A 115343-nucleotide genomic window follows, 5' to 3' on the forward strand; every position below is an offset into this window, starting at 1 on the left:
GCAAACTGAGTAAACTTATGTAGAGCATCAGAATGTAATGGATTATTAAATAATACCTCATCCTCAAATACAACATACTGTCCGTTAAAACTAACATAATTATGTATATTGAGTTCCTCACGAATATCTTCAAACATAAATGGCGCACGCCCTGTCGCAATCGCTACATGCACACCTTTTTCTTGTAAATCTCTTACTGCATCTCTTGTAGATTGCGGAATTTTTTTATCATGATCTAATAATGTTCCATCAATATCAAAAAAGACAATTTTATCATTCATTTGTCAAAACCCTTTCTGGCACTCTATATTCCTATTTTGATTATCACTTTTCAAATTTCAAAAAAAAGTATAACATATTAAACATCTGTGAAGAAAGCGTTCACTTTCTGACCTTATTTATGAAATGTGCATATACTATTAGTAAAAAAATGTGGATACTTGTTCGGATGAATTTTCTTTTCTATTCTTCCTCATACTATATCTATAACTAACGGCTACTAATCGTTACTACAGGATAACTTACACTATACTAAAAAGAACAAGATTCACTATTCACTTCTAATCTTCTTTCTTGTATAGGAGACGGAGTTATCATTAGTAATATGCATGTTTAAAATAAGGAAAGGAAGGAGTAATCATGCTGAAGAAAAAGCTCAAGCGTTATTTAAACGATTTAGTCCGTAAGAAGACAATCGCTTAAATTGTGCCCATTTCGGGCTTTTTCTTCATTCTCATTCGAAAAAACATGAAAATCGTGACTGTTTGCTTTATAATAAGTAACAGATAATGCAAAACATAGACAAGGAGAGGTTTTCCCAATGATTTTTAAAGTATTTTATCAAGAAAAATTAACTGAGGTCCCAGTACGTGAAAATACAAAAGTTTTATATTTAGAGGCTACGTCTCAAAAGGATGTTCGTAAAAAATTACAAAAGTTCGCATATAATATCGAGTTCGTTCAGTCTGTTACTGGTGCTCATCTTGAATATGAAAAACAAAACGCTGATTTAATATTAGCGGAGATCGTATAGTCATATGAAATTCCTAAAAAATGATCAAGCTGCCGTTTTTGCCCTCGGTGGTCTTGGTGAAATCGGTAAAAATACATATGCTGTTCAATTTCAAGATGAAATTATTATAATTGACGCTGGAATTAAATTTCCAGAAGACGAACTCCTCGGGATCGATTATGTAATACCAGATTACACTTATTTTGTGCGAAACGAAGATAAAATTAAAGGATTATTCATTACACATGGTCACGAAGATCATATCGGTGGAATTCCTTATCTATTACGTCAAGTAAACATTCCAATTTACGGTGGAAAATTAGCACTTGCCCTAATAAAAAACAAATTAGAAGAGCACGGATTACTTCGTAAAGCAAAACTTTATGAAATTCAAGAAGATGATGTTATTAAATTTAAAAAGACATCTGTTTCCTTCTTCCGTACAACTCACAGTATTCCGGATTCATACGGAGTTGTTGTGAAAACACCTCAAGGACAAGTCGTTCATACAGGTGATTTTAAATTTGATTTCACACCAGTAGGCGAGCCAGCAGATTTAACAAAAATGGCCGAAATCGGAAAAGACGGTGTACTTTGTCTCTTATCTGATAGTACAAACAGTGAAGTGCCAAACTTTACGATGTCTGAGCGCCGCGTTGGTGATAGTATTCAAGATATATTCCGCAAAGTAGACGGTCGTATTATATTCGCAACCTTTGCATCGAATATCCATCGCTTACAACAAGTTGTTGAGGCTGCTGTTGAAAACAATCGTAAAGTAGCTGTATTCGGTCGAAGTATGGAAGCAGCTATTGAAATCGGACAAAACCTTGGTTATATCCGGTGTCCAAAGGATACATTCATAGACACATCTCAGCTAAACCGCCTACCAGCTAATAAAGTTGTTATGTTATGTACAGGTAGTCAAGGGGAGCCGATGGCAGCACTTTCACGTATTGCCAATGGTACACATCGTCAAATTCAAATTATCCCTGGCGATACAGTTGTTTTCTCTTCTTCACCAATCCCAGGCAATACAATTAGTGTAAGTCGTACAATTAACATGTTGTACCGCGCTGGCGCTGATGTAATCCATGGTAAACTCTCAAATATTCATACGAGTGGACACGGTGGACAAGAAGAACAAAAGTTAATGCTACGTCTTATTAAGCCGAAATATTTCATGCCAATTCATGGTGAATATCGTATGCAACGTATGCATATGAAATTAGCGAATGATTGTGGTATTCCAGAAGAAAATTGTTTCATTATGGATAACGGGGATGTTCTCGCTTTACGTTCTGATGAAGCAAGCGTAGCTGGGAAAATCCCATCTGGCTCTGTCTATATCGATGGAAATGGTATTGGAGATATCGGTAATATCGTATTACGTGATCGTCGCATTCTTTCTGAAGAAGGACTCGTTATTGTAGTTGTAAGCATTGATATGAAAGAATTTAAAGTTGCAGCAGGACCTGATATCATCTCGCGTGGTTTCGTTTATATGCGTGAAAGCAGCGATTTAATCAACGATGCTCAAACATTAATTACAACACATTTAGAAAAAGTAATGGAGCGAAAAACAACACAATGGTCTGAAATTAAAAATGAGATTACAGACACATTAGCACCATTCCTATACGAAAAAACGAAACGTCGTCCGATGATTTTACCAATCATTATGGAAATATAAGAAAAAGGACAATGCCTCCTCGGCATTGTCCTTTTCTCTTATCTTAAAAAATGCTTAAAACGATCTACTTCATCGTCATGACCAATTACAATTAATATATCTCCCGCCTGAATGTTTTCTGTAGCTCGAGGAGATACGATAACTTCTTTCCCACGTTTAATTGCTACAATGTTCAAACCAAACTTCGCACGAATATCTAATTCAATTAAAGAGTGCCCATCAATTTTTTTATTTGCGATAATCTCTACAATACTATGCTCATCTGAAAGCTCTAGGTAATCTAACACATTACTTGATGCGATATTATTAGCAATCCTTTTTCCCATATCTCGTTCTGGATGCACAATATGATCTGCCCCTATTTTACTTAACACTTTTTCATGATAGTCATTTTGAGCTTTTACAGTAATATTTTTCACACCTAATTCTTTCAAAATTAACGTTGTTAAAATACTTGAATTCAAATTATCTCCAATAGCAACGACTACATGATCAAAATTACGAATACCAAGACTTTTTAATACCATCTCATCTGTTGAATCTGCAATTACAGCATGCGAAGCTATATTTGCAAACTCATTAATTTTATCCTCATCTGAGTCAATTGCCATTACTTCCATACCTAATTGAGCTAATTCACGGCAAATACTTCCACCAAAACGGCCAAGCCCAATAACAGCAAATTCTTTCTCTTTTTCGCCCACAGGAATTCCTCCAATAACATCAAGTACTATGTACTTTTATTGTAACATACTTTAAATTCGCTACAAAAACCTGTATATACTTCTTATTTTTGTTTTTGCATATAAAAATACTGTTGTAAATAAAACGCGATACCGAAAATTAACATACCAAATACAAATATATTTCCAAATGAACTAAATGTTTCAAAAACGAACAATAGCGTTTCTTGTCCGAAAAAAGCAAATAAAAGTTGTGTAAATGCGAATAACAGTGCCCATATGTAATGATGTTGATGGAATAAATAATGTGTTGCGCCTAAAAAAGCTACAAGCGAAACAATGAAGATCCACCAAGTTTCTAAAAACAATTGCCAATTAGTAAATTGATATCCATTTACTAATATCGCAATAATTCCTATAACTGCCATCGTCGGCACACTCCATAATAATGCACGCCCTCTAAAGAAGCGCGCACCTTTTGCATCTCCTTTTTCATTTGCGATGTATGTTAGCACGACAGTACTTATATACAAAACAGAGAGGATTGTTAAAACAATGATAAGCCAAAAATGTAATTGATAATATTCATGCTCTATATTCGTCACAATTGCAGCTAACATACATGGAATAAACATCCCTGTCCAACCATCTATTTTTCTTTCGTTCCAAAACACCGTATTACCAATCCGAATTCCTAATAACATAAAAATAATGATACCTAGTACAAATAACGTAGTCTTATTCCCCACTAAACTCGTTGAGAAAGCAATTAATCCAATAAATAAAAAAAGAACAAATCCATTCATAATTTCTAGTACAGGTGACAAATATCTTTTCACCCATTTGTATGTTTCTTCATATTCACTATTATTTGCTAAACGATAGGCGTAAAAACTTATCCCAAAATAAACCGCCGCAATAATAACATATGCATATAAGACGAAACATAAAATCGCACTGCTAATTTGCACGTAATTCCCCACCCTTTTTTCTATGTATCACATTGATTTTACACACTTTTCATACTAAAAGTAAACCTGTATAAGGTAGTTAAATAATTATCTTACCTATTAGTACTAATTAATAATGAGCAGTGGCTAAAAACCCCTGCTCATTATTAAGACGTCAAATTTAACTCTACTCATTTGTATGAAGATGTCTAACACTAACAAATACAAAAGATGTTTTCGTCTCGGAACTAAAAAATCCCCACTCTAAACTGTTGCACAATTAGCGAGTAAGTTCACTTTCTATTTCCCTTCCACTTCACATATTGATTTAAAAATACAATCGCTTTCTCAATAACCTCTTCGTCTGGTTTTAATTTCGCATGATGTAAACCATATTCTGAATTTACTCCAAGCCAAAACATAAATCCAGGTATCTCTCGAAGCATATAACCGAAGTCTTCACCTGTCATTGCCTCCGTACATGTAATTACGTCCATATTCGTTTGTTCACGTGTAAATTGCATAAACTCTCTCGTTAACTCTTCATGGTTATACACTTGATGATACATCGCTCCGTAGTCAATAACAGCTTCACATTGAAAGGAAGCTTCTATTCCCGCAACAATTGCCTCAATTCGGCTTTTAACACGTTTCATTGATTCCACTGATAGCGTTCGGATTGTTCCTTCTAAACGAGACTTTTCTGCGATAATGTTTTGAACTGTACCACCTGTAATTTTCCCAATTGTAATTACCGCACTGTCAAGAGGATTCACATTACGACTAATAACTGATTGAAGTTGTGTAACGAGATGACTCGCTGCAACAATCATATCATTTGCTGTATGCGGATATGCAGCATGTCCACCTTTTCCTTTTAAATCAACGTATAACTCTGATGTATTCGCAAATAATAAACCTTCTTTTGTCGCAATTGTTCCCACAGAGTATTCAGGCGCAATATGAAGTCCAAGAATCATATTAGGCTTCCATTCTTTTAACTCATCACTTTCTAACATAGGAAGTGCACCACCTGGACCTTCTTCAGCTGGTTGGAATATAAATACAATATCATCATCTATTCTTTCGCTTACAGCCGCTGTTAGAAGGCCTAAACCGATTGTTGCATGCAAATCATGTCCACATGCATGCATCATTCCTTCATGGACAGAAGAGAATTCATATCCAGTTTCCTCTGTAATAGGTAGACCGTCTATATCTGCACGATAACCTATTATTTTTTCAGGATTTTTCCCATTTACTTTAACAACTACACCTGTTTTCCATGTTCTCACTTCCAAATATTCGTTAGGAAGCGTTCCTATATAATCTAAAATATACTGTTGTGTTTTCCACTCTTTAAATCCGATTTCCGGAATTTTATGTAAATCTCTACGAACTTGGACAAATTTGCTTACTGTCATTTTTGCACCTCTATCTATAAAAAGCGCAAGAGCACATTCATGCTCTTACGCTTTTTGTTTTTTATTTCTCTGGGTTTAATTGACGAAGCTCTTGTTTGATTTCAGTTTTTGCTTTTGTCTTCTCATCAATTTCTTTAATTACACGTGCCGGAGTTCCCGCAACAACTGTATATGGAGGCACATCTTCTGTTACAACAGCTCCTGCTGCTACAACTGCACCTTTACCTACTGTAACGCCTTCTAGAACAACTACATTTGCACCAATTACAACATCATCTTCAACGATAACTGGTTTTGCAGAAGGTGGCTCAATAACACCGGCAAGTACAGCACCTGCACCTACGTGACAGTTTTTGCCAACTGTTGCACGTCCACCAAGCACTGCGTTCATGTCGATCATAGTACCTTCACCAATTACAGCACCGATGTTAATTGTTGCATTCATCATGATAACAGCGTTGTCACCAATTTCTACATGGTCACGAATAATCGCGCCTGGCTCAATACGAGCTTTAATACCTTTTAAATCAAGCATTGGAATTGCAGAATTACGACGGTCGTTCTCAACTACATAGTCAACAATGTGCTTGTTATTTTCATCAAGAATTGTCTTAATTTCAGACCATTCTCCGAATAATACACCAGATTTTTTATTTACAAATGCTTGTACCGTTTCAGGGAATGTTACTTCTTTTAAATCCCCTTTTATGTATACCTTTACAGGAGTTTTCTTTTCACTGTTTTGAATAAACGAAATAATTTCGTTAGCGTCCATCATTTTCATTCTTGTTGCCTCCTAAATCCATTTATAATGTTACTCTACCAAACGATAGAGCGAGTAGCAAGACAATAATCTTATTTTTCCATTTGAATTTCTTCTATAATTTCTAAAAATGCTTGTACTTGCTTCAACTGCCTTGCCGAGTCACTCGTCAATAACCATGTTTCTCTCGTTAATTGAACAGGTGTTTTATACATATTTTCCTGCACTTCTTTTAAAACAGTCGAAGGTAAAAGAGCGTAACCTATTCCATTTAAAACAAGCTGTTTGCACGTTTCAATTTGGTCAACTACAATCGTTCGCTTAGGTGGATTTGAAAATAATCCATACCACCAATTTTGTATTTGTCCATAGTAGGTCGAATCACTTTTAAATTGAATAAATGGTCTATTTGTCTCTTTTAACATCGAAATATCTTTTATTTCTTTATCAACTAAATATAATTCATCTTCAAATAATTGTTGTTTCTGCCCTTTGTATTCTTGTGATCCTCTCAGTATAGCAACATGAACGTCTCCTTCATAAAATTGCTTTTGCACTTCACTACTCCAGCCAGTAAACAGAGCTATCTTCACAGAAGGATACTTATGCACAAATTTTTTCAAAACAGGTGGAAGCCAATATTGCCCAATGACTGATGCAACAGCTATTTTTAACGTACCGTATGTTTCCGTTCTAAAAAGAGCCAGTTCACTTTTAATATCCTCTTCCCGTTGTAACATTTCTTTTGCATAATTTGCAACTTTTTCCCCTTCGGGTGTAATTGTTAATCCTTTTTGTGAACGAATAAAAAATTTCATTCCCCATTGTTTCTCCATAGATTGTAATCGTTGACTAAGCGCAGGTTGGGAAACAAATAAACGTTCCGCCGCTTTTCTCATATTTGATTCCTGAGCTAACACAACCATCATTTGAAAATCATCAATTTGCAACTTTCTCCCTCTTTCCTTAGCTTCCATACACCTAATTTTAATAAGCATTTCATCCTTAATTTAATTGCATACTTTTATACATTAGAACGGTTTGTTAGTTCAAACTTTTCTTATGCTTTATGTCTTTTTAAATATAATACATACACAACTGATATGCACGAAAAAAAGTGACTTCGCCTTTTCAGTGAAGTCACTTTCCCTACGTTATCGATTATGCTGTCTCACTTTTTTATTCAATAATTTTAAAATAGCCCGACGTGTTAAAATACCCTCGAAGTAACCTTCTTCATTGACAGCGCAAATAAAAGGATGATCAATTGTCATTTCTAAAGCTTTTGCAAAAGAATCTTCTAACATAAGAACTGGAATCTCTTCCTTCATCACTTGTTCCACTTTCATATTCTCAAGTCTTTCAAACTCAATGTGATCTAATCCTAAAATACCATCTAAAATCATAGCAGTACTAATTAACCCATGTAATTTATACATAGGGTCTAAAACAGGAATCGCCGAATATCCAGATTTCACAAGAACGAGTAAAGCATGTTCTAAACCATTCCCTATTTGGACATGTGCTACTTTTTCTGATGAAATCATTAAATCCTTCACAAGAATTTGTTGAAACTCATCTTTCGGAATACTAATCATGTTACATCCCCCATTTCCCTTGCTTATATTCTCCAATCCTACTCACATTTTATGATAGCGTTTTCATATTATTATTTTGTCCTAACATTCTTCTAATAAAAATAAAGATACACAGCTATTTTAGCATACAACATAAAAAAAAGACTACCATTCCGGTAGCGCTTAATACCCTTTATTTTTTAATCGGTAAAACAATCTTGTAATTTTTTTATATTGCGTCACATCTGTCTGTTTTAAACCATTCTCAATGTCTGTAAGCTCTACCGCTAAAATTTCGCTTGCGTAATTTTGCTGAAACAGAATATCCAACAATAAATTTTCTTCTTCTCTTGTTAAAACAAATTCCTTTTCCATATGCTCCTCTCCTTGCACTCACATCATCACTCTCATTATATAAGATTTTCAACTTATTCAATAGATGTAATATTCGGTTTTTTTTGAAAACACTTAACGACTGCGAATATATAGACATCATTTCACATTATTTCGTATATCTGTTCGCATAACTAAATGCCGCATAAGCATCTGGTTTAATTTTTGCTGTTAATCCCATTGCTTGAATTTTCATCGTCATATCTAAAATAAATTCTTTTGTTAAACCATCATTCCCGATATCTAAATGAATTTCCATTATGAATCCTGCTCCATCTTGAGCGTATGGGTGCAATAAATCCCATATTGTTTGTATATGATTGGGAGTAAATAAATAGGCGATTTCTTGACTAAACTGTGTTTCTAAATATATTTTCTCTCGCAACGTTGCTGGCTTATTTTTCACTGATTTATGATGCAAACATCCCCATGCTCCTTTTCCAACCCGATGAATATGTATCGCTGTAATAAACCTCGTATCCTTTTGATGCGCTTGTGAGTCTGTCCCAATAGATAATCGATATAAATTTCGTGGATCCTTTTCAATGAAACTACAAATACGGTTAAATACCATATCAAAATTCAAATGTCTCTCTGAAACATTATAAAATGTATGCTCACCGTCCACATAGTCACGTCCTTTCAATTAGACAGACTTTTCGTATTCTCATTGTATGGGACAAAAACAAAAATTATAACTTACTACCCTTTATTCGTTTCAATATTTCGAATTACATAATTACAAAACTTACATGTATATATTACATTTTGATTAGACTGGGCGGTTAATACATGATTAATTTCAGCATGACTGTGACAATTAGGACAAATAACAATCGGTAAGCGTTCCATCCTTTGCACCTCCTATTACTATTTACTATCATTGTAGGAAAAATAAAAAATTCCTATACATATACATATACATTTGTAAAAAACCTTTTATTTAATCGCGCCTTAAATTGCAACTTCTACTACCTGTATAGCCCATTAATTAATATAACTAAAAAAGGTACCGCCATTTGGCAGTACCTTTTTTATATGTATCAATTAATGATATCATAAATCTCAATTGCAACCATATCGATGTTATCGAATTGATACACTTGAGGTTTTTCACCTTGTTGATACACTTCTAATTCATACATTTCACTTTTATCGAAAAATTTCACGCTACATTTGCGCTCACCGTTCACTTCAAAATAGCGTTGTGCTACTTCACCGCTTTCAGCTTGTTCTTGTAGACTAACAAGTCGAGTTAAAATTCCTTGGAGTAGAGACATGAAATCTCTCCTTTCTCTGATCTTCCTACCAATAGGTTTTACAGCTATACTCATTCTATCCGTCATAACAGAAAAAACGTTCCACAATCTAGGATAAAGGTTCTTGGCCAGAAACTCAACTAAAATTTGTCGAAATACGAAGTAAAAAGATGAAAGAGCATCTTTTTACTTCTTTATTGCGCTTTTTATACTGGCAGAATATAATAAAAAACAGAAAAAGGGAGGAATTACAATGAAAAAAATTGAGGTTTATACACAACCTGATTGTCCGCCTTGTACCATTGTGAAAGAATTTTTAAAACATAATAACGTTGTATATGAAGAATTTGACGTAAAAAAAGACGCTGCTGCACGCAATCGTCTTTTATATGACTATGAGTCCTATTCAACTCCAACAGTTGTAATTGACGGAGAAGTTGTCGCAGGTTTTCAAATTGAAAAATTACAACAGCTACTCGGTATAGAATAGGAATAGGGGACACCTATCCCTATTCTCATAATTGTTGTAACCTTTTTATTTCAGTCAACAGTTCCTGACTTTCATGATACCCTGCTAGTTTCCATTTTCCATTATCCTTTTGCAATGTCACAATTTGATATTGTCCACTCTTTGCCCGCTCGTAGACATATAAATTTTTATGTTCCTCATCATAAGACATTTTTGTTTCTGAATTAAAGGAAAACGGAGCTTCTTTTGCTGGAAGTAAATATTCACCACTTTGTTTTTCATTTCTACTGTTTTCATCTGTAAAAACTTGAAGGAAATTATTTGTAAAATATGGTGATAACGTCTCTATCATCTTATTCATAGATATTTGCTTCCCGCGAATTGAAAATTGCGTCTCATAACCTTTTTGTATCGTTGTAAACACTTCTTTCCGATCCACTTTCACTTCTTCTTTTCCTAAAACAGTTGTGACACTATAGCCAACTAGAAAGGCAACACATATAAATAGAACAAACCATATTCCATATTTCTTCATTTTTTCACCTTCCTTTTAAAAGAGCTTGTCTTTGTAGTATTCATTGTAACAATGATTATGCAAAGAAAGGGATGATTTCGTTCGTAAAATCTTTACAACGATAGACAGCATTTTCATCATCATTTTCACTATTACCAATTTATGATAAAAACAAACAAAAAAATGCACGAATCTCTTCGCGCATTAAAATAAAACATCTTCCTCATATAAATATTCATACGATAAATCTATAAATAAAAAGTTTTCATCATCAATTGGGAATGAAAATGTTCGTACCATTTCACCAGTTTCGATATCAGCATATAAATCTGAAAGTCTTGCCTTATTCTCAAAACGCATTTTCATTATATTTTCTAGAAAATACGGGCGCCAACTCCAGTTCTTCATATAATACTCTGGCATAATGATCCATTCACCATCTTTTTTCATAATATTACCAGATTGTTGGAAACCATCTTCATTACAAATAAATATCCGAAAACTATATTGTGATATGCTTTGGCTAAATTGTAATAACCAATCATTTATATCTTCATTCTTTTTTTGTTTTGACAGAACATCACCAATTCGATCACGTAACATCTCTGTTAAATTATAAATTTTTTGCAACTTCTTCTTCTCATGCAGAATAAATTGATGACATTCATTACCAAGTCGCTCTTTTAAAACATTCGTTTCAATAAAATCAGGTAAACATTCTTTCAAATAATTACCTTGATAATATCTACCACCGTTTTTCCAAGCATATTGTAGTTGATAAAAAGCATCAATTTCTTCATATAACAATGTCGCACCAATTCTTCTAGCAAGTAAAGATAAGGAATATAAAATATCTTGATAAGATTGTAAAAGTGCAGTTTGCCTTAAATTTGTTAAATCGACTTTTAAAATATCTGGTGCTAACACGCTAATACGCTCTAAATTACTTGTACCCGTTCCGACTTTATTAATCGAAATTTGAATACCATATGTACGATAATACATCAGTAAATGATTAAATTGTTCTATATCTTCTTTACATTCATGTTCTGTTATTTCTAGAACAATGCGTTGTAAGTTCAAACCTTGTTCTTCATACATCAGCAAAAGTTGAAGTAAACTTTCATCTTCATCATTCATTAATACATTAGCATTCCGATGTATAAATAATAATAATTTTTGATCCGTTTCTAAATACCTATTTAACGCTTTTTCTACAATGATGTTATCCGCTTCAAGTTGGAACTCACTCGGAATAGAATCATCATGGAAGAAAGATGCTAAACTTTGCATGCCCTCTTCTGTTTGAATACGTCCTACAACTTCATATCCAATTACTGTATGCTCATCAGCACTAAAAATAGCTTGATAATAAGGAAGGACTTTATCCAAGTTACTCATTACATCTAATGCATCTATCAACGTACTTCCCTCCCTTTACTTTTCAAAAATTATAACACGATATTTACGGAAAAATAATAAAAAATCCCTTCAGTTTTCCTGAAGGGATTAGAGGGGTAAAATGCTAAGGGGAATTAGCAATTCTACTATGAAGAAAAAAGAGGTCTTAAATATAACGTATATATTCCCCTTTGTAAACACATTTCTCTCACATGTCACAACTTCGTCACATTTCACCAAAGAAAAAATAATAAATCATTCATTTTCCATCCCTTTTAAAATGGATATTGGTGCAAATGCTGGCCACCATCCATTGTCATACAAGTTCCATTTATGTATGCAGCTTCATCTGAACATAAATAATAAGCTAGACCCGCAATTTCTTCTGGTGTCCCCAGCCTACCAAGTGGGACACTTTGTATTGTACGCTTAGCCATTTCTTCTGAAATCCATAATTTATCGGCACCACCTGTACGTTCAATTGGTCCTGGTGCGATAGCGTTAACTCGTATCCCATATTTACGTCCCCACTCAACAGCAAGAGTTTTTGTCATTGCTAATACACCAGCTTTAGCTGCTGCCGAATGGATAACCCCTGGGCCTGCATCCCATGCATATGTTGCCACCATGTTAATAATATTTCCTTTTATACCTTTTTCAATCCAATATTTACCAACAGCCTGGCTGCAATAAAATGTACCATTTAATACAATATTAATTACCGAATTCCAGCCATTCACAGATAAGTCCTCTGCTGGACAAATAAAGTTTCCGGCTGCATTATTTATTAAAATATCAATTCGTCCAAACTTCTCATCAATATGTTCAATCATTTTTTGAATATCATCAGTATTTCGTACATCCATTTGTACAGATAATACTTGCCCTGGAAACTGTTCAATTTCTAACTTTGCTTCTTCTAGCTTTTCTTTTGTACGCCCTGTAATAACAACTCGTGCCCCTTCTTTCGCAAAACGAGTCGCCATCCCTTTTCCCATTCCACTTGATCCACCTGTTATAATAACTACCTTCTCTTTCACATACATCCCCTCCAAAAAATGAATACACATTCATTTTATCACTTTATTTGATAGAAATCTTTATATTTTTCAATTTTTCTGATATTTTAACGTAAAGGGGTTTCTTTTCGTTCATTTTTTCGTAATCTATACTACTTTTTTAATGTTTAAAATATATTTCCAAAAAACTGAAGGGAGATTCGAGTAACCTGTATATGAAGAAAATTACAAGAAGAAATTTTTTAAAATCTGGAATACGCACTTGTCTATATTCATTTATAACCGCTAGCATCGGCTATTATTATGCTAAATATATAGAGCCCTATTTGCTTTCTTTTACGCAACACACACTTAAATCACAGCTCATACCAAAAGGTTTTCATGGTATGAAAATCCTTCAATTTAGCGATTTACATCTAGGATACTATTTCTCTCTCCAACATTTATCTCAAATCGTTTCCAAGATTAATGCTGAAAAGCCAGATATTGTCCTTTTTACTGGTGATCTCATTGATAATTACCAAACATATACCGAGGCTCCTTTTGTTGCATCCATTTTAAAGAATATACAGGCACCCTTCGGTAAATTTTCTATTTATGGTAACCACGACCATGGTGGATATGGAACTGAATACTATGATCACATCATGCGCGAATCTGGATTTGAACTTTTGCAAAATAGCGAAAAACGAATTCGTTTACTGGATAATAGTGAAATTTCTATTTTCGGGCTCGATGATATGCTACTAGGTAAACCAAAAATAGCGGAAACTTTACAACATGCAAAACAAAACATTTATACAATTGTTCTCGTTCACGAACCAGATATCGCGCCACAAATCGCTACCTATCCAATCAATCTTCAACTTTCTGGTCATAGCCATGGCGGACAAGTACAAATTCCTTTTTTAGGTGCTATTATTACCCCATCGCTTGCAAAAGAATATATTGAAGGTTTCTATAACATTCAAGGTTTGACTCTCTATGTCAATCGAGGTATTGGAAGAACACGTGTCCCATTCCGCTTTATGTCAAAACCTGAAATTACACTCTTCATCCTACAACATCCGTAACAATTCGCCTATTTTCTTACATATCCTTTCTTGTACGCGCTCATCCACACTTGTTCCACCATATGATAAAAATGAGTCCAGTAAAGGAGGTTTGTTCATGTATCCATATTATCAACCGATCCCAGTTCGTTCAGCACCTATTGGCCCAGCAGGCGACTCACGCTTCCTTCCATTTTTCGGTGTTCCATTTCTAGCTGGAATTGCTGGAGGGTTACTCGGTGGAGCATTAGCTTTCGGCCCTAGACCGTTTTACCCGCCTTATCCACCGCCTTTCCCACCACCAGCACCCTTTCCTTGTTACGGAGGGCCTTGTCAACAACCATACTATTATTAATTTAAAACAACGATTCTTCTAATGTTTTTCTATCAACGAACCGATTTATCACACGCCTATAATAAAAAACTATTCTCTCTACTCATTCTTCCATAAATGGAAGAATGAGTAGAGAAAAAAATAAAAACCTCTTAATTTCGATTAAGAGGTTTTTACTTTTTCTCTATTATTCAGCATCTGTATTTTGGTACGCCATCTTAAATAAATTCACTTGGCTATCAATTTCTTCTATACTACTATTAATTATATAATAATAGTCACCATCTTTATTTTGTTCACGTGTTTTCACATTATCGGCTAAAATTAGCTGTAAAATTGCCTTTATTCTCGCTTTCATTTCAATATCTAAAATCGGGAAGGATATTTCTACTCGTTTTTCCATATTTCGCGTCATCAAATCAGCTGAAGATAAATATATTTTTTCATCTCCATTATGATGGAAATAATAAATACGGCTATGTTCTAAATATCTTCCCACAACACTAACTACACGAATATTTTCACTTACATTTGGAATACCAGGTCTTAAACAACATGTCCCTCTAACGATGAGCTCTATCCTTACCCCAGCTTGCGATGCTTCATACATTTTTTTTATTAACGGTTTATCTGTTAACGAATTCATCTTAGCGATAATATATCCATTTCCATATTGTCTATGGTAACGAATTTCCTCATCTATTAACTCCATAAACTGCTCTCTTATATCAAACGGGGCAACAGATAAATGATGAAAATGCGGTTTTTTTGTATAACCACTCAAATAATTAAAGAAATTTGTTGCATCTACACCAAAGTCTTTTCGCGATGTAATATATCCAAAATCGGTATACAACTTCGCTGTTGCATCATTATAATTTCCGGTTCCAAGATGTACAAACCTTTCAATTTTTCCGTTTCTTCTTCTTACAACTAACGTAATTTTACTATGCGTTTTCAAGTGACTTACTCCGTAAATAACGTGACATCCGGCCTGTTCCAATTCTTTAGCCCAATTAACATTATTCTCTTCATCAAACCTCGCCTTTAACTCAACCAATACCGTCACTTGTTTTCCTTTTTCAGCTGCTACCTTCAACGCCTGAATTATTGGAGAATCTCCACTTACACGATATAATGTTTGTTTGATTGCAAGTACATTCGAGTCATCTGCCGCATCACGGACAAAATCAACGACTGGCTGAAACGACTCAAAGGGATGGTGTAATAAAATATCATGTTCTATCGCTTTTTCAAATACATCTTCCTCATCACCTAAATCTTGAGGAGGTTGAGGAATAAGAGCCGGATATACTAGATGTTCATATAAAGGCGCTAATTTTTTATATAAGGAGAATAAACATGTTAAATCTAACGGTCCATCCATCATGTACACATCTTCATCTTTTACTTCCAACACCTCATACAATAACGCTAACACTCTTTCATCAATGTGTTCTTTACCAACTTCTAAACGAACGGCAGCTCCCCACTTACGCTTTTTCAATTCTTTTTCAATTACTTTTAATAAATCGCGTGCACCTTCTTCATGGATTGTTAAATCCGCATTACGTGTAATACGGAAACGAGTAACAGGTGATACGTTATATCCTGTGAATAATTTATGAGTAAAACCACTAATTACATCTTCTAATAAAATAAATTTATGTTTTTGCCCTTCACTCGGTAAAAATATGAAACGCTCCAGTAAAGAAGGCACTTGGACAATTCCTAACTTCGTGCGATTTTCTTCCTCTGCCTGCTTCTCATCGTATAAAATAGTAGCTAAATTCAAGCTTTTATTTAATAACATAGGAAATGGACGATACGCATCAATAGCTACAGGAGTTAACACTGGAAAGATTTGTTCATCAAAATACTCTTCGATAAATTCCCTCTGCTCTTTCGTCAAATCATGGAATGTTAGACGCTCAATCCCCTCTAGTTCAAGCGCTGGCAATACGTAACCTTTAAACGTATCATACTGTACAGTCATTAAGTCATGAGCTTTTATCGCAATCTTATTTAATTGTTTCTTCGGTGTTAAACCTGCTTTATTTTCTGGCTGATTAAATCCAGCACTTACTTGATCTTTCAAACCTGCTACGCGCACCATAAAAAATTCATCTAAATTTGAACTGAAAATACTAATAAACTTTAATCTTTCTAAAAGTGGATTATTTTCATCTTGCGCTTCTTGTAGTACACGTTCATTAAAAGCTAACCAGCTCAACTCGCGGTTATTATAATACGCTGTATCATTTAAATTTACTAAATTCCCCTTTAGCAATTCCATTCTCTTCACACTTCCCTTTGAAACTTTTTCACTATAATTTAGTTACTTTTATTTTATCAAATTATAATATTCCAAAGTGTTAATTTTTCGTAAAGACATCCGTACAACTTAACATTCTGATTCGAATAATAAGTTAATATTCGTTTTCAATACTCTTTCTAGCTGCTTTTTTTGTTTTTCAGCTTGCACTTTTTCCGCTAATGCCGATTGCTCACATACAATTCTAAATGTTAATCCTTCTTTACTTTCTGTTATAGATATCGTTTCAACAAGCGCTCTTTGTCTCACATTTAAAGCGGCTGAAAATTGCAAAACAGCTCCTAATAACCGGATTTTTTTTTGTTCACTTTTATCAAACCATCCTTCAAATGGGGCTAAATGTTGTTTAAATAACATTTTTGATTTGTATGAAGCAATAAGTGCTAATCTAACTCGATCTTTATGCATCATGCCATCAATTGTTTTATTCGCTAGTAAATAAAACGTATGTAGGCGGCTCGCTTCTTCATCAATGTACTTCCCTATATTAAATACTTTCGCCGCTTGATGGAATATTTCCCAGTCTTTTTCCGACATAGAAATAAGTCCTACTCCTTCAAGTTGTTTACAAATCAATGTTCCTTGTTTAATAAGTTGAATTACAAATTCCATATCCATTTCGTATTCATATGATAATAAATATAAACTTTCTTCTACTACGTTCGGATAGTACGAAATCCCCAAATCTTTCGTTAATTCTTCATAAAAAACACCTTCTCTTAATCCTTTTTTACTCAATATAAATGCCGGTGCCTCTATAACGTTAACAAGCATATGAAAGACTTCAACTGCTGAAATAATTGTATCTGCTCGATCTTTTGCTAACCCCTCCATCTTTTGAAGCTCTATGAACGACAATTCTTTTAATTCCTCTTTTACATGTTTAATATCTTCTTCTTTCATTTTGTATAAATGTAATCCAGCTATAGGATAACAAATTAAATTTTGATGGATTTTCACCATATTCCTCGCACTCCCCCCAATTGCGATAAGGGGTAATTCTTTATCGATTAACCATGGTAGCGTTCGAAATTGATACCATAAATAGTTTTTTATTTCCTCTAACTCTTCTGTAGTAGGAATATCACCTTGAATAAATTGTTGCTTTAAAGAAAGTGCTCCAAAAGGAAAGCTATGATATTCTAAAATTTCTCTATTTCGAAAGTATGTAACTTCTGTACTCCCCCCACCAATATCAACTGTAATTCCTTCTGAAAATGAAGTGGAATTCATAACTGCTAAGTAACCGTAACGTGCTTCTTCATATTCTGATAAAACTCTAAGAGTAAAATCTGTTTGCCCTTCAACAAGTTTTTTAATTTCATCTTGATTCTCAGCCTGTCTAATTGTTGCCGTTGCAACGCAAAGTACATGATGTAACTTATGGAATCGTGTACTTTCTTGAAATTGAAATAATGTTTGTAATAATACTTCTATTCCTTCTTCACTTAATACACCATTTACTAAATAATTTCTTAACCTAGCGACCACTTTCGTATTTTCAATCTCTTTATAAAAACCCCCGCTTTGTTTTTCATAAATAACTAAACGCATTGTATTAGAACCAATGTCTATAATGGCATATTGTAGTTTTAGTATTTCTTTCAAACTTCTCACTCTTTCATTATCAAATTTCTGAAACATATTCTATCACTATTATACAAAATAGTTGTTTTTTATAACAATATTGCTTTAATATTGAAAATATATACAATTACTTTTTGCATATAATAAAAACCCATTTTATTATGCTATAATAAGGAAAACTTGAAAGGAGATTCAATATGAAACCTTCACAACCCCAATCTCAATTACATAATCAACATTCTATTAATAGACTAGCTCAATCTATTTTCGTTGTGAATCGTCATGCTAAAGCTGCAACTAACCCTAAGTACTTATATTGGTTAAAAAAGACTGCTTTAGAACGCTTAATTACTGAAAAAAAGGCTATCAAAGAAGGATTACATTTTTCTAGAAATCCACGTTTTAGTCAGCAACAATCCGATGTTCTTATACGTTTAGGTGATTATTTTTTCCATATCCCTCCTACGAAAGATGATTTTCGCACCCTACCGCATCTTGGTCACCTTGAATCCTCCTATCGAAATCCGAAAACAACCTTATCTTTAACAATAGCAAAAAAAACACTTCAAGATTATATTGGTCCTGAAGCATTAAAACAAGAAAAAAAATTAAGCGAAGCAGTTCCATGGTATAGCCGTACCTATACAAAAAAATAAAACAGTTTGGCCCATATTAGGCCAAACTGTTTTATTTTTTATCTTCCTTAATTTTAATATTCGCTTGTTTATAGAATGCAACTTTTTCTGTATTATATGATTTCGTATATTCATTAAACTTATCTTTTTCTGTCTCAATATCTTTATATGCTTGGTTTACTAACTTTACTTTCTCGCTAATATCTTTTAATTTTGTACCTTTATCTTGTAGCATTGTATATAATTCTTTTTCTTGCTTTAAAGATTTATTATAGCTATCGTACATCTTTTGGAATGAATCATGTCGTTTCTCATAAGTACTCTTTACTTTATCCGCCTGGTCTTTTAATTTATTATCTTCAATTTTCTTCACATGCTTATCAGCTGACTTCACTTCTTCTTGCGCTTTATTTAACGCCTCTTTTTCTTTAATAAGAACCTTTTCTCGTTCAGCTGTATTTTTCACCGCTTGATCAAGCTTATCCTTAACAGCCTGATTATTATCTTTTCCTTCTTGGACAATTTGATTATATAATACTTGCCCCTCTTTCTCTAATGACTCTAATTTTTTCGCATCTTCAAACATTGTTTTTTCTTGCTTGGCAGCATTTTCAAATGCAACATATAGCTCCTCTTCTGGTTTTGGGCCGAAACAACCAGCTAGTAAAGTCATTGATAATGCAGTTACAATTGCTAATTTATTATATTTCAACATCTTTTCCTCCTATTAATAAACGATCATCGTGCCAAAAATTCCATGAAAAACATGTAACTTCTTTATCTATTTCACGCTCGCATCTTTTTTACGAAGATCATCAATAATTATTTATACTGCTTGTACAATTTTCGCACTTGAAATTATGTAATATCTTAAAACATAAAGGTATTTACCTTAATCTTACCTACTGCAAGAAACACTATAATGTTTCACCTGATAAAAGATGATCGTTGACCTCTCACGTCTATCATTCCCTTTCTCACTTTCTATCAAATAACCTCTTTGTCCATTTTACATAGTGCAAAGGTGACCTCGCAACTCTTACAAAGATTCTTTTAATTTCTTAAAAAGGAAAAGTGTAGAGCATGCTTTCCTCTACACTTTTAAAATGAAACGCATTGTGCAAAATGCATTGACACATCCACAGACAATTATATGCTGATTTCATATATTTTTAAAGACTTTTGTTACAAAAAAAAGTTTTCTTGTAACAAAAGACAAAAAAATGTTACAAAAAATTCTTTATATCATACTTCTTCAAATCAAAGTTTCATTCATGACTTTGCAAGTTTCTATAATTATACAATTGATTTTGTGCCTTTCTAAACAAATCTTCAAAAGTTTTCCCTTCTATCGGATAACTTGCAGCCCCAAATAATAGTGTGACACTTAATAAATCATTCGCTATTTCATTTTGAATATTTTTGATTAATCGATTTGTTATTGTTGACTTTTCATAGCCATTATCAACAGCTACGATAACATATTTATTTTCATCCCACCTCGTAACTACATCGCCTTTTCGAACTGTCTTTACAATTGTACGTTCTACTCTTTGGACTAGCTCATCTAACTTTTTTTCTTGCACTGTGTCTTTTAATACATCCCATTCTTTTACGGAAAGAATATACACTGTAATATTACGAGAATCTCTTTCTGATAAAGCAGCTACTTTCCCAAAAAAATCAACGACAAAATCGTTATTTGTCATTCCTCCTACTTCAATATTTACACGCGCATTCGCTCTTTTATCGTACCAATGTCCAAAATAATAGCTTAGTATCATTTGCAATATATAAATAATAAAGACGGTATAAAATGATCGCGAATCCAGTTTTGTAATTACGTCCTGCAGCGCAATCCATTCTGTAACTGCCACTGTATTCCCAAGTAGTAATCCACTTATTTTCCCTTTATATTTCATACTTTCCCTCCCTTCTATACTAATATATGCTTCTATAACAATAATGTTTTTCTACAAAATAAAAAATGTACATATTCCATGTACATTTCTACTTAAGCTCGTATACCTTTTCTATTTTATTTCATATATATACTATATATCGTTTTTAGAAAGGAGTGACCTATATGCCTCAAAAAGAAAATCTATCAGATATTATGCGCTTACTAGCTGGCTTTTTATTATCATTAAACTTACTATTTAACTCTTTCGGAATAAACTTCATTACAAACGATCAAATTGACGCTCTAGTAAATGTTATTTCATTTCTATTCATTCTATATTTTGGATACAAAAATAACTATGTTGGAAAAAAAGGAGTGGAACAAAAGAAATTACTCAAGAAGCACAATCTTCATTAAAGAAGGAACCTTTCGCACAGGTTCTTTCTTATCATTTTCTGACAACCACTTCATTTGTTTGTAGCGGTCCATATGATACTCCTTTATATTGAAATGTATATGTAGCCTGAAATAATGAATTGGGAGGAGCTTTATCTTTATTTGCTTTTATTTGACAAATTAATTCTACCCTTTCACTCGGCGATAGATTATCGATTCGCCACCTTACAAGCTGAAATAAAAACTCACTTATTCCCTTATCTGCTTTTAAAGAGTTTGGGATATACGCGAAATAATCACGAATCATATGACTTACAACTACTCGCGAAATCATTTCAACACCTTTGTTTTCAACTTCAAGTCGAATAATTAGTATGTCATTAACATCATAGATTATCTCATATGAAAATTTTTCTTTATACATACTACGGATTTGCAATGTGACTGCTACATTAGATGCTTCCGTATCCTTTTTAGAACCATCAATCCACAAAACCGGCTGTAACGGTATAGAATACCTTCCTTGATCCGAAATTCGTTTCCATATTTTCATAATATATTCACCTCATTCCAGATGTATCATCTATACAACTTTATTCTGCCTCTCGATGCAATAAACTACACTAAGAAAAAATATTGAGCTTGTTACAAACCATTTTAAATTTTTCTTTTCCTTTTATCCTATTCGACAATATAAAGAAAAAACCATTTTTAATAGGTTGACACAGGTTATTCTTTAATTAAATATTTTTTTACAATTTCCTTCCGTAACTACATAAAAAAATAAATTCTTACTCTCTCTTTTCGTCAATATAATAAAATACTTTGGCTTAAGAAAACATTTACCTTTTAGTCAAATTTGACTATAATATAATTTATGATTTCCATCCTTTATATCATGTCAATGCAATTTTTTATAAATGAAGAGGGAACGATACAAACTGTACATAAAGTTTGTACGCATTGCACTAAAAAACTTAAGTTAGTTTAATTTTCATTAAAGGAGGGCTATATTTGGAAGCACAACTTTCAAAAAAAGATTCAAGTAAAACAAAATTTGTTGTTGCTGGTTTACTACTTGGTATTCTAATGGCAGCAATGGATAACACAATCGTCGCAACTGCGATGGCAACGATTGTCGGAGACTTAGGAGGGTTCGACAAATTCGTTTGGGTCACATCTGCCTACATGGTAGCAACAATGGCCGGAATGCCTATATTCGGTAAGCTTTCTGATATGTACGGGCGGAAACGTTTTTATATTGGCGGGCTAATTCTTTTCTTATTCGGTTCTGCACTTTGCGGGACAGCATCAAGTATTGAACAACTAAGTATTTATAGAGCCATTCAAGGAATTGGTGGCGGAGCTCTTATGCCTATCGCATTTACAATTATGTATGATATATTCCCGCCTGAAAAACGCGGAAAAATGACCGGACTATTTGGTGCTGTTTTCGGAACATCTAGTGTTTTCGGACCTTTATTAGGTGCTTACATTACAGATTATATAAGTTGGCACTGGGTCTTCTATATTAATATTCCATTAGGACTTATTTCCTTCTTCTTCATTACTAAATACTATAACGAGTCTCTAGAATATAGAAAACAAAAAATTGACTGGGCTGGTGCCATTACACTTGTCATTAGTATCATTTGCTTAATGTTTGCCCTAGAACTTGGTGGTAAGGAATATGCATGGAACTCTAATGTGATTATTGGTTTATTTTCAACTGTTATTATTATGCTTATTATTTTCTTCTTCGTAGAAAAAAACGCAACCGAGCCTATTATTTCTTTCCATTTATTTAAAAAACCTTTATTTGCAGCTAGCCAAGGTGTTGCCTTTTTCTATGGCGCAGCTTTTATCATCTGTACAGTTTATATTCCAATCTTCGTTCAAGGTGTTCTCGGTGGTTCAGCCTCAAATGCTGGATTAATTTTGACACCTATGATGGTAGGATCTGTAATTGGAAGTCAAACTGGTGGACAGTTAGCTTCACGAACAAGTTATCGTAACATCATGATAGTATCTGGAGTTTTCTTCGTTCTTGGTATTTATTTACTAAGTACTTTAACAATGGAAACACCTCGTACACTCGTAACAATGTTTATGGTACTTGCTGGACTTGGAGTTGGATTCTCCTTCTCAGTTTTAAGTATGGCATCTATTCACAAACTAGAAATGAGAGATCGCGGTTCTGCTACATCAACAAATTCATTCTTCCGTTCACTCGGTATGACTCTTGGTGTAACGATTTTCGGTACAATTCAAAATCATGTTTTCAATGATAAATTAAAAGCAGTCTTCCCTCCTGAACTAGCAAAAATGGCTCCTAAAGGTGGAGACACAAGCTTTTTATTATCACCAAATGCTACTGAAAAGCTACCTCCTGAAGTACTGAGCGGAATTAAGGAGGCTCTTGCAACATCTATTGCTAATACGTTCTTCTGGGCACTTATTCCAGCCGTACTAAGTATTATTTGTATTTTACTTATGGGAAATGAGCGCCTCTTCACAGGACCAAAAACGAAACAAAAACAAAAGAAAGTAAGTTAGTATAGAAAAAGAAACGGCATATCCCTTTATGAAAAAGGATATGCCGTTTATAATATGAATAAAGTTTCTATATACAGGAGTTGAGACAGCATGAGTATGAAATTAGTCATTCTCGGCTTGCTACTCGAAGGAGATAAACATCCATATGAAGTGCAGCACATTATGAAAGAACGACACATGGATTATTATATTAAATATGCAAAAGGATCACTGTACTACGCCTTCGAGCAATTAGAAAAGCAAGGCGCAATTCGCATTACAACTATTGTTCGAGATACGAATAGACCAGATAAAACAATCTTTCATATAACAGAAGAAGGTAAACGGCTATTTCACACGTTACTATTAAAACAGTTCGAAGCAAAAAACCAAATATATAAACCGATCTATTCCGCACTCTCTTTTGCTCATTTTGGTGATGATCGAGAGTTAGTTCCTATTTTAGAAAAAAAGAAAAATGATACCGTTCAATATTTACATAAAATGCAAACTATATACGATTGTAGCAAAGGGAACATTCCACGTGCACAACTATACATTTTACAAAGCGTTATTGAGCATATTACCGTTGAATTACAATGGTTAAACACCCTCCTTACAGATGCAGTGGCAGGACGGCTTTCAGAAATTGATATTGATGAAGGTTAAGTTTCCGAAGAAGATAGCCCTCTTCTTCGGAAACTTAACCACAATTTATTTCAATTCTCATACCTTTTCTCCACTTATAAAAATCAGAATATTTAAAATAATAATTAATAAAAAACTTTAGAATTTTCTCTTTTTAAAACAGTGGACAAAATTCAAAAAATTGTGTTAGAATTTGTTTCAATATCATATCGCTTGTTAAATTCCTTTCAAAAGGAAAATAGGTACACGGAAATTTCGTTTCGTGTTTAAAAGGGAAGCTTGGTGAAACTCCAACACGGTCCCGCCACTGTAAATGCTGAGATTTCTTTTCTATGCCACTGTGAAAACGGGAAGGTGAAAGAAATTATATAAAGCATAAGTCAGGAGACCTGCCTGTTTTAACAACACTGATAGACTCACGGATGATGATGAGGTGTTAAAAACAAAAAGGAAGGCTTATTTTTCTATGCCTTTATGCTTTTTGTTATAGGTATTTCCGAGTAAACGGAAATGCTTACTTTCAATTAGGGAGGAATTTAAAATGGCAATTCAAACAAGTAACTTAGGTTATCCACGTATCGGACTACAACGAGAGTGGAAAAAAACATTGGAAGCTTTTTGGTCCAATAAAATTGATGAAGAACAATTTTTAACGACAATGAAAGAAATTCGCCTTCAACACGTCAAAGTACAGCAAGAAAAAGGAATTGAATTAATTCCAGTTGGCGATTTTACATATTATGACCACGTTCTGGATACGGCCTACATGTTAGGATTCATCCCGTCACGTTTTTCAGAGTTTACCTCTTACCTTGATGTATATTTTGCAATGGCACGCGGCTCTAAAGATCATGTTGCTTCTGAAATGACAAAATGGTTTAACACAAACTATCATTACATTGTTCCTGAATATGAAGAAGGATTACAAATCTCTTTAAAAGACAATCGTCCTCTTCGTTTATATGAAGAAGCGAAAAAAGAGTTAGGTGTTGATGGAAAACCAGTTATTTTAGGACCTTATACATTCCTAAAACTAGCAAAAGGTTATAACGAAGAGCAATTTGCCACTATTTTAAAAGAGCTAGTTGCACCTTATGTACAATTATTCTCTGAATTACACGCAGCTGGAGCACAAATTATTCAAGTTGACGAACCAATCTTCGCATCTTTAACAAAAGATGAAATTAATCAAGCGAAAGAACTTTACGAAGCTATTCATAAAGAAGTTCCGAATGCTAATCTTCTTCTACAAACATATTTTGATAGTGTAGAAGAGAACTATGAAGAAATCATTACATTCCCTGTTTCTGGTATTGGATTAGACTTTGTTCATGGCAAAGAAGGTAATGTAAATGCTATTTCAAAATATGGATTCCCAGCTGATAAAATTTTAGCTATCGGTTGTATAGATGGCCGTAACATTTGGAGAGCTGATCTTGATGATGTACTTTCTTTATTTACAACATTACAAAATCAAATCACAGCAAAAGGTTTCATTGTTCAACCTTCTTGTAGCTTATTGCATACTCCAATTGATAAAACGGGAGAAACGCACTTAGCAACTGAATTATTTGATGCACTTGCATTTGCTAATCAAAAATTAGAAGAACTAGTCCTTATCCATTCTGCTCTTACTAAAGGTGTAGAAAGCATAAGTAGCGATTTGACAACATATCGTAATGCACATCATGCAATCCGCTCATCAGCTGCACGTAATCGTGAAGATGTAAAAGTGGCACGTACATCACTTAAAGAAGATGATTTCTCACGTCCTCTTCCATTTGAAAAACGATATGAACTACAGCAAGTAGCTTTACAATTACCGTTGTTACCAACAACAACTATCGGTAGCTTCCCGCAAACATCTGAAGTTCGTCAAACACGTAAACAGTGGCGTAACGGCGATATTACAAATGAACAATATAATCAATTCATTGAACAAGAAACTGCAAAGTGGATTCGTTACCAAGAAGATATTGGTCTTGATGTACTAGTACATGGTGAATTCGAAAGAACTGACATGGTTGAATATTTTGGCGAAAGACTTGCTGGTTTCTCCTTTACTAAAAACGGATGGGTACAATCATACGGTTCCCGCTGCGTAAAACCACCTGTTATTTATGGTGATGTTGCCTTTATAAGTGGAATGACTATTAAAGAAACTGTATATGCACAAAGCTTAACAGAGAAAGTAGTAAAAGGTATGCTCACTGGACCTGTCACTATTTTAAATTGGTCATTCGTTCGAAATGATATTTCAAGAAAAGAAGTTTCATATCAAATTGCATTAGCACTTCGTCATGAAATTGAATTACTTGAATCTTCCGGAATTAGAGTAATCCAAGTCGATGAGCCTGCACTTCGTGAAGGTATGCCGTTAAAAGAAAAAGATTGGGATGCATACATTACATGGGCAGTTCAATCCTTCCTTTTAGCAACATCTTCTGTAGAAAATGAAACACAAATTCATACTCATATGTGTTACAGTAACTTCGAAGATATTGTAGATGCAATTCGTGCATTAGATGCAGATGTTATTTCTATCGAAACATCAAGAAGTCATGGAGAATTTATTAATACATTAAAACATACAACATATGAAAAAGGAATTGGTCTAGGTGTATATGATATTCATAGCCCACGTGTCCCAAGTAAAGATGAAATGTTCGCAATCTTAGAACAATCTTTACAAGTATGTGATCCTAAATATTTCTGGATTAATCCAGACTGTGGTTTAAAAACACGAAGAACTGAGGAAGTTATACCTGCTTTAGAGCACATGGTTCAGGCAGCAAAAGACGCTCGTTCTCTCCTAAAAACAAACGCATAATAAAAAACGTGTTATCCTTCAAAAAGGATAACACGTTTTTTTATTCTACACTCTCAAAATAGAAGTCGTATTGTACTTTATACAATTCATCGTCTGTTGGCTCTTCAAGAGGAGTTGCCTGCAAGACTATCATATATTCCCCGTTAGGAATAGGAATATGCAATTTATTAGAAAGAATACTTGTTATATATACTTCTTCATTCTTCACTGTGAAAGGAACTGATATCGTTCTAACCACTTCTTCTTTCTCAATATGATTTCCGCAAGTAACTTCTACTTCACAAGTATAGTCAGAGATTGCTTCAAAAATAATAGCTCCATCCACCTCAGCATAGCCTCTTTCAAAATCTTCAGGAGTCCAATCTACATAAGGCTGCTGACCATCATAATTCATTATCATTAATTGCGAATATGAAATTGTTAATTCCATAACTACCCCTCTCCTCCACTATGAAATGTACGCCAATTACTATTTCACTTCAAATTTCACACGCGTACCATCTGGATATTTGTCTAGCTTATTCCCTACCCAAGAACCTGCACCGCGGTTATCTGCTGGACTTATATATTCAATATGGGCTCCTTTTCCACCCTCCTTACACATCGCCATCGGCCATTCATCACGATCATAACCTTTCTTCGTCGGATATGGCGCTAACGATAATTTCCTTCTATCCGCTGCACCATTACGATCAATTGTGCACATTTCTGAATGCCCCTCTTTTATAGCATCCGTTATATGTTTCCCGGTCTCTGGATATCGTTCTTTCGGGAACTCTAGAATTTGATCATACGTAGTTGTTTTTTTAGTACTTGTCTCCTCTGGCACAAGTACTTCATATACCGCTACCAAAAGAGAAAGAATTGCAATAATTGAAATGATAATACCTTTAAATTGCTTCATGTGTACCTCCGTGTTCCTACCAATTTCTTTTCCTCAGTTATTATAACAAACTTCTTCTATGTATGTTTTCAGACATTATTTTAGCTCTTCCTCTCCATTTCGCCAAAAACATTCATTTTTCCTCATCTTTTCACTAATGCTGTAGAAAACTAATAACCTTCCGACATTCTTTTTCAAAGGAAGTCCTCATAAAAGATTGAAATGATATATACGATACTTTTTGGGGAGGAACTATCATGGAAGCTATTTATAAAACGAAAGATGTTACAAATAAAACAGGTATCCCAAAACATATAGTCCGAAAATATAGCCAACTCTTAGAGGAACACGGTTATATTATTTCCAAAACAGCTGATGCTCGTATTTATAAATTGGATGATTTAAAACTATTGAAATCTATACATGAAAGAGCTGCTACATTACAAGAAGACATTTCAGAAACAATACCTATTATTTTAAAAGAAAAAGAGGCCCCACCTGTCCCTGTTATTCAAGATAAACAAGAGATACAACCGAAAGAAGATGGACGTAACTTTGAGGAGTTCATGTTAAAACTTGAAATGCTTGCTCAATTAAATGAAGCAATTATTCATCAAAACTCTACTCTCATTACACAAAATCGTTTAAAAGACGAGAAATTAGATGAACTAATGCAACAAGTTTATGTAAAAGAAGGCTCTCAAGAAAAAATGTTACAAGAGCTAGTTGTTCACGCCGCTCAAACAGATGCACTCCAAAAAGAAAAGATGGACTTATTAATGAATCATATGTATAAGCGAGAATCCAAACAAGAAGAAAAAATGAATAAACTTGTCAATCAAATTTACAATAAAGATAGCAACCGCGATGCACAACTTATGCAAGTTATTCGCGAAATTCAAGAAACAAAAAAATTAGTCGCCGCCTCAAAAGAGCAAAGCTTCTTTCAATCATTTAAAAGTTTATTCGTTCGAACAAAACAAGATAAAATAAATGAATGAAATTTCGTATATTTTTCTAATGCAAGATAAAATAAAAAGTTACCTTCTACCGGTAACTTTTATTCCTTATATCGTACAGCTGGCAATATAATAATAGCTTCAGTTCCTTTTCCGCTTTCACTTTTATATTCCAATGTACCATTATGCGCTTGTAAAATACTAAATGTTACCATAAGACCTAATCCTGTTCCTTTTTCTTTTAAAGAATAATACGGTTGTCCAAGCCTTGCTAACTGTTCTTTTGTCATTCCAACACCACTATCTTTAACTCTTATTATTATCATTTCATCTTTTTGAATAGCCGTTACTTTTAAATACCCTTTGTTTCCTTGAATTGCTTCAATACCGTTTTTAACAACATTCATAATAGCTTGCTTCAATTTCGCCTTATCGCCGATAGTATAAAGGCTCTCAGAAATCTCAACTTGCAAATAAACGCCCTGCATCGCTGCAAATGATGACATAAGAGTTGTCATTTCAATTAATTGTGCTGATAAACAAATATGTTCTTTTTTTTCAATTTGAGGCCTTGCTAAATTTAAATAATCTGAAATAATCTGTTCAGCACGATCCAGTTCAGCTAATACGAGACGCATATAATCTTTGTTTTTTACGTCTTCCGTACTCTCTAGCAATTGAATAAACCCTCGTACAACAGTGAGAGGGTTTCGAACTTCATGTGCAACACTTGCAGCTAACTCACTTATAATATTAAGTTTTTCTGATTTTTGCATTTCTGTACGCAATAATGCATTTTCGTTTAAATACTCAGTCAAATACACTTGAAATACCATTGTCATAACCATAATAAGTGATGCAAATATATACCCACTATATAGATTAGATATGTACGGTGTAAAACCTGTTTCTAAAAGGACATTCAACATCCCGACTACTAATGAAACAAGAACATAAAATGATGCAATCATAAAAGCTAATATTAGCTTCTTATCTCTTGAAAACAGAGACCATTTCTTTGACAAAAACAATGGAATTATCGAAAGAAATATAACTTCTACGATAGGCAACCAACTGAGCCCCTTAGAAATCCATTCATATGCAACAAAAATAATGGCAGGGATGAGCCCAACAATCCCACCATATAAAAAACCACTAACAATTGGGATTGGATGGAAATTGTATCCGCAAACGGTACCAAAACAAATAGAGTATGTCATGGAGAGAACGAGTGTAACGCTAGATAAAAACATAATAAAGTAGCGATTAGGCTTCGGAAGCATTTCTTGATAACGATTTAAACGAATCGCTTCATATAAAAATAGTGGTAAAATAATGATGGCAATTTGGATCATTAAATCACGAATCAGCTCCATAGCCTGTCATCCCCTATATGTATTTTGATATGATTATATCATTTTATAAGTCTATTTGTTTTAAAATTTTGATTTTTCTTAACATTTTTGTTAATTATTTGTTAACAACTAATAATAAATGTTACAAATTTCCGAAATGATTGTAAACCCTGTACCAAATTTCCTTCGTGCAGTATACAATGAATACGGATTACAAAGAAAATAAAAAACACTTCACTAGACGGACAACTATTGCAAAATACAGCATATAATCCATACTATCTATGTTTACAAATAAGTGATCATTACTTTAGTAGGAGGAAGATAAATATGGCGGGTACTACGCTTGTTTTAAAAGAAGAAAATTTGGTTGTGCTAGAAAACGTTGAAAAATCAGTATACGAAGAATTGCAACATAAAGCAGGGGAAGAAGATTGTACATGTGCTGTAAATGAATCCGTTGTCCATCTTGGCAGAGTATCTTCCGTACTTTGGAACGAAGATGAAATAGATTGGGAATACGGTTATTAAAAGTCGCTTGCAGCGGCTTTTTTTTTGTTTATGCTTAAACACATGGAGTGAAACTTTAATTAACTCACACAACTTATACTCTTATGGACATTTGGATCCTCACATAATTTCTTACTTCCACTGAATTTTAAAAATAGCGGGGGAATTTTATAAACAAAGCGTAATAGTTAAAAATATGATAAAATGAACTTAATTTTCAAACGGAAGAAAGGGAGATACAATGGAACAATTCATTAATCCTAGAGTGAAGGACATCCAAATTTCTGGAATCCGTCAGTTCTCTAACATGATTCAAAACTATGATAATCTCATCTCTTTAACAATTGGGCAACCCGACTTCCCTACACCTTCTTTAGTAAAAGAAGCTGCTAAACGGGCCATTACAGAAAATTATACAAGCTATACACATAACGCTGGTTTACTAGAATTACGCGAGGCGGCTTGTAACTTTGTAAAAGATAATTACGATTTACATTATTCACCTGAAAACGAAACCATCGTTACAATCGGTGCTAGTGAAGCGATTGATGTTGCATTTCGAACAATTTTAGAGCCAGGAACGGAAGTGATTTTACCTGCTCCTATTTATCCTGGTTACGAGCCGATTATTCGACTATGCGGTGCAACTCCCATTTTTATAGATGTTCGTGAAACTGGATTTCGTTTAACAGCTGAAGCTCTGCAAAATGCAATTACAGAACGAACAAGATGCGTCGTTTTACCGTATCCTTCTAATCCAACTGGTGTTACCTTATCAAAAGAAGAATTAGAAGATATTGTATCTATCTTAAAAGATAAGAATATTTTCGTTCTTTCCGATGAAATTTATAGCGAACTTGTATATGAAGGGCAACACACATCTATTGCTCAATTCCCAGAAATGCGTGAGAAGACTATTGTCATTAATGGCTTAGCCAAATCACATTCTATGACAGGATGGCGTATTGGATTTTTATTTGCTCCTAATTATTTAGCAAAGCATATTTTAAAAGTTCATCAATACAATGTGACATGCGCTAATTCAATCGCCCAACATGCTGCAATTGAAGCGTTAACAGCTGCTAAAGATGCACCTAAGATGATGCGTCATCAATATAAAAAGCGCCGTGATTACGTATATAATAGACTCATTCAAATGGACTTAACAGTCGAGAAGCCAACGGGTGCATTTTATTTATTCCCATATGTCGGAAACTTAACATCTTCATCATTTGATTTTGCACTTGATCTTGTAAAAGAAGCTGGGCTGGCCGTCGTTCCTGGAACGGCATTTTCTGAATATGGTGAAGGCTACCTTCGCCTTTCCTATGCTTATAGTATGGAAACTTTAAAAGAAGGCTGCGACCGTTTAGAAGCCTTTCTAAAGCAAAAAGCTAAGAGTTAAACTCTTAGCTTTTTTTACGCATAATGATCACAAGTTTGGCGCTTCAATAATTTATGCGGAATAATAATGCATTTTGAAGTAGACTCAGAATGCTCTACCTTATCAACTAAAGCTTTTGCCGCTTCATACCCTAATTGATAAATATTCACATCAACTGTTGAAAGCGGTGGACTAGCAATTTCTGATAATAAAGCATTATTAAAACTTACAATAGAAACATCTTTCGGTACAACAAACCCTTTTTTAGAAAGTGCGCTTAGTACGCCAAGTCCAATTAAATCATCAGTTGCGATAATTGCTGTTGGTGGTTGCTTTAGTCCCATTAATTCCTCAACAGCCTGTTGACCACTCTCTCTTGAAAAATCAAAATGTAAAATGTACTCTTTCGGTAGTAGAATATCTCCTAATTTCAAAGCATCACTCATACCTGCCAAACGATCTCTCGTTACAAGTAAATCTGATCCCCCACCAATGAATGCGATTTGTTTATGCCCTAATGAAATTAAATACTCGGCTACTTCTCTTGCGGCTGTATAATTATCATTATCTACATATGTAATTTCATCTTTTCGATCATATGGTTTTCCGATTAAGACAAACGGGAAATTTTGATTATGCAGATATTGAATGATCCGATCGTTTTCTCTTGAATACAAAAGAATAATTCCACCAATTTGGCGCCCTTGTACCATCTTTACAACACCATTAAAAATTTCGTCCTCCGTTTCACCTGTCGACATATAGAGCGCATACCCTTCCATATGTGCAAATGAACTAATTCCTCTTATAACTTCTGGAAAGAATGGGTTTTGGAAAGCTTTACTTGCTGAGCTCGGCATAACGAGCCCAAGTGTTTTCGTTGTTTGATTTGCAAGGTTTCTTGCATTTAAATTTGGGTGATAGCCTAGTTCACTCATCACTTTTCGAACACGGCGCTTTGTCTTTTCACTTATACTTGGATTATCAGCAATTACACGGGAAACTGTCGATGGTGCAACATTTGCCTTCTTCGCCACATCTTTAATTGTAACTGTCATAAAAATCCCCCCTCTCACTTCTCTGCCATATTTCATATATTGTTATCTTGCAATCGGTGCAAGTAATAGGAGAAGTCGTAAACTTTCATCAATTTGTTTTATCTTGCAAAAATCATCTTATTCTCCCTCTCCATGTATTGTAAGGGATATAGCTCTTTTTTCCTATACTATAATATACTATTTATTTCACATTTAATGTCAAATCTCTTTTCATCTCCCTACAAATCCTTTTATAGAGAGATGAAAAGAGAAATGGGACGTAATGTCCCATTTTCATCCTTTCGTACCACCAGCTGTTAAACCAGAAATGAAGTATTTTTGTAATGATAGGAATAAAATCGAAATTGGTATTGCAATTAATACTGAACCCGCTGCAAACGTCGTAAATTCATTACCAAATTTTTTCGCTACCATTTCATATAATCCAACTGCTAAAGTGTAATTTTCCGGCGTGCGTAAAATAATACTTGCTAAAATGAAATCTGTAAATGGACCGATGAAAGTGAATAATGCTACAACCGCTACGATTGGCTTTGCAAGCGGCATAATGATTTGCCAAAAAATACGGAAGTGCCCTGCTCCATCCATGCGGGCTGACTCATCCAACTCTTTCGGAATCGTATCAAAATACCCTTTCATAAGCCAAGTATTCATTGGAATTGCTCCACCTACATAAATTAAAATTAATGCAAGATGTGTATCAATTAATCCTGTTAACTGCGCTAATACGTATAGTGCGATTAACGCTGCAAAGTTCGGAATCATTTGTAGAATTAAAAATGTTAATAAACCATTTTTTCTTCCGACAAAACGATATCTCGAAAATGCATAAGCAGTAAAGCTAATTGCTAACACAGAAAAAATCATCGTCATAACACTAACTTTTAACGTATTTTTATACCAAAGTAAGTACTTACTTGAATCAAGATCAAGTAGCTTACGATAATGATCTAACGTAGCATTTTTCGGAATAATGCTAGAACCAGACAAACTATCTCCTGGATTAAACGATGAACCAATAATCCATAGTAATGGATAGAAAATAATCGCACACATTATGAAGATAACCAAATAACTTAATGAAAGACGTAACATCTTTTGTCGTTTAATATTCATTTACATCATATCCTCTTCTTGGAATGATTTTGTTCTCTTAAATTGCCATAACGCAACTGTAATAACGATTAACGATAAAATCATTGTAAGAGCTGCTGCTTTTCCGTACTGCGCTGAAGTCATCGTTAACTTATAAATCCATGAAATTAAAATATCCGTTCCACCTGCATCTTGCCCCGCTACAGCAGGACCTCCGCCGTTAAATAGATAAATGATACTAAAGTTATTAAAGTTAAACGTATATTGTGTAATTAAAATTGGTGCTGTTGCGTATAAAACAAGTGGCAATGTAATTTTGCGGAACTGTTGCCAAGCAGTTGCTCCATCTACTGTAGCAGCTTCATATAATTCTCCTGGAATCGATTGCAATATACCTGTTGTCATTGCAAAAACGAATGGGAAACCGAGCCACGTTTGGATCATAATTAAAGCAATCTTCGCCCAAAACGGATCTGTCATCCAAGCAATCTTTTCAATCCCGAATAAAGCTAATACTTGATTATTAATTGCTCCAAATGTTTCATTAAACATACCCGAAAAGACAAGAATAGATACGAATGCTGGAACAGCCCACGGTAAAATGAAGATTGTTCGAATAATTGCCTTACCTTTAATACCAGGCTGATTTACGATAATCGCTAAGAAAATACCAAGTGCAACTTGTAATGTTGTTGCAACAAATGTCCAAATGACAGTCCAAGAAAATACACTTAAAAATGTCTCTCTCCACATTGGTAATGTGAAAATATCAATAAAGTTTTTAAAGCCCACCCAATCTACTAATTTAGCTGGAGGAGAGTGATATAAGTCATAGTTCGTAAATCCAATTAAGATTACAAAAATGATTGGAAATACAACTACAAAGATAAGTAATAGAAATCCTGGTGAAACCATTAAATATGGAAAACCTTGATCTAATAAGTTACGGTATTGCTCTTTTACTGAGTTTAATGGTGTTCCTATATCACGTTTCTTCCCATTTTGGTATGCATCATATAAGTTAAATCCATATATTCCAAGTCCGAACACTATGACGATAAGTGCCAAAATCCCTTCTACTAATAGAAAGACAGAATGGTCACGTGGAACTTCTGTACCGAGCGTTACAATTCCCCATAATCCAATATTTAACAAATCAGCAAATGCTACAATAAATGAACCTGTTAATACTAGAAGAATAAGACCTTTTACATATTGTTTATTATATATTTGGCCCATGCCTGGAATAATAGATAACATGGTCGCCATTTTCCTATGTTTCGAACCGTTCATATCTTTCATTGGTTCCATAGATGTTTGCATGTTCCTTCCCCCTTTTTTCTTCCTACTTGGAAGGGAGAGAATTCGTGCCTCTCATATTAGAGGCACGAATTTCACCTTATTTTTGCTTACTATGATTTGCCTCAATATTTCCTTTAATTTGTTTCACTGCACTATCAAGCGCGGCTTTTGGTGCCTCTTTATCTGTAACAACTAACTGAAGAGCGTCTCCAGCTGGTTTCCATACTTCTTGCATTTCTGGAATATTCGGCATTGGAATTCCATTTTCTGATTGAGTTGCAACTGCTTTTGCAGCTTCATTATCTTTAATAATTGGATCTTCCATTACTGATTTTACTGGAGGAATTTCTTTTGTCTTCTCAAATCTAATTTTTGCGTTTTCTTCGTTCGTTACCCACTCAGTGAATTTTGTAGCTAAATCATTTTGTTTAGAGAAGCTTGTTACATGCCATCCTTTTACCCCAACAAATGTTTTCATCGGTTGACCATTTGGTAATTTCGGCATTGGAGCAACACCATAATCAATTCCGTTCTTTTCCATTGCTTGGAACGCCCACGGTCCGTTCATAATAGATGCTGCTTTTCCTTCATTGAATAATCCATCAGCAGCCGGGCCACCAGATTCACCGATAATACCTTTCGGGAATAACTTTTCTTTGTACCATTTTTGAAGATATTCAGCACCCTGTACTGCTCCGCTATTATTTAATCCAACATCACTTGCATTTGGCTTTCCATCTTTCTCACCAAATACATATCCGCCCATACCTGCCATAAACGCGTTAGCAAAGTAGAAGTTATCTCCTAATGTTAAAAATCCGTACTTGCCATCCTTCGTAAAGTCTTTTGAGAAGTTAAACAGCTCGTCCATCGTTTCTGGTGCTTTTTGCATTAATTTTTTATTGTAAATAAAAATTGGTGTTTCAATTGCTTTTGGTAAACCATATAATTTCCCGTTGTATGTCTGTGCCTTTATTGATAAGTCAGTAAATTTACTCTTCACTGTGTCATCTGCTTTTACTTCAGAAAGTAAGCCTTCTGTTACTGCATTCCCAATTTGATCGTGTGGCAATGTTACAACATCTGGTCCAGTCCCCGCTGGTCCATCAAGACGTAACTTCTTCACTTGATCTGTCATTTGCATTTCAACAACTTTAACTTTCACGTTATATTTTTTCTCAAAGCTTTTCACAGCTGGTTCTAAACCAACACCTTTTTTATCATCTTCCCAAACGAGAAGATCATAGTCTTTCTTCGCTTTACTTTCCTCTTTTTCCCCTGAATCTTTCGGTCCACATGCAGATAACATGCCGATTGACAATGCTGAAATCGTTAATAGTGATAATACTTTCTTCATCCCAAAAACCTCCCTAAATTGTCTATGTACCTCTTTAATTGAAAACGTTTGCATTTAATAGTTTAATAGAAGCGCAAACAATATCTAAATCTATGAAAACGTTTGCGCTATTTGTCTATCATTATACATCCTTTTATTCATTTTGCAAATATTAATTTTCAAAATAATCTTATCATACTCTTTATTCATTGACTTTACATAAAATGAATACTACTCTTATAAGCAATATTAAAGTTATGTGGAAGGCAATCGTTTGCAACATAATCTTTATTATTTCGTTTACGGGAACTATATGTATAGAGATATTAAAGGGGGATTTTCTATATGCTTAAAGAAGCGATCTATCATAGGCCAAAAGATAATTATGCATACGCTTACGATGAAAAAACAATTCACATCCGAATACACACAAAAAGAGATGATGTTCACAGCGCCGCTCTCATCTACGGTGATCCGTACGAATGGCAAGATGGGAAATGGATTACAGCGAGTACACCGATGAAAAAAACCGGATCTACTGAGTTATTTGATTATTGGTCGGTTTCAATCAAACCAAAATTTAAACGCTTACGTTATGGATTCGAATTAAAAAACGACGTAGAAACTCTTATTTATACAGAACGAGGATTTTTTTCTAATATTCCAAATGACGATGTCGGTAACTTTTTCTGCTTTCCATTCATTCATGCAAAAGACGTTTTCAGGGCACCATCCTGGATTAAAGACACAGTTTGGTATCAAATTTTCCCAGAACGATTCGCTAATGGGGATCGCACACTGAATCCAGAAAACACCCTTCCTTGGGGAAGTACTGAACCAACTCCAACTAATTTTTTCGGCGGAGATTTTGCTGGTATTATTCAAAACCTTGATTACCTTGTTAAACTTGGAATTTCCGGAATATATTTCACTCCTATTTTCAAAGCTCATTCGAATCATAAATATGACACAATTGATTACATGGAAATCGACCCACAATTCGGGACGAAAGAAACTTTCAAAAAACTCGTTCAGGCGTGTCATAAACATGGTATAAAAGTAATGCTCGACGCTGTTTTTAATCATAGCGGATACTTCTTTGATAAATTTCAAGATGTGCTAGACCATGGTGAGAATTCCGCCTATAAAGATTGGTTCCATATTCATGAATTTCCAATTATAACCGAGCCACTTCCTAACTATGATACTTTCGCATTTACACCATATATGCCTAAATTAAATACGGCACATCCAGATGTAAAAGAATATTTACTTGAAGTAGGTCGTTATTGGGTAAGGGAATTCCATATAGATGGTTGGCGCCTTGATGTGGCAAATGAAGTCGATCACAGTTTTTGGAGAGAATTCCGAAGTGAAATAAAAGCATTAAATCCTGAAGTATATATTTTAGGAGAAATTTGGCACGATGCACTCCCCTGGCTACAAGGTGACCAATTTGATGCTGTAATGAGCTATCCGGTTACAAACGCTCTACTTTCTTACTTTGCTAACGAGTCCATTAATTCAAGTGAATTTATGAAACAAATTACAGATTCTCTACATTCCTACTCTATGAATGTAAATGAATCGGCATTTCATTTATTAGACAGCCATGACACACCTAGAATTTTAGCAACATGTAACGGGGATAAAAATAAGTTAAAGTTACTCTATGTATTTCACCTTTCTTTCATCGGTTCTCCTTGTATTTATTACGGCGATGAAATCGGTATGGATGGTGGAATGGACCCTGGCTGTCGCAAATGCATGATATGGGATAAAAAAGAACAAGACACTCTTTTATTTACACATATACAAACATTAATTTCATTACGGAAACAATATAAATCATTTGGAGGACACGGTACTTTTCAATTCATTGAGGCAAATGATGAACATAATTATATTTCTTATACAAAAACATATGAAGATGAAACTATCTTTTTCGTTTTAAATCCTACTAACAGTGAAGTTACAACTTCACTCCCTCTTCGTATTACTGGGAAGAAAATAATTAACATTTATACAAATGAAGAATTTTCAGCGGAAGCAAGTGTATTACAAGTTACACTTCCACCGTACGGATTCTCTATTTTAAAATGGTAATAGAAAAAGCCTTATGCCAGGGTGGCATAAGGCTTTTTCTTATTTCAATTTAAATACCATTGCTTCATATGGTCGTAACGTAATGTTTTCTATCGATACATTTTCTACGTCATAATTGTATATTAATAACTCTGATTCACTATAAATAATATCCTCAGGCAATTCAAATACACATTCATCTGCAGTGAAGTTTGCAATCACCAGAAGCTTTTCTTCTTCATATGTTCTTACATAAGCAAAAATAGAAGGGTTATTTTCTAGTATTAAATCATATGTTCCATACACAACTATTTCATTGTTTTTGCGTAACTCAATCAATTTTTTATAGTAATAAAAAATCGATTCTTCGTCTTGGATTGCATGTTTCACATTAATCTCTTTGTAGTTAGGGTTTACCGCAATCCAGGGCTCACCCGTTGTGAATCCAGCATGTTCTCTATCATCCCACTGCATCGGGGTTCTAGCATTATCTCGGCCCTTTATATATATAGACTGCATCACTTTATCTATATCTTCGCCGCGCTCTATAACTTTTTCTTTATACATATTTAATGTTTCAATATCTCGATATTCATCAATCGATTCAAATCGAACATTGGTCATTCCGATTTCTTCTCCTTGATAAATATATGGTGTCCCTTTCATCATATGAAGCACTGTCGCTAACATTTTTGCTGATTCAGTATGATAAGCTCCATCATTACCAAAACGAGATACAACGCGAGGCTGGTCATGGTTATTCCAATAAAGGCTATTCCAGCCTGTTTGTTCTAATGCTTTTTGCCACTTTGTTAAATTTTGTTTCAAAGTAATAAGTGAGCATGGTTTTACATCCCATTTCCCACCTTCTCCAGAATCTAAATCCATATGTTCAAATTGGAATACCATTTGCAGTTCTTTTCTAGCTTCTCCTGTATACAATTTAGCTTCTTCTGTCGTTACACCAGGCATTTCCCCAACCGTCATAATGTCATACTGAGACAATACGTCTTCATTCATTTCATGCAAATACTTATGAATGTTCGGACCGTTCATAAAATGTTTATGCCCTGAAACATATCCTTCTTCATCCGTTTCAACAGCTGGTAAGCCATCTTCTTTAGAAATAAAATTAATAACATCCATACGGAACCCATCAATTCCTTTTTCTAACCAAAACTTCATCATGTCATAAACATCTTGTCTTACCTTTTCATTATCCCAGTTTAAATCTGGCTGTTTTTTAGAAAACAGATGCAAATAATATTCATCTGTCATTTCATCATATTGCCATGCAGAGCCACTAAATGCTGCTCCCCAGTTATTCGGCTCGTTCCCTTCATTTCCAGGACGCCATATATAATAGTCTCTATATTTATTTTCTTTTGATTTACGTGATTCAATAAACCAATTATGTTCATCTGAAGTATGATTAACAACTAAGTCCATCATAAGTCTCATATTACGTTTATGCATTTCATGTAATAGTTCATCCCAGTCTTCCATTGTTCCGAACTCATTCATAATTTTACAATAATCACTTATATCGTAACCATTATCATCGTTTGGAGATTCATAGACTGGTGATAACCAAATTACATCAATACCTAGTTCTTTTAAGTAATCTAGCTTTGAAAGAATACCACGAAGATCCCCTATGCCATCACCGTTACTATCCATAAAACTACGAGGATAAATTTGATATACTACACTTTCTTTCCACCATTGTTTTTCCATTATGCTACCCCATTTCATCTATACTATTGATTCTTTTTTCTTTTTTTAAGGCGCAAACGTTTTCATTACTGAATGATAACAGATTCTATCCAAATTTAAAATAGCGCTTACAATATTTATTTTCTTTTTCTGATAAAACATGTGGAACTTATTATATATTCATAGGAATAATGAAAACGTTTTATTTTTTTATAGTGTTTTTATTTCTTTTTTGAATCTATTCGTTTATAATAAATTCAAAGAAAACGTTTGCATAAACTTTCTAGGGGGAAATATCATGGCAGAACTTAAATTAGAAAATATTTATAAAATATATGATAATAACGTAACAGCCGTAACAGATTTTAATTTACACATTCAAGATAAAGAATTTATCGTATTCGTTGGTCCTTCTGGCTGTGGAAAATCTACAACACTACGAATGGTAGCTGGACTTGAAGATATTTCAAAAGGAGAATTTTCAATTGATGGTAAGCTAATGAACGATGTTCCTCCAAAAGATCGAGATATCGCAATGGTCTTCCAAAACTACGCTCTTTATCCACATATGAGTGTGTATGATAATATGGCATTTGGATTAAAACTTCGAAAAATACCGAAAGATGAAATCGACCGTCGAGTGAAACATGCAGCTCAAATTTTAGGGCTTGAACAATATTTAGATAGAAAACCGAAAGCTTTATCAGGTGGACAACGCCAACGTGTCGCATTAGGTAGAGCGATTGTTCGAGACGCAAAAGTCTTCTTAATGGATGAACCATTATCAAACTTAGACGCTAAACTACGTGTTGCAATGCGATCAGAAATTTCTAAATTACACCACCGCCTTGGTACAACGACAATTTATGTAACACATGATCAAACTGAGGCAATGACAATGGCTTCCCGTCTTGTTGTTATGAAAGACGGAAAAATCCAACAAATTGGAACTCCAAAAGAAGTATATGAAACACCTGAAAATATTTTCGTTGGTGGTTTTATCGGTTCACCCGCAATGAATTTCTTCCGTGGAAAATTAACTGAAACCGATTTCGTTATAGACAGTTCACTAAAGATTAAAGTATCTGAAGGAAAAATGAAGTTATTACGCGAACAAGGCTATGTAAATAAAGAAATTGTTTTAGGTATTCGTCCAGAAGATATTCATGATGAACTATTATTTTTAGAAGCTTCACAATCTACTACTTTCACAACAAAAATTGAAGTTGCAGAGTTGTTAGGGGCTGAATCCATTTTATATATGAAACTTGGAAATCAAGATTTTGCAGCACGTGTTGATGCAAGACATATCTTTTCACCTGGTGACCAAATTAACCTTGCTTTTGATATGAATAAAGCACATTTCTTTGATAGTCAAACCGAACAACGTATTCGCTAAGTATACATGCAAATACAACACCTTCTTTTTTAGGTAGAAAAGAGAACCTAGCCATGCATAGAAACGGTCAAATTCTCTTCCTACCCCGTGCCAAATTAAAACAAAGAAAATAGTGGGTACGAAATCACTTGTATTCTGTATAGTTTCTACTTATACGATAAGAAATTAGAATGGCTGAAAATACACACAAAAAAACCGTCCACATATATACTGAGGGCGGTTTTCCATTATTATACTAGGGCTTCTATTGTATGAAATGATTGTCCTCTCGTGCTAATAATACCGAAAACTGGTAAATCACTGAGCACCACTTCTTCTTGCTGTTTCATAAAAGATGACGTTAATTGTTTTATCTCTATCCAAACGTCATTAATACAAAGTACATTGGAATCGTTCTCTTGTTGGCGAGAAAAAATAGAATCTATTTTATACAGACCAGCATTTTGAAAAAGCATATCAACACGACTATATGCCTCCATAGCAAAACTGATAACACGTTGCCAATCTCCTTGTTTTCCCATATCGTAGGATACAAAAAGTGCCTCTCCGCCTAGATTCGTAATTTCCTCAGCTGTTGCTTGTCCACTTTCTTGATCAATGTCCGTCACAATTACTTTTGCGCCTTGCTTAGCCAACAAAAGAGCTGTACTACGTCCAATACCGATGCCACCACCAGTTACAATGGCAACCTTTCCTGCAAGCTTCATTTTCATTACCCCTTCTATAAGTCTTACCGTCATTCAGTATACTCTTTTATTAGATTAATCCGCAAGCAGGAAAAGTTAACTCGAAAACTTGTAAGCGATTACTTGTTTGTTTCTTTTTTTTTCTTACTATTATACTGATCGAAGGTTAAACCAATAAAAATAAGAATTCCCCAAAATATTAAGCTACCTCCAGTCATTGCAAATCCCCCTTTGTTATATAACGATATTATTTATATCCATTATACCATTCTCTTAATTTTCAATCTATTCAAAACAGAAATAGGGTGTTTGAATTAGCTACCGCTTCTTTAAACATCCTTCAGTAATATGGAAGGTACTATATAGGAGATATCCTCCCTATATAATCAAATTTTTTACGAAATTAAAAATAAGACTTTTTATATACAAACAATAAAAAGTCTTATTTCATTAGTAGCACCTATAATTTAAATATTAATTATACAAGACTCATCACTTTCGTCTTTGCAATTAAATCATGGAAGCCACAATTATCTTTGCGGAATAACATCATATATACATTGCATATTAATGGAACTCCAAGTAATAATATGCTTGGTAATAATAATACCAAAAATCGTATTATTAATGTTTGTAACATTAGTTTTTCACTTGTTAACGAGATTATTTTTGTTCTTGTTACCTTTTTACCAAGTGTAGAACCGTTCCAAAGAAAAGGTAACACAATAAAATTTATAGCCATTAATACGAAAACAAGTGTAAGGTCATATCTATAGTCACCTAAACTTATATTAAAACGATTGAAAATAGCACTATAGTTCCCGGTAATAATAGCTACTACTGCACCGTACGTAACTGAGATTAAAAACATGTCAATAAGGGAAGCACCTATGCGATTCATTACAAGCGCTGGACGATGCATCTTTAACTTCATTTTGTGTCGACTCCTTCATATCCTTCTTTACCCGTTTCATCGTACCACTTCTAAAAAACATTGTAAACTGGCGTTTCGCTTACTTTTCTTGTACAATGTGTTACAACAGCATTATAAAGGAGGTTCCCATATTGAAAAGATGGATAATCCTATTTGCCGCACTCTTATTAACAGGTTGTACAGGCAATACAAACCATTTAACTTATACAATTAACGATGAATATGAACTCATACATACTTCTGGAGATGCATTTGAACTTTTCCCCTCTCAGGATGCTGTATATGCTACACAATACATCCCTGCAAAAATTACAGAAATTGCTTGGGACGATAAATACATTATCACAAAACAAATTGAGGAAAAATCAGATCCAAATAATCCTGACGCAGCAATTACAAATAAAAAAAGTGAACATTATTGGATTATCGATGTAAAGCATAATAAACGATTCGGTCCTTATAATGAAAAACAATTTAACGAGCAAAAAGATGCTTTTAAAATTACAGTACCTTTTCAAAGTGTAGATTCATATGTGAAAGAGCTAAAAAAACAGTCAGCATAACAAGTTATGCTGACTGTTTTCGTTTAAGTACACACCTTACTTAGAAAATGAGATATTGAAAGTTTGTGGCTCTTTAACAGCTTCATGAGTATCTCCCACTGCTAAATCATCTGTTGTAAACTTAATATCCTTTACCTTCTCTTTTCCATCATCGAGTATTAAACCGATAATTCCTTCTCGTGTCTCACCAGGCTTATAATCTTCCCTTGATACACTCTTTGTGCCTACAAGTGTGTCTTCTTCATATAAAAAGTTTTGAGTCGCTACCTTAAAATGCTGTTTGTCATTAATAATAACATCATTCATAGAGAAGAATTGCATGTTCTTATTTCCACTATTCTCTACCTTATATGTAATTTCAACATACCGAATCGTATCGCTAATCTCTGTTCCACTTAACGATGCATATAATTCAGCGTCTTCTTGACTCACTTTATCTCCTAATCTACGCTTTACTTCTTCAGGAGTTAATGCAGTATACACTTTCAATGTATTTTTTGCATCTTTGCTCATTTGTGATAATGAGATAACTTTAACGTCTTGTACGTGAATTTTCATTGGGGCTACTTCAAATGTCTGATTCACAGAATGAATCTGTTCTAATTCAAATGTCCCCCACCCTTTTTCTTTCACTTTTTGTCCTACTTTTTTAAGCTCACGCCCACCATACTCTTTTGTTTCTGGAATAGATTCTTTCTTCTTAGGTTCTGCCTTCTTTTCTTCTTGATGGAAGCAACCACTTAACATAAGAAGAAAACTACATAAAACAAAAATACTTTTCCATGCTTTCATCATTTAATTTCTCCTAACACTATCATTCATTAAAATATATTAGTCCCTTGATTTGTAAACTATAGAAACAATAAGAAGTCCACAAAACGAACTTGTCAGTCCAGATACTATTATACCTCCTATTTGGAAAATATGAAAATAGGGGTCTAATAACGCGTGCACGATAAATATAATGGCCGCCACAACGATAGATGAAGCCCAATATTTCTTTATTTCCGAAGTTAAACTAGTATCTTGATCAGTTTCCCTCCTATATTTCCATAGTACATATATTAGTAATAGTAGACCAAAACATGTACTCCCATGCTGTAAAAATTTATACATCGGAATACTATATACTTCTTGCTGTAACAGCGGCATTTTCATAACAAAATAGCCTGTCTTATGGGTAAAAGCATCCCAAACGACATGCGTCACCATACCGAATAAAGCAGCATAGCAAAATACAAAAAAATCTTTCCAAGTATAAAGCCCCCACTTCTCATCTACTACATATTTATAGTAACTAGCAAAAGGCTTAGGTAAATGGGTTATAAATGGTCCTTTTAAAATACGATGATATGCATATGCTAATAAAAAAACGAGTGGTAAATTCAAATATAAGAAACCAGCCCATGTATGGCCAATAATACCGTATGGCCTAAAATGTAAAAAATATTCAAAATCAGGTGCCATACTACCTAATATAAGAGCCGTCACTGAAATATAACTAGAATGTTTCTTAGCAAAAGGGAGAACAGCTGCTGGATGCGCGAATGTAAATGGCATATTTTAACTCCTTTTCATATTTCCAATAGAATACATATTATCATAACGATATGAACAATCTCTATGCAATATTTATTTTCACATTGGAATATGATAGTTTAAATGTTATAATCCACATGAAATATTCAGAAAACAAGGGAGAATCACGTGTCGTTAACACTTGTCTTTTTTCTTGTTCTTTCTATTCTTTTACTAAGTACGTACAATAGGATTTTTTCGCGGGCTAATAATCAGTGGGGGATGAACAAAACCCCCACTGATTATAGTTTCACTTTATTAGCAAGCTTTCTTACACTTGTATTCGCTGCTTTTTTAGAAACAAAATCCCTTATGAATTGAGGTTTATATATTGATTGACGTACCCTTTTTAAAAAGTGTCACATTAAACAAAGAACATATCCCTAGCTTTTCCGCATATCCTTACTGCTTACCGGCTATACGAACATTACAATCACTCCTTTTCCATCCGAATGTAACATTCATTATTGGAGAAAACGGAACGGGTAAATCAACATTACTCGAAGCGATTGCAGTTGCTTTAGGTTTTAATGCAGAAGGTGGAACGAAGAACTTCCATTTTAACACGTACGATTCACACTCATCTTTACATAAATACATTCGAATTTCAAAAAGTTTTAATACCCCAAAAGACGGCTTTTTTCTACGTGCTGAATCATTTTATAACGTTGCTTCTTACATTGATGAAATAGATGCTATAAAATCTTATGGTGGTATCTCACTACACAAACAATCACACGGCGAATCATTCTTCTCATTATTTATGAACCGCTTTTCAGGACAAGGTTTATACATTTTAGATGAGCCTGAGGCAGCTTTATCACCGATGAGGCAACTTTCAATGCTCATTCGCATGCACGAGCTAGCTGAACAAGGTTCACAATTTGTTATCGCAACGCATTCTCCCATTTTAATGGCTTATCCTGAATCTACTATATACTCTTTAACCCAAGAAGGGATTCACGAATCGACATTAGAAGAAACAGAGCATTATCAAACGACGAAACTTTTCTTTGAAAATCGCGATCGATTATTTCATCACTTATTTGAGTCATAAAAAAGAGGCAGCAATCGCTGCCTCTTTTTTATAATGCTTCTATAAATAAAGCTACTCCAATACCGCCTCCAACGCATAGAGAGGCAATACCTTTCTCTAATCCACGTCTTTTTAATTCGTGAATTAAACTCACCGTAATACGAGCTCCTGTACAACCGATTGGATGTCCAAGTCCTACACCACTACCGTTTACATTCACTTTCTCACGGTCTAACCCTAACTCTTTCTCTACAGCTAGGTATTGTGCAGCGAAAGCTTCATTGATTTCAAGTAAATCTGCATCTTCTAATGACCAATCTACTTTTTCTAACCCTTTGCGAATTGCTGGTGCTGGTCCAATACCCATAATTTTCGGATCTACACCTGCTACTGAATATCCAACAATTCGAGCTAACGGTTGTAAACCTTTTTCTTTCGCCTTTTCTTCACTCATTAATACTAAAACGGCACTTCCGTCATTAAGACCAGATGAATTCCCTGCAGTTACTGATCCATCTTTACGGAAAGCTGGTTTTAATCCCGCTAACTTTTCAGCTGTAATATCTGCACGTGGATGTTCATCCTTCGAAAATATAACTTCTTTTCTACGTTCTTTTATCGAAATAGGAACAATTTGATCGTCAAAGTATCCAGACTCAATCGCTTGCAACGCTAATGCATGGCTACGAAGCGCAACTTCATCTTGTTCCTCTCTTGTAATTTCATATTGTTCAACTAAATTTTCCGCTGTTTCACCCATCATAATATGGTGAATCGGATCTTCTAAAACTTCCCACACCGTATCACGAATTTCTCCGTGCTGTAGACGTTGTCCCCAGCGGTGTTGTTTTAATGCATAAGGGCTCGAGCTCATTGCCTCTACTCCACCTGCAACAACAATATCACTTACACCTAATTGAATTTGCATTGCAGCAGACATAATTGCTTGCATACCTGAAGAACATTGACGTTGAATTGTATAACCAGTAACTGTGTCAGGAAATCCTGCCGCTAATGCAGCTGTTCTTGCCGTATTTGCTTCATCAGTTCTTTGAATACAATGACCTAAAATTACTTCATCAACTTCATGTGGCTCTACTCCGCCTCTTTTTACAGCTTCCTGAAGTACAGGAACAGCTAATTCTACTGGTGTTATATTTTTTAGTGCTCCTCCGAAAGTTCCAATTGGTGAACGAACTGCAGCTGTAATGACAACATTATGCATTTTGTACTTGCCCCTCTCTTATGTACCCTAGTAAGTTTTCAGGTGAAATTCCATAAGTTGTATGTCTAAAATTATCATACTATAAACATACCAAAAAATCAAAATATTTAATATAATAAAAATAGAAGGAATTAACCTTCTATTCTGTCAATGCGTATAAGAATTTTTGTAATATCTTCTCTGTCGTTTCATTCAATTTCGGTAACTTATCTACTGGAAAATATTGAAGTTGTAACCCTTCATGATCGAGCTTTAATTCTCCGCTTACATGATGTGCCTGATACAGATGAATCACATTAAAAATTTCATCTCCATTTGGATAACGGAAATAAACTTCCTTTCCTGAAAGAACACCAAGAAATTGCATTATTTTTGCACTTAGCCCCGTCTCCTCGAATAATTCTCTACGAGCAGTTTCTTCTGTCGTTTCTCCCAGTTCCATTGCCCCGCCAGGCACACCCCAATCATATGTATCTGAACGATATTGAAGCAATACTTCTTGATTATCATTTAATATAATAATTGCTGATCCTACTAAAATAAGTGGTCTCGTACCAACTACTTTGCGTAACTCTTCAATATACCCCAATATGTAAACTCCCCTTTCCTCACCCTTCCTTATCATAACAAAATTCTCTTCCTTTTGTTGCTGTAATTTTCAATAAAAAAAGGAAGCTTCCGCTTCCTTTTTTTACCGTTATCCCGCTATTTGCGGGCAGTAAGACCCCTACCTCAAAATTCAGCGAAAGTAAAGAAGTTAGGTGGGGGTCGGGCTGCCCGTAAAAGCCCGATTGGTGAGGGCTAATAATCAGCGGGGGATGAAAAACCACCCCACTGATTAAAGTTTCACTTTATTTCTTAAAGCTTTCGTATTTTACAGCTTCAAAAGCTTCTTCAATTTCCTCATTGCTATAATGGACATATGTAAAACGCCCTAATTCTACTAATCTAGCTATTTCTTGTAACGCTTTATGCTGATCATATGTTTCTTCAATTGTAATATGTACATAAAACTTCATTAATGGATGTTCATATAAAGGTTCTCCCACCTCTACATATACACCTTCAACCCCTTGCACAACTCTTACATAGCTCGCAAATTGATACAGAGCTTCTCTGTCTGAAACGATTTTTAATGTATACATATATTCTCCCCCTTTTCTTTACTATATCAAAAAGATGACCATACTACGTTATAGAACTATGAAATTTTTTCGACTTGTAGTCTATATATTCGTGTAATAAACAAGGCGTTTATCCATACATAGGACCTTTTCCCCACATATATTATAGAAAGAATTTTTTCCTTTGAGGTGTTCCTTATGGATTCATACATTAATATATGTGTTTGCATTACTCCAGGCGCCGATATTTCTGACGACCGTATTGCAAAAGATTTAGCAGTTGCAGAATCAATTTGGCATCCCATTACATTTCAAATTAAAGAAGTAATTGTACTAAACGAGCTTTTCCGTTTTTCTAATCGGGAAATTAGTTATAAAAACTCCATTCAAAGTCAGGAAAAATTATCATCCTTTTTTCAAACTTGTGTTAACGAAGCTCCTGAATGTGACCTTTATATTTGTTATATTGGCAGTGATTATTTCAAAGAAACCGCAGTAATCGCTTGCGCTTACTCTCTAGCGAAACAACAACAACTTACTGGTTACATCGTTCTAACAAACTCAGCTGCTCCAATGAAAAATATATACACCCTCGCTCACGAAATTGGTCATATTTTATTCACAAGACGAATTCATGGAAAACTTACGCACGCAGATCCCCACTCTCCAACCGGTTCTGAACATCACCATTCACCATCGAACCTTATGTACCCTATAGTCCCTAGCCCTAATAAAGTTCACATCAATTCATTATTAACAAATGAACAAAAAGCGCTCTCTTTACAAAGTCCCTTATTACAAAGAAAAAAACAGTAACGATATTGTTACTGTTTAAAACAACATATTCCAATCACCAAACCAAATACCGGCTGCGAGAAATAAAAACATACAACTAAAAGTAAATGTAATTCCTCTAAAAATCCCAATATAATATTTCTTTGGAAATACTTTTTTGCATATCCAGAGCAGCCCTTTTCCTATTAAACCGAAAAACAAAATATATCCTGATGTGTCATCTAATAAAGTATCAAAATAATCATTATGTATCCTTTTTGCGAAAGCGGTATAGATCCCTAAAATTGCTAATCCTAGAAACATAATAGTTAATATACATATAATCATTATTTGCATATGAATGCCCTTTTTTCTAATTTTGCGTGAATTTTTAAAAGTATATAAATAACGACTAAAAAAACTATTTGGTGTATATACATTCCTATAATACCTGATAAATCTAACATTACAAATATATATTCTAATGCAATTGGAACAAGCAAATAGAACAAAGTAAACCAACCACCAAATTTAATATTTATAACGGCTGCGCTCAGAAATACAATACCTACAAGACCAAAGCTTTCTATAGCAGTAAATTGAATAAACGTTGTGCCATAAAAGCTATTTAGTAATGCAATACTGAAAATTGATAAAAACCATAGCACACTAGTTATATACATAATAATAAGTTCAGTTCTTTTCCGCTTAAACGCCGCTGTTCTCATGCCCACTATTAATATGCCAATCCCTACAAAAGTCATAATTGGATATCCGATTAATTCAATTAGAGAATAAGATAAACGATGATCTAATTCGCTAAAAAATACGCTTTTCATCATCGTAAACGCTAATACATTTATAATAAAATAAATCAATAATTTATAATTCCCTTTCTTATCTACATCCATCTCTTTTGCAAGCTGATCTGCATATGTCTTTGGAGAATTACCAAATATGCCATCTACTGTTTTCCCTTTCTTTTCTCCTTCTATTAAATGAAGCTCTGCATCTTCTAAAAAGGCAATAATATCAGATTCGCTAATTCCCTTTACTCGTAAATACGCTCGTGTTTCTTCTATAAATCTTTGAGATTCCTTTGTGAGCATTTTTATCCCTCCCTTATTTAACCGTTTCTCTTCTATTCGCCTTCATCATAATTTCAAGGAAAATTAAAATAAATAAACTTCCATACAAGCATACAATTTGAAATAACATTGGCATAAGATCTTCCGATGTAAATGTTTTAAACACTAACATAATCGAAAGTGGAATAATTAAATATAAGTTTTTAAACCATCCTTCAAAATATATATTTATAGCTACCGTGAGGATAAAGATCCCTCCAGCTAATATATAACTTTGGACTAGAGTCAACGTAAACATCGTTGTAGGATATATCACATCTAAAATCGTAACAACTCCTAATAAAAACATTGGCGCAATCATGACTAAAAACCACATGGAAAACCACGTTTTTGTAAAACTTGTTACAAATGTCATTTTACGAAGCAAAAAATTAGGACCCATAACAGCTAAAATCAATGTAAAACTATAGCCAATACACTGAATAAGCGAAATCTGTAAAATCCCATTATTAACTATTAAAATAGAAGCAATAATCCAAAACGAAACGATATTCATTACCGTAAACCCAATTTGCTTCCACGTTTCCTTTCTATCCCTTTCCATCACTTTTACAAGTTCATTCGCGTATTCTTTCGGTGAACTTCCGAAAATATCTTCTACACTTTTCCCTTCACTCTCACCTTCTATTAAATGCAACTCTGCATCTTCTAAAAAGCTTTCAATATCGCTTTCTTTCACACTCTTTGCAGTTAAAAATAATCTCATATCCAATAAAAAATTGCGTGCTTCATTTGATAGCATTATTTTTTTCTTCCCTTCAAGTAGACGCTCTACACTACTTTGCATCGCTTCCCAGCGATCCATAAATTCATCCAGTGCTTCCTCGCCTTTTTCTGTTAATGTATAATATTTTCGCTTTGGACCAGATGGAGATTCCTTCATTACACTTGTTATTAATCCTTCCTTTTGCATTCGTATTAATAACGGATAAATACTTCCCTCACTCGCCATTGTGAAACCATATTTCGCTAATTTTTCACTCATTTCATAACCATATATTTCACCTTCAGAAATAATAGCAAGTAAGCAACCTTCTAAAATCCCTTTTAGCATTTGACTTGTCGACATATTTCAAATCCTCCCACTATCTTGTTTTACAAGATAGTTAAATATATTTTTCCAAATGTTTGCAGGAATTTCATTATCACCTCTCTAAATAGAGCAATAAGAGAACTTTTATTATGAAGGAGTGTTTTTCATCATGGTTACAAATCGAGTTGTCTTTTTAACAGGTGCTGCGAGCGGTATTGGTTATGAAATGGGAAGTGCTTTCGCAAAAGAAGGTGCTAAAGTTGTCATTAGTGATCGTCTTGAAGATCGTGCAAAAGAAGCTGCTGAACAATTGCAAAAAGAAGGCTATCAAGCTATCGGTTTAAAATGTGACGTTACAGCTGAAGAAGAAATTGCAGCAGCAATTTCTCAAACAGTTACTCACTTCGGTTCATTAGACGTATTAATTAACAACGCAGGAATGCAACACGTCTCACCAATTGAAGATTTTCCAACGGATAAGTTCGAACTTCTTATTAAAATTATGCAAATTGCTCCATTTATTGCAACCAAGCTTGCCTTTCCTATTATGAAGAAACAACAGTATGGACGAATTATTAATATCGCTTCTATTAACGGCCTTGTCGGATTTGCTGGAAAAGCTGCTTATAATAGTGCGAAACATGGTGTAATCGGATTAACAAAAGTGGCTGCTTTAGAGGGAGCAACTCATGGAATTACTGTAAACGCTCTTTGTCCCGGATATGTTGATACTCCCCTTGTACGAAATCAACTACAAGATTTAGCAACTACACGAAATGTACCACTTGAAAATGTTTTAGAAGATATTATTTATCCTCTTGTACCGCAGAAGCGCTTGTTGCAAGTACAAGAAATTGCAGATTATGCTATGTTTTTAGCAAGTGAAAAGGCAAAAGGCATAACTGGTCAAGCTGTTGTTATCGATGGTGGATATACTGCTCAATAAAGTGAAACTTTAATCAGTGGGGGTTTTGTTCATCCCCCACTGATTATTAGCCTTCACCAATCGGGCTTTTACGGGCAGTTAATCTCCGACCTAACTTCTTTGCTCCAACCAAATTTTGAGGTGGGAGTTTTACTGCCCGTTAATGCGGGCTAAAAAATAAAGTTTGCTCACGAAGAGCAAACTTTATTTTACTTTCTATCGCGAGGATCTTCCTACTTTAGTAATTGTTTAGGGAGTTTCTCAATTGCAACAATCACTCCGTCTAATTTACTTTCAATGCGATGTAGTAAATATAGCGTTACAACAATCGGAAACCCCACATTACCTATCATCCTGATCCACTCTTCCATCTTTCTCTCCTCCCTTCATTACATAAATAAGAGGAAAAGAGAATCTTAGGCATAAAAAAACAAGCTATTTGTGATTAGCTTGTTTTTTCAAATAATGACGTAATTTCTTGCTTATAATCTCCACGTAAAATACCTTTCTCAGTTATAATTCCTGTAATTAATCCATGCGGTGTTACGTCAAATGCAGGGTTAAATACAGGCGTTCCAAGTGGCGCCACTTGTTTCCCAAAAATTTTCGTAACTTCTGTTTCATCTCTTTCTTCAATGACAATTTCAGCACCTGTTTGTTTCGTAGTATCAAATGTAGATAACGGTGCTGCAACGTAAAATGGGATACCGAAATACTTTGCTAATATAGCTAAATTTAATGTTCCTATTTTATTAGCAGTATCACCGTTTTCAACGATTCGATCTGCTCCTACAATAATTGCATTAATTTCTTTCGTTCGAATTGCATGTGCTGCAGTATTATCCGTAATAAGCGTTACATCAATGTCTGCTTGCTTCAATTCCCATGTCGTTAAGCGACCACCTTGTAAAACCGGTCTCGTTTCACACGCATACGCATGTAAACGTACACCCTTCTCTTTCCCAATATAAAATGGGGCTAATGCTGTTCCATATCTAGCAGTTGCAATACTTCCAGCGTTACAAATTGTTAAAATTTTATCACCGTCTTTAAAACATGTTAAAGCATGTTCTCCAATACTTCGGCACACCACTTCATCCTCTTGCTGAATACGAAGTGCTTCCTCTTCTAATATTTTTTGTGCTTCTTTTATTGTAGAAATCCCTCGTATAGCTTCTCTCATACGATCAATTGCCCAAAATAAATTGACTGCCGTCGGACGTGATGTCCCTAAATAGTTACAATCTCTATTAAACTTCTTTTGAAATTCATCGATATTTGTAGCATCGTATTTCTTTGCCGCAAGCGCCAAACCAAACGCAGCTACAATTCCAATTGCAGGAGCTCCGCGTACTTCTAACATAATGATACTTTTCCATACATCTTCAACATTCGTTAATGTTTTGTATTCAGTGACATGCGGCAACTTTGTTTGGTTTAATACCGCAATGGCATCCCCTTTCCAACTTACAGATCTCGGAATAGTAATGATTGTACTCATGCCTTTACACCTCCTGAAACTGTATGTTGAAATAATGTTCGGAACAGTTGTATATCTGCGCTCTTTGATTCATATTTTAATAGTTCTTTTCCTAAATAAAGTGCTTGTTTTTTAGCTTGAATTCTTCTTTCTTTATCTGCTATTTCATCTAAATCTGCTACGTGTGCTAGACCAATTGTTCTACGAATAAGTTCACATCCAGCAAATCCAACAACATCACTAAAAATATTTTGCAAAATAATTGGTAACCATTGTTTTTCTTTCGTATATACTTCTACACCTTCTCCAATCCATAGCTTTGTAAAAGCTTCTACAAAATAACTCCATGTTTTCTCGATATGGAAAAATAGCACACTTCTTTTTTCCTCTTCACGCGATAACGCATTTAATAATAAATTTGCAATAAATTGACCAAGATCAAATCCAAATGGACCGTACGTTGCAAATTCTGGATCAATTACTTTTGTTTCAGAAGGCGATGAAAATATACTACCAGTATGTAAATCCCCATGAATGAGCGCTTCTTTTCTCGTTAAAAACTTATACTTATACTGAGCTACTTTTAATTTTAAATTTTTGTCACTCCACAGTTCATCAACCGCTAGTTGTAACTCTGGCTCATAATCATTCGTATCATAATGACTAAACGGATCTGTAAACACTAAATCTTCTGTAATTTTACTAAGATCTGGATTAACAAATTCACTATCTAACACTCTTTTCTCTTCTGAACGTACGCCGAAATCTGAAGTATAAAATAAAACATGTGCTAAAAAGCGACCAATATGCTGGGATAAAAGAGGATATTCTTCTCCTTCTATTAATCCTTTTCTTGTAATCGTTAGTCTTGATAAATCTTCCATTACTGTCACTGCTAACTCCTCATTATGACTGTATACTTTTGGAACGTATTCCGGTACATACTTCGCGAAAATTTGCAGTGCTTTACTTTCAATCGTTGCTCTTTTTATTGACAATGGCCAGCTCTCACCAACTACTTTCGCATATGGAAGTGCTTGTTTAATTATAATTGTCTTCTCTCCATCATCTAATTTGAATACGTAATTTAAATTGCCATCTCCAATTTCATGGCAAACTACATTTGCTTTCTTTTCAAAGTATCCATGTTCTTTTGCATAGTGTACAGCTGTTACTTCTGTTAATGAATAATATCCCATCTTCTTCTCCCCCTTTTAATTCAGAGGTTTTTCTAGCACAGAAAAACCTCTTCCCACAAAGAAAGAGGTTTGAAGTTTATCTTCTCCCCTCTTATCTGCCAGAAAGTTTACTTTCTGCTGGAATTAGCACCGTGCCTTTTGACGTCATAAACGCCCCATTTCACAATGGTATTGCGGTCGGTTGCTGGGCTTCATCGGGCCAAATCCCTCCACCTGCTCTTGATAAGAGTTTTATAATTTTTTGAATTTTTAACTTTATGATGAAGACTATACCAAGAATAAAAATCACTTGTCAACATTTTATTTGTATAATTCTGGACGACGATCTGCAAAAACTGGGATTCCTTTGCGAACCTCTTTAATTTTCTCGAATTTCAGCTCTCCAAATAAAATAAATTCCTCTTCATTTGCCTCTACTACAACTTCACCCCAAGGATCGACAATTAAAGAATGACCTGCAAACTCATTGTTCGGATCCTTTCCTGCTCTATTACATGCTACAACATAACACTGGTTTTCAACTGCTCTCGCCTGTAAAAGCAAACGCCAATGCGCTAAACGTACTAATGGCCATTCTGCTACAACAAATAAAACTTTTGCACCTTTAGCAGTATGAACACGCATCCACTCCGGAAAACGAATATCATAGCAAATTGTGCCAGCGCACTCTACATCATCTAGCTTAAATTCACCTGTCTCATTACCAGCTACTAAATATTTATGTTCATCCATAAGCTGAAATAAATGTACTTTACTATATTCATTGACTAGATTCCCTTCATTGTTTACAACATACATTGTATTTGTAACACCTTTCTCTGTTTGCTTCGCTATGGAACCACCAACAATATGTACACCATATTGTTTCGACCACTCTTTCAACTTTTCTTTCGTTTCCAATCCATCCCTATCTGCAATTTCAGAAAGTCTTGTTAAATCATATCCTGTTGTCCATAATTCTGGTAAGACGATAACATCTGGTCTTTCCTTCATCGCTTCGCTTATTTTATTTTTAGCGTTCTCAATATTTTTTTCTACATCACCAAAGACAATATCCATTTGAATACATGCGACTTTCATTTTGTCCGCCCCATTCCTAATTTTTTCTTTACAAAATACTGGAAAGATTATATCATTTGTCACTAGAATTGTAACAACTTTCAAAAGAGGTGAAAAGTATGAAAAATTTTCAACCTTCCGAAGTAGTAACATCATTGCCGACACAATTTTTCGCTTCACTTGTTGCAAAAGTTAACAAAGTCGTTGCAGCTGGTCACGATGTTATTAATCTAGGTCAAGGTAATCCAGATCAACCAACACCACAGCATATCGTAAAAGCTTTACAAGATGCTGCTGAAAAGGCCATTCATCATAAATATCCGCCATTTCGCGGACATGAAAGCTTAAAAGAAGCCGTGGCAACATTCTATCAACGTGAATATGATGTAGTAGTAAATCCAAAAACTGAAGTTGCTATTTTGTTTGGTGGAAAGGCTGGATTAGTAGAATTACCAATTTGTTTTACAAACCCTGGTGATACCATTCTCGTTCCAGATCCAGGCTATCCAGATTATTTATCCGGAGTTGCTTTAGCAAAAGCGCACTTTGAAACAATGCCGCTTATTGCAGAAAATAATTTTTTACCAGATTATACAAAAATTGATGACTCTGTTACGGAGCAAGCAAAGTTAATGTTTTTAAACTATCCTAATAATCCTACCGGTGCTACTGCATCAAAAGAATTCTTTGATGAAACCATTCATTTTGCTAGTAAACATAATATATTAGTTGTTCATGATTTTGCTTACGGTGCTATCGGCTTTGATGGCCAAAAGCCTGTTAGTTTCTTGCAAGCAGACGGCGCCAAAGATACAGGAATTGAAATTTACACTTTATCAAAAACTTTCAATATGGCTGGCTGGCGTATTGCTTTTGCAGTGGGGAATGAAAGTGTTATCGAAACAATTAACCTATTGCAAGATCATATGTATGTTAGTATTTTTGGTGCAGTTCAAGATGCTGCCCGCGAAGCACTATTAGGCTCGCAGTCTTGTGTGGTAGAACTTGTTAATAGTTATGAATCTCGGAGAAACGCTCTTATTTCAGCTTGTCACTCAATTGGTTGGAATGTAGATATTCCAACAGGATCATTCTTTGCATGGCTTCCTGTACCAGAAGGATATACATCTGAGCAATTTTCTGATATTTTGCTAGAAAAAGCACACGTTGCAGTTGCTCCTGGTGTTGGATTTGGTGAGCACGGCGAAGGGTATGTCCGTGTTGGTCTCTTGCATACAGAAGATAGATTACGAGAAGCTATTAATCGAATTGATAAATTAAATTTTTTCAAAAAGTAATTGACAACATGAAAAATATCTGACAAAATTCAGTTATCTTAAAAATTTAAACATTTCTAAATACTTCTTATCAAGAGCAGGTGGAGGGACGAGCCCGACGAAACCCGGCAACCGATCTACAATTGTAGACACGGTGCTAATTCTCGCAGCGTTACGCTGACAGATAAGGAGCTGGTTGTAAAAAAACCTCTCCTTAGCTGAGAGGTTTTTTTATTTAACTAGGAGGTTTTAACAATGAGCGGAATTATAGCGACATATTTAATCCACGATGATTCTCACAACTTAGAAAAGAAAGCGGAACAAATTGCAATTGGTTTAACAATTGGCTCTTGGACTCATTTGCCACACTTATTACAAGAACAATTAAAACAACATAAAGGCAATGTCATTCATATTGAAGCGTTAGACGAACAAGAACATATTAACTCTTACCTTGGCAAAAAAGTATCACGTGGACTCATTAAAATTCATTATCCATCGCTGAACTTTAGCCCCGACTTACCAGCCATTTTGACAACAACATTTGGAAAACTTTCGTTAGATGGAGAAATTAAACTAATTGATTTAACATTCTCAGACGAATTAAAGAAACATTTTCCTGGACCAAAATTTGGAATCGAAGGCATTCGAAACCTGTTACAAGTTCAAGATCGCCCTCTTCTAATGAGTATTTTCAAAGGGATGATAGGACGGAATATTGGATATTTAAAAACTCAACTACGCGATCAGGCAATTGGAGGCGTAGATATTGTAAAAGATGATGAAATTTTATTCGAAAACTCATTAACACCACTTACAAAAAGAATTGAATCTGGGAAAGAAGTTTTACAATCTGTATACGAAACTTACGGACATAAAACTTTATACGCAGTAAATTTAACAGGGCGAACTTATGATTTAAAAGAGAACGCGAAACGTGCGGTGGTAGCTGGAGCAGACATTCTTTTATTTAATGTATTTTCTTATGGATTAGATGTACTGCAATCACTTGTAGAAGACGATGAAATTCCAATTCCTATTATGGCACACCCTGCTGTAAGTGGCGCATATTCGTCATCGAAACTATACGGGTTCTCTTCTCCATTACTACTTGGAAAATTACTACGTTACGCTGGTGCTGATTTCTCTTTATTCCCATCACCATACGGCAACGTTGCATTAGAAAAAGAGGAAGCTCTTCTCATTACAGAAGCATTAACTGAGGAAGACCACTATTTCAAGAAAAGTTTTTCTGTTCCATCTGCTGGAATTCATCCTGGTTTCGTTCCCTTTATTCTACGAGATTTTGGTAAGGATGTTGTTATTAATGCCGGCGGCGGGATTCATGGGCATCCAAATGGAGCTCAAGGTGGTGGCAAAGCTTTCCGTGCTGCAATTGAAGCTACTTTACAAGGTAAACCACTCCATGAAGTGGATGAAATAAATTTGCATAGCGCACTACAAATATGGGGAAATCCTTCTCATGAGGTGAAATTATGAGTATTCAAGTATTTTGTGATTTCGATGGTACGATTACAAATAACGATAATATCATGTCCATTATGGAAAAATTCGCACCACCAGAAGCAGAGGAAATAAAGCAAAAAATTTTATCGCAAGAACTTTCTATTCAAGAAGGTGTTTCTCAATTATTTCGATTAATACCTATTAATCTACACGATGATATTATTCAGTTTTTACAAGAAACTGCTGAAATCCGTACAGGTTTTCATGAATTCATACAATTTATTAATGAAAATAATATTTCCTTTTACGTTATATCAGGTGGAATGGATTTCTTCGTCTATCCACTCTTACAAGAAATAATCCCTAAAGAACAAATTTATTGTAATGCAACTGACTTTTCAGGAGAATTTGTTGAAGTTAAATGGCCGCACCCTTGTGACGAGCAATGTCAGCATAGTTGTGGTCTCTGTAAATCATCATTAATTCGGAAACTAAGCTCTAAAGATGATTTTCATATTGTAATAGGAGATTCCATTACTGATTTACAAGCAGCAAAACAAGCAGATAAAGTATTCGCCCGTGACTTCCTTATTACAAAATGTGAAGAAAATCATATTGCTTATACATCCTTTAACACATTTCACGATATTCAAGTCGAATTACAACATTTGTTGGAGGTGAAATCATGAAACAACTTTTTCGTCAATGGTATGACTTAAGTGAAATAAAAAAAGAATTAACCACTCGGAATTGGTTTCCAGCAACAAGTGGAAATATTTCTATAAAAGTCAGTCATGATCCCCTTACTTTTCTTATTACAGCAAGTGGCAAAGATAAAACAAAAACCACTCCAGATGATTTTCTATTAGTAAATCATCAAGGAGTTCCCGTTTTAGAAACTGAGTTACGCCCTTCAGCAGAAACAATATTGCATACACATATTTATAACAGTACGAATGCTGGGTGCGTACTTCATGTTCATACAACTGATAATAATGTCATCACAAATTTGTATAGCGATAAAGTCACCCTTCAAAATCAAGAGATTATTAAAGCTCTTGATATTTGGGAAGAAGGTGCAACGATTAACATTCCTATTATCGAAAATGATGCTCATATCCCAACGCTTGGAGAGAAATTTCGAAAGCATATACAAGGAGATTCAGGAGCAGTATTAATTCGAAACCATGGCATTACCGTATGGGGCCGTGATAGCTTTGATGCAAAAAAAAGATTAGAAGCTTATGAGTTTTTATTCCAATTTCATATAAAATTATTATCAATTCAAGGAGGCGTTTCTAATGGCGCAAATTCGTATTCATGAGGAAAATACTCGTATTGAAAATGAAGTAGAAGTATCAAACTTTCTACAAGGAGAAGATGTTTTATATGAGAAATGGAATATTTCTAAACTCCCTACTCATTTAAAAGAAAATTACTCCTTAACAGATGAAAACAAAGCTGAAATATTAACGGTGTTTTCCAAAGAAATTGCTGATGTTTCAGAGCGTAGAGGTTATAAAGCATATGATGTGATTTCACTTTCAAATAGCACACCTAGCCTTGACGAGTTATTAATTAATTTCCAAAAAGAACACCATCATACTGATGATGAAGTTCGCTTTATTGTCAGCGGTCATGGCATCTTCGCTATTGAAGGAAAAGATGGTCGATTCTTTGACGTTGAACTTGAGCCTGGTGATCTTATATCTGTACCTGAAAATGCAAGACACTATTTTACCTTACAAGATGATCGCCAAGTTGTAGCTATTCGTATTTTTGTTACAACAGAAGGTTGGGTTCCAATTTATTAAGGTAGCTAGTTGAATAAAAGGTTGGAACCCCTTTTCCAACCTTTTATTCACTCTACATATATACATCCTCCTATGGAACAGGCTTATTTCATAACATTGAAGTAAGCCTGATTTTTTATTTACTAAAATGATTTGTCCCTTTCGTTTGTTTAAATCAAATATCTCGAATCATAATTCCACTTTATCAAGTACATTTCGGAATACTTTTTGAACATTTATTGAACTTTTTTTGAATTTTTTCTGAAAATTCTGTTTTACGTATGATATACTACAACTAATAAGAAGGAAAAGAATATTGCAAACAGAGGGGGATAATCATGAGTTTACTTATCGCACTTATACTAGGAGTTATATGCGGAGCTATTCCTGTCATTTTAGGAGCTATTATGGAAGAATTAGAAGTTGGTGTTTTAGGTTTTGCTGCATCGTGTGTAAGCGCTTTATTTTTTGGTTTATATGGTGCTATTCCTGTTTCTATTCTGTGCGCATTTTATATACTACGCCATGCTCGCGCGAAACAGTTGGGGCCTAATCACATTGCACAAGTTATTCCATTCCCAATTGAAAGATGCCGTCGCGCTTCCAGCCTATAAATTATCCAACTTAAATATTATGCCTGCCTAAATAAATAAAAAGTCCTCAAATGAGGACTTTTTATTTATTTTCTTCTAGAAATTGAAACAATTCTTGCAAATGAAGTGCATCTTCGCTATAGCTAACGGATACATGACATGTCCCTTCAATCTCAGCATGCATATAAAGGGCAATTCCATCCCGATCATATTTCAATGCCAAATAAAACTCCATTTCCTCTAACATCTTTTTCGAAGTTCGGATAACATAATGCCCTTTCTCATCTCTTCCATATTCAAAATCTGGTTCAAAATCGTATTTTTGTTTAAAAGCTTCTTTTTGCTTATCATTAATCTGTACACAAGTTGCTCGTTGCACAGCATCAATCATTTCGTCAAACTTTTGGAGATCCATTTCATTTACCCCCTTATATACTTTTTGTATAATACTTGTGTTCCACTATTCTCTTTTCCATCTGCGATTAGCTCTTCATACAATTCCTTCGCTAGGGTTAGACCCGGTACTGGTAATTGTAATTTTTCAGCTTCATCTAAAGCAATCTTCATATCTTTCATAAAATGCTTCACATAAAAGCCAGGTTCAAAATCTCCTTTTAACATTCGAGGAGCTAAATTACTTAATGACCAGCTACCTGCTGCTCCTGTCGAAATACTCTCTAATACTTTATCTGCATTAAGTCCAGCCTTTTTCGCATACGCTACCGCTTCACATACTCCTATCATGTTAGAAGCAATTGCAATTTGATTGCACATTTTTGTATGTTGCCCACTCCCAGCAGGGCCTTGCAACTGAATATTTGTTCCTAGTTTTTCAAATAGAGGTAAGCAAATATCATATATTCTGTTCTCTCCACCGACCATAATTGCTAGTCTAGCTTCTTTAGCTCCAACATCCCCTCCAGATACTGGTGCATCTAATGTATATATATTCTTGCTTTTCGCAACTTCATTAATACGTTTTGCCAATGTTGGTGTCGATGTTGTAAAGTCAATTGCTATCGTACCTTCATTTGCATGTTCTAAAATTCCATCTATCCCAAAGTACACTTCTTCTACATCATGAGGATAACCAACCATCGTCATAACAACATCAATTTGCTTTACTAACGCTTTCGGTGTATCACACCAAGTCGCACCCTCTTGCACTAAAGAATCCGCTTTTTCCTTCGTTCTATTATATACATATACTTTATAACCACTTTGCATTAAATGGTTAACCATACTTTTTCCCATCACACCAATACCAATAAAACCTATTGATAAATTTTTATTTTCCATCTTCTCATCCCCTTTGTTCTAATAAATCATTTACCATCTTCCGAAATTCCTTATTAAAATCATCATCCAAACCATTCTTCACATTTGAAAATAAAATAACAAACGTTCCTTTTTCTTTATTGAAATTATTAAACGTATTCCAACCAGATAGTACACCATGGTTATGGAAAAAATCAGGATATATGTAAAAGCTAAATGCATATTTTCTTTCTTGTGAAGGTGTAAACATCGCTTGTATACTTTGTTCAGAAAGAAGCTTGCCATTTATAATCGCTTCATCTAATTTCTTCATATCTCCTACTGTCGTATACATCTCACCAGAGCCATATAACCAGTCCATCCCTAATTTTTGCGCTGGTACAAGTTCTTGATCTTTCTTCACATAACCCTTCGTGAAGTTTTTATCTCCAGGCACCATATTTCCCATACCTGATTCATGCATCTCTGCCTTTGTAAATATATTTTCTTTTATATAATCTCCTAAAGGCTTTTTCGTTATATTTTCTATAATATAAGCGAGCACCATATAATTATAATCCGTATACTTCCAACCTGTTCCTGGTGGAAAATCTAACTTTTGACTTCCAATCCAATTTATTAAATTTATACGTGAAGCTACATTAACCTTTCCTTTCCCATTTTCCGGTAAACCAGATGTATGCGTTAATAAGTGATATAACGTGATGTTTTTATCTGCTGGAAATGAAGGAATGTATTTATTTACATTATCTTGGATATTTAACTTCCCTTGTTCTTGTAACTGTAGAATGGATGTAGCAACAACTGTTTTCGTAATAGAACCGATACGATATTTTGTTTGAGGTGTATTTTCTATTTTATTTTGAACATCAGCATATCCATATCCTTTATTCAATATAACATGCTCTTTATCTGTCACCAAAACTGTCCCATTAAATTGCTTTCCTACTAAATACTGATCTAACTTTTGAGATATACTAGCATAATCAATTTTTTGTACTTCTTCTATATTATCTTGTACCTCTGACTCAATAGCAGGCGTTACCTTTGTTGTTAATACTGCTTGTTCCTTTGGATCTGGACTATAGAGAAAATAGTATACTCCGCCGCAAACTACAGCAGACAGTGAAACCATAGCCATTATTTTTTTTATCATATTGTTCCTCCGTCGTTACTTCATTTAAAATGGTCCCCCATATTCTATTATCAGGTAATAAAAAAAAATCGCAACAATTTGTTGCGAAAAATCACATTTTTTCTTTCCTATATATACATACTTGATTTTTCCCATTTTTTTTTGCTTCATATAATGCAATATCCGCTCTTTGCATTAATTCTTCTTTAGTAATCCCATTCTCATGTAACGCAACTCCAAAACTCGCTGTTAACTTTGAAATTCCAGAGAATTGCTTTGTTTCAATAAAAAATCGTAATGACTCCGCAACTTGAAACGCTTCTTTTTCTACCGTATTTGTCACTAATATTATAAATTCCTCTCCTCCCCACCTTGCAAATATATGTTGATTTTCAACTTTAGATTTCATAAGATCTGCAAGCTGTACTAATGCTAAATCGCCAAAATCATGACCATATGTGTCATTTACTGATTTAAAATTATCTATATCAAACAAAATAAGTGCTATTTTTTCATCGTTACGTATTACATTCTCCCACTCTTTCTCCAATATTTGTTGGAATTTCAAACGATTATATATTTCTGTCAATGAATCTATCATTGCAAGTCTTTCTTGCTCTTGATAGATTTCATCTAATTCTGTAATCTCTGTGCATTTTACTATAAATCGCGATAAGTCTTCTGGTAATGGTATCGCACGTAATAGAAAAGTCAATGCTTCTCCTTCATGATTGTACATTTTAATTCTTCTTCCATTTGATAAAGTATCATCCAACCATGTTATATCGTGAGTCGTCGAATAATATCCGTTCTCTCTAATAAGATGTTCTGCAAACACTAAATGTTGTTCGCGATACGTAAATAAATTATCATATCCGAAGAATTGTAAAAAATTCGTATTACAATCAACAATCTCATCATCTTCTACTACAAATAATAAATCATTTTGAAAATCAAACATCGTTTGAAGCAATTCTTGTTGTAAACCTACTTGCCGCACTAAAGAAAGTTGATATAAACTCTTATTCACTTCCTCTAGTACCACTTGTGGGGTTACTGGTGCTATAACAATATTACGTATTCCTAACATTAGTAAATCTGCAAACTCATTGTTTATCTGTTGATCCCAAATGATAATGAATGTACTCCGTGAATCATATATATTCTTTATATATTTTATTTGATCAACATCTGTTACATACATAATTACAATATGCGGTCTAGTTCTATGAAACAATATTTCTCCTTCTTCAAAACTATTTGCTATAAACATACACTTTGGATGGACATTTTCTATCGTTTGTTGATGTGTACATCCATCTTCTATATAAAGGACATTCAACTGAAGATCTTGTAATACATTTTGGAAAACAGTATTCTCTAATAAAAAATGTAGTATGTTCATCACTAGTCTTCACTCACTTCATATATCTTGTTTTACTGAATTCCTCACAATCATTTTATAAAAGATTGTTCTCAAAAAAATTCGATTAGTGAGGGATACATATTAACAAGCTAATTGAGAATGTTATCTTCGCCTTTTTACTCAATAAATTCCTTTTTTAGTGTATGATTGTAGGAATTGTATCGTTTGTATGAATGCCCTCCTTAGCACTTAAAACTTGACAATTAAAATAAAGTTATTATATTCTTAAATTCAATAACTTACAAAATGTAAGTAGAATATATTACATGTATTTTAAATTAAGCTGCTATGTAATTTGGAGGATATATAATGACAAACAGTGACTTTTTTAACGTTTTATATGAACGCACATCTACACGTGCATTCAACCCCGAAAAAGAAATTTCATCTACAGAATTACACGAAATTTTAAAAGCAGCTGCTCAAGCACCTTCTGCTTGGAACCTGCAACACTGGAAATTCCTTGTTTTCCAAGGCGAAGATGTACAAAAACGATTACATCCAATTGCTTATAACCAACAACAAATTCTCGATGCTTCTGCCGTAGTCGCTATTTTAGGTGATTTAGAAGCATATAAAAATGTTGAACCTGTTTACGGTCCAATTGTAGAACAAGGATTTATGAAAGAAGAAGCTAAAGAACGCTTAGCTAAAAACATTGAATCTGCATATACTCGTGAGCAATACCCACGAGATGCTGCCTTTTCAAATGCTGCTTTAGCAGCAATGCAACTTATGCTTGCTGCTAAAGCAACTGGTTGGGATACTTGCGCAATTGGTGGTTTCAACCCACAAGCACTAATGGAAGAATTTAATGTTTCATCGCGTTACGTACCAATTATGCTTATTACAATTGGTGAATCAACTTTAAAAGGTCACCCTGCACCACGCATGAGCGTAGAACAAGTAAGTGAATGGGCGAAATAATAAAAACGAAGGTAATTTCATTACCTTCGTTTTTTTATATTCTGTCACACATCCGTAATATTACAATGTATTATTCGACATCTATACATAGAGAAATCGTAATTTTCATGCTATCCCCATAAACAAATATGGCGTTTTGTGTCGAAATTTGTTAAAGTATCGAAATATAACCGTGTATTTTTGTTACAATTGTGATACAATGATAACAAATAGATAACAAGAGAGGGATTTTCATTGAGTTCATACGGAAGCTTTATCGCACTTTTAAGTTACATAGTAACTGTACTGCTGCTATATTTTATTGGCGATGCTGCAAACATATCAGTGTTACAATTCCCTAAAGAAGAAGCGTTACAATTAGAAGCAGAAAAACATACTGCACGATCCATTGCACCACTACTCTTAGCTCTTCCTGTATATATCATCGTTTTATATAAAAGCAAAAAAGTGTAAAGGCTACCTATTTCATTCATTTCGGTGGTCTTTACATTTTTTTGTGATATTTCCCCTATTTTAAACATCATTCCATACTAAACACCCATCTAGTCATTTAAAATGAGAAAATCCCCTAGAAAAATTTCCATTATCTGTCCAGTCACCGACTGCCAAACTTACATAGATTATAAGTGTGAAGGGGGTGATGAGGATTATGTTTGGATCATTTGGATGCTGTGATAACTTTAGAGAATGTCATCATCATGAAAGAGAGCGCAACCACAACCATCGTGAGAAAGAGAAAGAAGAAATTAGACCACAACGACATGCTGTATGTAACGTGCTTGCACATCTTTCTATAGGAACTGAGGTTTCGCTTCTTAAACTAAAAGGAAATGCAACATTCCGCAATTTAGTTTTTGAGGGGTTCTGTAACGGTGTTGCTCTATTCTCTCAATTAAGAAAAGATGACGACAAAGACAACAACAAAGATGATAAGAATGGAAACAATCGTAATGACGATAGATTTGAAGGGATTTTACGTGTTTGCCCAGAGGATGTTATCGCAATTGCTCTTTAAGATAAGTTTAATCAATAAAATCACCTAAGGTATATGTAGCAAAAAAACCTGAGACCGATTTCAAATCGACTCAGGTTTTTTTATACTTATATGCTTTTAACTAATTCAACAACTTCTTCAGCAGTTGACATCATTAATGCCTTTTCTGCTAAAGTTTCCATTTCTGCTTTTGACAACTTGCTTAGTTGTGTTCTTGCAGGAAGAATAGATGTTGCACTCATACTGAACTCATCTAAACCTAAGCCTAATAATAATGGGATAGCAAGTGAATCTCCCGCCATCTCACCACACATACCAGCCCATTTGCCCTCTTTATGAGCAGCATCGATAACCATTTTTACAAGACGTAAAATAGATGGATTATATGGTTGGTATAAGTAAGCTACTTGTTCGTTCATACGATCTGCAGCCATTGTGTATTGGATTAAGTCATTTGTTCCGATAGAGAAGAAATCAACTTCTTTTGCGAACTGATCTGCTAATACTGCTGAAGCTGGAATTTCAACCATCATACCAACTTCAATAGAATCAGAAATAGTTGTACCCGCTTGAACAAGTCTTTCTTTCTCTTCTAATAAGATTGCTTTCGCTTGACGGAACTCATCAAGAGTTGCAATCATTGGGAACATAATTTTTAAGTTACCGTATACGCTAGCACGAAGTAATGCACGAAGTTGTGTACGGAACACATCTTGCTCATCAAGACATAAGCGAATTGCACGGTATCCTAAGAATGGGTTCATTTCTTTTGGTAAATGTAAGTATGGAAGCTCTTTATCTCCACCGATGTCAAGTGTACGAACAACGACTGGTTGATCTTCTTTTACACCTTCAAGAACTGCTTTATACGCTTCGAACTGCTCTTCTTCTGTTGGAAGATTGTCACGGCCCATGTATAAGAATTCTGTACGGTATAAACCAACACCTTCTCCGCCATTATCGATAATACCTTGTACATCATTTGGTGTTCCGATATTAGCAACAAGCTCAACGTGATGTCCATCACTTGTTACAGTTGCTTGGTCTTTTAATTTTGCCCATACAGCTTTTTGCTCTTCAAATTTCGCTTTCTTTTCTTCAAAAGAACGAAGAGTTTCTTCAGATGGGTTTACAATTACTTCTCCATCTAAACCGTCAATGATTACGATATCGCCGTTTTGGATTTTCTCCATAACAACTTTCGTACCAACAACAGCTGGAATTTCCATAGAACGAGCCATAATTGCAGAGTGAGATGTACGTCCACCGATATCAGTTGTGAAACCTTTTGCATACTCACGGTTTAACTGAGCTGTATCAGATGGTGTTAAATCTTCAGCAATGATGATTACTTCTTCAGAAATTGTACCAGGATTTGAGAAGTTAATTCCTAGTAAATGTGCAAGAACACGTTTTGTTACGTCGCGAATATCCGCAGCACGTTCTTTCATGTATTCGTTATCCATGTTTTCAAACATAGAAATAAACATTGATGCAACTTCATCCATTGCAAATTCAGCATTTACTTTTTCGCCATTTACTTTATCTTTTACTGGATTTACTAATTCTGGATCATTTAATACTAATAAATGCGCTTCAAAGATAGCAGCTTTATCAGCACCTAGCTCAGCAAAAGCATGGTCCTTAATAGCTTCTAGTTCAGATTTTGCTTTCTCAAGCGCAGCGTCTAAGCGTGCAATTTCAGCAGCTTCGTCTGTAATTGATTTCTTTTCAATGTTAAATTCAGGATTCTCAAGTCTGAAAGCCTTTGCAATAGCAATCCCACTTGATGCAGCGATCCCTTGGATATTAAGAGTCATTATTCTCCTAATCCTTCGTTTTTCATAGTTTCTTCGATAGCTGCTAGTGCTTGAGCTGCATCATCACCATTTGCAGTGACCTTAATTTCCGCGCCTTGTTGAATTCCTAAAGACATAACACCCATGATTGATTTTAAGTTAACGTTTTTTCCGTTATACTCTAAGTTAATGTCAGAACCAAATTTGCTTGCAGTGTTTACAAGTAGAGTTGCTGGACGAGCATGAATTCCTGAGTCGCTAGTTACTTTAAAGATTTTTTCCATGATAATTTATCTCCTTTAAATACAGTATTTTTTTAGTTGTATAGACGTGAGTACTACATCATCTATTGTATATAATAGGCGATGTTCGGTCAACCACATCGCCTATTATAATTATAAACATTTTGCGTCAAATTCCTACTGAATGTCAATAATAGCGTTTTCGCCCTTCTTAACATTTCCATCTTTTTTCAATTCGACTTGTTGCCCTTGTTGTAAATTCGTAAAGACGATTGGTGTAATAATAGATGGTGCATTTTCTTTTACAAATGCAAGATCTACTTTTAATAATGGTTGTCCTTGCTTCACTTTATCACCTTGTGCTACAAGCGCTTCAAAGCCTTCACCATTTAATTTTACAGTATCAATACCGAAGTGGATTAAAATTTCTTTTCCGCCTTCAGACTGAATACCAATCGCATGTTTTGTAGGGAATACATTTACAATCTCACCATTAACCGGAGAAACTACTGTTCCTTCTGTTGGCTCAATCGCAAATCCATCTCCCATCATTTTTCCTGAGAATACTTGGTCAGGTACTTCTGTAATCGGTAAGATTTTTCCTTCAATTGGTGAAACGATTGTTTCATTTTCATCAACCTGTTGAGGAGCTTCTTCCGCTTTTACAGGCGCTTCTTTTTCAACATGAGGTGTACGACCTGACATAATATCATGAATTTGTGATTTTAATGTGTCAGATTTCGGTCCGAAAATAGCTTGAATGTTATTTCCAACTTCAAGTACACCGGCTGCTCCAAGCTCTTTTAAGCGGTCTTTATTTACATTTTTTTGTTCGTTAACTTGAACGCGTAAACGAGTAATACAAGCATCTAACGAAGCAATGTTTTCTTTACCACCAAGTGCTACTAATACTTCACGTGGAAGTTCTCCTGCTTCTGTTTTCCCTGCACCTTCATTAGCATTCGCTACTTCACGACCAGGTGTTTTTAAGTTCCATTTACGGATTGCGAAACGGAATCCGAAGTAGTAAATAACTGCTAGTACAAGACCAACAATAATTACCCACCACCATGCCGTACGACCTGGTAGTACACCGAATAATATGAAGTCAATTAAACCACCAGAGAATGTCATACCAATTTTAACACCTAAAATTTGCATTGTCATAAATGATAGACCAGCGAATACTGCATGAATTCCGAATAATACTGGTGCTACGAATAAGAATGAAAATTCAAGCGGTTCTGTAATACCTGTTAAGAAAGATGTTAATGCAGCAGATCCTAAAATACCAGCTGCTAATTTTTTATTTTCTGGACGTGCTTCATGGTACATTGCTAAAGCTGCTGCTGGAAGACCGAACATCATGAACGGATACTTACCAGTTGTAAATGTACCAGCTGTTAATTCTACGCCGTCTTTTAACTGTGCCATAAAGATTTTTTGGTCACCACGGATTAATTCGCCAGCTGCATTTGTATACTGACCGAATTCGAACCAGAACGGTGAATAGAAAATATGATGTAATCCAAATGGAATTAATGAACGTTCGATTAAACCGAATATAAATGCTGCTATCGTTCTATTTGCATCAATCATTTGATGTGAGAACGTATTTAAGCCACCCTGAATGTATGGCCAAATGAAGCACATGATAATACCTACTACTAAAGAGAATGTTGCAGTTGCAATCGGTACGAAACGCTTACCTGCAAAGAAACCTAAGTATGATGGTAATTCAATGTTGAAGTATTTATTATAACAATATGCCGCTACTATCCCGACGATAATACCACCAAACACTCCTGTTTGCAGCGTTGGAATTCCTAATACGTTTGCATATGCTGGATCTGAAAATCCAATTTTCACTGGATCTGTTCCAGTGCTTGTTACTTTCACTAGTTTATCTACTTCTAAGAACACACTCATCGTTTTGTTCATAATTAGGTAGCCGACGAACGCTGCTAAACCAGCTACTCCGTCTCCACCAGCTAAACCGATTGCTACCCCAACTGCGAATAATAGTGCAAGGTTAGCGAAAATAATATCACCAGATTGTTCCATAATTTTTGCAACCATTACGAACCAATCTGCTTTTAAAGCAGGAATAACATTTGTTAGTTGTGGATTTTGAAATGCATTACCAAATCCAAGTAAAATACCTGCTGCCGGTAAAATCGCTACTGGAAGCATAAGCGCTTTTCCGACTTTTTGAAGAACACCAAAGATCTTCTTAAACATGGAAACCCTTCCTCTCTTATCTATATTGATACTTTTCGACAAACGCCAAAAAGGCATGAGGAAAAAAAAGATAGAACGATAGCTATACAAAGGGTAGTATGTCCCTTTCTTTAGCTTACATTCCCAGCTTTTCTCCACTCATGCCTGATCGAATCAGTAACACGTGTCAAAAATAGGATTACGTATAAGTTCACTATAATTAAAGCAAACGTTTTCGTTATTTACCTTAATTTGTTTGTCGAATTTTGTATAACTTTGCAATAGTTATTATACATAACTATTGTAAGCGATTCAATCATTTTTTTTAACGTTTTCATTTTAGACAAAAATATATGTCTTTTTACACATGTTCTGCTTTCACTAATCGTTGTAAATGCATCGTTAAATAAATACTCTCTGCTTCATAAACAGGAAGTTGTAATTCTTTTTGCATTACCTTAACTAGCTTCCAAGCTAAGTTATAACAGACTGGATATTCTGCCTTTAATAAATCAGCAAAACTTTGTGCTTCTTCTACTTTTTCTCCTTTTTTCACCCGTTCAATAGCATATTGCAAATGACGAATAAGGCGTAAATAATGAATGCTTTCTTGGTCTAATGTAATTTGTAGGCTTATCTCAATTAAAGAAACAAGTTGTGCAATAAGACGGGAATTTTGATTAACAGAAGATAAATCAGAGTTTGTAAGCGAGCTGTAAATATGGAGTGCGATAAAGCCAACTTCTCCTTCTGGCAATGTAATTTGCAAACGAGAATTTAAAAGTTGCACAACTCCTTCAGCAATTTCATATTCCTCTGGATATAGCATTTTCGTTTCAACTAAAAAAGGATTATCTATTGTAAGTCCTTGTTTTAGCCTTTTAATTGCAAAAGAAATATGATCTGTTAAAGCGATATGAATATGTTCATTTAATGGAGACTCCGCTTTTTCTTGAATGTATAACATAATATCATTCATCAGTTCAATTAGCTTTTCACTCACATGTGGCACTAAAAGTTTGTATTGTTCTCGATCACGTTCATTTTTTAAAACAAACATTTTCTCAATTTGTTCTTGCTCCAACACATCTTCAGCCTTTTTTCCAAATCCAATTCCTTTACCGATCACTACTACTTCCTCGTGTTCAGGATGGCTAGCAATGATGACATTATTATTTAAAACTTTTTTAATTTCTAGATAATTACTCATATAACACCACCCTCGTACTTAAATAGCCTACTTTTATGTTACAGAATATTCTTCTTTGTCGTCAATGTAAAACATCTACCATTTGATAAAAATTCATTTTTTAGACATGTTTGTATATGATGCGTATAATGTAAGAGCAACTGTACATAGAAAGGAGATAGCAACATGATTAAAATGTTTGTAAGTGATATCGACGGTACAATGATGCAACATGGAGGTCTAATTGATGAACAAGATATTGTAGCACTTCGCAGTCTTGCTGAGCAAAATGTTATTCTTTGTTTCGCTTCCGGGCGACTTGATAATGAAATCGCAGACTTAATGAAGGCTGTAAATACAAATTTCCATCGCATTAGTGTGAACGGTGTTTTCGTATATACACCAGAAAATAAACAACTATTATCTGCAACATTCGATTCCAGTATTCTACCTGATTTGTTATCAATGACAAATCAAGACCCTTATTTCCGTTATGTAAGTGATGAGCATAATTACTATATTGAAGAAAAGACACCTTTTATTCATGAACTCGAAAAACAAATAACAATGACTTCTGTTGAAGAACCAAATTTATTACAGAAAATCGATGATACAATTTTTCCAAATAAAATTTCTATCGGTGGAACAAAGGAAAACTTACAACTCCTTCAAAAAAAGATTGATGAAAAATTCCATGGAAAAGTTAGTACTTTCATTTCAGCTGAACAATGTTTAGATGTAATGCCACCAAATATTAGTAAAGGTTCTGCTATTTCTGTTTTATTACAAGAGTTTCAAATACAACCAGAGGAGGTTGCGTGCATAGGGGATTCTTACAATGATATTCCAATGTTTTCTTTAACTCCTCATAGTTTTGCTATGTCTCAAGCTGATGACGCGGTAAAAGAGCACGCTCACTATGTAGTAGATGCTGTCAAAGATGCCGTTAACCAAGTACTTGTTTATAATGAAGAAGCAAATAAAAATACGACTCGATCCTTATAAGGATGAGTCGTGTTTTTATTTCTTTACATGTTGAAAACATCAAAGTTCACTGTACTTCACAAACTGAAATATATTACTTGTTACGTGCGATGTTCGTAATAAACTTGTAACGATCCCCACGATAAATACATTTCACATACTCTAACGGTAACTCACCTTCTGAATATGACCATTGACGCATTACAAGTACAGGCGCCTTTTTAGGAATATGCAGATGTTCAGCTTCATTATCCGTTGCAATTGAAGCTTCAATTGATTGAGTAGCGCGAACAAGCTTAAAGCCCAGTTTTTTCTCTAAATGTTCATATAAAGATTGTTGCAATATTTCTTCGTTAATATCTTTCACAAGAGTTGGCGACAAATATGTCGTCTCAAATGCAATCGGTTCGTCATCAGCTAAGCGCGTACGCCTCACTTCATAAACCGATTCTCCCTCTTGTATTCTCAGCCGGTCTGCTATTTTAGCAGTAGCTGGAACTAGGCGGAAACTTAATAACTGGCTGCTCGGTTTCATACCACGAGAAATCATATCTTCTGTGAATCCCGTCATTCCTTGCAACTTTTGCTCCACTTTCGGAAGTTGGACGAACGTTCCAATCCCACGTTTCCGGTATAAATAACCTTGTTCCACTAAGTTATTAATCGCCTGTCTGATTGTCATACGACTCACTTCGAACTTATCACAAAGTTCATTCTCAGATGGAATTTTATCTCCCGGCTTCCATTCGCCTTCCTCAATTAGCTGTTTCACCCACTCTTGAATCTGATAATAGATCGGAAATGGTGAATACTTGTCGATGTTCATCAGCAATCGCCTCACTGCATAAAGATAGAGCTTCTGGATCTGCGATTACGGTTACATTCGGATGACGTTGTAAAACTGTAGCAGGACACGCCTCACTATATTCACCTTGCAATAACTCTTTAATAGCTTCTGCCTTTTTAGATCCCATAGCAACAAGTAGAATTTGTTTCGCTTTCATAATACTTCCAATTCCCATTGTAATCGCATGAGTCGGCACATCTTCTTCATTTTCAAAGAAGCGAAGGTTTGCTTGGCGCGTAGATTCTGTTAATTCTACAATGTTAGTTGGAGAATTAAATGGTGTTCCTGGCTCATTAAATCCGATGTGACCGTTTTCACCGATTCCAAGAATCTGTAAGTCAACTGGGTTAGCTACTAGAATGCCTTCATAACGCTTGCACTCTTCCTCTAAATCACTTGCCATCCCATTCGGTACATAAGTTTGTTTAAATGGAAGATGATCAAACAACTGTTCTTGCATGAAATAGTGATAGCTGTTTTTATCTTCGTGTGGTAAATTTACGTACTCATCTAAGTTTACAGTGGTTGTATGACTTGTATCAAGTTTATTTTTTCGCATTTCTGCATAAATACCTAATGGAGAGCTTCCTGTAGCCATTCCTAAAGTTGGATTTTCTTTTGATTTTACAACCTCTTTAATTAACTTATAACCTGATTCTGCTAATTCTTCTGGAGTTTTTACAACAAGAATATTCATCTAATTACTTCCCTTCCTTCATATGAATTCCTAAACGAACCGTATCATATACATGTAATTCTTCAGTCATAACAACAAAGTCTGCATCTTTCCCTGCCGCTAACGCGCCTTTATTATTTAATCCAAACTCTTCTGCTTGGTTAACTGATGTCATCAACACTGCATCCTCGATTGAACATCCTGTAAATTCAATTACATTTCGGAAAGCTTGATCCATTTTTAAAATACTACCAGCTAACGTTCCATCTTCTAATCGAGCACTGCCATCTTTTACATGTACTGGCTGTCCACCAAGCTCATATAATCCTTCTTCAAGACCTTTTGCACGCATTGCATCTGTAATGACACTTACTTTTTTCGGCCCTTTTAATTTATACGCTAATTTCACCATATCAGGGTGAATGTGAATACCATCTGTAATTACTTCAACCATTACATCTGGATTTAATAACACATGACCAACAACTCCTGGTTCACGATGATGTAATCCACGCATTTGGTTATATAAATGTGTTGCATGTGTAATTTTTCTATTTTTCAGTTGTGCATCAATCGCATCTGTATGCCCCATTGTGCCAACAACACCTGTTTCTGCAAGATACTGTTCAAACTCTAACGCACCTTCTTCTTCCGGTGCATATGTTACTAATTTAATTAGATTACCGCTTGCTTCCTGCCATTGTTTAAATTGCTCGATACTCGCAGGAACAATATGTTCAAGTGGTTGTGCACCCGCACGTTTTTTTGAAACATATGGTCCTTCTAAGTGAATATATTCGAAATGTGCTCCTTTATCTTTCGCTTCCTTCGCAGCAAGTAGCGCCGCTTCAATCGCTTCTGGAGCTTGTGTCATTGTTGTTGGGAAGTAAGTTGTAACTCCTTCTTTTAACATTTCTTTACCAAGAGTTACTAATCCATCGCTATTTGCATCCATCGCATCAATATCGTATCCACCATGAATATGAACATCAATCATACCTGGAATCACAATCTTTCCTGCCGCATCTAACACAGTTTCATTTTCTTGTGATACATATTGAGCCATCAAACCAATTTCTTTAACTGTTTCTGCGTAACGAATAAATCCGTTTTCCACTACTTCTTTACCTGTATAAATTTTGGCATTGATGACAACTTGCGTTTTCATTTTCATCGATCCTTTCCCATGAAATACCTACTTATTATTATTACCTTATTCGCCTAATCCCATCTTAATATACACACAAGTAGTTGTCTATACATTCTAATGAAATTTCCTCTTCGTTCAGCGAAAAAAGGAAATTGATTTCTTTTTCATTATAATATATATTATCCATTTTTTCCAAAATGGATAATAACCTCTTATATAATTAGTTACTTAAGTAATGGCATAAGACCGCTTGCCCCCATAGTAATATGTTCACCATCTGTTTCTATTTCTACAGTTCGCTTGTTTGTTCCGTATATCATTATACCACGCTGTTTTAATCGTCTTACTACACTTTGATGAGGATGCCCATACGGATTTCTACTCCCGTACGAAAGAATAGCGAATTGTGGATCTACTTTTTTTAAGAATGTTTCACTCGTTGAAGTATACGAGCCATGATGCCCAACTTTTAATACATCTGCATGTACATCAAATTGCTTTAATATTTCATTTTCCGTCCGTATATCAGCATCACCCATTAATAAAAAGTCCGCTTTACCATATCGAATCTTTAACACAATTGAGGACTCGTTATTCTCGTCTTTTGATTTACCATTGTTCAATACTTGTATAGAAACATGTGGATCTAGCGGTATGTATTGTCCTTCCTTCACTGAAATGAAAGGAATGCCTCTTTTTTTAATGTTATTCCGATACGTATGATAAGTAAATGAACTATATGTTTTCCCACTATCTAATACGAGTGAAACTGGCATTTGTTCTACAATTGGAATAAGCCCCCCTATATGGTCCATATCAGGATGAGTACTTACAATCACATCTAAATGATTAATTCCTTTTTCAATTAGTTTTTGAATAATAACCTCTCCCGCTTCATAAGGGCCCCCATCTATTAACATCGTTTGACCATTTGGCAATGTAATAAGTGTCGCATCACCTTGTCCAACTTTTAAAAAACTCACTTTCATTTTACCGAAATGTTGCCGCTGCATATGTATAGAAGACGTAGTATGAATAGACATCATATATCTTTTAGCCGATGCGCTGTTTAACGAAAAACATAATAAAACAGAAACCAACAATAGAATACTCCGTACACCCTTCATAGCTCGTCTCCTTTTTTCATTTAGTATGGCACGCTCTGTAATTGATATACAAAAAAAGCTTAGCAAAATGCTAAGCTTTTATTTTGATAATTCCTGTAAAGAGCCAAAGAATAAATCTGCTTCATTCATTTGTTCATTTTCTTCCGAAAGAGGTGGTAAATCATCTAACGTTTTCAATCCAAACGTATCTAAAAACTCTTTCGTCGTTCCGTATAAAATAGGGCGCCCTGGTCCTTCCGCTCTTCCCGTTTCTTTTATAAGTAAGTGTGAAACTAACGTTTGTAATGCCTTGTCTGTTTTCACGCCTCGAATCTCTTCCATTTCTGTCCTTGTAATCGGTTGACGGTACGCAACGATTGCCAACGTTTCAAGAGCTGCTTGAGACAGTGACGCCGTTGTTGGGGTATCTATTAATTTTTGATAGTATGCAGCATGTTCTTTCTTTGTTGCAAAACGATACATTTTTGCATATTGCACAATTTGCAGACCGCGATTCGATCCTTCACCTTCTTTTTGCATTTCCTCTATACTGTTTATTACTTCTTCCACTTTAACTTCCAGAACTTTAGCTATCTGTTCCGGATAAATCCCTTCGTCACCTGCAACAAATAAAATCCCTTCAATAATCGCTTTTTGTTCTTTTCTATCCATTTTACGAACTCCTTCCTCCTATTTCCCATAAAAAATACACATAAAAAAACCGAATCACAGTAAATGCGTTCGGTTCAATATTTCTTCTCTCGTTCCAAACGATACATTAAAACCTAACATAAGATAAAATATTTCTATCCCATCTTCACTTGCTGGCTCTATAAGGATTTATTAGAGCTTGATACGAAAATTTCATCAAAATTATGTTCTTGCTCAATTATGATTTGTTGATTTTTCATTAGCTCAAGAACCGCTAAAAATGTTACAACCATTATTTCACGTTCTTCATCAGCAAACAAATCATAAAAACTTTGACGACCGCCTCTTACTTCTAACTGTTGTAGAATATCAGTCATTCGCTGTGCAATTGGTATTTCTTGGCGAGTAATTCGCGTTGTTACGGGGGTCTTTGCTTTTTTACGACGCATTAGCTTTTGAAATGCCGCTAACATATCATATAACGTAACATCAAGAGGTAAGCTTGTCTCCTCTTCTTGTTGAAATGATGTAAAATCAATTGGCGGACGTGTATATAGCTGTGCTCTTTCTTGTTCTCTTTCTTTTAACTCAGTAGCAACTTGCTTATATTTCTTATATTCAATTAACCTCTCCATCAATTCTTGACGAGGGTCATCTATAAAGTCTTCACCGTTATCAGGTACATCTTCTTCTTGTTTCGGTAACAACATTTTACTTTTAATTTGTAATAACGTTGCAGCCATTACTAAATACTCACTGGCAACATCTAATTGTAATTCTTTCATCGTATGGACATAAGATAGATATTGCTCTGTAATTTCCGCTACAGGAATATTATATATATCGATTTCGTAACGATGTATTAAGTGTAACAATAGATCTAAAGGCCCTTCAAAAGCCTCTACTTTAAAATTATACTGCACAAAGCATCCCACCACATTTTTTCTATAACACCATAAGTATAGAGCATACTCATGTTCTATCCAACCTTTTTAAGAAATTTAATTAAAAATAGACCTATGCCCATGTCATAATGCCCACCGCTTCATATGATAACAATGTAGTAAGAACAATGTAGGAGGTCAAAAAACTATGGGTCACGTTGATTGTGGTTTTAGCGGTGGGTTCGCATTACTTGTTGTACTGTTCATTTTACTAATTATTGTAGGAGCAGCTTGCTTCTGCTAATAGGACGCAATAAAGCGACTAGGGATACTTCCCTAGTCGCTTATTGTTAATATTTCTATGATAAACTGTACATATAACCGTTAGACAGGAGCGAAAAAAATGTATCCTACCGAGTACATACAATTTTTAATTCATTTTCACGGAGACTGTGATTATTTTGAATGTCATGAAATATTAGAAGAGTATTGGAAATTAAAACCTAGAGGAGAACGCGACACTTACTTAGTCGGTCTCATTCAAATTGCTGTTTCCTTATACCATCACAGACGATCCAACTGGAATGGTGCAGAGAAGATGATAAAAAGCGCAATAGCACTTTTAGAAAAGAACAGTACATCTTTACATCAATTAGGAATAGATCATAAACAACTTATATTCTTATTAAATGAAAGGTTACAATCTATCCACAAAAAGGAATTTTTCGCGCCGTTATTTTTACCATTATTAGACGCATCGTTAGAAAAACAATGCATACAGTTATGTAAGAAACAAAACCTCTCTTGGAAAGATGTGAATTTCATTCCTGGTGAATACATCATAAATAAGCACACATTGCGCGATCGAACAGAAGTCATTTCTGAACGACACGAACAACTACAAAAAAGAAAGCAGAGATAATAAACTACTTATCCCTGCTTTCATGAATGTATATTTTGTTCAAGCTCTTTACACTTTTTGCAAAAACTTGCTGTTTGCTCATTTCCGCAAATTGTAAACTCAAGAAATTTACTCTTAAGCCCTTGAACCATCTTCGTCCCAATCCCCATATGACGGTGAGACGGATTCACGCTCAAATGCTGAATTTCCAATACCTGATCTTCTTTTTTTATAATCCCCATTATCCCAACAAAATCTTCATTTTGTTTCCACAAATACAATTGCCAATCCTCTTTCGCTTCATACTCTTTCATTGTCAATTGTAATGTTTTTACATCTTTTTCAGTTGGCATAAATGAAAGAAGCCCCATTGCAATTTTTTCATAACTTTTTTTAAAACGAATTAACATAACCCTTATCCCTTCTTACAAAAGTTACAAACTATTTATCCCATCAATCACTCTTTTCATATCACATTCATTCTACAATATTTTTACCAGAGTGAGAAGAGGCTGAAACAACTTGATAATCATACAAAGCGTTAAGAAGAAAGTCAAATATATGTTTCCACGCTATTTCTTTCTATTACACCGCTCAAAAAAGAGACAATACTGTATAGGAACTAAAAGGAGAATCCCTTTCTCATCACATTTCACTTATTAACCACTTTTGAACAAAGTAGTTCTACCAAAAGCAATATGTTAAGAGAAATCCATTTATTGAAGCATATAATTCGTACTCCATCCTATGTGTTTTGTTAAAAGTGTGTTCTCATGAACAATATAATTTAACGTTAGTAGCCGTCCTATTTGTGTCATATACTTTAAAATATATACCAATTCCTGTTTATAGGAAATAAAAAAAGAGAGCAAAATCGCTCTCTTTTTCTCACAACTTATTCTTCCCAAACTTTAACTTCTTTCATTACATCGCCTTGACGCATGTTTAATACCGTTTCAATACCGCTTGTTGCTTTACCGAATACAGTATGTACGCCATCTAAATGCGGTTGTGGCTCATGAACAACAAAAAATTGGCTACCACCTGTATTACGACCAGCATGTGCCATAGAAAGTGATCCAACAAGGTGTCTACGAGGATTTCCATCAGTCTCACATGGAATAGAGTAACCTGGGCCACCTGCACCTGTGCCTGTTGGGTCTCCACCTTGGCTTACGAAGCCAGGAATAACGCGGTGGAATGTCACACCGTCATAAAATCCTTGCTCTGCTAATTTCTTAAAGTTTTCTACTGTTTTTGGTGCCTCTTCTGGGTAAAATTCTAAATCGATTTTTTCGCCATTTTCCATTAATATGTATCCTAAAGTTTTCATATGTATATGTCTCCTTTCAACTATCTCAGCACTATATTACCATATTCATGACGAGAAACAAAAAGAATCCGACAATCTGCATACTTCTTTTTCGAAATGTGGAAAAAGCTAGGTGACAAATTTTTAAAATATACTATAATAACTGTGTTGCCCGAAAATTTCAGAAAGAGAAAGGGAGCGATTTTTCGTGAAAGCGAAATTACTAGCTCTGCTATTAGCTGTAGCCGTATTTATTATGCCAACAGCTTCATTTGCAGACATCATTGAGGGAGAATCAATTGTTACACTAGGAGAAAACTTATCTGAACAACAAAAACAAGAGCTGTTAAAGGAAATGAAAGCACCAAAAGATGCTACAATCATCACTGTGTCTAATGCGGAAGAACATAAATTTCTAGAAGGAATTGTTCCAAAAGCACAAATTGGTACAAGAGCAATTTCCTCTTCTATGATTACATACACAAAACCAGGATCAGGTCTCATTGTACGCTCAAAAAACATTAATTCGATAACAGATGCAATGTACACAAATGCACTTATTACAGCAGGTGTGAAAGATGCAGAGATTCAAATTACTGCACCATTTAAAGTTTCCGGAACTGCTGCTTTAACAGGTTTAATGAAGGCCTATGAAACAACATCGAACAAGGAAATTCCAGAAGATGTTAAAAAAGTAGCCAATGAAGAAATGGTACAAACAGCAAAACTTGGTGATAAAATCGGTGAAGACAAAGCAGTTCAACTTGTTGCAAAAATTAAAGAAGAAATTGCAAAAGAACAGCCAAAAACAACTGAAGATTTACGTTCATTAATTAAAAAAATTGCTGATCAACTTGGCATTACATTAACAGATGAACAGTTGGATAACTTAGTATCGTTATTTGATAAAATGAAAAATCTTAATATCGATTGGAACCAAGTTGGTAGTCAATTAGATAAAGCAAAAGACCATGTGTCTGCCTTCTTAGGATCTGAAGAAGGACAAAGTTTCCTAGATAAAGTAAAAGATTTCTTCTCTAGTATCATTGATTTCGTTAAATCTTTATTCAAGTAAAAAAGAAGCTCGCCAGTGACGAGCTTCTTTTTTATACAAGTAACGGTAATTTCATAATAGCTTCTTCAACCGAACGAACAACATGATTTGCTTTCTCCTTCACATACGGATGAGCATGATGGAGGGTGAAGGAGTGCGGGGTTACTTCAAACATAGAAATATCATTGAAAGAATCTCCAATACATGCAACTTCATTTGCTTCAATTTGTAAATGTTCCATTAATCGCTTCAGAGCGCTTCCTTTACTTACACCTCTTGGCATAATGTCAACATAGCGCTTACCCGATATAAAAACTTCCGCTTGGCTATGAAATGTATCTCGCAACTCTTGATCTAATGCTACAATTTTTTCTTCTTCGCCAAAAATAAATAATTTCGCAGGATGTACAGTCTTCCCAAATTCCTCTTCTAGTTCTTCGATTTCAGCAATATGCACTCCCATATACTCTTCAAAAGTATGATGATGTTCATTCTTCCTTTTTGTATATCGCTGCTCATTTGCACAAACAATATCTGCTAGTCCCTTTTTATGTATATATCGATATATTTCCTGGGCAACCCCATCTTCAAAACTCGATTCATGAAATACTTTTCCATCCGGTAGTATCATTGTCGCTCCATTTAAACTAGTTGTGTAATACGGGAACGAAAACCTTTTTACCGCCTCATCAATTCGGTGAGTAAAACGGCCAGAGGCAAAACAAATATTTGTCCCTTTTTCAGCTAGCCAACAAAGCGCTCGTTCATCTTCTTTTTGCATATGATTCACATTGTAAACGAGCGTATCATCTAAATCACTTACAAATAATTTAATCATGTCCTCTTCCCCTTTCATACACAATATCTACTCTAATTGTACAAAAAAAATGTTTGATTTTTGTTAAAAAAATAATAAATTTCCAATAAAAAATAAGCAGGAACATAACCCCGCTTATTTTTGTCTTCGCACATTTTGAGGTCTTACAATACTTGGACGAACCTTTAAACTAGACATAGTTGGACGAAGTAAAATTTTCGTTAACGCGCCCCAATCAAACGGTAAAAACGGCCATAAATACGGTGTTTGCAAGCTTTTTATAGATGTTAAAAATAGAATCAACATCGTCATTCCAATGACAAATCCCATTTCATGAAATATGCCTGTTAAAATAATAACAAACAATTTTCCGACCTTATTTCCAAGTCCAAGTTCATAACTCGGCGTTGCAAATGATCCAATCATAGAAACCGCTACATACAAAATAACTTCTGGTACAAATAAACCTACATCAATTGCAATTTGACCAATTAATATGGCAGAAATTAATCCTGCTGCAGACGACAATGATGTCGGTGTATGGATGGCAGCCATTCTTAAAAATTCGAGTCCGACTTCCGCCATCAAAATTTGTAATAAAATTGGTAAGTGCGTCATCTTGTTTGGTCCAATGAAAGCAAGACTATCCGGTAAAAGAGTTGGATTAAAAACAAAAACTAACCAAAATGGCAGTAAGAACAGCGAAAATATAACACCTAAAAAACGTACCCAACGTAAAAATGTACCTACAGCTGGATTTTGTCTAAACTCTTCTGCATGCTGTAAATGGTGGAAATATGTTGTTGGAGTGATCATAACACTTGGTGATGTGTCAACGAGTACTAACACATGTCCTTCTAATAGATGATTTGCTGCTACATCTGGTCTTTCTGTGTATCGAATAAGCGGGAATGGATTATAACCTTGTTTAACTACAAATTCTTCTACTGTTTTATCCGCCATCGTAATCCCATCTACATCAATGTTATTTAATTCTTGTTTTATAATCTTTACTAAATCTGGATTTGCAACATCTTGAACGTATGTAATACAAATATCCGTTTGCGATCTATCTCCGACTCGAATCATTTCATTTCGAAGACGTGGATCGCGTATCCTTCTACGAATTAATGCTGTATTTACAACGATATTTTCAACAAAGCCGTCCCTTGCACCACGCACTACCTTTTCTGTATCTGGTTCTGTCGGTGTCCGGCCCGGATAACTACGAACATCTATTGCGAACGCTTCCGTTTCACCTTCCACAAATATAACAATGAGTCCTGATAATACTTGGAGCATTACATCATCCATCGTTTTTACTTTACTTACTTGTTGATGAATTAAACGATTCTCTAAAAGCTTTACTGTATCTTCTTCTACATCCCTTATTTCATTTGTATCCACCGCTTCTTCTAAAATAGGGATAATATAATTCGTATCACAAAGTCCATTTACAAATAACACACCAATTTCTTTATTTGAAATTTGAAATTTACGAATACCAACATCGTATGTAACACCCAGTCCAACTGTTTGCTTTAAGTAATTTTCATTATCACTTAAAAAAGATGAAATCGGGATATTCACTTTTTTAGGCTTCGTCATAAAACCCACTCCTTTCCAAAATTAATTGAATCGCTTTTCTAGTAATAGGTGATCCTCTCTCCCATTCATCATTTCCGCACATCTTACCAATATCACCGACCCCCACAATGACAGGAACATTCAGACCATCTAAACAATAAATCGTATCCCCACTAATCCTGCCAACTTCACCATCTGGGAGTCCAAATTTATCAACGCCGTATTCTGTCAAATTCCCATTCCGATCTACACTTACATCTACACGCGCCCATTCCCAATGATGTGTATTAGATGCTACTGCTAAAATACCCAGTACATCAACTTGTTTATGTGTTGCGACATACTTTAACGCCTTTTCACCAGATCCTTCTCCTATAAATCCGCTGTCATCAAACATGACAAATACAGGGTCATATGGCGTTTGCATAATAAGCTCAACAACTTTCTTCCCTGTCAATTTGGTCGGATTACTTTGCGATGCCGAAATACACCTTCCCCCAAATTCCTTTGTTAACAGCTCAATTGTCCGCTTTGCATATTCATCTCCATCTGTGACCAAAACAACCCTTCGTCTCATTTGATTTATCCTTTCGGTTTACATATAAGTGCAACAAAAAATGAAAATAATATCGCTGCTGAAATCCCCGCAGACGTTAAACTAAACATACCGATTCCAATTCCTAAATATCCATGTTTTTCTGCCGCATGCATTGCCCCGTGCAATAGTGAGTGTCCAAAACTTGTAATAGGGACCGTTGCCCCAGCACCTGCAAATTTTATAAGCTTATCGTACAATCCGAATCCGTCTAAAATAGCTCCGGCGACTACAAAAGTTGCCATTAAATGTGCCGGTGTTAACTTTGCGAAATCTAGCAACACTTGTCCAATTACACAAATAGCTCCTCCTACAAGAAATGCGTATATAAAATCCACAATTCACTCTCCTTTAACGCTTTCAAACACAACACCATGCGCAATCGTTGGAATCGTTTCCTTCTGTTGCATCATCATGGGGCTTAATAAAGCTCCAGTTGCAACGACAAAAATTCTTTGTAAATTCCCTTTTTGCATTTCACGCAATAAATGGCCGTATGTTACAACAGCTGAACACGCACAACCACTGCCCCCTGCAAACACTTCTTCTTGATTTGAATTGTAAATCATTAATCCACAATCGTTGTATACATTCCCCAAATCATATCCTTCCTCAAGTAAAAGTTGTCTCGCAATTGGTGTCCCAACAGCTGATAAATCACCAGTAACAATAAGATCATAATCAGCTGCACTTCTTCTCAAATCTTCAAAATGCTGTTGAATTGTATGAGCAGCAGCTGGTGCCATCGCTGATCCCATATCTAAAGGATTAGCAATTCCTAAATCTTGTACTTTGCCGATTGTTGCTGCTGTTATTTTAATTGCACTCTCCTCATTGCTAATTAATATTGACCCTGCTCCAGTAACAGTTGAGTTTGCTGTCCCTGGCTTTTGTCCTCCGTATTCTGTTGGGTAACGAAATTGTCTTTCAGCCGTCGCATTATGACTACTTACTGTAGCTAAAATACGATTCGCAAATCCACCATCTATAAAAGCTGATCCAACAGCCAAAGTTTCCATTGACGTCGCACAAGCGCTGAACATCCCTAAAAAAGGAATACCATACTCACGAGCAACGTAATTTGCTGTCACTGTTTGGTTTAATAAATCTCCCGCTAAAAAGAAATCAATTTGTGATTTTTTTATATTCCCTTTTTGCATCGCTTGTTGAATCGAGTCTGACATTAACCTTCGTTCAGCAAGTTCCCAGTTTTCCTCTCCGCAATGTAAGTCAGAATATGAAATATCAAAATCCTTTCCCAGAGGGCCTTCAGCTTCTTTCGGACCGACAGCAGTACCAGTTGCATTCACGAAGATATCATTTTGAAATACCCACGTTTGTTTTCCTGTCAATCTCATACCCACCCCTCCTTTAAGACATTAAAATTTGAAATGTATATCTTATTAGCCCGATAATGTATGCACCGACGACTCCAAATACAATGACACTTCCTGCAAGCTTAAACATGTTAGTAGCGATTCCTAGAACAACCCCTTCACTCCTATGTTCTAGCGCGGCACTCGCCATAGAATTCGCAAATCCAGTAACTGGTACTGCTGATCCCGCTCCAGAAAACTGCCCGATTTTATCATATACACCACACCCTGTTAAAATCGCTGATAGTAAAACAAGAGTTGCAACTGTAGGGTTTCCTGCCTCTTTCTCACTAAAGTGAAAGTAATGTATATAAAATTTCATCAACACTTCTCCCGCCGTACAAATGAGTCCACCAACAAGAAATGCCTTCACACAATTTATGAAATAGTTCGGTTTTGGATGGTACTCCTTCACTTTATTTATGTAATCGTCCTTCAATTTTCGCCCTGCCATATATATTGCCTCCTACTTTACGAAATAAATCCAGTGAAACAACGAGCCTATTACTTTCCCAAGTACAAGAGCAACCAGTAAAACAATAATTTTCCCCTCTACCCTTACTCGTTTCGCTAAAATAGGTAAAACGTTTAATACTTCCGTTAACGCCGCAGCGAGCATTCCAATGAATGTGCCACAAAATATCCCTAATATAACAAGCCAATATTGTGACGTTTGAAATGTAATATTTTTCAAACTACACCAAGCCCCTGTTAAAGTACCTGCAATGACCGCCCACTCAAAATATTGAATATGCTTTCCACTTCTCGTTAATTGAGCCAAACGCGGGATTATACCAAGTACAGCTAAAAACGCGACATATCCGCTACCTACTGCAATCCCTCCAGCTAAACCAATTAATACAACAAATGCACACTCAATCATCAGCAATCTGTTTCATATTATCCTTGTTTTCATGCACAATTACATATTGATCAAGCGACTGCTGATATTGAAACATCTCAACTTCTAACGGGCTCGGCTCCTCATTAATTCTCTTTTGAAATACATGATTAAAAAATAAGACCATACCTAATCCAAGACCTAATGAATAAGGAATTTGAAATAAAAGTGGTTGCGCCTTAAATTCTCCAGTAATCATGTAATATAACCGTTGGTGTACTTGTTGCATACTTACATCTTCATGGAAATAAATGATCGCAAGGGCCGCTCCAATGAAAAGTAACAACCATACAAGTCCGAAGAAAACCGGATGCACTTTCTTTTTTTCGTATATAATTTCAACAAGAGTTTGTCCAGAACCAAGTAAATTAATTTGTATGTGAGCCGCTTTTTGTTGAATAATCTCAATCACTTTCATAACATCAATTACAACATGTGTTTTATCATGCGCTGTTATTTTGTAGACTATCTCATTTTGTAACGACTCAACTACCAAAGAATCTCCGGCAAGTTGAGCAACATCGCTCAGCTTTACTTCATACGTAGGAGACACTTTTAAGCGATTGCGCATTTTAATATAAATCGTTTGTTCCAATTTTCATTCACCCCTTCACTCTTCCTCGTAGTTGTAGTATGGTTATTGGAATTTTTTCTAATACAATTTTTTCATAAAAAAAACATCTGTACCATTTCGGTACAGATGTTTTTAGCTTATGCCTTTTTCTTAAATAAATTTGCAATACTTAATGCAAGTCCTCCCCAAATGACTACCATACCTATAACCATCATCATAATCGCTGATCCGCTCATCATGAAACACCTCGGTCCTTCCTGGGCAGAGTCTGAATGTATTTGTGCATTCCATTTCTTCAGACTAATGACTAGTGCAACTATAAGAAACGCTGCCGCTATCGACCAACCATACGTTACAACAAAAAAAATCGAATAGATAGCTATTCATCTATTCGATCTTTCATCTGTTTTAATATTTTCTTTTCAAGCCTTGAAACTTGTACTTGCGAAATGCCTATGCGCTCCGCTACTTCTGATTGGGTTTGGTCTTTATAATAGCGCAAATACACAATTAGCCGTTCTCGTTCATCCAATTCTCTAATTGCTTCTTTTAAAGCAATTTTATCAAACCATTTCGTTTCCGATTGATCTGCAATTTGATCTAAAATAGTAATCGGATCTCCATCGTTTTCATACACAGTTTCATGTATCGACGAAGGAGCACGACTCGCTTCTTGCGCTAGAACAACTTCTTCCGGCGTTAGTTCAAGAGCCTCTGCTACCTCATTAATCGTTGGGGCCCTTCCAAATTCCTTCGAAAGCTCGTCTCTCATCTTTCGGACTTTGTTTCCTGTTTCTTTTAAAGATCTACTTACTTTCACTGATCCATCGTCACGTAAAAATCGTTGTATTTCACCGATAATCATTGGAACTGCATATGTTGAAAATTTCACGTCGAAAGATAAATCAAATTTATCTACCGATTTTAAGAGTCCAATACATCCAATTTGAAATAAATCGTCTGGTTCGTATCCTCGATTAAGAAATCGCTGCACAACCGACCATACGAGACGCATATTACTTTGAACGATTGTATCTCTCGCTTGTTGATCTCCATCTTGACTTTTTTGAATTAACGCTTTTAGCTCGTGGTCCTTTAACTGAGGTTTCTTCTTCTCATTTCTGACCTCTATGTCCATTGGCTATTCTCCTTAATTGCATAGAGCGTTACTATTTGATAAGTATTTTGTCAAATGGATTGTTGTCCCGAAAGATTCGTTTGAAATAACTTCTACTTCATCCATAAAATTTTCCATGATAGTAAATCCCATTCCGGAACGCTCTAATTCAGGTTTAGTTGTAAAAAGGGGTTGTCTTGCCTCATCTAAGTTAAAGATACCAATCCCTTCATCTCGAATCGTGAGTTTCACCATCGCTTCTTCCAAAATCACTGAAATATAAACAACACCTTCTGCATTTCCTTCATACCCATGAATAATTGCATTTGTAACCGCTTCTGACACAACTGTTTTAATCTCTGTTAGTTCTTCCATCGTCGGGTCTAATTGCGCAATAAAAGCAGCTACCGTAACACGAGCGAATGATTCATTCTGACTTAACGCTGAAAATTGAAGGTTCATTTCATTTCTCATCTATGCCACCCCCAACGTCGCGAGCGCATGCGCTTCACTTTCTTCTAAACGAACAATTTTGAATAGACCTGACATTTCAAATAAACGTTTAACAGGCGGTGAAATTGCACAGACAACCATCTCTCCACCTAATCCCTTTACATGTTTATATCGGCCTAATATAACGCCTAAACCTGAACTATCCATAAATGTTAAGTTCTCTAGGCTCAAAACAATATGATGAACACCATGTGTCTCAATCATATCTGTTACTTTCGTTCGCAACTCTTCAGCAGTATGATGATCTAATTCACCCTCTAGCCTCACACATAAGACGTCACGTTTTACTTCTAAATGCATGGAAAGACTCACACGATTTCCTCCTTATGCTCAAACTTTATTCTTTAACATAAGATTTTCGTGATATAAAACAAGAATCCTTCCTACTGACAAAAGAAGAACTATTTCGCCATAAAGTGAAACCTTTCAGCAATTATCCCCGTAAATACGAACAGAAAAGCGGCAAAATTTTCACCGCTATTTTGATGTTGAAAACATCCCAAAGCTTCGTTTAAATAACTCCCACCAGCTAGCTGCATCAACATCTTCTTTCGCTACAATTGTTTGTTTTAATAAAACATCTTTATCTCTTTTAATAACAAGTGTGCCAAGTGCATCACCTTTTTTAATCGGTGCCTTCACTTTCTTTTCAGCAATCACTTCTTGTTTAACTTTGTCCATATTTTCGCCCTTCTTCATAAGAAGAGACACATTGTCTGACGCAACTAAATCTACTTTTTCTTCCTTACCTTTTCCTACTTGTACAGTCTTAATTTTCTCACCACGTGTATACAATTTCTTTGTCATGTATTGTCCAAATGCATAATCAAGCAGCTTCGTTACTTGATTGTTCCGTTCTTTTGAAGTAGGTGCTCCCATTACAACTGAAATAACACGCATACCATTTTTTTCAGCTGATGCTGTTAAACAATATTTCGCTTCTGTCGTAAAGCCTGTTTTCACTCCATCTACTCCAGGATAAAAACGTACTAGCTTATTCGTATTAACAAGCCAAAACTTCTTATCCGTATTTTCACGTAAATAGTCTTCATATTTACCTGTGTATTTTCGAATAAGTGGATACTTCATCAACTCTTTCGCCATAATAGCCATATCATTCGCTGTAGAATAATGATCTTTCGCTGGAAGACCTGTCGGATTTTGAAAATGCGTATTTTTCAGCCCTAGATCTTTCGCTTTTTTGTTCATCATATTTACGAAACCTTCTTCTGAACCAGCGATATGCTCAGCTACTGCAACAGATGCATCATTTCCAGATGCAATTGCAATGCCCTTTAACATTTCATTTACAGTCATCTCTTCCCCAGGTTCTAGAAAAATTTGTGATCCGCCCATTGAAGCTGCGTGTTCACTCGCTCTCACTTTATCTGTCAGTTTTAATTTTCCTTTTTCAACTTGTTCCATAATTAAAAGCATTGTCATAATTTTTGTCATACTAGCAGGTGGTAACTTTTCATTCGGATTTTTATCAAATAAAACTTTACCTGTATCTTGCTCAATTACGATCGCTGACGACGCTTGTTCCGCTAACTTCGGCGTGGCTTCTTCTGTTTTCTCCTGCTTCGTTTTCTCAGATTGTGCAAAACTAACTGAAGTACCAGAAAGCAATAACATGAAACAAACAAGTATTCCAAAAACTCGCTTCATGACTAACCCTCCATTCTATATCAAACCTATTTTTTCCAATTTATTCATTTTTAATACCATATTTTTCTATCATTTTCAGTTGACAAATAAATTCATTGCTTATATTGTATTAAGTGTATTACACACAGTAGTACACTTAATACTCATCAGGAAGGAGACATTGCTCTTGCATATTCAACTTGATCCAAGAAGCAACACTCCGATATGGGAACAAATTGTTCAAAATATAAAAGAGCTCGTACTAAAAAACATGTTAGCTCCAAGTGATAAGCTTCCTTCTGTACGCGAGCTTGCTTCTTTGCTCGTTATAAATCCAAATACAGTAAGTAAAGCTTATCAAGAATTAGAGCGACAAGGGATTATTGAAACATTACGAGGAAAAGGAACATTTGTAGCCCAATCGATTACCCCAACATTAGACGAAAGGAAAATCGCTATGGTTGAAAAGCAATTTCATCAATTATTACTAGAAGCCTCTTATCTTGGGATTACGAAAGATAAAATTCACGATTGGATAGATTCATACTATAAAGAGATTGGAGGAAATACGGATGCTGAAAGTGACAAACTTGAAGAAAACAATTGATAACCAAACGATTTTAGACGATGTTTCTTTCACATTACAAAAAGGTAGTATCGTCGGATTACTCGGAAGAAACGGTGCGGGGAAAACAACTTTATTACGAACGATGGTCGGCATTTTAGACCCAGATGCAGGAACTGTTACATATGAGGATACGGATGTTCATAAGCATCCTGAAATTAAACAAAAGGTTGTATACGTTCCAGACTCTACTAACATACTAAACGGTTATACAGTGAAAGAAATCGTTAAGTTTTATAAAGCAGTTTATACAGCATTTGATGAACAATATTTTTATGAAATATTAGAACGTTTTAATTTACCAAACAAACGTATTCGTAGTTACTCAAAAGGAATGAAAGCACTGCTTGCGATCATTTTAGCTTTCGCTGCAAAAGCAGAATATGTCATTTTAGATGAACCGACAAACGGACTTGATCCTATCGTTAAAAGACAGATTCTACAATTTCTCGTTGAAGAAGTAGCAGAAAAAGAAATTACAATTTTCATCTCCACTCACCATTTAGATGAAGTTGAAAAAATTGCCGATACAATCATTATTTTAAAAGGACATACAGTAGATTCTATTACATCACTAGATGATGCAAAATCACGATTTGCCAAAATACAAGTTGCTTATGAACGTTCATTACCTCAAAAACTAGAAAACTTAAGCAATATTAAAATATTAAACCAAACAGGAAAAGTATATACAATCTTAATTGAGGAAAATGTGGCTACAACACTGGAGAAGTTTTATAAAGAGCAACCAATACTCATTGAAGAATTAGCAATGTCACTTGAAGATGTCTTTGTTACGACACTTGAGGAGGATGGGTATGTTTCATAAGGCATTGTGGATGTGGAATTGGAAGCGCGGGAAGTATGCTGTACTACTGTTCTTCTTTAGCACACTTTATATTTTATCTGTCGGATACTATAAAGCAGCCGAGCAACAACTTACTGAATATCACGATTTACAAGAAAAGGGAACGTACTATTATTTCTATTATTTTGGATTTGGGGAAAGTAATAGCTTTTGGTTAACTGTTCTTATCATTGCTTTAGCTTGTTTATTGATGGGATGGGAACGTAGTAGCCAGTCTAATACTTTACTTATGACGATGCCATTTAAAAGAAAAGATGTTTTTTTATCTAAATGGGCTTTTGGTTCATTTTGTATTGTAGGCTCATTACTTATAAATTGGATCCTTATGTATGTTATTTATAGAACGACAATTCATTTTGATTATCAATCATTTGGACCATTTCATCGATACTTTCTTTATGTAATTGTCTCTTATGTTGCAGTATATACAGCTGCATTATGTATCGGTACTTTTACTGGAAGCGTTGTTTCGCAAGTCGTTTTTTGTATTCCGTGGCTTCTAATGGGGCTTACATTTATTCCATTAGTGTACACTTTTACAATAAACCATTTACATGCTACAGATACTAGAAATAACAACTTGTATGAACAACTTCATGAAATCAATCAAAAAACAAATATAGTTGCACCAATATATAATTATACGATTCGTTACCACTATGATCCAAAATCACGTAAGAAAGAAAACGATCCAACCACTTTAAGAGATCCGGCAAATCATACGTATTATTCAGCTAAGTCAGTGCTAGTTCCTATTTTCTATACGATGTTCTATTTACTACTTGGCACATATTTATATACACGATCGCCAAATGAAAACACTCAAAAAATATTTATTTTCCAAAAACATTTACGAATATGGATATGGGGGGCAACCATTTATTTTGCATTACTAGGTGGCTATAAAATAAATCAATTTAATTTCTTACTTAACTACTATATCAGTTTGCTTCTCGCTGGAATCATTACTTATGTTGTACTATCACGTCTAACAAATTATAAAGTTTTTTAAAGGAGGGGGCCTATGTTTCAAAAAGCACTATGGCTAAGAACATATCAACAAAGTAAATATGTTGTGTGGTTGTTTTGGTTCGTTAGCTTCTATACTTTATCATATAAATACTATATGGCTTCTATTCAACAGCTATACTTTCTAAATGACAATAAAAAGTGGAACTATGTATATCACTACCACTTTGATTTAACACTTATAGACCCTGTCATACTGTTAGGTGGTGTACTTATCGTTCTAGCTTGTACATTAATTGGTTGGGAAAGACAAAATAACTCTAGTGACTTGCTATGGTCTATGCCATTTAAACGTTCACACATCTATATAACAAAGTGGTTGTTTGGGATCTGCAACATTGCAGCAATCATCGTATTAAACTGGGGACTATTCGCCATTATGAAAAAAACAACTTTTCATAATAAATATCAAATATTTTCACCATTTCATACTTATTTTCTATACATGTTAATTGTGTTAATCGCTATTTATACGCTTGCATTATGTATAGGAACGATTGCTGGAAATATTCTCTCGCAGGGACTTCTTACTGCAGCTATATTCATGTTTCCATTGTTATTTCCATCCCTTATCTCAGCGGTCATCGCTGTTCACTCGAATACTGACTTTCATGAGGACAATGGCAATATGCATCGTGTTATGGAAAACATACGCATTTCGGGTCCAGCAGAAAATTTTCATATTAGATTTGATTATAATCCACAAAATGCTTATACCGATAATGATGGAGTGCGTCATAATGAACCAAACTTTACAGAAATCCCTTCAGTAAAAACATTGATTGGACCTATTGTAAATATAATTATTTTATTACCACTCGGTATATATTTATATGTTCGTTCAGTCAATGAGCGGAATGGTAGTTTCTTACTATATCCAAAGCTTCAAAAAATATTTATGGTCTGCGCTATTTTCTGTATTGGAATTAGCGGCGGTTTAATAATTGGTGGGACCCATTCGTTGCTTAATTTTTACGTTGGTTTATTCGGAACAAGCATAATTAGCTATTTTCTTCTATCTAAAATATTGAGATTGAAGGTCTCTTGGAATTTCAAATAAAATAACCTCCTCGCCTAGAGGAGGTTATTTCACATTCTCTCTCCTATCCCCATACACCCTCTCTTCTTTCATCCCAAATCCATCACCATTTGCCACGATTTGATCTGTCGGCGCGACTACACTTTCAGCAATTTTCCATTCGCCGCGCTCTTTCACAAATACTTGCAGAAAATAGTTCATGCCATTTAATTGATACGCATTTTCTTTTTTCACATTATAGTGCACCGCAATGTAGTGCACTTGAATATTTTCTTTCCCTGCTTTTGATACGTATTGCGATAATCTTGGAATGTACATTGATGCTTTCTTAAATGGTAATTGCTTCGCTTTAACGAGCGATGAACTTGTTACATTACGCAGAGTGTCCTGATTACGAACATTATCGCTATGATGAAATAATACTGCGTTTTGCATAGAACGAACCCATAATTTCGAATACAAGACGGTATTATCATTCTCAATGTACTTCACTTCTTTTTGCACCACTTGGATAGGGGTATCAGCGTACATGAATGTATGAAAGCAGAAAAAACTTCCAAGTAAAATGGTAAGTGCAGCAATATATTTCATAATCTTTCCTCCGATCTGTTTAATTAAAGTATCGGAGTTTCAAAATATTTTTATTCAAAAGAAAAAGGATAGGAAAGCTCTCGCTTCCTATCCTCATTTATTATAATACGCGGCCAAATAGTTCTAAAACCATTTCTATCTCTTGGTCGCTCCAACCTTTAAATTTCTCTTTATAATATTCTTTACGCACAGCTTCAAGCTTTTCAGTTACTTCTCGTCCGTTTTCAGTAATTTCTAAGTATACGATACGACGGTCCGAATTTGAACGTTTTCTTTCAACAAACCCTTTTCGCACGAGACGATCTGTTACAGCTGTAATATGACTGGAGGTTACGTTTACTTCACTCGCAATTTGCGAAGCCATCTGTGGACTTTTTAAAAATAACGCACGTAATACAGAGAATTCATTATATGGCATATGCTCTGAAAAACGTGTATTAATATCATTTTGTAATAAACGTATCATCTTTCGAAATGATGCAGATAAATCTAAAATCAGTGTTTCTCTATTTTCGTTCACTAGCCTCGTCCCTTTTTTATCATATTTACACATATTATAATCTATAAATACCTATATTGTATATGCTTTCTTCTCACAACATTCTCATTTATGTAACTTTTTTCATACGATTTTCTTTTTTGTTCACACATATACATGTAAAAAAGGATGGTGAGCATAAATGCAAGGTGGAATGAATCCGTATTTACATAATATCCGTACGACAAATACTGGTAAAGAAGCTACTATTACTGTACAAGGAGAAGGCATTATAAAGGCAAAACCAAATGTTGTCATATTAACACTGGGCATTCGAACAGATAGTAAAAATGTAAAACAAGCGCAAGAAGAAAATGCAGTGCAATCGAAACAATTGCTTGATGCACTCAAACAGCTAGGTATTGCCGATAAAGATATAGAAACCATTTCTTATACAATTACTCCTCAATACGAATATGTAAATGATAAAGCATTACTACAAGGCTACCGTGTGGAGCATTTGTATGAAATTACCGTTTTAAATGTGCAAAAAGCAGGGGAAGTATATGATATAGCCGTTACGAATGGTGCAAACGTAGCAAAAGGATTACGTTTTCGAATATCTCATCCAAATAAATATTATGAGCAAGCTCTCATTCAAGCTCTGCAACAAGCAGTAGACAAAGCTCGTACAATTGCGAGTACCTACAATTTAAATATTAATCCTGTTCCCCTCTCACTCGTTGAAGAATCTGTCCAATTACCGCGGGAGATCGCATCATATGCTACTTTGCATGCGCAAGCAGCTCCGCCCATTCAATCAGGAGAACTAGAAATCATTTCATCTATCCGGGCAATTTTTACGTATTTATAAATAAACTCATTTATAAGTAACCGTTATCATTTTCGTTGTTGTAAAAACATGATGTTCTGATATAATAAAGGACGGTGAGCTCTTACATAAGAGATATCACGGGTGGGAGAGGGATATGAAAAAGAAGGTTTAACATGAAAGGAATACTTGAAAGAACATTTAAATTAGACTTACACCAAACATCACCAAAACAAGAAGTTTTAGCTGGAGTCACGTCATTTTTCACAATTGTTTATATTATGATTGTAAATGCGTCAATCTTATCAGATGCCGGCATTCCTCTTGAGGCAGGAATTTTGGCAACTGTTTTTAGTTCATTTGTCGGATGTCTACTTATGGCATTTTGGGCAAATGCACCTGCTATTCTTGTCCCTGGTATGGGTGTAAATGCATTCTTTACGTACACTGCTGTGCATACGCTTGGTTTAACTTGGCAAGAAGCATTGGCAGCTGTTTTTATCGCCGGTATTATTTTTTCAATTGCTGCTTTTACACCGATTGCTCGCGTGCTTTCGGTATCGATTCCAAAGTCATTAAAGGAAGCGATCACTGTCGGTATCGGGTTGTTTTTAGCTTTCATCGGCTTGCAAAAAGGTGGTTTAGTCGTTTCGCATCCTAATACTGCTGTTGCAATGGGGAAATTAAGTAGTCCTGTCGTTCTTGCCACACTACTTACTCTTATTGTCGCACTTGTGCTATTTGTGCGTAACGTACGTGGAAGCTTTTTATGGACGATTGCAATTGGCACTAGTATTGCATGGCTGTTTGGTCTTGTTGATACGAGTCAACTGGGAAATAGTTCGTTTTCATTCGCTAATTATGGCGATGTGTTTGGAGCTATGTCATTTGGGAAACTTTCTTCCTTGCCATTTTGGATTGCAACATTCTCCTTAAGCATGGTGCTTATTTTTGAGAACATGGGACTACTGCACGGTTTATTAGAAGATGACCGTAAATTCCCACGTGCTTACCAAGCAAATGCAATTTCAGCAATGACATGTGGTCTATTTGGCACAAGCCCTACCGTTTCAACAGTAGAGAGTGCCGCAGGTATTACTGCAGGCGGAAAAACAGGTCTGACGTCTATCGTTACAGGGTTGTTATTCTTCGCATCACTGTTTGCGCTTCCGTTTGTCAAAATAATTCCTGATAGTGCCATTGCACCAATCTTAATTATTATTGGCGGGCTGATGATTACAAGCATTCAACAAATTCCTCTGAACGACTTTTCAGAAGGATTTCCAGCGTTTTTAATTATCGTTATGATCCCGCTCACATATAGTATCGCTGATGGCATTGCGTTCGGATTTATTGCTTATCCTATCTTGAAAGTTGCTCTTGGAAAGCGTAAAGAAGTCGCACCGTCCATGTATATCATTACATGCTTATTCTTAGCCATGTTCGTATTACACGCTATTGGCTAAGAAAAAAACACCGAGGATTTCCCTCGGTGTTTTTTTACTTAAACCAACCTTTTTTATAAAACCAAGCCATCATTCCGCCGCCAATTAACGCCATTAAAATTAAGCAAATAAAATAACTATACTTCCCGCCAAGCTCTGGCATATGTGCGAAGTTCATGCCGTATACCCCTGCAATAAATGTTAACGGCATGAAAATAGTTGAGAAAACAGTTAATGTTTTCATAATGTTGTTCATATGGTGGGAATTCAACGAAAAGTAACTATCTCGAATATCTGCTGTTAATTCACGGCTTGCTTCAATCATCTCTGTCAGTTTAAGCAAATGATCATGTATATCTTTAAAATAAATTTCATGATCGCTTATACCGTAAAAACGTGTTGAATTTAATATACGATACAATAAATCACGCATCGGAATAATCGTACGCCTTAGCTTAGATAAATCCGCACGAATATCAAATACTTCTTCTAGCACGCTTCCTGCTGTCTCACCCGTTAAATTATCATCAATTGCATTTAAATGGTCTTCAATGTAATAAACAGGTGCGAAATAATCATCTACAATTTGGTCAACAATTGTATGTGCTACATGTAAAGGACTCTTCTTAATACGTTTCTTCTCACCGAGCGTTTTCCATACTCTTTCAATCGCATTATTATGAGAGAAATGGAAAGAGACTATATATCGATCACTAACAAATAAATCGATTTCATGCGGTTCTAATCCATCTTCTCCGAATGCATGAAGAACTAAAAAGTTATATCCATCATAAAAATCTACTTTTGGCCTCTGTACATATTCTACACAATCTTCAATTGCAAGGGGATGGAACTTGAAGTGATCTTGTAAAATATATGTATACTCCTCTTTCGTCGGCTTATATAAATCAAGCCAATACCATACAATGTTTTCTTTTTTCGTTTCTTCTAGCGAAACATCATATAAAACTTCATTTTTTTTCGTTATTGCACAAATTCTAATCATAATTTCACCCATTACTATTATAAACAAAAAATAGTAAAAAAAGCCAAGGAGAAATCTCCTCAGCTTTTTTTATCCCGCTATTTGCGGGCAGTAAGACCCCTACCTCAAAATTCAGCGAAAGCAAAGAAGTTCGGTGGGGGATCAACTGCCCGTAAAAGCCCGATTGGTGAAGGCTCATAATCAGTGGGGGATGAAGCCCCCCCACTGATTAAAGCTTCACTTTATTACTTCGTTACAATACCGTGTACTAAAGTTGGTGCATCTACGTGGTCTTTAGCGATTTTCATGTTCTCATAAATTTTCGCTTTTACGTCTTCAACATTTTCGCGGTTTGCGTAAATTGTAACAAGAGAGTCACCTTTTTTCACGCTATCGCCTACTTTTTTGCGAAGCATTAGACCAACTGCTAAATCAATTTCAGACTCTTTCGTTGCACGTCCTGCTCCTAAAAGCATTGCTGCTGTTCCGATTTCATCTGCAACGATTTCCGATACGTAACCGTCTTCTTTCGCTTCCACTTCAATTTTAAATTGTGCTTGTGGCAATTTAGAAGGATCATCAACAACAGAAGCATCGCCGCCCTGCGCCGATAAGAACGTTTTAAATGCTTCTAACGCTTTTCCATTGTTCATTACTTCAATTAATTTTTCACGTGCATCTTCTAAAGATGAAGCTTGTCCAGCAAGGTACACCATCTGACTTCCAAGTGTTAAACATAACTCTTCTAAATCTTTCGGTCCTTTACCTTGTAATGTATCAATTGCTTCTTGTACTTCTAATGCGTTACCGATTGCTTCACCAAGCGGCTGACTCATATCAGAAATAACCGCCATCGTATTACGACCAACGTTATTACCGATGCGCACCATTGCTTCCGCTAAACGCTTTGCATCTTCATCTGTTTTCATAAATGCTCCTGCTCCAGTTTTTACATCAAGAACAATTGCATCTGCACCAGCAGCAATTTTCTTACTCATAATCGAGCTTGCAATAAGCGGAATTGAGTTTACTGTTGCCGTGACATCACGAAGTGCATACAATTTTTTATCAGCAGGTGTTAAGTTTCCACTTTGACCGATAACAGCAATTTTATTTTCATTTACAAGACGCATGAATTCATCATTTTCAATTTCCACATGGAATCCTGGAACTGCTTCTAACTTATCAATTGTACCACCAGTATGTCCTAAACCACGTCCAGACATTTTTGCAACTGGTACACCTAAAGCAGCTACTAATGGACCTAATACAAGTGTCGTTGTATCACCAACACCACCTGTTGAATGCTTATCTACCTTTACCCCTTCAATGGCTGATAAGTCAATTGTATCACCGCTATTTACCATTGCCATCGTTAAATCTGCACGTTCTTGATCATTCATATCTTGGAAGAAAATTGCCATTGCAAGTGAACTTACTTGATAATCAGGAATATCACCATTTGTATATCCTTCAACAATAAAGTTAATTTCTTCTGTCGTTAATGCTTGTCCATCACGTTTTTTTGCAATTAGGTCCACCATTCTCATTGTGAGGTCACCCCTTCATTTGTTTTACAATTGCTTTTACTAATGCTAAGAAGTTAGCTTTAACACGTTCTGTCGTTTCAATTACTTCATCGTGGTGAAGTGGTTGATCTAAAATACCAGCTGCCATATTTGAAATACAAGAAATACCAAGTACTTTCATACCCGCATGACGCGCTACAATTACTTCAGGTACAGTTGACATACCAACTGCATCTCCGCCAAGTGTACGAAGCATACGAATTTCAGCAGGTGTTTCATATACAGGACCTGTCATTCCAACATATACACCTTCTTGTACTTTAATATTTAAATCTGCTGCAACTTGTTTCGCCATTTCGCGAAGTTCTGGCGTATATGATGTAGACATATCAGGGAAACGTACACCCATTTCAGAATCATTTGGTCCGATTAATGGGTTCGTACCCATGAAGTTAATGTGGTCTGAAATTAACATAAGATCGCCTGGTTCAAATGATGTATTTACACCACCAGCTGCGTTCGTTACAACAACTGTTTCTACACCTAGTTCTTTCATAACACGAACTGGGAATGTTACTTTTTGCATATCGTATCCTTCGTAGAAATGGAAACGTCCTTGCATTGCTACTACTGTTACACCTTGAAGTGTACCGAATACAAGTTGACCTGCATGTCCTTCTACAGTTGAAACTGGGAATTCAGGGATTTCACTGTATGGTACTGTTACTGCATTCTCGATTTCATCTGCTAATACACCTAGTCCAGATCCAAGGATTAGTCCTACTTGTGGTGTCTCTTGAAATTTCTCTTTTAAGTATGAAGCTGATTTTGTAATTAGTTCACGATTCATCTGTTTATCCCCCTATTTCTTTAGCTCGTTTAAGAAGCTTGTTCCATGTTCTGGCATTTTAACATTAAAGTTTTCTGCTACAGTTGCACCAATATCAGCAAATGTTTGACGAAGTGATAACTCTTGTCCGCCTTCTTTCATGCTTGGACTATATGCTAATAACGGTACATATTCACGTGTATGATCAGTACCGTAGTGAACTGGATCATTACCGTGGTCTGCTGTAATTAATAATAGATCATCTTCTTTTAGTTTTTCGAATACTTCTGGAAGACGTGCGTCATATTCTTGTAGAGCTTCTCCGTACCCTTGTGGGTCACGGCGATGACCAAATAATGCATCAAAGTCAACTAAGTTTAAGAAGCTAATACCTGTAAAGTCCATATTTAATGTATCTACAAGCTTGTCCATTCCATCCATATTTGATTTCGTACGAAGTGATTCAGTTACCCCTTCGCCATCATAAATATCAGCAATTTTACCAATAGCAATTACATCATAATCGCTATCTTTTAGTTCATTCATTACTGTGCGACCAAATGGTTTTAGTGCATAGTCATGACGATTTGGTGTACGTGTGAAGTTTCCTGGCTCTCCGACGAACGGACGAGCGATAACGCGTCCTACCATGTACTTCTCATCTAATGTTAATTCACGTGCGATTTTACAAATTTTATATAGCTCTTCAAGTGGTACTACTTCTTCATGAGCTGCGATTTGTAATACACTATCAGCAGAAGTGTAAACAATTAAAGAACCTGTTTCCATTTGTTCTTGACCAAGCTCAACAAGTACCTCAGTTCCAGAGGCTGGTTTATTACCGATAATTTTACGACCTGTCTTTTCTTCTAATTCATCAAGTAATTCTTTCGGGAATCCTTCAGGAAACACTTGGAATGGTGTATCAATGTAAAGGCCCATGATTTCCCAATGACCTGTCATTGTATCTTTTCCTGTAGATTTCTCTTGCATTTTTGTATAATATCCAAGCGGTTTCTCTACTTTAGAGATTCCTTTCATTTCACGAATATTACCAAGGCCTAATTTCACCATATTTGGCATGTGTAATCCATTCATATGTTCAGCGATATGACCAATTGTATCAGAACCTAAATCACCAAACTGCTCAGCATCCGGTGCTTCACCGATTCCCACAGAGTCCATTACGACTAGGAAAATACGTTTATATTTATTCATAACTGCAACCTCCTATATGTTCAGTTCTACTTCTTGTAGTATGTTCAAAACGCTATAAAGTGAAACTGTTATCAATGGGAATTATCTTTCGTCCTCATTATTAAACAGTACTGCTTTAAATCATTCTCTAACTTTTTCGTTTTACTTTCAAACGAATCAAAAACATTTCTAGGTTTTTCCAAGTCAGATGTCAGACATCTGATATTGATATCATAACATGTTTACGCTTTCTTTTTAATACATTTTCGTAGAATTCTTCATTTTCTTTACCCTTCTATTGTAATCCATTCTGCAAAGAAGTGCTAATCATTTCATGACTTTTTTCCTAAAATAAAAAGCAGCTCTAAAGAGCTACTTTTTATTTTACTTCTACTGTTTCTTCTTTATGTTCATGTAGTTCACCTTTTCTTACATGAACTTTCACTTTATAAGCACCATTCTCTTTGAAAGTATGTTTACTTTCATACTCCCCTTTATTCCCCTCTTTCGCCGGAATAAATTCGTGTTTTTCAACGCCGTCTTTCCAAATCTCAAGTTGTACTTCAGCACCAGATAACGCTTCTTCTTTTTGTTTTAAATGAACTTTCATTGTTGACTCAGCATTTGCTTTAATATCTCCAGCCATAAGATGTATCATCGTATCACTTTTATGATCCCCATGACCTTCTTCTTTTTTCGCATCTTCAACTTTTGCATTTCCCACAGCCACTTTTACTTCTGGCATAACATGCATTTCACGTGCATTTGTATGAGCAATAACATGATATACTCCATCCGTTTCGAATGTTTTTTCTACAGCATAAACACCTTTTCCTTTATGCTTAGCATTTAACATCTCGTGCTTTTCGTCGCCTGCTTTCCAAATTTCAAACTTTACATCATCAGCATCTGTTACTTTTTCTTTTCCTTGTGTAACAAGTGCTTGTACTTCTGTTTTTTCACCTGGTTTAATTTCTTTCGGATTCGTTTGAACTGCTACTTTTACAGCTTCAAGTTTCTGTTCTTTTTTCGGTTCTTCTTTGTTTGTATTACAGCCAGCCAATGCTAGCATCACGATAAATACCGTCATAATAAGTTTTTTCATCATCATTTCCTCCTTCATACTTTATTTAGTATAGAGGAAATACATTGTAATATTCTAGTCTTCCGCTGAAAACAATGTACGAAATGTTTGTGAAGTTTCTGTGAAATGGTTTGTTCTTCTTAATCTATGAAAAAAGAGCATAGTGACTATGCTCTCGGGTGAAACTGTTTATATACATCTTTTAATCTAGTTTTTGAAACGTGCGTATAAATTTGCGTCGTTGAAATATCTGCATGTCCAAGCATTTCTTGTACAGCACGCAAGTCTGCCCCGTTTTCTAATAAATGTGTAGCAAAAGAATGGCGTAACGTATGCGGTGTAAGCTCTTTTTCAATATTTGCTTCTTTCGCTAATCGTTTTAAAATTTTCCAAAATCCTTGTCTCGATAATCGATTACCATGATGGTTTAAAAAGAGTGCATCTACTGCTTTTTTACCCATCAATTCTCTTCTTCCTTTTTCAATATACTTTTGAATCGCTTCTGTCGCTAAGCTTCCTAATGGAATAATTCTTTCTTTATTCCCTTTCCCTATGCAGCGAACAAACCCCATCGTTAAGTGTACATCTTCTAAATTTAATGAAATTAATTCTGAAACACGAAGTCCTGTTGCATACAACAACTCTAACATTGCCTTATCACGAATCCCAAAAGCACTTGCCGTTTTCGGTGTTTGAAGCAATGCTTCCACTTCGTCGATCGATAATACTTTTGGTAATTTCCGTTCCCCTTGTGGCGTTTCAATATGTACCGATGGGTCATGCTCCACTGCTCGCTCACGAAGTAAAAATTGATGAAACGAACGAATCGATGCAATATGACGCGCCAATGTTTTTGAAGATTTTCCGTTTTCTTTTAAATGCTGCAAAAAGTTAACAATATGCAAGCGTGTCACTTCATGAAACGTCTTCGTTTGTTCTACATTTTGCAAATACTTCACATAGCTTTTCAAATCGCGTTCATAAGATACAACTGTATTTTTCGCTAAACCTTTTTCAACAATCATATAATGAATAAAATCTTTTAATTGATCTTCCAATCTACACTACTCCCCATTTTCATAGAAAAACATCATTCTATTTACGAAAGCATCCTTTTCCGGCTCCTCATTCCCTGATACTTTTTCTACAGTCTCTTCTTTTGGCTTTTCATAACGATGGTAACTTTCATATTCTTCATTTATCCATAGTATAGCGAAATAAAACAAAATCGTACAACTTGTAAATAATAAAAATACTTTCATCCCATCAAAAGTTAATTTTAAAGCTCGGCGCATTGTAAATTCCTCCAAAATATAAGTTATTACAACATATGCCAAGCTTTCACCAATTTATACCTTATTCAAATAAAAAACCTCTTCCTAGTTAAATAGGAAAAGGTTATTTTTCATCCGTTTCATTTTCTTGACAATTTTTACAAATCCCATGGAATGTTAAACGATGATCTTTCACCTTAAAGCTCCAGTCTCGTTCCACTTTATTCTCCACTTCACCAAGTAAATCTTCTTGTATTTCTTGTACAGCACCGCATTGTGTACAGATTAAATGATGATGGAAACGCTGTGCACCTTCTTGGCGTAAGTCATAACGCGAAACACCGTCTCCAAAGTTAATCTTATCGACAACTTTCAACTCAGACAATAACTCTAAAGTTCGATAAACGGTTGCTAATCCGATCTCTGGCGACTTTTCTTTTACAAGGAGGTATACATCTTCTGCGCTTAAATGATCTTCTTCATTTTCTAGCAGCACACGAACTGTTGCTTCACGTTGTGGTGTCAATTTATAGCTCGCTGCATGTAATTGCTTCTTAATTCGTTCAATTCTTTCTTCCATTCGGTACTACTCCCTCCTCGCCACTCTTACACCATTATATCAGAAGAAGGGCTCCTGTCAAAAGAAAAACAATAAAAACAAATTGATAATTATTCTCAAAAAGTATTTATTGTTTGTTAATAGCCTCCACAACTTCTTTCATTAAAACTGGTGATGCATACGCTTCGACACTGGAAGCAATAGCTAATACCGCTCCAATCACGAGAAAAAAGCATGTATAGCGAATTAATAACGGTAATAGTGGCTCAGTTATTTTCCGGATAAATTGATGCCTAATCATTCTCAAGGAAAAGCTTGCAGCAATTGTTGTCATTACGAGAAATACAGGAATTATAATTAAATTTTGTGGCAATACAGATACAAATGCTAATAATAGTCCATTCCATCCGTGCTGACTTACTAAAAAACCTACTGTAAATCCAACAACTACCCCTTTTAAAAATAGTAAGATAAAAATGAGCGGCAACCCAATAATTGAAATCCCCAAAATCCAAATAAAGCCGATATATTTTAATTGCGAAAAGTAACTTTCTCGAAACATTTCGCCCGCGACAGCAAATTCTCCTTTAGAAACTTGTCCAAAAAAACGCTGTAAATAAAATGATAAATCTTGCTTTTGGTTTATTTGTAAACTATTCACAAGAATCGCTCCAAATATTACTCCCATCAGTAATAAAACCGCATTAAATATATATAGTGAAGAATTTTCCTGTATGTGAGACATTACACGGTCTTGCCACGTTTTTCGCCACATTTTCCTTCCCTCCGTTCACACTCTTACTAAAAATGTATGAAAGAAAGAAAAAAAGTATGACGAATTAGCATTGAAATTCCGCTCTACTTTGCTAAACTAAAAAGTAGAGAATAGGAGGGATTTCTCTTGAAACCATTATTATTAGATTTTCCAACATTATTTCAAACTGAGCGCTTGCAAGTACGTAAGCCGTTTCCAGGTGATGGTACAGAAGTATATGAAGCAATCCAAGCTTCTCTAGAAAACTTATTACCATGGATGCCAATTACAGCTGAAACAGAAGAACGTGCTGAAGAAATTGTTCGCGAAGCTCACGGACAGTTTTTACTTCGTGAAACACTTGATTTCCACTTATACGATAAAGTATCTGGTACATTCATCGGAGCTATTACTCTCAAGCCTGAAAACTGGGATATTCCAAAGTTTTCACTTCACTTCTGGCTACATAGCGCTTATACAAAGCAAGGCTATATGACAGAAGCCATTAAAGGTGCGATTCAATTTGCATTTGATAAACTAGGTGCTAGAAGAATTGAAATTCGTACTGACGCAACAAATATAAACGCATGTAACTTAGCAGAGCGTCTAGAATTCATTTTAGAAGGTACAATGGAAAATGATTTCCTAGCACCCGATGGCAGCTTACGCGATGCACGTGTATATGCAAAAATCAACTAAAAACACTCGCCTTAGGCGAGTGTTTATTTTTGTAATTGTAAATATTGTACTGCAAACATCGTCTTAGCATCATGTATGCGAAGGTCTTTCATAAGATCAATCGCTTCTTCTAATGACACTTCCATTAATTCCACAAATTCATCTTCATCTAAAGCTTCTTTATTTTCTTTTTGTTTTAACCCTGTCGCTTTATATACATATAAAATCTCATCTGCAAAACCAGGTGATGTATAGAAAGATGTAATAAGCTCCATATTTTCACATACATATCCTGTTTCTTCTTCTAATTCACGAACTGCTGTTACCTCTGGCTTTTCCCCAGGTTCTAACTTCCCAGCAGGAATTTCCACAATTGCCTTTTCGAGAGCTTTACGATACTGCTCAACGAGTACAATTTTCCCCTCATCAGTAATAGCAATAATAGCAACTGCCCCAGGGTGATTTACGATTTCACGTTTACTCATTTCTCCATTTGGTAATACTACATCATCAACACGAACTTTTATAACTCTACCATCAAAAATCGGTTCAGTTTTTACTGTTCTTTCTGCAAGATTACTCATACTACTTCATCTCCCTGTTCTATTTCCTAATCGTTCTTCATACATTTTACCACATTGAAAGGAGCGTGATAGAAATGAAAGTTTACATTTTACCAAATCGCGTCACTTTAGTCGGCAAAGCATGGCAAATTCGTCATAAGCTAAAACAATATGGAAAAGAGTATACAACTGTACAAGAGTGGATTACAGCAAATAAAAAGTAAAAGTTTGTCAACCTCCTTTCCCTTTCGTACAATAAAGATAAGGAGGTTGACCTATGAAAAAACGTCAATTAGGAAACTCAGATTTATATGTTACGGAAATTGGATTTGGCTGTATGTCTCTCGGTACATCTGAGGCTGAAGCTATGCGTATTATCGATAAGGCAATCAATTTAGGAATTAACTTTTTTGATACAGCGGACTTATACGATTATGGATTAAATGAAGAATTTGTTGGAAAAGCTCTGAAAGGAAAACGCGACCAAATTGTTCTTACAACAAAGGTTGGAAATCGATGGACAGAAGAAAAAAACGGCTGGTCTTGGGATCCTTCTAAAGCTTATATAAAAGCCGAAGCAAAAGAGAGTTTACGTAGACTTCAAACAGATTATATTGATTTATATCAACTGCATGGCGGGACGACTGAAGATCCTATAGATGAAACAATTGAAGCCTTTGAAGAATTGAAAAAAGAAGGTATTATTCGTCATTATGGTATCTCTTCTATACGTCCAAATGTCATTCGTGAGTATGCAAAACGTTCAAATATCATTAGTGTATTAATGGAGTACAGCCTTTTAAATCGTCGTCCTGAAGAATGGTTCCCACTGCTTAATGAACATCAAATTAGTGTCATCGCACGCGGACCACTTGCGAAAGGCATTTTAACTAACAACAATGTAAGCAAGATAGAAAGAGTAAAGGAAAAAGATTACCTCTCCTATTCTTATGATGAATTAAATACAACACTCGCGAGTGTAAAAGAAATTATAGGAGAAAGATCTTTAACTGGATCAGCCATTCAATACTGCTTACATAATGAAAATGTTGCATCTGTTATACCTGGTGCAAGCTCTATTCAACAGTTGCAAGCAAATGTACATGCCGGGGAACAAACGTCGTTAACAAAAGAAGAATATACACAACTTCAGCAAATTGTTAAATTTGATACATATACATTACATCGTTAAAAAAACGTTACCGTACAGGTCATAGCTATCAAGTTAAAAAAGAAGGTGTCCCAAAAGCTCATTAAAAATGACCTTTTAGAGACACCTTCTTTGTATTGATCTTTATATGGGTGAGAAGTTGTTTCATGAACTAATTTAACGTTATGTTTATCTACCGAGAATAAACGACTATTATTTTTCTTATTTTGAACTAAAATCAATTGATTTGTAGAGTTCGGGCAACTTTCCCACCACTTTCTATAACCGTACAGATAGCGTTTTTATAACGTATCATATTTATCAGGATTCGTTCCTACATGTAAATTACGATTTAACGTATTAATTTGATCCATCTCTTCTTCAGTTAATGAGAAATCAAAAATAGTAAAGTTCTCTTTAATACGAGATGGCGTAACAGATTTAGGAATAGTCACAATCCCACTTTGAATATCCCACCTTAATATAACTTGTGCAGGTGACTTTTCATATTTTTTAGAAATAGCCTGAATAATTGGATGCTGGAATACTTCGCCGCCTCTCATTAAAGGACTCCACGCTTCCATTTGAATTTGCTCACCTTGACAAAAATCACGCAATTCAAATTGCGCTAACATTGGATGAAGTTCAACTTGGTTTACCATCGGCTTCACTTTGCAATTTGGTAATAACAGTTCTAAGTGATGTTTATGAAAATTAGAAACACCAATGGCACGCACTTTACCTTCTTCATATAGCTTTTCTAGAGCACGGTATGTATCAACATACTTCCCTCTTATCGGCCAATGGATTAAATATAAATCTACATAGTCCATTTGTAATTTCTTTAAACTTTTTTCAAACGCCTCGAGCGTCTCCTCGTACCCTTGATCGTCGTTCCAAACTTTTGTTGTAATAAACAAGTCTTCTCGCGGGATTCCTGATTCACGAATCGCCTCTCCGACACCGCTTTCATTTTCATATACAGTTGCTGTATCAATCGAACGGTATCCAAATTCTAATGCTGTTTTTACTGCTTGTTTAACTTCGTTGCCTTCTTTCGCTTTATAAACGCCTAGACCAATCATCGGCATTTTCACACCATTATGAAGTGTAGTTGTTGGAATATGCACACTCGTTCTCCCTTTCAATGTTACATTTTTTGTATACCACCACTTTATTTCAACAAGATTCATCCAAAAAGTCAAAACATACGTACAGTTTACATAATACTTTTATACACGTTATTTCCTTTCCATTCTTTCGCTTTTTCATCAACATTACGTACAAACTCATTTTTCCCTTCCGTATACATCGTGCCATCATATGTATATTTTTCCGCTAGTTCTTTCTTTAAAGTTGCATATGCCTCTGCTTCTTCACAATGAGCCATCATGTAATCACGAAACGATAAATGCCTTGTAATCTCAGGATTCCCTTTTTCAAATACGTGCAAGTGATACGAGCGTTTCTCCTCCGTTCCATGAATAAAAAAACGACGACCTGAAATACCATTTTCACCTTTCACGATGTAACCAAGCTCTTTAAATCGTTCATTCCAATGATCTACTCTGTCGATACTTTCTACTTCCATGATCATATCAATAATAGGTTTAGCTGCTAGTCCTGGCACTGACGTACTTCCAATATGATGGATTTTTACCGTTTCTGGCATCGCCGATTTTAATCTTTCGGCCTCCATTTGAAATTTCTCACTCCAATGATTTTCGTACGAAACGACTACAATTTTCCTCATTCTAACTCCCCTTTTCTTACAAACTCGTCAAAAAAATGATCAGCGGCATTTCACTGATCATCTTTTTATTATTTAAAGTCTTTCCAAGTAAGGCTACTTTCACTTAACAGTTCTTCAAATGATTTATTCTTTTCACGTTCTTTTTGTTCCTTACGCTTTCTTTCTTGTTCTGCTGCCTCTTTTTTCTCTTCTCTCACTTGCAACTCTTTTTTCTTATTCTTTAATTGTTGCATTAACGAATCGTTCAATTGATCACCTAGTGTAAGTGATTCTTTCTCTGGTTGATTCATTTGAGAGTGTCTTTGTGTTTGTCTTTGCTTCTTTTTCTTCATACTATTCACCTTTTACTTTTTTCTCCATTATAGAGGATACACGGTGAAATCGACAATAAAAAAGATACATGCCCCCGATTCTCTATTATTCTTTTTTTGTAAATATGTTAATTTTTCGAAAAAACTAAATTTTATGGTAGATATAATCCTAGTAATCTATTAAAATTATGTCGTATGATGTCAGATTATAAAAAAAGGAGAAATTAATTATGTGGAAAAAAATTATTCCTGCTGTTGCTGTTTTAAGCACCCTTACTTTTTCAAGCGTATTCGCCGCTCCTCCATCTCAGGCTCCTGCCGAACAAAACCGATACATAGACGTACAAATGCTTGGTATTAATGATTTCCATGGACAACTAGATACTGTAAAAAAAATTAACAATAAAGAAGCTGGTGGTGCTGATTACTTAGCTACTTATTTAAAAGAACGCAAAAAACAAAACCCTAATACACTTCTTGTACATGCTGGAGATATTGCCGGAGCTAGCCCACCAGTTTCTGCTTTATTACAGGACGAACCAACTATTGAATTTTTAAATGACTTAAAATTTGATGTTGGTACAATTGGAAATCATGAATTTGATGAAGGCATTGATGAAATGCGACGCCTTATTTATGGTGGATATCATGAAAAAACAGGGAATTTCAAAGGAGCAAACTTCCCTTATGTCGCTGCAAACTTCTATAATAAATCAACTGGCCGCTTATTTTTACCACCATTTACTGTAAAAATGGTAGATGGAGTTCCTGTAGGATTCATCGGAGTTGTTACAACGGATACACCGAATGTCGTTATGCCAACTATGCTAAAGAATGTACAAATTACTGATGAAGTAGAAGCTATTAATAAATCTACTCAGCAATTAAAGCGTCTCGGTGTTAAATCTATCGTAGTCCTTGCACACGTTGGAGGTACAACTGATGACACTGGTGTAACAAACGGTGACCTTACTCGCATTGCAAATGAAACAGATCCCGAAGTTGATGTTATTTTCGGCGGACATAGTCATACGTACGTAAATGGTACTGTAAATAATAAACTCATCGTACAGGCGAACTCTTACGGAATGGCTTTCTCGGACGTAGATGTAACAATTGATAGAAAAACAAAAGATATTGTGAAGAAAAAAGCTGAAGTTATCACAACATATCATGAAGGTGTAGAACCTGATAAACAAGTAAAACAAAAGTTAGATCAATATAAAGAAAAAATTGCACCGCTTGTAAATGAAGTTGTCGGAAAATCTACAGCACCTATCGACCGTAAACAAAACGATGCTGGTGAATCTACCCTTGGAAATTTAATTGCCGATGCACAGCGCCAAACAATGCAAACACAAATCGCTCTTATGAATCCTGGTGGAATTCGCAATGATCTAGACGCTGGAGATATTACATGGGGCGAGTTATATGGTATTCAGCCTTTCGGAAATCAATTAATTAAAATGGATTTAACAGGTCAAGATATTCGTGAAATTTTAAATCAACAATGGCAAAAAGGAACAACGAGAATGCTCCAAATTTCAGGTATCCAATACACTTGGGATGCAATTAAACCAAATGGTGAAAAGGTTACGAATATCCGTTTAACCAATGGTGAAGAATTAGTTTCCACGAAAACGTATAGCGTAGTTGCAAATGCCTTCCTAGCTTCTGGCGGCGATGGATTTGTATCCTTTAAAAATGGAAAAAATACTGAAACTGGTCCAAACGATTTTGAAGCATTAGTCGATTATGTAAAACAAGTGAAAGAACCAATTCAGCCAATTATTGATGGACGTATTCAAAAAATCAACTAAATACTATTCAAACTAGTGCGTGACACTCGAAAGAAGAAGCTCCTTTTTATATGCAAGGAGCTTCTTCTTTTAGAGTCATACGTATTGTCATTCTTCTAGTGCAGTAAAGGATAAGCACATAGCCCCTTGTTTCCTCGTAGTATATAGAAAACTATAATAGGAGGGTTTGTATGTATTTCTATCCAAACAATGACGATACATTATATCGACAAAATGACAAACTCATTCGTAGTATTGAGAAAGCAATTAATGGAGAATATAGCGCCATTCATTGTTATGCTAAATTAGCTAATTTAGCTCCAGACATAAATGAACGAAATCAAATCCTTGAAATTCGGCAAGATGAAATAAAACATTTTCACCAATTTGTACAAATCTACACCCTTTCAACCGGTAAAAACCCTCAGCCCCAAATCACTGAAGAATGTCCAACTCTTTATTTGAACGGATTAGAATTCGCTATACAAGATGAGCAACGAACAGTTGATTTTTACTTAGAAATTGCAGACGAAACGACAAATCAACAAGTGAAAGAAACATTTCGGCGCGCAGCAGCTGATGAACAAAATCATGCCGTTTGGTTCCTATATTACTTTTCGAAACAAAAAATGAAATGAAATAAGACAAAAAGGATACACGCTCTTATATGGAACATAGTATCCTTTCTTTTATTTCTCTGGATACGTTTCATGATTAACATCATACCGTTGCAAAAATTCATGTAGTGCTTCTTCTACAATTTTAGACTTTTGAATCCCTTTCGATTCCGATATAACATCTAGTCTTGCTAATACTTCTATATTAATCGAAAAGGTTCGTTTCTTTTTCTCTGTGCTCTTACTTATAATTTGAACACTTATTTCTTCTCTTTTTCTTAGCAATTCATAAATGCTTTGTAATTGTTCATAAATTAGTAATTGATAGTCTGTTTTTGCATATTGAAGGGCAGTAGCTTCTTGGATTTGCAAATGACGTGGCTCTTCACCATCACCTATAAAGATACGTTTTTTCTGCTCTCCATCATATTCATATCCAATCACCCTTAACTTCTTTGATAATGTATATGGGCTCATTTCAAGCCGTTTCGCTATAATAGCGATTGATTCGCGTCTATTTAAAGAATCAATAATTTCTCCAATCGTCACATTCTCCCTCCTCTCTTAATCGCCTAAACTTGAAATCAAACCAGTATGTTATGATACAATGATTTTCTAGTAGTATATGCAAAAGAAAGAGCCTGTGCGATTCATACCATTTAAGAAAAGGAGGTTTACATATGCTTTTTCGTAGCTATACACCACAGTTTTATAACGAAAAGAAGCAATTAATCCCTAACAGTATCGCTACGATAGAAAGCGTTATGATTAATGACCGGAAACAATCTCTCCTTATACGCGGACAAAACGTGGAACAGCCTATTTTATTATGCTGTCACGGTGGACCTGGTATGGCACAAATCGGCTTTATTCGTCATTTTCAAAAAGAGTTAGAAAAGCACTTTATCGTTATTAATTGGGATCAACGCGGGGCAGGTAAATCCTTTTTATGGCGAGATATCCAAACAAATTTTACGATTGATCAATTTATTTCAGATGCAAAAGAAGTCATTCACTATCTTCTTAGACGCTTTAAAAAACAGAAATTGTTTCTCGCTGGGCAT

General features: G+C 35.1%; 131 protein-coding genes, 1 pseudogene and 3 riboswitches (2 of these 135 running past the window's edge). Of the genes and pseudogenes, 44 read left to right on the plus strand and 88 right to left on the minus strand.

The window, feature by feature from the left end:
• Nucleotides 1-281, minus strand: partial view of a Cof-type HAD-IIB family hydrolase gene (locus NSQ47_RS13395; protein WP_341037133.1) — the beginning only. 493 nt of this gene lie to the left of the window's left edge; only the first 281 of its 774 coding nucleotides appear in the window; the start codon lies at nt 279-281; its stop codon lies off the left edge, out of view.
• A gap of 539 nt (nt 282-820) precedes the next feature.
• Between NSQ47_RS13395 and NSQ47_RS13400 the strand changes: the two genes are divergently transcribed.
• Entirely contained in the window at nt 821-1033 is a 213-nt protein-coding gene (locus tag NSQ47_RS13400; RefSeq protein ID WP_000576437.1) for a DNA-dependent RNA polymerase subunit epsilon, read from the plus strand.
• 4 nt (nt 1034-1037) lie between these two features.
• Nucleotides 1038-2705 (plus strand): ribonuclease J1, encoded by a 1668-nt coding sequence (gene rnjA, locus NSQ47_RS13405; RefSeq protein ID WP_016106048.1) that lies wholly within the window; start codon nt 1038-1040, stop codon nt 2703-2705.
• A gap of 38 nt (nt 2706-2743) precedes the next feature.
• On the opposite strand, the gene NSQ47_RS13410 is transcribed toward rnjA, so the two are convergent.
• The 10 genes from NSQ47_RS13410 to NSQ47_RS13455 all read right to left on the minus strand — a co-directional run bounded on the left by NSQ47_RS13410 (nt 2744) and on the right by NSQ47_RS13455 (nt 9775).
• Nucleotides 2744-3409, minus strand: coding sequence for a potassium channel family protein (locus NSQ47_RS13410; RefSeq protein WP_000504032.1), 666 nt, complete (start codon nt 3407-3409; stop codon nt 2744-2746).
• An 83-nt stretch (nt 3410-3492) separates the two neighbouring features.
• Nucleotides 3493-4359, minus strand: coding sequence for a hypothetical protein (locus NSQ47_RS13415; RefSeq protein ID WP_002160672.1), 867 nt, complete (start codon nt 4357-4359; stop codon nt 3493-3495).
• A gap of 272 nt (nt 4360-4631) precedes the next feature.
• On the minus strand, nt 4632-5762 hold the full coding sequence (locus NSQ47_RS13420) for an N-acetyldiaminopimelate deacetylase (protein ID WP_088079295.1): 1131 nt from the start codon (nt 5760-5762) through the stop codon (nt 4632-4634).
• A 61-nt stretch (nt 5763-5823) separates the two neighbouring features.
• A complete protein-coding gene (gene dapD / locus NSQ47_RS13425) occupies nt 5824-6546 on the minus strand; it encodes a 2,3,4,5-tetrahydropyridine-2,6-dicarboxylate N-acetyltransferase (RefSeq protein ID WP_002014841.1) in 723 nt (240 codons plus the stop codon).
• Between the two features lie 71 nt (nt 6547-6617).
• Complete coding sequence (locus NSQ47_RS13430) at nt 6618-7502, minus strand: LysR family transcriptional regulator (RefSeq protein WP_033710806.1); 885 nt, start codon at nt 7500-7502, stop codon at nt 6618-6620.
• A gap of 177 nt (nt 7503-7679) precedes the next feature.
• Nucleotides 7680-8123 (minus strand): cyclic-di-AMP-binding protein CbpB, encoded by a 444-nt coding sequence (gene cbpB / locus NSQ47_RS13435; RefSeq protein WP_002145988.1) that lies wholly within the window; start codon nt 8121-8123, stop codon nt 7680-7682.
• Nucleotides 8124-8285: 162 nt separating this feature from the next.
• A complete protein-coding gene (abbA, locus tag NSQ47_RS13440) occupies nt 8286-8477 on the minus strand; it encodes an antirepressor AbbA (RefSeq protein WP_002145987.1) in 192 nt (63 codons plus the stop codon).
• A gap of 127 nt (nt 8478-8604) precedes the next feature.
• Complete coding sequence (locus tag NSQ47_RS13445) at nt 8605-9123, minus strand: ribonuclease H-like YkuK family protein (protein ID WP_002111508.1); 519 nt, start codon at nt 9121-9123, stop codon at nt 8605-8607.
• 74 nt (nt 9124-9197) lie between these two features.
• On the minus strand, nt 9198-9347 hold the full coding sequence (locus tag NSQ47_RS13450; RefSeq protein ID WP_002160670.1) for a hypothetical protein: 150 nt from the start codon (nt 9345-9347) through the stop codon (nt 9198-9200).
• Between the two features lie 191 nt (nt 9348-9538).
• Nucleotides 9539-9775 carry a YkuJ family protein gene (locus tag NSQ47_RS13455; RefSeq protein WP_002111509.1) on the minus strand — a complete coding sequence of 79 codons (237 nt, stop codon included), beginning with the start codon at nt 9773-9775 and terminating at the stop codon, nt 9539-9541.
• A 232-nt stretch (nt 9776-10007) separates the two neighbouring features.
• Between NSQ47_RS13455 and NSQ47_RS13460 the strand changes: the two genes are divergently transcribed.
• The gene (locus tag NSQ47_RS13460) at nt 10008-10244 is read left to right on the plus strand and encodes a glutaredoxin family protein (protein ID WP_002111510.1); all 237 of its coding nucleotides are present in this window, start codon (nt 10008-10010) and stop codon (nt 10242-10244) included.
• A 25-nt stretch (nt 10245-10269) separates the two neighbouring features.
• Here the strand turns inward: NSQ47_RS13460 and NSQ47_RS13465 are convergent, their stop codons facing one another.
• The 3 genes from NSQ47_RS13465 to fadH form a co-directional block, all read right to left on the minus strand.
• Nucleotides 10270-10758 carry a DUF3993 domain-containing protein gene (locus NSQ47_RS13465; RefSeq protein ID WP_002111512.1) on the minus strand — a complete coding sequence of 163 codons (489 nt, stop codon included), beginning with the start codon at nt 10756-10758 and terminating at the stop codon, nt 10270-10272.
• A gap of 183 nt (nt 10759-10941) precedes the next feature.
• On the minus strand, nt 10942-12159 hold the full coding sequence (locus NSQ47_RS13470) for an EAL domain-containing protein (RefSeq protein WP_078181367.1): 1218 nt from the start codon (nt 12157-12159) through the stop codon (nt 10942-10944).
• 254 nt (nt 12160-12413) lie between these two features.
• Nucleotides 12414-13178, minus strand: a complete 765-nt coding sequence (gene fadH / locus NSQ47_RS13475; RefSeq protein ID WP_002145986.1) for a 2,4-dienoyl-CoA reductase — start codon at nt 13176-13178, stop codon at nt 12414-12416.
• A 194-nt stretch (nt 13179-13372) separates the two neighbouring features.
• Here fadH and NSQ47_RS13480 point away from each other — a divergent pair, with 194 nt between their 5' ends.
• The gene (locus NSQ47_RS13480) at nt 13373-14230 is read left to right on the plus strand and encodes a metallophosphoesterase (protein WP_204208361.1); all 858 of its coding nucleotides are present in this window, start codon (nt 13373-13375) and stop codon (nt 14228-14230) included.
• Between the two features lie 97 nt (nt 14231-14327).
• Nucleotides 14328-14564, plus strand: coding sequence for a hypothetical protein (locus NSQ47_RS13485; protein WP_002199486.1), 237 nt, complete (start codon nt 14328-14330; stop codon nt 14562-14564).
• Nucleotides 14565-14730: 166 nt separating this feature from the next.
• On the opposite strand, the gene NSQ47_RS13490 is transcribed toward NSQ47_RS13485, so the two are convergent.
• Complete coding sequence (locus NSQ47_RS13490; protein ID WP_002160668.1) at nt 14731-16839, minus strand: polyphosphate kinase; 2109 nt, start codon at nt 16837-16839, stop codon at nt 14731-14733.
• Between the two features lie 108 nt (nt 16840-16947).
• Nucleotides 16948-18522 carry a Ppx/GppA family phosphatase gene (locus NSQ47_RS13495; RefSeq protein WP_341037137.1) on the minus strand — a complete coding sequence of 525 codons (1575 nt, stop codon included), beginning with the start codon at nt 18520-18522 and terminating at the stop codon, nt 16948-16950.
• A gap of 140 nt (nt 18523-18662) precedes the next feature.
• On the opposite strand from NSQ47_RS13495, the gene NSQ47_RS13500 reads away from it, so the two are divergent.
• Nucleotides 18663-19121 (plus strand): YkyB family protein, encoded by a 459-nt coding sequence (locus tag NSQ47_RS13500; protein ID WP_002066920.1) that lies wholly within the window; start codon nt 18663-18665, stop codon nt 19119-19121.
• 31 nt (nt 19122-19152) lie between these two features.
• On the opposite strand, the gene NSQ47_RS13505 is transcribed toward NSQ47_RS13500, so the two are convergent.
• Nucleotides 19153-19815, minus strand: coding sequence for a YkyA family protein (locus tag NSQ47_RS13505; RefSeq protein ID WP_002066948.1), 663 nt, complete (start codon nt 19813-19815; stop codon nt 19153-19155).
• A gap of 553 nt (nt 19816-20368) precedes the next feature.
• A complete protein-coding gene (locus tag NSQ47_RS13510) occupies nt 20369-21022 on the minus strand; it encodes a diguanylate cyclase domain-containing protein (RefSeq protein WP_078172896.1) in 654 nt (217 codons plus the stop codon).
• A 164-nt stretch (nt 21023-21186) separates the two neighbouring features.
• On the opposite strand from NSQ47_RS13510, the gene NSQ47_RS13515 reads away from it, so the two are divergent.
• Nucleotides 21187-21420 (plus strand): phage holin, encoded by a 234-nt coding sequence (locus NSQ47_RS13515; protein WP_002160664.1) that lies wholly within the window; start codon nt 21187-21189, stop codon nt 21418-21420.
• A gap of 31 nt (nt 21421-21451) precedes the next feature.
• Here the strand turns inward: NSQ47_RS13515 and NSQ47_RS13520 are convergent, their stop codons facing one another.
• Nucleotides 21452-21952 carry a hypothetical protein gene (locus tag NSQ47_RS13520; RefSeq protein ID WP_002160663.1) on the minus strand — a complete coding sequence of 167 codons (501 nt, stop codon included), beginning with the start codon at nt 21950-21952 and terminating at the stop codon, nt 21452-21454.
• Between the two features lie 461 nt (nt 21953-22413).
• On the opposite strand from NSQ47_RS13520, the gene NSQ47_RS13525 reads away from it, so the two are divergent.
• The 3 genes from NSQ47_RS13525 (at nt 22414) to metE (ending at nt 27412) form a co-directional block, all read left to right on the plus strand.
• A complete protein-coding gene (locus NSQ47_RS13525; RefSeq protein ID WP_341037140.1) occupies nt 22414-23955 on the plus strand; it encodes an MDR family MFS transporter in 1542 nt (513 codons plus the stop codon).
• A 90-nt stretch (nt 23956-24045) separates the two neighbouring features.
• A complete protein-coding gene (locus NSQ47_RS13530; RefSeq protein ID WP_088079298.1) occupies nt 24046-24603 on the plus strand; it encodes a PadR family transcriptional regulator in 558 nt (185 codons plus the stop codon).
• Nucleotides 24604-24805: 202 nt separating this feature from the next.
• Nucleotides 24806-24993, plus strand: a riboswitch (cobalamin riboswitch).
• A 130-nt stretch (nt 24994-25123) separates the two neighbouring features.
• Nucleotides 25124-27412 (plus strand): 5-methyltetrahydropteroyltriglutamate--homocysteine S-methyltransferase, encoded by a 2289-nt coding sequence (metE, locus tag NSQ47_RS13535; protein WP_002111534.1) that lies wholly within the window; start codon nt 25124-25126, stop codon nt 27410-27412.
• Nucleotides 27413-27452: 40 nt separating this feature from the next.
• Here metE and comJ read toward each other — a convergent pair whose 3' ends face one another.
• Both comJ and nucA read right to left on the minus strand, forming a co-directional pair.
• Nucleotides 27453-27842, minus strand: a complete 390-nt coding sequence (gene comJ / locus NSQ47_RS13540; protein WP_002111536.1) for a competence protein ComJ — start codon at nt 27840-27842, stop codon at nt 27453-27455.
• A 39-nt stretch (nt 27843-27881) separates the two neighbouring features.
• The gene (gene nucA, locus NSQ47_RS13545) at nt 27882-28316 is read right to left on the minus strand and encodes a DNA-entry nuclease (protein WP_002014817.1); all 435 of its coding nucleotides are present in this window, start codon (nt 28314-28316) and stop codon (nt 27882-27884) included.
• Between the two features lie 236 nt (nt 28317-28552).
• On the opposite strand from nucA, the gene NSQ47_RS13550 reads away from it, so the two are divergent.
• Nucleotides 28553-29296, plus strand: coding sequence for a DUF3967 domain-containing protein (locus NSQ47_RS13550; RefSeq protein ID WP_002111539.1), 744 nt, complete (start codon nt 28553-28555; stop codon nt 29294-29296).
• 59 nt (nt 29297-29355) lie between these two features.
• Here the strand turns inward: NSQ47_RS13550 and NSQ47_RS13555 are convergent, their stop codons facing one another.
• Nucleotides 29356-30630, minus strand: a complete 1275-nt coding sequence (locus NSQ47_RS13555) for a sensor histidine kinase (protein WP_002111540.1) — start codon at nt 30628-30630, stop codon at nt 29356-29358.
• Nucleotides 30631-30939: 309 nt separating this feature from the next.
• Between NSQ47_RS13555 and NSQ47_RS13560 the strand changes: the two genes are divergently transcribed.
• Nucleotides 30940-31140 carry a hypothetical protein gene (locus NSQ47_RS13560; RefSeq protein WP_002111542.1) on the plus strand — a complete coding sequence of 67 codons (201 nt, stop codon included), beginning with the start codon at nt 30940-30942 and terminating at the stop codon, nt 31138-31140.
• Nucleotides 31141-31360: 220 nt separating this feature from the next.
• Nucleotides 31361-32524 (plus strand): aminotransferase A, encoded by a 1164-nt coding sequence (locus NSQ47_RS13565; protein WP_204208350.1) that lies wholly within the window; start codon nt 31361-31363, stop codon nt 32522-32524.
• 14 nt (nt 32525-32538) lie between these two features.
• Here the strand turns inward: NSQ47_RS13565 and malR are convergent, their stop codons facing one another.
• The 4 genes from malR to NSQ47_RS13585 form a co-directional block, all read right to left on the minus strand.
• On the minus strand, nt 32539-33561 hold the full coding sequence (gene malR / locus NSQ47_RS13570; RefSeq protein WP_002160657.1) for a maltose operon transcriptional repressor MalR: 1023 nt from the start codon (nt 33559-33561) through the stop codon (nt 32539-32541).
• Between the two features lie 273 nt (nt 33562-33834).
• Nucleotides 33835-34677, minus strand: coding sequence for a maltosaccharide ABC transporter permease MalD (gene malD / locus NSQ47_RS13575; RefSeq protein ID WP_002160656.1), 843 nt, complete (start codon nt 34675-34677; stop codon nt 33835-33837).
• Nucleotides 34678-35979, minus strand: a complete 1302-nt coding sequence (gene malC / locus NSQ47_RS13580; RefSeq protein WP_002160655.1) for a maltosaccharide ABC transporter permease MalC — start codon at nt 35977-35979, stop codon at nt 34678-34680.
• Nucleotides 35980-36055: 76 nt separating this feature from the next.
• Entirely contained in the window at nt 36056-37315 is a 1260-nt protein-coding gene (locus NSQ47_RS13585) for an extracellular solute-binding protein (protein WP_341037143.1), read from the minus strand.
• Between the two features lie 324 nt (nt 37316-37639).
• On the opposite strand from NSQ47_RS13585, the gene NSQ47_RS13590 reads away from it, so the two are divergent.
• Nucleotides 37640-39400 carry an alpha-glycosidase gene (locus NSQ47_RS13590; RefSeq protein WP_341037144.1) on the plus strand — a complete coding sequence of 587 codons (1761 nt, stop codon included), beginning with the start codon at nt 37640-37642 and terminating at the stop codon, nt 39398-39400.
• A gap of 39 nt (nt 39401-39439) precedes the next feature.
• Here NSQ47_RS13590 and NSQ47_RS13595 read toward each other — a convergent pair whose 3' ends face one another.
• Nucleotides 39440-41116 (minus strand): glycoside hydrolase family 13 protein, encoded by a 1677-nt coding sequence (locus NSQ47_RS13595; protein WP_088079300.1) that lies wholly within the window; start codon nt 41114-41116, stop codon nt 39440-39442.
• A 277-nt stretch (nt 41117-41393) separates the two neighbouring features.
• Between NSQ47_RS13595 and NSQ47_RS13600 the strand changes: the two genes are divergently transcribed.
• Complete coding sequence (locus NSQ47_RS13600) at nt 41394-42494, plus strand: ABC transporter ATP-binding protein (protein ID WP_002111551.1); 1101 nt, start codon at nt 41394-41396, stop codon at nt 42492-42494.
• A 230-nt stretch (nt 42495-42724) separates the two neighbouring features.
• Here NSQ47_RS13600 and NSQ47_RS13605 read toward each other — a convergent pair whose 3' ends face one another.
• From NSQ47_RS13605 to NSQ47_RS13615, 3 genes are all read right to left on the minus strand, one after another.
• Nucleotides 42725-43234, minus strand: coding sequence for an SDR family NAD(P)-dependent oxidoreductase (locus NSQ47_RS13605; RefSeq protein ID WP_033710801.1), 510 nt, complete (start codon nt 43232-43234; stop codon nt 42725-42727).
• Nucleotides 43235-43299: 65 nt separating this feature from the next.
• Nucleotides 43300-43398: a hypothetical protein gene (locus NSQ47_RS13610; RefSeq protein WP_002145961.1), complete on the minus strand. Its 99-nt coding sequence runs from the start codon at nt 43396-43398 to the stop codon at nt 43300-43302.
• Between the two features lie 260 nt (nt 43399-43658).
• Nucleotides 43659-44114 (minus strand): RDD family protein, encoded by a 456-nt coding sequence (locus tag NSQ47_RS13615; protein ID WP_341037145.1) that lies wholly within the window; start codon nt 44112-44114, stop codon nt 43659-43661.
• A gap of 131 nt (nt 44115-44245) precedes the next feature.
• On the opposite strand from NSQ47_RS13615, the gene NSQ47_RS13620 reads away from it, so the two are divergent.
• Nucleotides 44246-44677: a DUF3997 domain-containing protein gene (locus tag NSQ47_RS13620; protein ID WP_002033805.1), complete on the plus strand. Its 432-nt coding sequence runs from the start codon at nt 44246-44248 to the stop codon at nt 44675-44677.
• A 36-nt stretch (nt 44678-44713) separates the two neighbouring features.
• Here the strand turns inward: NSQ47_RS13620 and NSQ47_RS13625 are convergent, their stop codons facing one another.
• Nucleotides 44714-45472, minus strand: coding sequence for a hypothetical protein (locus tag NSQ47_RS13625; protein ID WP_002160649.1), 759 nt, complete (start codon nt 45470-45472; stop codon nt 44714-44716).
• A gap of 36 nt (nt 45473-45508) precedes the next feature.
• Nucleotides 45509-46237 (minus strand): DUF4184 family protein, encoded by a 729-nt coding sequence (locus NSQ47_RS13630; protein ID WP_341037146.1) that lies wholly within the window; start codon nt 46235-46237, stop codon nt 45509-45511.
• Nucleotides 46238-46586: 349 nt separating this feature from the next.
• On the opposite strand from NSQ47_RS13630, the gene NSQ47_RS13635 reads away from it, so the two are divergent.
• On the plus strand, nt 46587-47312 hold the full coding sequence (locus tag NSQ47_RS13635; RefSeq protein WP_341037147.1) for an AAA family ATPase: 726 nt from the start codon (nt 46587-46589) through the stop codon (nt 47310-47312).
• A gap of 28 nt (nt 47313-47340) precedes the next feature.
• Here the strand turns inward: NSQ47_RS13635 and NSQ47_RS13640 are convergent, their stop codons facing one another.
• From NSQ47_RS13640 to NSQ47_RS13650, 3 genes are all read right to left on the minus strand, one after another.
• Entirely contained in the window at nt 47341-48516 is a 1176-nt protein-coding gene (locus NSQ47_RS13640; protein WP_215579526.1) for an acetyl-CoA C-acetyltransferase, read from the minus strand.
• Nucleotides 48517-48655: 139 nt separating this feature from the next.
• Entirely contained in the window at nt 48656-49105 is a 450-nt protein-coding gene (locus tag NSQ47_RS13645) for an NUDIX hydrolase (RefSeq protein WP_002145954.1), read from the minus strand.
• Between the two features lie 262 nt (nt 49106-49367).
• Nucleotides 49368-49661 (minus strand): DUF3928 family protein, encoded by a 294-nt coding sequence (locus NSQ47_RS13650; protein ID WP_002160644.1) that lies wholly within the window; start codon nt 49659-49661, stop codon nt 49368-49370.
• A 177-nt stretch (nt 49662-49838) separates the two neighbouring features.
• On the opposite strand from NSQ47_RS13650, the gene NSQ47_RS13655 reads away from it, so the two are divergent.
• The gene (locus NSQ47_RS13655) at nt 49839-50456 is read left to right on the plus strand and encodes an ImmA/IrrE family metallo-endopeptidase (RefSeq protein WP_002199468.1); all 618 of its coding nucleotides are present in this window, start codon (nt 49839-49841) and stop codon (nt 50454-50456) included.
• 15 nt (nt 50457-50471) lie between these two features.
• Here NSQ47_RS13655 and NSQ47_RS13660 read toward each other — a convergent pair whose 3' ends face one another.
• The 4 genes and pseudogenes from NSQ47_RS13660 to NSQ47_RS13675 form a co-directional block, all read right to left on the minus strand.
• Complete coding sequence (locus tag NSQ47_RS13660; RefSeq protein ID WP_341037148.1) at nt 50472-50771, minus strand: DNA-binding protein; 300 nt, start codon at nt 50769-50771, stop codon at nt 50472-50474.
• Nucleotides 50762-51523: a DUF1129 domain-containing protein gene (locus NSQ47_RS13665; RefSeq protein WP_341037149.1), complete on the minus strand. Its 762-nt coding sequence runs from the start codon at nt 51521-51523 to the stop codon at nt 50762-50764. The genes NSQ47_RS13660 and NSQ47_RS13665 overlap by 10 nt, the downstream gene beginning before the upstream one ends.
• Nucleotides 51524-51536: 13 nt before the next feature.
• Nucleotides 51537-52304: a DUF1129 domain-containing protein gene (locus tag NSQ47_RS13670; protein WP_341038237.1), complete on the minus strand. Its 768-nt coding sequence runs from the start codon at nt 52302-52304 to the stop codon at nt 51537-51539.
• 9 nt (nt 52305-52313) lie between these two features.
• Nucleotides 52314-52631: pseudogene (locus NSQ47_RS13675) on the minus strand (PadR family transcriptional regulator); the annotation flags it as partial.
• A gap of 133 nt (nt 52632-52764) precedes the next feature.
• Here NSQ47_RS13675 and NSQ47_RS13680 point away from each other — a divergent pair.
• Nucleotides 52765-53541 carry a 3-hydroxybutyrate dehydrogenase gene (locus NSQ47_RS13680; RefSeq protein ID WP_002111569.1) on the plus strand — a complete coding sequence of 259 codons (777 nt, stop codon included), beginning with the start codon at nt 52765-52767 and terminating at the stop codon, nt 53539-53541.
• 212 nt (nt 53542-53753) lie between these two features.
• Here the strand turns inward: NSQ47_RS13680 and NSQ47_RS13685 are convergent, their stop codons facing one another.
• The 4 genes from NSQ47_RS13685 to NSQ47_RS13700 all read right to left on the minus strand — a co-directional run bounded on the left by NSQ47_RS13685 (nt 53754) and on the right by NSQ47_RS13700 (nt 57363).
• Nucleotides 53754-53891 (minus strand): YvrJ family protein, encoded by a 138-nt coding sequence (locus NSQ47_RS13685; protein ID WP_000393342.1) that lies wholly within the window; start codon nt 53889-53891, stop codon nt 53754-53756.
• A 74-nt stretch (nt 53892-53965) separates the two neighbouring features.
• Nucleotides 53966-55021 (minus strand): S-methyl-5-thioribose-1-phosphate isomerase, encoded by a 1056-nt coding sequence (gene mtnA / locus NSQ47_RS13690; protein WP_341037150.1) that lies wholly within the window; start codon nt 55019-55021, stop codon nt 53966-53968.
• The gene (gene mtnK, locus NSQ47_RS13695) at nt 55018-56199 is read right to left on the minus strand and encodes an S-methyl-5-thioribose kinase (protein WP_341037151.1); all 1182 of its coding nucleotides are present in this window, start codon (nt 56197-56199) and stop codon (nt 55018-55020) included. Before mtnK ends, mtnA begins: the two co-directional genes overlap by 4 nt.
• Nucleotides 56200-56287: 88 nt before the next feature.
• Nucleotides 56288-56428: riboswitch (SAM riboswitch) on the minus strand.
• Between the two features lie 71 nt (nt 56429-56499).
• Nucleotides 56500-57363, minus strand: a complete 864-nt coding sequence (locus NSQ47_RS13700; RefSeq protein ID WP_341038238.1) for a carbon-nitrogen family hydrolase — start codon at nt 57361-57363, stop codon at nt 56500-56502.
• Nucleotides 57364-57377: 14 nt separating this feature from the next.
• On the opposite strand from NSQ47_RS13700, the gene NSQ47_RS13705 reads away from it, so the two are divergent.
• The 6 genes from NSQ47_RS13705 to NSQ47_RS13730 all read left to right on the plus strand — a co-directional run bounded on the left by NSQ47_RS13705 (nt 57378) and on the right by NSQ47_RS13730 (nt 62409).
• Nucleotides 57378-58556, plus strand: coding sequence for a pyridoxal phosphate-dependent aminotransferase (locus tag NSQ47_RS13705; RefSeq protein WP_002160637.1), 1179 nt, complete (start codon nt 57378-57380; stop codon nt 58554-58556).
• 64 nt (nt 58557-58620) lie between these two features.
• A riboswitch (SAM riboswitch) is annotated at nt 58621-58726 on the plus strand.
• 64 nt (nt 58727-58790) lie between these two features.
• Nucleotides 58791-60035 (plus strand): 2,3-diketo-5-methylthiopentyl-1-phosphate enolase, encoded by a 1245-nt coding sequence (mtnW, locus tag NSQ47_RS13710; RefSeq protein ID WP_002111577.1) that lies wholly within the window; start codon nt 58791-58793, stop codon nt 60033-60035.
• Nucleotides 60032-60691, plus strand: coding sequence for a 2-hydroxy-3-keto-5-methylthiopentenyl-1-phosphate phosphatase (locus NSQ47_RS13715; protein WP_002111579.1), 660 nt, complete (start codon nt 60032-60034; stop codon nt 60689-60691). Before mtnW ends, NSQ47_RS13715 begins: the two co-directional genes overlap by 4 nt.
• Nucleotides 60688-61326: a methylthioribulose 1-phosphate dehydratase gene (locus NSQ47_RS13720; RefSeq protein ID WP_002111581.1), complete on the plus strand. Its 639-nt coding sequence runs from the start codon at nt 60688-60690 to the stop codon at nt 61324-61326. The genes NSQ47_RS13715 and NSQ47_RS13720 overlap by 4 nt, the downstream gene beginning before the upstream one ends.
• Complete coding sequence (locus NSQ47_RS13725; RefSeq protein WP_002160634.1) at nt 61304-61816, plus strand: 1,2-dihydroxy-3-keto-5-methylthiopentene dioxygenase; 513 nt, start codon at nt 61304-61306, stop codon at nt 61814-61816. The genes NSQ47_RS13720 and NSQ47_RS13725 overlap by 23 nt, the downstream gene beginning before the upstream one ends.
• A 317-nt stretch (nt 61817-62133) precedes the next feature.
• A complete protein-coding gene (locus NSQ47_RS13730; RefSeq protein ID WP_002160633.1) occupies nt 62134-62409 on the plus strand; it encodes a hypothetical protein in 276 nt (91 codons plus the stop codon).
• 61 nt (nt 62410-62470) lie between these two features.
• Here the strand turns inward: NSQ47_RS13730 and NSQ47_RS13735 are convergent, their stop codons facing one another.
• From NSQ47_RS13735 to NSQ47_RS13750, 4 genes are all read right to left on the minus strand, one after another.
• Entirely contained in the window at nt 62471-62803 is a 333-nt protein-coding gene (locus NSQ47_RS13735) for a DUF3909 family protein (protein WP_215554059.1), read from the minus strand.
• Nucleotides 62804-62808: 5 nt separating this feature from the next.
• A complete protein-coding gene (locus NSQ47_RS13740) occupies nt 62809-63687 on the minus strand; it encodes an NAD(P)-dependent oxidoreductase (RefSeq protein WP_215554060.1) in 879 nt (292 codons plus the stop codon).
• Nucleotides 63688-63691: 4 nt separating this feature from the next.
• Nucleotides 63692-64822 (minus strand): serine hydrolase domain-containing protein, encoded by a 1131-nt coding sequence (locus NSQ47_RS13745; RefSeq protein WP_002160631.1) that lies wholly within the window; start codon nt 64820-64822, stop codon nt 63692-63694.
• A gap of 91 nt (nt 64823-64913) precedes the next feature.
• Nucleotides 64914-66206 carry a GGDEF domain-containing protein gene (locus NSQ47_RS13750; RefSeq protein WP_341037154.1) on the minus strand — a complete coding sequence of 431 codons (1293 nt, stop codon included), beginning with the start codon at nt 66204-66206 and terminating at the stop codon, nt 64914-64916.
• A 330-nt stretch (nt 66207-66536) separates the two neighbouring features.
• Here NSQ47_RS13750 and NSQ47_RS13755 point away from each other — a divergent pair, with 330 nt between their 5' ends.
• From NSQ47_RS13755 to NSQ47_RS13765, 3 genes are all read left to right on the plus strand, one after another.
• Entirely contained in the window at nt 66537-67154 is a 618-nt protein-coding gene (locus tag NSQ47_RS13755) for a nitroreductase family protein (RefSeq protein WP_002145933.1), read from the plus strand.
• Nucleotides 67155-67388: 234 nt separating this feature from the next.
• Nucleotides 67389-67607, plus strand: coding sequence for a hypothetical protein (locus tag NSQ47_RS13760; RefSeq protein ID WP_002088422.1), 219 nt, complete (start codon nt 67389-67391; stop codon nt 67605-67607).
• Nucleotides 67608-67803: 196 nt separating this feature from the next.
• Nucleotides 67804-68169 carry a DUF3915 family protein gene (locus NSQ47_RS13765; RefSeq protein ID WP_002160627.1) on the plus strand — a complete coding sequence of 122 codons (366 nt, stop codon included), beginning with the start codon at nt 67804-67806 and terminating at the stop codon, nt 68167-68169.
• A gap of 86 nt (nt 68170-68255) precedes the next feature.
• Here NSQ47_RS13765 and ptsP read toward each other — a convergent pair whose 3' ends face one another.
• The 4 genes from ptsP to glcT all read right to left on the minus strand — a co-directional run bounded on the left by ptsP (nt 68256) and on the right by glcT (nt 73619).
• Entirely contained in the window at nt 68256-69968 is a 1713-nt protein-coding gene (gene ptsP, locus NSQ47_RS13770; protein ID WP_341037157.1) for a phosphoenolpyruvate--protein phosphotransferase, read from the minus strand.
• Nucleotides 69968-70231 (minus strand): phosphocarrier protein HPr, encoded by a 264-nt coding sequence (ptsH, locus tag NSQ47_RS13775; RefSeq protein WP_002033915.1) that lies wholly within the window; start codon nt 70229-70231, stop codon nt 69968-69970. The genes ptsP and ptsH overlap by 1 nt, the downstream gene beginning before the upstream one ends.
• Nucleotides 70232-70366: 135 nt before the next feature.
• Nucleotides 70367-72430: a PTS glucose transporter subunit IIABC gene (ptsG, locus tag NSQ47_RS13780; protein WP_002111599.1), complete on the minus strand. Its 2064-nt coding sequence runs from the start codon at nt 72428-72430 to the stop codon at nt 70367-70369.
• Nucleotides 72431-72770: 340 nt separating this feature from the next.
• Nucleotides 72771-73619: a glucose PTS transporter transcription antiterminator GlcT gene (gene glcT / locus NSQ47_RS13785; RefSeq protein WP_002160625.1), complete on the minus strand. Its 849-nt coding sequence runs from the start codon at nt 73617-73619 to the stop codon at nt 72771-72773.
• 165 nt (nt 73620-73784) lie between these two features.
• Between glcT and NSQ47_RS13790 the strand changes: the two genes are divergently transcribed.
• A complete protein-coding gene (locus tag NSQ47_RS13790; protein WP_341037160.1) occupies nt 73785-74603 on the plus strand; it encodes an HAD family hydrolase in 819 nt (272 codons plus the stop codon).
• A gap of 73 nt (nt 74604-74676) precedes the next feature.
• Here NSQ47_RS13790 and phnF read toward each other — a convergent pair whose 3' ends face one another.
• From phnF to NSQ47_RS13820, 6 genes are all read right to left on the minus strand, one after another.
• Nucleotides 74677-75408: a phosphonate metabolism transcriptional regulator PhnF gene (gene phnF, locus NSQ47_RS13795; protein ID WP_078172874.1), complete on the minus strand. Its 732-nt coding sequence runs from the start codon at nt 75406-75408 to the stop codon at nt 74677-74679.
• Entirely contained in the window at nt 75338-76126 is a 789-nt protein-coding gene (gene nagB, locus NSQ47_RS13800) for a glucosamine-6-phosphate deaminase (RefSeq protein ID WP_215554067.1), read from the minus strand. The genes phnF and nagB overlap by 71 nt, the downstream gene beginning before the upstream one ends.
• A 4-nt stretch (nt 76127-76130) precedes the next feature.
• Complete coding sequence (gene nagA, locus NSQ47_RS13805) at nt 76131-77273, minus strand: N-acetylglucosamine-6-phosphate deacetylase (protein ID WP_002160622.1); 1143 nt, start codon at nt 77271-77273, stop codon at nt 76131-76133.
• Between the two features lie 206 nt (nt 77274-77479).
• Entirely contained in the window at nt 77480-78382 is a 903-nt protein-coding gene (locus tag NSQ47_RS13810; RefSeq protein ID WP_002145925.1) for a ComEC/Rec2 family competence protein, read from the minus strand.
• A 78-nt stretch (nt 78383-78460) separates the two neighbouring features.
• On the minus strand, nt 78461-79033 hold the full coding sequence (gene scpB / locus NSQ47_RS13815) for an SMC-Scp complex subunit ScpB (RefSeq protein ID WP_078172873.1): 573 nt from the start codon (nt 79031-79033) through the stop codon (nt 78461-78463).
• Between the two features lie 158 nt (nt 79034-79191).
• A complete protein-coding gene (locus NSQ47_RS13820; RefSeq protein WP_002111606.1) occupies nt 79192-79935 on the minus strand; it encodes a segregation/condensation protein A in 744 nt (247 codons plus the stop codon).
• Nucleotides 79936-80104: 169 nt separating this feature from the next.
• On the opposite strand from NSQ47_RS13820, the gene NSQ47_RS13825 reads away from it, so the two are divergent.
• Together NSQ47_RS13825 and NSQ47_RS13830 are read left to right on the plus strand one after the other, a co-directional pair.
• Complete coding sequence (locus tag NSQ47_RS13825) at nt 80105-80200, plus strand: YjcZ family sporulation protein (RefSeq protein ID WP_000510194.1); 96 nt, start codon at nt 80105-80107, stop codon at nt 80198-80200.
• 99 nt (nt 80201-80299) lie between these two features.
• Nucleotides 80300-80818: a DUF309 domain-containing protein gene (locus NSQ47_RS13830; RefSeq protein WP_078172872.1), complete on the plus strand. Its 519-nt coding sequence runs from the start codon at nt 80300-80302 to the stop codon at nt 80816-80818.
• 20 nt (nt 80819-80838) lie between these two features.
• Here NSQ47_RS13830 and ribT read toward each other — a convergent pair whose 3' ends face one another.
• The gene (ribT, locus tag NSQ47_RS13835; protein WP_002160619.1) at nt 80839-81207 is read right to left on the minus strand and encodes a GNAT family N-acetyltransferase RibT; all 369 of its coding nucleotides are present in this window, start codon (nt 81205-81207) and stop codon (nt 80839-80841) included.
• Nucleotides 81208-81692: 485 nt separating this feature from the next.
• A complete protein-coding gene (locus NSQ47_RS13840; protein ID WP_002160618.1) occupies nt 81693-82130 on the minus strand; it encodes a peptidylprolyl isomerase in 438 nt (145 codons plus the stop codon).
• 187 nt (nt 82131-82317) lie between these two features.
• Between NSQ47_RS13840 and NSQ47_RS13845 the strand changes: the two genes are divergently transcribed.
• Complete coding sequence (locus NSQ47_RS13845) at nt 82318-83184, plus strand: DUF1002 domain-containing protein (protein ID WP_078172871.1); 867 nt, start codon at nt 82318-82320, stop codon at nt 83182-83184.
• Nucleotides 83185-83215: 31 nt separating this feature from the next.
• On the opposite strand, the gene NSQ47_RS13850 is transcribed toward NSQ47_RS13845, so the two are convergent.
• The 13 genes from NSQ47_RS13850 to dacF form a co-directional block, all read right to left on the minus strand.
• On the minus strand, nt 83216-84019 hold the full coding sequence (locus NSQ47_RS13850) for a Cof-type HAD-IIB family hydrolase (protein ID WP_078172870.1): 804 nt from the start codon (nt 84017-84019) through the stop codon (nt 83216-83218).
• A 96-nt stretch (nt 84020-84115) separates the two neighbouring features.
• The gene (gene spoVAF, locus NSQ47_RS13855) at nt 84116-85588 is read right to left on the minus strand and encodes a spore germination protein SpoVAF (RefSeq protein ID WP_341037162.1); all 1473 of its coding nucleotides are present in this window, start codon (nt 85586-85588) and stop codon (nt 84116-84118) included.
• Nucleotides 85575-86144: a stage V sporulation protein AE gene (locus NSQ47_RS13860; RefSeq protein WP_002111611.1), complete on the minus strand. Its 570-nt coding sequence runs from the start codon at nt 86142-86144 to the stop codon at nt 85575-85577. Before NSQ47_RS13860 ends, spoVAF begins: the two co-directional genes overlap by 14 nt.
• A gap of 5 nt (nt 86145-86149) precedes the next feature.
• Nucleotides 86150-86500, minus strand: a complete 351-nt coding sequence (gene spoVAE, locus NSQ47_RS13865) for a stage V sporulation protein AE (RefSeq protein ID WP_002014916.1) — start codon at nt 86498-86500, stop codon at nt 86150-86152.
• Nucleotides 86501-86503: 3 nt separating this feature from the next.
• Nucleotides 86504-87520: a stage V sporulation protein AD gene (gene spoVAD / locus NSQ47_RS13870; RefSeq protein ID WP_016106086.1), complete on the minus strand. Its 1017-nt coding sequence runs from the start codon at nt 87518-87520 to the stop codon at nt 86504-86506.
• A gap of 13 nt (nt 87521-87533) precedes the next feature.
• Nucleotides 87534-87992, minus strand: a complete 459-nt coding sequence (spoVAC, locus tag NSQ47_RS13875) for a stage V sporulation protein AC (RefSeq protein WP_002160614.1) — start codon at nt 87990-87992, stop codon at nt 87534-87536.
• Nucleotides 87993-88004: 12 nt separating this feature from the next.
• Nucleotides 88005-88421, minus strand: coding sequence for a stage V sporulation protein SpoVAB (gene spoVAB, locus NSQ47_RS13880; RefSeq protein ID WP_033710789.1), 417 nt, complete (start codon nt 88419-88421; stop codon nt 88005-88007).
• A complete protein-coding gene (locus NSQ47_RS13885) occupies nt 88414-89034 on the minus strand; it encodes a stage V sporulation protein AA (protein ID WP_078172867.1) in 621 nt (206 codons plus the stop codon). The genes spoVAB and NSQ47_RS13885 overlap by 8 nt, the downstream gene beginning before the upstream one ends.
• Nucleotides 89035-89150: 116 nt before the next feature.
• A complete protein-coding gene (locus NSQ47_RS13890) occupies nt 89151-89249 on the minus strand; it encodes a methionine/alanine import family NSS transporter small subunit (protein ID WP_000016829.1) in 99 nt (32 codons plus the stop codon).
• Between the two features lie 143 nt (nt 89250-89392).
• Nucleotides 89393-90151, minus strand: coding sequence for an RNA polymerase sporulation sigma factor SigF (sigF, locus tag NSQ47_RS13895; RefSeq protein WP_002111619.1), 759 nt, complete (start codon nt 90149-90151; stop codon nt 89393-89395).
• Nucleotides 90152-90163: 12 nt separating this feature from the next.
• Nucleotides 90164-90604, minus strand: coding sequence for an anti-sigma F factor (gene spoIIAB, locus NSQ47_RS13900; RefSeq protein ID WP_001243400.1), 441 nt, complete (start codon nt 90602-90604; stop codon nt 90164-90166).
• The gene (gene spoIIAA, locus NSQ47_RS13905) at nt 90605-90955 is read right to left on the minus strand and encodes an anti-sigma F factor antagonist (RefSeq protein ID WP_002088460.1); all 351 of its coding nucleotides are present in this window, start codon (nt 90953-90955) and stop codon (nt 90605-90607) included.
• Between the two features lie 165 nt (nt 90956-91120).
• Entirely contained in the window at nt 91121-92311 is a 1191-nt protein-coding gene (gene dacF / locus NSQ47_RS13910) for a serine-type D-Ala-D-Ala carboxypeptidase DacF (RefSeq protein ID WP_078172866.1), read from the minus strand.
• A gap of 166 nt (nt 92312-92477) precedes the next feature.
• On the opposite strand from dacF, the gene NSQ47_RS13915 reads away from it, so the two are divergent.
• Genes NSQ47_RS13915 through NSQ47_RS13930 form a run of 4 tightly spaced genes read left to right on the plus strand, consistent with a single transcriptional unit; the run spans nt 92478 to nt 95872 of the window.
• Nucleotides 92478-92897 (plus strand): GntR family transcriptional regulator, encoded by a 420-nt coding sequence (locus NSQ47_RS13915; RefSeq protein ID WP_002145907.1) that lies wholly within the window; start codon nt 92478-92480, stop codon nt 92895-92897.
• Entirely contained in the window at nt 92863-93744 is an 882-nt protein-coding gene (locus NSQ47_RS13920) for an ABC transporter ATP-binding protein (protein ID WP_201064440.1), read from the plus strand. The genes NSQ47_RS13915 and NSQ47_RS13920 overlap by 35 nt, the downstream gene beginning before the upstream one ends.
• Nucleotides 93734-94795, plus strand: coding sequence for an ABC transporter permease (locus NSQ47_RS13925; RefSeq protein ID WP_341037164.1), 1062 nt, complete (start codon nt 93734-93736; stop codon nt 94793-94795). The genes NSQ47_RS13920 and NSQ47_RS13925 overlap by 11 nt, the downstream gene beginning before the upstream one ends.
• 12 nt (nt 94796-94807) lie before the next feature.
• On the plus strand, nt 94808-95872 hold the full coding sequence (locus tag NSQ47_RS13930) for an ABC transporter permease subunit (protein ID WP_002014928.1): 1065 nt from the start codon (nt 94808-94810) through the stop codon (nt 95870-95872).
• A gap of 24 nt (nt 95873-95896) precedes the next feature.
• Here NSQ47_RS13930 and NSQ47_RS13935 read toward each other — a convergent pair whose 3' ends face one another.
• Both NSQ47_RS13935 and NSQ47_RS13940 read right to left on the minus strand, forming a co-directional pair.
• Entirely contained in the window at nt 95897-96442 is a 546-nt protein-coding gene (locus NSQ47_RS13935) for a hypothetical protein (RefSeq protein ID WP_341037166.1), read from the minus strand.
• Nucleotides 96443-96542: 100 nt separating this feature from the next.
• On the minus strand, nt 96543-96962 hold the full coding sequence (locus NSQ47_RS13940; RefSeq protein WP_002088468.1) for a MarR family winged helix-turn-helix transcriptional regulator: 420 nt from the start codon (nt 96960-96962) through the stop codon (nt 96543-96545).
• 160 nt (nt 96963-97122) lie between these two features.
• Here NSQ47_RS13940 and NSQ47_RS13945 point away from each other — a divergent pair, with 160 nt between their 5' ends.
• On the plus strand, nt 97123-97794 hold the full coding sequence (locus NSQ47_RS13945) for an SIMPL domain-containing protein (protein ID WP_002111627.1): 672 nt from the start codon (nt 97123-97125) through the stop codon (nt 97792-97794).
• Nucleotides 97795-97928: 134 nt separating this feature from the next.
• Nucleotides 97929-99218: an NCS2 family permease gene (locus NSQ47_RS13950; RefSeq protein ID WP_341037168.1), complete on the plus strand. Its 1290-nt coding sequence runs from the start codon at nt 97929-97931 to the stop codon at nt 99216-99218.
• Nucleotides 99219-99252: 34 nt separating this feature from the next.
• On the opposite strand, the gene corA is transcribed toward NSQ47_RS13950, so the two are convergent.
• From corA to spoIIM, 9 genes are all read right to left on the minus strand, one after another.
• On the minus strand, nt 99253-100215 hold the full coding sequence (gene corA, locus NSQ47_RS13955) for a magnesium/cobalt transporter CorA (RefSeq protein ID WP_002160605.1): 963 nt from the start codon (nt 100213-100215) through the stop codon (nt 99253-99255).
• Nucleotides 100216-100427: 212 nt separating this feature from the next.
• Nucleotides 100428-101732, minus strand: coding sequence for a pyrimidine-nucleoside phosphorylase (locus NSQ47_RS13960; protein ID WP_002160604.1), 1305 nt, complete (start codon nt 101730-101732; stop codon nt 100428-100430).
• Nucleotides 101733-101739: 7 nt separating this feature from the next.
• Complete coding sequence (locus NSQ47_RS13965) at nt 101740-102561, minus strand: purine-nucleoside phosphorylase (RefSeq protein ID WP_001078443.1); 822 nt, start codon at nt 102559-102561, stop codon at nt 101740-101742.
• A gap of 12 nt (nt 102562-102573) precedes the next feature.
• Nucleotides 102574-103758: a phosphopentomutase gene (deoB, locus tag NSQ47_RS13970; RefSeq protein WP_002111633.1), complete on the minus strand. Its 1185-nt coding sequence runs from the start codon at nt 103756-103758 to the stop codon at nt 102574-102576.
• A gap of 358 nt (nt 103759-104116) precedes the next feature.
• A complete protein-coding gene (locus tag NSQ47_RS13975) occupies nt 104117-104845 on the minus strand; it encodes a FixH family protein (RefSeq protein ID WP_341037171.1) in 729 nt (242 codons plus the stop codon).
• A 143-nt stretch (nt 104846-104988) separates the two neighbouring features.
• The gene (gene xerD, locus NSQ47_RS13980) at nt 104989-105879 is read right to left on the minus strand and encodes a site-specific tyrosine recombinase XerD (protein WP_002111635.1); all 891 of its coding nucleotides are present in this window, start codon (nt 105877-105879) and stop codon (nt 104989-104991) included.
• Nucleotides 105880-105885: 6 nt separating this feature from the next.
• Nucleotides 105886-106116 (minus strand): YqzK family protein, encoded by a 231-nt coding sequence (locus NSQ47_RS13985; RefSeq protein ID WP_002088473.1) that lies wholly within the window; start codon nt 106114-106116, stop codon nt 105886-105888.
• A gap of 103 nt (nt 106117-106219) precedes the next feature.
• Nucleotides 106220-106675, minus strand: a complete 456-nt coding sequence (gene fur / locus NSQ47_RS13990; RefSeq protein ID WP_000392654.1) for a ferric iron uptake transcriptional regulator — start codon at nt 106673-106675, stop codon at nt 106220-106222.
• Between the two features lie 106 nt (nt 106676-106781).
• Complete coding sequence (gene spoIIM, locus NSQ47_RS13995; protein ID WP_002111637.1) at nt 106782-107429, minus strand: stage II sporulation protein M; 648 nt, start codon at nt 107427-107429, stop codon at nt 106782-106784.
• Nucleotides 107430-107555: 126 nt separating this feature from the next.
• Here spoIIM and NSQ47_RS14000 point away from each other — a divergent pair, with 126 nt between their 5' ends.
• Complete coding sequence (locus NSQ47_RS14000; RefSeq protein WP_341037174.1) at nt 107556-108107, plus strand: GNAT family N-acetyltransferase; 552 nt, start codon at nt 107556-107558, stop codon at nt 108105-108107.
• Nucleotides 108108-108130: 23 nt separating this feature from the next.
• On the opposite strand, the gene NSQ47_RS14005 is transcribed toward NSQ47_RS14000, so the two are convergent.
• Nucleotides 108131-108670, minus strand: a complete 540-nt coding sequence (locus tag NSQ47_RS14005) for an NUDIX hydrolase (RefSeq protein ID WP_341037176.1) — start codon at nt 108668-108670, stop codon at nt 108131-108133.
• 74 nt (nt 108671-108744) lie between these two features.
• Here NSQ47_RS14005 and mciZ point away from each other — a divergent pair, with 74 nt between their 5' ends.
• Both mciZ and NSQ47_RS14015 read left to right on the plus strand, forming a co-directional pair.
• Nucleotides 108745-108873 carry a Z-ring formation inhibitor MciZ gene (gene mciZ / locus NSQ47_RS14010; RefSeq protein ID WP_000870295.1) on the plus strand — a complete coding sequence of 43 codons (129 nt, stop codon included), beginning with the start codon at nt 108745-108747 and terminating at the stop codon, nt 108871-108873.
• A 53-nt stretch (nt 108874-108926) separates the two neighbouring features.
• The gene (locus NSQ47_RS14015) at nt 108927-109841 is read left to right on the plus strand and encodes an aldo/keto reductase (RefSeq protein ID WP_341037178.1); all 915 of its coding nucleotides are present in this window, start codon (nt 108927-108929) and stop codon (nt 109839-109841) included.
• A gap of 260 nt (nt 109842-110101) precedes the next feature.
• Here the strand turns inward: NSQ47_RS14015 and NSQ47_RS14020 are convergent, their stop codons facing one another.
• The 3 genes from NSQ47_RS14020 to NSQ47_RS14030 all read right to left on the minus strand — a co-directional run bounded on the left by NSQ47_RS14020 (nt 110102) and on the right by NSQ47_RS14030 (nt 111884).
• Complete coding sequence (locus tag NSQ47_RS14020) at nt 110102-110929, minus strand: aldo/keto reductase (RefSeq protein ID WP_016106094.1); 828 nt, start codon at nt 110927-110929, stop codon at nt 110102-110104.
• A gap of 89 nt (nt 110930-111018) precedes the next feature.
• A complete protein-coding gene (locus NSQ47_RS14025; RefSeq protein WP_002111645.1) occupies nt 111019-111552 on the minus strand; it encodes a GrpB family protein in 534 nt (177 codons plus the stop codon).
• Between the two features lie 68 nt (nt 111553-111620).
• Nucleotides 111621-111884 (minus strand): YqkE family protein, encoded by a 264-nt coding sequence (locus NSQ47_RS14030; RefSeq protein WP_002014945.1) that lies wholly within the window; start codon nt 111882-111884, stop codon nt 111621-111623.
• 209 nt (nt 111885-112093) lie between these two features.
• Here NSQ47_RS14030 and NSQ47_RS14035 point away from each other — a divergent pair, with 209 nt between their 5' ends.
• Together NSQ47_RS14035 and NSQ47_RS14040 are read left to right on the plus strand one after the other, a co-directional pair.
• Nucleotides 112094-113683 (plus strand): bifunctional metallophosphatase/5'-nucleotidase, encoded by a 1590-nt coding sequence (locus NSQ47_RS14035; RefSeq protein ID WP_078172861.1) that lies wholly within the window; start codon nt 112094-112096, stop codon nt 113681-113683.
• Between the two features lie 170 nt (nt 113684-113853).
• Complete coding sequence (locus NSQ47_RS14040; RefSeq protein WP_002111648.1) at nt 113854-114300, plus strand: ferritin-like domain-containing protein; 447 nt, start codon at nt 113854-113856, stop codon at nt 114298-114300.
• A gap of 51 nt (nt 114301-114351) precedes the next feature.
• Here NSQ47_RS14040 and NSQ47_RS14045 read toward each other — a convergent pair whose 3' ends face one another.
• Nucleotides 114352-114828 carry a ribbon-helix-helix domain-containing protein gene (locus tag NSQ47_RS14045; protein ID WP_002067020.1) on the minus strand — a complete coding sequence of 159 codons (477 nt, stop codon included), beginning with the start codon at nt 114826-114828 and terminating at the stop codon, nt 114352-114354.
• Between the two features lie 131 nt (nt 114829-114959).
• Between NSQ47_RS14045 and NSQ47_RS14050 the strand changes: the two genes are divergently transcribed.
• Nucleotides 114960-115343, plus strand: partial view of an alpha/beta fold hydrolase gene (locus NSQ47_RS14050; RefSeq protein WP_002111650.1) — the 5' end (the start) only. The gene runs 618 nt beyond the window's last position; 384 of the gene's 1002 nt are visible here — the first part of the coding sequence; it begins with the start codon at nt 114960-114962; the stop codon falls past the right edge of the window.

This window comes from Bacillus sp. FSL R10-2780 (assembly GCF_038006125.1).
Lineage (GTDB): Bacteria > Bacillota > Bacilli > Bacillales > Bacillaceae_G > Bacillus_A > Bacillus_A cereus_U.

Bases quoted from the DNA above. Each gene is read 5' to 3' on its own strand.
- NSQ47_RS13935 (WP_341037166.1), bottom strand. From the start codon at position 96,442: ATGAAATATATTGCTGCACTTACCATTTTACTTGGAAGTTTTTTCTGC.
- NSQ47_RS13715 (WP_002111579.1), top strand. From the start codon at position 60,032: ATGAGTATTCAAGTATTTTGTGATTTCGATGGTACGATTACAAATAAC.
- NSQ47_RS13460 (WP_002111510.1), top strand. From the start codon at position 10,008: ATGAAAAAAATTGAGGTTTATACACAACCTGATTGTCCGCCTTGTACC.
- NSQ47_RS13665 (WP_341037149.1), bottom strand. From the start codon at position 51,523: ATGCTCACAAAGGAATCTCAAAGATTTATAGAAGAAACACGAGCGTAT.
- NSQ47_RS13510 (WP_078172896.1), bottom strand. From the start codon at position 21,022: ATGAAATATAAAGGGAAAATAAGTGGATTACTACTTGGGAATACAGTG.
- NSQ47_RS13565 (WP_204208350.1), top strand. From the start codon at position 31,361: ATGGAACAATTCATTAATCCTAGAGTGAAGGACATCCAAATTTCTGGA.
- fur (WP_000392654.1), bottom strand. From the start codon at position 106,675: ATGGAAGAAAGAATTGAACGAATTAAGAAGCAATTACATGCAGCGAGC.
- NSQ47_RS13625 (WP_002160649.1), bottom strand. From the start codon at position 45,472: ATGATGAAAGCATGGAAAAGTATTTTTGTTTTATGTAGTTTTCTTCTT.
- NSQ47_RS13725 (WP_002160634.1), top strand. From the start codon at position 61,304: ATGGCGCAAATTCGTATTCATGAGGAAAATACTCGTATTGAAAATGAA.
- spoVAC (WP_002160614.1), bottom strand. From the start codon at position 87,992: ATGGCAGGGCGAAAATTGAAGGACGATTACATAAATAAAGTGAAGGAG.
- NSQ47_RS14030 (WP_002014945.1), bottom strand. From the start codon at position 111,884: ATGAAGAAAAAGAAGCAAAGACAAACACAAAGACACTCTCAAATGAAT.
- NSQ47_RS13950 (WP_341037168.1), top strand. From the start codon at position 97,929: ATGAAAGGAATACTTGAAAGAACATTTAAATTAGACTTACACCAAACA.
- NSQ47_RS13490 (WP_002160668.1), bottom strand. From the start codon at position 16,839: ATGGAATTGCTAAAGGGGAATTTAGTAAATTTAAATGATACAGCGTAT.
- NSQ47_RS13730 (WP_002160633.1), top strand. From the start codon at position 62,134: ATGAGTTTACTTATCGCACTTATACTAGGAGTTATATGCGGAGCTATT.
- NSQ47_RS13660 (WP_341037148.1), bottom strand. From the start codon at position 50,771: ATGCAAATAATGATTATATGTATATTAACTATTATGTTTCTAGGATTA.
- cbpB (WP_002145988.1), bottom strand. From the start codon at position 8,123: ATGATTAGTATTCCGAAAGATGAGTTTCAACAAATTCTTGTGAAGGAT.
- spoVAB (WP_033710789.1), bottom strand. From the start codon at position 88,421: ATGATTGAGTGTGCATTTGTTGTATTAATTGGTTTAGCTGGAGGGATT.
- NSQ47_RS13505 (WP_002066948.1), bottom strand. From the start codon at position 19,815: ATGTTGAAATATAATAAATTAGCAATTGTAACTGCATTATCAATGACT.
- scpB (WP_078172873.1), bottom strand. From the start codon at position 79,033: ATGGATAGAAAAGAACAAAAAGCGATTATTGAAGGGATTTTATTTGTT.
- spoIIAB (WP_001243400.1), bottom strand. From the start codon at position 90,604: ATGAGAAATGAAATGAACCTTCAATTTTCAGCGTTAAGTCAGAATGAA.
- NSQ47_RS13860 (WP_002111611.1), bottom strand. From the start codon at position 86,144: ATGAGACGAAGGGTTGTTTTGGTCACAGATGGAGATGAATATGCAAAG.
- spoVAD (WP_016106086.1), bottom strand. From the start codon at position 87,520: ATGAGATTGACAGGAAAACAAACGTGGGTATTTCAAAATGATATCTTC.
- NSQ47_RS13960 (WP_002160604.1), bottom strand. From the start codon at position 101,732: ATGAGAATGGTGGACCTAATTGCAAAAAAACGTGATGGACAAGCATTA.
- NSQ47_RS13530 (WP_088079298.1), top strand. From the start codon at position 24,046: ATGAGTATGAAATTAGTCATTCTCGGCTTGCTACTCGAAGGAGATAAA.
- abbA (WP_002145987.1), bottom strand. From the start codon at position 8,477: ATGGAAAAGGAATTTGTTTTAACAAGAGAAGAAGAAAATTTATTGTTG.
- NSQ47_RS13765 (WP_002160627.1), top strand. From the start codon at position 67,804: ATGTTTGGATCATTTGGATGCTGTGATAACTTTAGAGAATGTCATCAT.
- ptsG (WP_002111599.1), bottom strand. From the start codon at position 72,430: ATGTTTAAGAAGATCTTTGGTGTTCTTCAAAAAGTCGGAAAAGCGCTT.
- mtnK (WP_341037151.1), bottom strand. From the start codon at position 56,199: ATGGGATATTATTCATTAACAGAAGTAACAGCTGTACACTATGCAAAA.
- NSQ47_RS13670 (WP_341038237.1), bottom strand. From the start codon at position 52,304: ATGCTATCAAATGAAGCACGCAATTTTTTATTGGATATGAGATTATTT.
- NSQ47_RS13595 (WP_088079300.1), bottom strand. From the start codon at position 41,116: ATGGAAAAACAATGGTGGAAAGAAAGTGTAGTATATCAAATTTATCCT.
- NSQ47_RS13430 (WP_033710806.1), bottom strand. From the start codon at position 7,502: ATGGAAGCTAAGGAAAGAGGGAGAAAGTTGCAAATTGATGATTTTCAA.
- NSQ47_RS13930 (WP_002014928.1), top strand. From the start codon at position 94,808: ATGTTTCAAAAAGCACTATGGCTAAGAACATATCAACAAAGTAAATAT.
- NSQ47_RS13825 (WP_000510194.1), top strand. From the start codon at position 80,105: ATGGGTCACGTTGATTGTGGTTTTAGCGGTGGGTTCGCATTACTTGTT.
- NSQ47_RS13420 (WP_088079295.1), bottom strand. From the start codon at position 5,762: ATGACAGTAAGCAAATTTGTCCAAGTTCGTAGAGATTTACATAAAATT.
- NSQ47_RS13655 (WP_002199468.1), top strand. From the start codon at position 49,839: ATGGATTCATACATTAATATATGTGTTTGCATTACTCCAGGCGCCGAT.
- NSQ47_RS13500 (WP_002066920.1), top strand. From the start codon at position 18,663: ATGAAACCTTCACAACCCCAATCTCAATTACATAATCAACATTCTATT.
- mtnA (WP_341037150.1), bottom strand. From the start codon at position 55,021: ATGAGTACAATCATTACTATTCCGAGATCTGTAAGTTGGAAAGGGGAT.
- NSQ47_RS13495 (WP_341037137.1), bottom strand. From the start codon at position 18,522: ATGTTTCAGAAATTTGATAATGAAAGAGTGAGAAGTTTGAAAGAAATA.
- deoB (WP_002111633.1), bottom strand. From the start codon at position 103,758: ATGAATAAATATAAACGTATTTTCCTAGTCGTAATGGACTCTGTGGGA.
- NSQ47_RS13520 (WP_002160663.1), bottom strand. From the start codon at position 21,952: ATGAAAATATGGAAACGAATTTCGGATCAAGGAAGGTATTCTATACCG.
- spoIIM (WP_002111637.1), bottom strand. From the start codon at position 107,429: ATGTGGCGAAAAACGTGGCAAGACCGTGTAATGTCTCACATACAGGAA.
- nucA (WP_002014817.1), bottom strand. From the start codon at position 28,316: ATGAAGCAATTTAAAGGTATTATCATTTCAATTATTGCAATTCTTTCT.
- NSQ47_RS13975 (WP_341037171.1), bottom strand. From the start codon at position 104,845: ATGATGAAAAAACTTATTATGACGGTATTTATCGTGATGCTAGCATTG.
- NSQ47_RS14015 (WP_341037178.1), top strand. From the start codon at position 108,927: ATGAAAAAACGTCAATTAGGAAACTCAGATTTATATGTTACGGAAATT.
- NSQ47_RS14005 (WP_341037176.1), bottom strand. From the start codon at position 108,670: ATGAGTAATCTTGCAGAAAGAACAGTAAAAACTGAACCGATTTTTGAT.
- dapD (WP_002014841.1), bottom strand. From the start codon at position 6,546: ATGAAAATGATGGACGCTAACGAAATTATTTCGTTTATTCAAAACAGT.
- metE (WP_002111534.1), top strand. From the start codon at position 25,124: ATGGCAATTCAAACAAGTAACTTAGGTTATCCACGTATCGGACTACAA.
- NSQ47_RS13925 (WP_341037164.1), top strand. From the start codon at position 93,734: ATGTTTCATAAGGCATTGTGGATGTGGAATTGGAAGCGCGGGAAGTAT.
- NSQ47_RS13850 (WP_078172870.1), bottom strand. From the start codon at position 84,019: ATGAAAGGGGAAGAGGACATGATTAAATTATTTGTAAGTGATTTAGAT.
- mciZ (WP_000870295.1), top strand. From the start codon at position 108,745: ATGAAAGTTTACATTTTACCAAATCGCGTCACTTTAGTCGGCAAAGCA.
- rnjA (WP_016106048.1), top strand. From the start codon at position 1,038: ATGAAATTCCTAAAAAATGATCAAGCTGCCGTTTTTGCCCTCGGTGGT.
- NSQ47_RS14025 (WP_002111645.1), bottom strand. From the start codon at position 111,552: ATGAGGAAAATTGTAGTCGTTTCGTACGAAAATCATTGGAGTGAGAAA.
- malD (WP_002160656.1), bottom strand. From the start codon at position 34,677: ATGAATATTAAACGACAAAAGATGTTACGTCTTTCATTAAGTTATTTG.
- NSQ47_RS13720 (WP_002111581.1), top strand. From the start codon at position 60,688: ATGAAACAACTTTTTCGTCAATGGTATGACTTAAGTGAAATAAAAAAA.
- spoVAF (WP_341037162.1), bottom strand. From the start codon at position 85,588: ATGACGAAGCCTAAAAAAGTGAATATCCCGATTTCATCTTTTTTAAGT.
- NSQ47_RS13450 (WP_002160670.1), bottom strand. From the start codon at position 9,347: ATGGAACGCTTACCGATTGTTATTTGTCCTAATTGTCACAGTCATGCT.
- NSQ47_RS13465 (WP_002111512.1), bottom strand. From the start codon at position 10,758: ATGAAGAAATATGGAATATGGTTTGTTCTATTTATATGTGTTGCCTTT.
- NSQ47_RS13610 (WP_002145961.1), bottom strand. From the start codon at position 43,398: ATGACTGGAGGTAGCTTAATATTTTGGGGAATTCTTATTTTTATTGGT.
- NSQ47_RS13890 (WP_000016829.1), bottom strand. From the start codon at position 89,249: ATGAGCGGATCAGCGATTATGATGATGGTTATAGGTATGGTAGTCATT.
- NSQ47_RS13400 (WP_000576437.1), top strand. From the start codon at position 821: ATGATTTTTAAAGTATTTTATCAAGAAAAATTAACTGAGGTCCCAGTA.
- NSQ47_RS13810 (WP_002145925.1), bottom strand. From the start codon at position 78,382: ATGAAGGGTGTACGGAGTATTCTATTGTTGGTTTCTGTTTTATTATGT.
- ribT (WP_002160619.1), bottom strand. From the start codon at position 81,207: ATGTTAATTCGTTTTAAAAAAAGTTATGAAAAAATTGCAATGGGGCTT.
- NSQ47_RS13455 (WP_002111509.1), bottom strand. From the start codon at position 9,775: ATGTCTCTACTCCAAGGAATTTTAACTCGACTTGTTAGTCTACAAGAA.
- NSQ47_RS13585 (WP_341037143.1), bottom strand. From the start codon at position 37,315: ATGAAGAAAGTATTATCACTATTAACGATTTCAGCATTGTCAATCGGC.
- ptsH (WP_002033915.1), bottom strand. From the start codon at position 70,231: ATGGAAAAAATCTTTAAAGTAACTAGCGACTCAGGAATTCATGCTCGT.
- glcT (WP_002160625.1), bottom strand. From the start codon at position 73,619: ATGAGTAATTATCTAGAAATTAAAAAAGTTTTAAATAATAATGTCATC.
- nagB (WP_215554067.1), bottom strand. From the start codon at position 76,126: ATGAATATTCTTGTTGTAAAAACTCCAGAAGAATTAGCAGAATCAGGT.
- NSQ47_RS13755 (WP_002145933.1), top strand. From the start codon at position 66,537: ATGACAAACAGTGACTTTTTTAACGTTTTATATGAACGCACATCTACA.
- NSQ47_RS13630 (WP_341037146.1), bottom strand. From the start codon at position 46,237: ATGCCATTTACATTCGCGCATCCAGCAGCTGTTCTCCCTTTTGCTAAG.
- NSQ47_RS13920 (WP_201064440.1), top strand. From the start codon at position 92,863: ATGCTGAAAGTGACAAACTTGAAGAAAACAATTGATAACCAAACGATT.
- NSQ47_RS13945 (WP_002111627.1), top strand. From the start codon at position 97,123: ATGCAAGGTGGAATGAATCCGTATTTACATAATATCCGTACGACAAAT.
- NSQ47_RS13985 (WP_002088473.1), bottom strand. From the start codon at position 106,116: ATGCGCCGAGCTTTAAAATTAACTTTTGATGGGATGAAAGTATTTTTA.
- NSQ47_RS13550 (WP_002111539.1), top strand. From the start codon at position 28,553: ATGGAAGCTATTTATAAAACGAAAGATGTTACAAATAAAACAGGTATC.
- NSQ47_RS13745 (WP_002160631.1), bottom strand. From the start codon at position 64,822: ATGATAAAAAAAATAATGGCTATGGTTTCACTGTCTGCTGTAGTTTGC.
- NSQ47_RS13680 (WP_002111569.1), top strand. From the start codon at position 52,765: ATGGTTACAAATCGAGTTGTCTTTTTAACAGGTGCTGCGAGCGGTATT.
- NSQ47_RS13640 (WP_215579526.1), bottom strand. From the start codon at position 48,516: ATGCATAATGTTGTCATTACAGCTGCAGTTCGTTCACCAATTGGAACT.
- NSQ47_RS13590 (WP_341037144.1), top strand. From the start codon at position 37,640: ATGCTTAAAGAAGCGATCTATCATAGGCCAAAAGATAATTATGCATAC.
- corA (WP_002160605.1), bottom strand. From the start codon at position 100,215: ATGGGTGAAATTATGATTAGAATTTGTGCAATAACGAAAAAAAATGAA.
- NSQ47_RS13480 (WP_204208361.1), top strand. From the start codon at position 13,373: ATGAAGAAAATTACAAGAAGAAATTTTTTAAAATCTGGAATACGCACT.
- NSQ47_RS13705 (WP_002160637.1), top strand. From the start codon at position 57,378: ATGAAAAATTTTCAACCTTCCGAAGTAGTAACATCATTGCCGACACAA.
- malC (WP_002160655.1), bottom strand. From the start codon at position 35,979: ATGCAAACATCTATGGAACCAATGAAAGATATGAACGGTTCGAAACAT.
- NSQ47_RS13735 (WP_215554059.1), bottom strand. From the start codon at position 62,803: ATGGATCTCCAAAAGTTTGACGAAATGATTGATGCTGTGCAACGAGCA.
- dacF (WP_078172866.1), bottom strand. From the start codon at position 92,311: ATGAAGCGAGTTTTTGGAATACTTGTTTGTTTCATGTTATTGCTTTCT.
- NSQ47_RS13965 (WP_001078443.1), bottom strand. From the start codon at position 102,561: ATGAATCGTGAACTAATTACAAAATCAGCTTCATACTTAAAAGAGAAA.
- NSQ47_RS13830 (WP_078172872.1), top strand. From the start codon at position 80,300: ATGTATCCTACCGAGTACATACAATTTTTAATTCATTTTCACGGAGAC.
- malR (WP_002160657.1), bottom strand. From the start codon at position 33,561: ATGACAGTTACAATTAAAGATGTGGCGAAGAAGGCAAATGTTGCACCA.
- NSQ47_RS14040 (WP_002111648.1), top strand. From the start codon at position 113,854: ATGTATTTCTATCCAAACAATGACGATACATTATATCGACAAAATGAC.
- NSQ47_RS13485 (WP_002199486.1), top strand. From the start codon at position 14,328: ATGTATCCATATTATCAACCGATCCCAGTTCGTTCAGCACCTATTGGC.
- sigF (WP_002111619.1), bottom strand. From the start codon at position 90,151: ATGGACATAGAGGTCAGAAATGAGAAGAAGAAACCTCAGTTAAAGGAC.
- NSQ47_RS13615 (WP_341037145.1), bottom strand. From the start codon at position 44,114: ATGAAGTTAAAGATGCATCGTCCAGCGCTTGTAATGAATCGCATAGGT.
- NSQ47_RS14035 (WP_078172861.1), top strand. From the start codon at position 112,094: ATGTGGAAAAAAATTATTCCTGCTGTTGCTGTTTTAAGCACCCTTACT.
- phnF (WP_078172874.1), bottom strand. From the start codon at position 75,408: ATGAACATCGACAAGTATTCACCATTTCCGATCTATTATCAGATTCAA.
- NSQ47_RS13555 (WP_002111540.1), bottom strand. From the start codon at position 30,630: ATGGAGCTGATTCGTGATTTAATGATCCAAATTGCCATCATTATTTTA.
- nagA (WP_002160622.1), bottom strand. From the start codon at position 77,273: ATGAAAACGCAAGTTGTCATCAATGCCAAAATTTATACAGGTAAAGAA.
- NSQ47_RS13650 (WP_002160644.1), bottom strand. From the start codon at position 49,661: ATGTATACATTAAAAATCGTTTCAGACAGAGAAGCTCTGTATCAATTT.
- ptsP (WP_341037157.1), bottom strand. From the start codon at position 69,968: ATGACTCTTAATATCCAAGGGATCGCTGCATCAAGTGGGATTGCTATT.
- NSQ47_RS13750 (WP_341037154.1), bottom strand. From the start codon at position 66,206: ATGAACATACTACATTTTTTATTAGAGAATACTGTTTTCCAAAATGTA.
- mtnW (WP_002111577.1), top strand. From the start codon at position 58,791: ATGAGCGGAATTATAGCGACATATTTAATCCACGATGATTCTCACAAC.
- NSQ47_RS13600 (WP_002111551.1), top strand. From the start codon at position 41,394: ATGGCAGAACTTAAATTAGAAAATATTTATAAAATATATGATAATAAC.
- NSQ47_RS13840 (WP_002160618.1), bottom strand. From the start codon at position 82,130: ATGAAAACTTTAGGATACATATTAATGGAAAATGGCGAAAAAATCGAT.
- NSQ47_RS13790 (WP_341037160.1), top strand. From the start codon at position 73,785: ATGATTAAAATGTTTGTAAGTGATATCGACGGTACAATGATGCAACAT.
- NSQ47_RS13740 (WP_215554060.1), bottom strand. From the start codon at position 63,687: ATGGAAAATAAAAATTTATCAATAGGTTTTATTGGTATTGGTGTGATG.
- comJ (WP_002111536.1), bottom strand. From the start codon at position 27,842: ATGGAATTAACAATTTCATATTCGCAATTAATGATAATGAATTATGAT.
- NSQ47_RS13515 (WP_002160664.1), top strand. From the start codon at position 21,187: ATGCCTCAAAAAGAAAATCTATCAGATATTATGCGCTTACTAGCTGGC.
- NSQ47_RS13605 (WP_033710801.1), bottom strand. From the start codon at position 43,234: ATGACGGTAAGACTTATAGAAGGGGTAATGAAAATGAAGCTTGCAGGA.
- NSQ47_RS13560 (WP_002111542.1), top strand. From the start codon at position 30,940: ATGGCGGGTACTACGCTTGTTTTAAAAGAAGAAAATTTGGTTGTGCTA.
- NSQ47_RS13685 (WP_000393342.1), bottom strand. From the start codon at position 53,891: ATGGAAGAGTGGATCAGGATGATAGGTAATGTGGGGTTTCCGATTGTT.